This window comes from Salipiger sp. PrR003 (assembly GCF_010500785.1).
Lineage (GTDB): Bacteria > Pseudomonadota > Alphaproteobacteria > Rhodobacterales > Rhodobacteraceae > Salipiger > Salipiger pacificus_A.
Map to the genome: position 1 here is coordinate 1 of NZ_JAAGOV010000043.1, position 111,086 is coordinate 111,086.

General features: G+C 67.0%; 110 protein-coding genes and 2 tRNA genes (1 of these 112 running past the window's edge). 33 read left to right on the top strand and 79 right to left on the bottom strand.

All coding sequences use genetic code 11. The features are described from left to right. From G0D83_RS14695 to G0D83_RS14735, 9 genes are all read right to left on the bottom strand, one after another. Window positions 1-1,044 (bottom strand): BatD family protein (locus G0D83_RS14695; RefSeq protein WP_164195338.1); only part of this gene is annotated, 1,044 nt, incomplete at its 3' end. Further along, window positions 1,041-2,672, bottom strand: a complete 1,632-nt coding sequence (locus G0D83_RS14700; RefSeq protein WP_164195340.1) for a VWA domain-containing protein — start codon at window positions 2,670-2,672, stop codon at window positions 1,041-1,043. The genes G0D83_RS14695 and G0D83_RS14700, both read right to left, overlap by 4 nt. Then, window positions 2,669-3,679: a VWA domain-containing protein gene (locus G0D83_RS14705; protein WP_164195342.1), complete on the bottom strand. Its 1,011-nt coding sequence runs from the start codon at window positions 3,677-3,679 to the stop codon at window positions 2,669-2,671. The genes G0D83_RS14700 and G0D83_RS14705 overlap by 4 nt, the downstream gene beginning before the upstream one ends. Further along, a complete protein-coding gene (locus G0D83_RS14710; RefSeq protein ID WP_164195344.1) occupies window positions 3,676-4,173 on the bottom strand; it encodes a DUF4381 domain-containing protein in 498 nt (165 codons plus the stop codon). Before G0D83_RS14710 ends, G0D83_RS14705 begins: the two co-directional genes overlap by 4 nt. Continuing rightward, window positions 4,170-5,147 carry a DUF58 domain-containing protein gene (locus tag G0D83_RS14715; protein WP_164195346.1) on the bottom strand — a complete coding sequence of 326 codons (978 nt, stop codon included), beginning with the start codon at window positions 5,145-5,147 and terminating at the stop codon, window positions 4,170-4,172. The genes G0D83_RS14710 and G0D83_RS14715 overlap by 4 nt, the downstream gene beginning before the upstream one ends. Window positions 5,148-5,156: 9 nt before the next feature. Then, the gene (locus G0D83_RS14720; RefSeq protein WP_164195349.1) at window positions 5,157-6,161 is read right to left on the bottom strand and encodes a MoxR family ATPase; all 1,005 of its coding nucleotides are present in this window, start codon (window positions 6,159-6,161) and stop codon (window positions 5,157-5,159) included. Window positions 6,162-6,185: 24 nt separating this feature from the next. Continuing rightward, complete coding sequence (locus G0D83_RS14725; protein WP_164195351.1) at window positions 6,186-7,169, bottom strand: HAD family phosphatase; 984 nt, start codon at window positions 7,167-7,169, stop codon at window positions 6,186-6,188. 116 nt (window positions 7,170-7,285) lie between these two features. Further along, the gene (locus G0D83_RS14730) at window positions 7,286-8,854 is read right to left on the bottom strand and encodes an arylsulfatase (RefSeq protein ID WP_203595063.1); all 1,569 of its coding nucleotides are present in this window, start codon (window positions 8,852-8,854) and stop codon (window positions 7,286-7,288) included. A 1,326-nt stretch (window positions 8,855-10,180) separates the two neighbouring features. After that, window positions 10,181-11,122 (bottom strand): LysR substrate-binding domain-containing protein, encoded by a 942-nt coding sequence (locus G0D83_RS14735; protein WP_164195354.1) that lies wholly within the window; start codon window positions 11,120-11,122, stop codon window positions 10,181-10,183. Between the two features lie 106 nt (window positions 11,123-11,228). Between G0D83_RS14735 and G0D83_RS14740 the strand changes: the two genes are divergently transcribed. Then, complete coding sequence (locus tag G0D83_RS14740; RefSeq protein ID WP_164195356.1) at window positions 11,229-12,743, top strand: catalase; 1,515 nt, start codon at window positions 11,229-11,231, stop codon at window positions 12,741-12,743. A gap of 81 nt (window positions 12,744-12,824) precedes the next feature. On the opposite strand, the gene G0D83_RS14745 is transcribed toward G0D83_RS14740, so the two are convergent. Further along, window positions 12,825-13,964, bottom strand: a complete 1,140-nt coding sequence (locus tag G0D83_RS14745; RefSeq protein ID WP_235940215.1) for a DUF6456 domain-containing protein — start codon at window positions 13,962-13,964, stop codon at window positions 12,825-12,827. 228 nt (window positions 13,965-14,192) lie between these two features. Between G0D83_RS14745 and G0D83_RS14750 the strand changes: the two genes are divergently transcribed. Next, window positions 14,193-14,489, top strand: a complete 297-nt coding sequence (locus tag G0D83_RS14750) for a DUF6477 family protein (protein WP_164195358.1) — start codon at window positions 14,193-14,195, stop codon at window positions 14,487-14,489. 12 nt (window positions 14,490-14,501) lie between these two features. Here G0D83_RS14750 and G0D83_RS14755 read toward each other — a convergent pair whose 3' ends face one another. Then, on the bottom strand, window positions 14,502-16,046 hold the full coding sequence (locus G0D83_RS14755; RefSeq protein WP_164195360.1) for a trimethylamine methyltransferase family protein: 1,545 nt from the start codon (window positions 16,044-16,046) through the stop codon (window positions 14,502-14,504). Window positions 16,047-16,335: 289 nt separating this feature from the next. Here G0D83_RS14755 and G0D83_RS14760 point away from each other — a divergent pair, with 289 nt between their 5' ends. The 6 genes from G0D83_RS14760 to G0D83_RS14785 all read left to right on the top strand — a co-directional run bounded on the left by G0D83_RS14760 (window position 16,336) and on the right by G0D83_RS14785 (window position 22,145). Then, window positions 16,336-17,019 (top strand): DUF2270 domain-containing protein, encoded by a 684-nt coding sequence (locus G0D83_RS14760; protein WP_164195362.1) that lies wholly within the window; start codon window positions 16,336-16,338, stop codon window positions 17,017-17,019. Window positions 17,020-17,193: 174 nt separating this feature from the next. After that, window positions 17,194-18,153: a delta-class carbonic anhydrase gene (locus tag G0D83_RS14765; RefSeq protein ID WP_164195364.1), complete on the top strand. Its 960-nt coding sequence runs from the start codon at window positions 17,194-17,196 to the stop codon at window positions 18,151-18,153. Window positions 18,154-18,247: 94 nt separating this feature from the next. After that, window positions 18,248-19,813, top strand: coding sequence for a glutamine-hydrolyzing GMP synthase (gene guaA, locus G0D83_RS14770; RefSeq protein WP_108966002.1), 1,566 nt, complete (start codon window positions 18,248-18,250; stop codon window positions 19,811-19,813). Window positions 19,814-20,040: 227 nt separating this feature from the next. Continuing rightward, window positions 20,041-20,313: a putative quinol monooxygenase gene (locus tag G0D83_RS14775; protein WP_108966004.1), complete on the top strand. Its 273-nt coding sequence runs from the start codon at window positions 20,041-20,043 to the stop codon at window positions 20,311-20,313. Window positions 20,314-20,369: 56 nt separating this feature from the next. Then, a complete protein-coding gene (locus G0D83_RS14780; protein ID WP_108967665.1) occupies window positions 20,370-21,209 on the top strand; it encodes a DMT family transporter in 840 nt (279 codons plus the stop codon). A gap of 72 nt (window positions 21,210-21,281) precedes the next feature. After that, complete coding sequence (locus G0D83_RS14785; RefSeq protein WP_164195366.1) at window positions 21,282-22,145, top strand: ATPase; 864 nt, start codon at window positions 21,282-21,284, stop codon at window positions 22,143-22,145. A gap of 7 nt (window positions 22,146-22,152) precedes the next feature. Here the strand turns inward: G0D83_RS14785 and G0D83_RS32235 are convergent, their stop codons facing one another. After that, window positions 22,153-23,901, bottom strand: coding sequence for a methyl-accepting chemotaxis protein (locus G0D83_RS32235; protein WP_370457243.1), 1,749 nt, complete (start codon window positions 23,899-23,901; stop codon window positions 22,153-22,155). After that, on the bottom strand, window positions 23,898-24,515 hold the full coding sequence (locus tag G0D83_RS14795) for a hypothetical protein (RefSeq protein WP_235940213.1): 618 nt from the start codon (window positions 24,513-24,515) through the stop codon (window positions 23,898-23,900). The genes G0D83_RS32235 and G0D83_RS14795 overlap by 4 nt, the downstream gene beginning before the upstream one ends. Window positions 24,516-24,694: 179 nt before the next feature. On the opposite strand from G0D83_RS14795, the gene G0D83_RS14800 reads away from it, so the two are divergent. After that, window positions 24,695-25,024: an SMR family transporter gene (locus tag G0D83_RS14800; RefSeq protein WP_108966008.1), complete on the top strand. Its 330-nt coding sequence runs from the start codon at window positions 24,695-24,697 to the stop codon at window positions 25,022-25,024. A gap of 63 nt (window positions 25,025-25,087) precedes the next feature. Beyond that, window positions 25,088-26,905 (top strand): translational GTPase TypA, encoded by a 1,818-nt coding sequence (gene typA, locus G0D83_RS14805; protein WP_164195368.1) that lies wholly within the window; start codon window positions 25,088-25,090, stop codon window positions 26,903-26,905. Between the two features lie 119 nt (window positions 26,906-27,024). Here typA and G0D83_RS14810 read toward each other — a convergent pair whose 3' ends face one another. The 7 genes from G0D83_RS14810 to G0D83_RS14840 form a co-directional block, all read right to left on the bottom strand. Then, window positions 27,025-27,375 (bottom strand): DMT family protein, encoded by a 351-nt coding sequence (locus G0D83_RS14810; protein WP_164195370.1) that lies wholly within the window; start codon window positions 27,373-27,375, stop codon window positions 27,025-27,027. Between the two features lie 10 nt (window positions 27,376-27,385). Then, entirely contained in the window at window positions 27,386-27,673 is a 288-nt protein-coding gene (locus G0D83_RS14815; RefSeq protein WP_108966014.1) for a DUF1330 domain-containing protein, read from the bottom strand. Next, window positions 27,673-27,957, bottom strand: coding sequence for a DUF1330 domain-containing protein (locus G0D83_RS14820; protein ID WP_108966016.1), 285 nt, complete (start codon window positions 27,955-27,957; stop codon window positions 27,673-27,675). The genes G0D83_RS14815 and G0D83_RS14820 overlap by 1 nt, the downstream gene beginning before the upstream one ends. Before the next feature lie 22 nt (window positions 27,958-27,979). Then, complete coding sequence (gene alaS / locus G0D83_RS14825; RefSeq protein WP_164195372.1) at window positions 27,980-30,640, bottom strand: alanine--tRNA ligase; 2,661 nt, start codon at window positions 30,638-30,640, stop codon at window positions 27,980-27,982. 150 nt (window positions 30,641-30,790) lie between these two features. Continuing rightward, window positions 30,791-31,669 carry a DMT family transporter gene (locus tag G0D83_RS14830; RefSeq protein WP_164195375.1) on the bottom strand — a complete coding sequence of 293 codons (879 nt, stop codon included), beginning with the start codon at window positions 31,667-31,669 and terminating at the stop codon, window positions 30,791-30,793. Next, entirely contained in the window at window positions 31,666-32,739 is a 1,074-nt protein-coding gene (locus G0D83_RS14835; RefSeq protein ID WP_164195377.1) for a hypothetical protein, read from the bottom strand. Before G0D83_RS14835 ends, G0D83_RS14830 begins: the two co-directional genes overlap by 4 nt. Window positions 32,740-32,825: 86 nt before the next feature. Then, window positions 32,826-33,161 (bottom strand): DUF6749 family protein, encoded by a 336-nt coding sequence (locus G0D83_RS14840; RefSeq protein ID WP_164195380.1) that lies wholly within the window; start codon window positions 33,159-33,161, stop codon window positions 32,826-32,828. Between the two features lie 329 nt (window positions 33,162-33,490). On the opposite strand from G0D83_RS14840, the gene xth reads away from it, so the two are divergent. The 4 genes from xth (at window position 33,491) to G0D83_RS32240 (ending at window position 35,623) form a co-directional block, all read left to right on the top strand. After that, window positions 33,491-34,300, top strand: a complete 810-nt coding sequence (xth, locus tag G0D83_RS14845) for an exodeoxyribonuclease III (protein ID WP_164195382.1) — start codon at window positions 33,491-33,493, stop codon at window positions 34,298-34,300. A gap of 124 nt (window positions 34,301-34,424) precedes the next feature. Then, the gene (locus G0D83_RS14850; protein WP_164195384.1) at window positions 34,425-34,667 is read left to right on the top strand and encodes a BolA/IbaG family iron-sulfur metabolism protein; all 243 of its coding nucleotides are present in this window, start codon (window positions 34,425-34,427) and stop codon (window positions 34,665-34,667) included. A gap of 68 nt (window positions 34,668-34,735) precedes the next feature. Beyond that, window positions 34,736-35,101 (top strand): Grx4 family monothiol glutaredoxin, encoded by a 366-nt coding sequence (gene grxD, locus G0D83_RS14855; RefSeq protein ID WP_108966028.1) that lies wholly within the window; start codon window positions 34,736-34,738, stop codon window positions 35,099-35,101. 21 nt (window positions 35,102-35,122) lie between these two features. After that, window positions 35,123-35,623, top strand: coding sequence for a GNAT family N-acetyltransferase (locus G0D83_RS32240; protein ID WP_164195387.1), 501 nt, complete (start codon window positions 35,123-35,125; stop codon window positions 35,621-35,623). A gap of 7 nt (window positions 35,624-35,630) precedes the next feature. On the opposite strand, the gene map is transcribed toward G0D83_RS32240, so the two are convergent. The 4 genes from map to G0D83_RS14880 all read right to left on the bottom strand — a co-directional run bounded on the left by map (window position 35,631) and on the right by G0D83_RS14880 (window position 41,617). After that, on the bottom strand, window positions 35,631-36,380 hold the full coding sequence (gene map, locus G0D83_RS14865) for a type I methionyl aminopeptidase (RefSeq protein WP_108966031.1): 750 nt from the start codon (window positions 36,378-36,380) through the stop codon (window positions 35,631-35,633). A gap of 126 nt (window positions 36,381-36,506) precedes the next feature. Further along, complete coding sequence (ccmE, locus tag G0D83_RS14870; RefSeq protein ID WP_164195389.1) at window positions 36,507-36,962, bottom strand: cytochrome c maturation protein CcmE; 456 nt, start codon at window positions 36,960-36,962, stop codon at window positions 36,507-36,509. Window positions 36,963-37,161: 199 nt separating this feature from the next. Further along, window positions 37,162-37,974, bottom strand: a complete 813-nt coding sequence (gene murI, locus G0D83_RS14875) for a glutamate racemase (protein WP_164195392.1) — start codon at window positions 37,972-37,974, stop codon at window positions 37,162-37,164. Window positions 37,975-38,197: 223 nt separating this feature from the next. Then, window positions 38,198-41,617, bottom strand: coding sequence for an indolepyruvate ferredoxin oxidoreductase family protein (locus G0D83_RS14880; protein WP_164195394.1), 3,420 nt, complete (start codon window positions 41,615-41,617; stop codon window positions 38,198-38,200). Window positions 41,618-41,782: 165 nt separating this feature from the next. Here G0D83_RS14880 and G0D83_RS14885 point away from each other — a divergent pair, with 165 nt between their 5' ends. The 4 genes from G0D83_RS14885 to G0D83_RS14900 all read left to right on the top strand — a co-directional run bounded on the left by G0D83_RS14885 (window position 41,783) and on the right by G0D83_RS14900 (window position 46,867). Beyond that, window positions 41,783-42,688 carry a LysR family transcriptional regulator gene (locus G0D83_RS14885; protein WP_095883359.1) on the top strand — a complete coding sequence of 302 codons (906 nt, stop codon included), beginning with the start codon at window positions 41,783-41,785 and terminating at the stop codon, window positions 42,686-42,688. A gap of 352 nt (window positions 42,689-43,040) precedes the next feature. Beyond that, window positions 43,041-45,200, top strand: coding sequence for a phosphoribosylformylglycinamidine synthase subunit PurL (gene purL, locus G0D83_RS14890; RefSeq protein ID WP_108966038.1), 2,160 nt, complete (start codon window positions 43,041-43,043; stop codon window positions 45,198-45,200). Between the two features lie 300 nt (window positions 45,201-45,500). Next, a complete protein-coding gene (locus G0D83_RS14895; RefSeq protein WP_164195397.1) occupies window positions 45,501-46,361 on the top strand; it encodes a LysR family transcriptional regulator in 861 nt (286 codons plus the stop codon). Window positions 46,362-46,480: 119 nt separating this feature from the next. Continuing rightward, entirely contained in the window at window positions 46,481-46,867 is a 387-nt protein-coding gene (locus tag G0D83_RS14900; protein ID WP_164195399.1) for a hypothetical protein, read from the top strand. A 75-nt stretch (window positions 46,868-46,942) separates the two neighbouring features. On the opposite strand, the gene G0D83_RS14905 is transcribed toward G0D83_RS14900, so the two are convergent. The 3 genes from G0D83_RS14905 to G0D83_RS14915 form a co-directional block, all read right to left on the bottom strand. Beyond that, window positions 46,943-48,415, bottom strand: a complete 1,473-nt coding sequence (locus G0D83_RS14905) for a carboxypeptidase M32 (RefSeq protein ID WP_164195401.1) — start codon at window positions 48,413-48,415, stop codon at window positions 46,943-46,945. A 1-nt stretch (window position 48,416) separates the two neighbouring features. Further along, complete coding sequence (gene ctaA, locus G0D83_RS14910) at window positions 48,417-49,559, bottom strand: heme A synthase (RefSeq protein ID WP_164195402.1); 1,143 nt, start codon at window positions 49,557-49,559, stop codon at window positions 48,417-48,419. 82 nt (window positions 49,560-49,641) lie between these two features. Then, window positions 49,642-50,385, bottom strand: coding sequence for an RNA methyltransferase (locus tag G0D83_RS14915; RefSeq protein WP_164195403.1), 744 nt, complete (start codon window positions 50,383-50,385; stop codon window positions 49,642-49,644). 154 nt (window positions 50,386-50,539) lie between these two features. Between G0D83_RS14915 and G0D83_RS14920 the strand changes: the two genes are divergently transcribed. From G0D83_RS14920 to G0D83_RS14930, 3 genes are all read left to right on the top strand, one after another. After that, the gene (locus tag G0D83_RS14920; RefSeq protein WP_164195404.1) at window positions 50,540-51,055 is read left to right on the top strand and encodes a GNAT family N-acetyltransferase; all 516 of its coding nucleotides are present in this window, start codon (window positions 50,540-50,542) and stop codon (window positions 51,053-51,055) included. Window positions 51,056-51,143: 88 nt separating this feature from the next. Beyond that, complete coding sequence (locus G0D83_RS14925) at window positions 51,144-51,473, top strand: TfoX/Sxy family protein (protein WP_164195405.1); 330 nt, start codon at window positions 51,144-51,146, stop codon at window positions 51,471-51,473. Window positions 51,474-51,541: 68 nt separating this feature from the next. After that, window positions 51,542-52,162 (top strand): thiamine phosphate synthase, encoded by a 621-nt coding sequence (locus G0D83_RS14930; RefSeq protein WP_164195406.1) that lies wholly within the window; start codon window positions 51,542-51,544, stop codon window positions 52,160-52,162. 26 nt (window positions 52,163-52,188) lie between these two features. Here G0D83_RS14930 and G0D83_RS14935 read toward each other — a convergent pair whose 3' ends face one another. The 3 genes from G0D83_RS14935 to G0D83_RS14945 all read right to left on the bottom strand — a co-directional run bounded on the left by G0D83_RS14935 (window position 52,189) and on the right by G0D83_RS14945 (window position 54,132). Continuing rightward, window positions 52,189-53,037, bottom strand: coding sequence for a 1-acyl-sn-glycerol-3-phosphate acyltransferase (locus tag G0D83_RS14935; RefSeq protein WP_164195408.1), 849 nt, complete (start codon window positions 53,035-53,037; stop codon window positions 52,189-52,191). Then, window positions 53,034-53,792, bottom strand: a complete 759-nt coding sequence (locus tag G0D83_RS14940; RefSeq protein ID WP_164195410.1) for a GNAT family N-acetyltransferase — start codon at window positions 53,790-53,792, stop codon at window positions 53,034-53,036. Before G0D83_RS14940 ends, G0D83_RS14935 begins: the two co-directional genes overlap by 4 nt. Before the next feature lie 157 nt (window positions 53,793-53,949). Beyond that, window positions 53,950-54,132, bottom strand: a complete 183-nt coding sequence (locus G0D83_RS14945) for a DUF3553 domain-containing protein (protein ID WP_108966059.1) — start codon at window positions 54,130-54,132, stop codon at window positions 53,950-53,952. Between the two features lie 26 nt (window positions 54,133-54,158). Here G0D83_RS14945 and G0D83_RS14950 point away from each other — a divergent pair, with 26 nt between their 5' ends. After that, window positions 54,159-54,764: a histidine phosphotransferase family protein gene (locus tag G0D83_RS14950; RefSeq protein ID WP_164195412.1), complete on the top strand. Its 606-nt coding sequence runs from the start codon at window positions 54,159-54,161 to the stop codon at window positions 54,762-54,764. A 2-nt stretch (window positions 54,765-54,766) separates the two neighbouring features. On the opposite strand, the gene G0D83_RS14955 is transcribed toward G0D83_RS14950, so the two are convergent. The 6 genes from G0D83_RS14955 to G0D83_RS14980 form a co-directional block, all read right to left on the bottom strand. Beyond that, window positions 54,767-56,032, bottom strand: a complete 1,266-nt coding sequence (locus G0D83_RS14955) for a glutamate-5-semialdehyde dehydrogenase (RefSeq protein ID WP_164195414.1) — start codon at window positions 56,030-56,032, stop codon at window positions 54,767-54,769. Window positions 56,033-56,230: 198 nt separating this feature from the next. After that, the gene (gene proB, locus G0D83_RS14960) at window positions 56,231-57,337 is read right to left on the bottom strand and encodes a glutamate 5-kinase (RefSeq protein ID WP_164195416.1); all 1,107 of its coding nucleotides are present in this window, start codon (window positions 57,335-57,337) and stop codon (window positions 56,231-56,233) included. Then, window positions 57,325-58,356, bottom strand: coding sequence for a GTPase ObgE (gene obgE / locus G0D83_RS14965; RefSeq protein WP_108966067.1), 1,032 nt, complete (start codon window positions 58,354-58,356; stop codon window positions 57,325-57,327). Before obgE ends, proB begins: the two co-directional genes overlap by 13 nt. Before the next feature lie 272 nt (window positions 58,357-58,628). Then, window positions 58,629-58,705: transfer RNA gene (locus G0D83_RS14970), tRNA-Asp, on the bottom strand. 33 nt (window positions 58,706-58,738) lie between these two features. Further along, a tRNA-Asp gene (locus tag G0D83_RS14975) sits at window positions 58,739-58,815 on the bottom strand. A gap of 215 nt (window positions 58,816-59,030) precedes the next feature. Next, window positions 59,031-59,267 (bottom strand): hypothetical protein, encoded by a 237-nt coding sequence (locus G0D83_RS14980; RefSeq protein WP_164195419.1) that lies wholly within the window; start codon window positions 59,265-59,267, stop codon window positions 59,031-59,033. A gap of 391 nt (window positions 59,268-59,658) precedes the next feature. Here G0D83_RS14980 and G0D83_RS14985 point away from each other — a divergent pair, with 391 nt between their 5' ends. The 4 genes from G0D83_RS14985 (at window position 59,659) to tpiA (ending at window position 63,118) form a co-directional block, all read left to right on the top strand. Then, window positions 59,659-60,015, top strand: a complete 357-nt coding sequence (locus G0D83_RS14985) for an SUF system Fe-S cluster assembly protein (RefSeq protein WP_108966070.1) — start codon at window positions 59,659-59,661, stop codon at window positions 60,013-60,015. A 133-nt stretch (window positions 60,016-60,148) separates the two neighbouring features. Further along, on the top strand, window positions 60,149-61,810 hold the full coding sequence (locus G0D83_RS14990) for a mechanosensitive ion channel family protein (RefSeq protein ID WP_164195422.1): 1,662 nt from the start codon (window positions 60,149-60,151) through the stop codon (window positions 61,808-61,810). Window positions 61,811-61,876: 66 nt separating this feature from the next. Beyond that, window positions 61,877-62,260, top strand: coding sequence for an iron-sulfur cluster assembly accessory protein (locus G0D83_RS14995; protein ID WP_108966074.1), 384 nt, complete (start codon window positions 61,877-61,879; stop codon window positions 62,258-62,260). 117 nt (window positions 62,261-62,377) lie between these two features. Beyond that, window positions 62,378-63,118, top strand: a complete 741-nt coding sequence (gene tpiA / locus G0D83_RS15000) for a triose-phosphate isomerase (RefSeq protein WP_108966076.1) — start codon at window positions 62,378-62,380, stop codon at window positions 63,116-63,118. A 165-nt stretch (window positions 63,119-63,283) separates the two neighbouring features. Here the strand turns inward: tpiA and G0D83_RS15005 are convergent, their stop codons facing one another. From G0D83_RS15005 to G0D83_RS15025, 5 genes are all read right to left on the bottom strand, one after another. Continuing rightward, window positions 63,284-64,660, bottom strand: a complete 1,377-nt coding sequence (locus tag G0D83_RS15005) for a TRAP transporter large permease (protein ID WP_108966078.1) — start codon at window positions 64,658-64,660, stop codon at window positions 63,284-63,286. Between the two features lie 5 nt (window positions 64,661-64,665). Further along, window positions 64,666-65,355 (bottom strand): TRAP transporter small permease, encoded by a 690-nt coding sequence (locus tag G0D83_RS15010; protein ID WP_108966080.1) that lies wholly within the window; start codon window positions 65,353-65,355, stop codon window positions 64,666-64,668. A 105-nt stretch (window positions 65,356-65,460) separates the two neighbouring features. After that, window positions 65,461-66,465 (bottom strand): TRAP transporter substrate-binding protein, encoded by a 1,005-nt coding sequence (locus G0D83_RS15015; RefSeq protein ID WP_108966082.1) that lies wholly within the window; start codon window positions 66,463-66,465, stop codon window positions 65,461-65,463. 294 nt (window positions 66,466-66,759) lie between these two features. After that, window positions 66,760-67,983 (bottom strand): sigma-54 dependent transcriptional regulator, encoded by a 1,224-nt coding sequence (locus G0D83_RS15020; RefSeq protein WP_164195424.1) that lies wholly within the window; start codon window positions 67,981-67,983, stop codon window positions 66,760-66,762. Next, window positions 67,980-69,758, bottom strand: a complete 1,779-nt coding sequence (locus G0D83_RS15025) for a sensor histidine kinase (RefSeq protein ID WP_164195426.1) — start codon at window positions 69,756-69,758, stop codon at window positions 67,980-67,982. The genes G0D83_RS15020 and G0D83_RS15025 overlap by 4 nt, the downstream gene beginning before the upstream one ends. A gap of 78 nt (window positions 69,759-69,836) precedes the next feature. Between G0D83_RS15025 and G0D83_RS15030 the strand changes: the two genes are divergently transcribed. Continuing rightward, window positions 69,837-71,012 carry a cytochrome P450 gene (locus G0D83_RS15030; protein ID WP_164195754.1) on the top strand — a complete coding sequence of 392 codons (1,176 nt, stop codon included), beginning with the start codon at window positions 69,837-69,839 and terminating at the stop codon, window positions 71,010-71,012. Between the two features lie 76 nt (window positions 71,013-71,088). Here the strand turns inward: G0D83_RS15030 and G0D83_RS15035 are convergent, their stop codons facing one another. The 33 genes from G0D83_RS15035 to G0D83_RS15195 all read right to left on the bottom strand — a co-directional run bounded on the left by G0D83_RS15035 (window position 71,089) and on the right by G0D83_RS15195 (window position 102,478). Next, a complete protein-coding gene (locus G0D83_RS15035; RefSeq protein WP_108966089.1) occupies window positions 71,089-72,756 on the bottom strand; it encodes a ribonuclease J in 1,668 nt (555 codons plus the stop codon). Then, a complete protein-coding gene (locus G0D83_RS15040; protein WP_108966091.1) occupies window positions 72,753-73,535 on the bottom strand; it encodes a type III pantothenate kinase in 783 nt (260 codons plus the stop codon). Before G0D83_RS15040 ends, G0D83_RS15035 begins: the two co-directional genes overlap by 4 nt. Window positions 73,536-73,546: 11 nt before the next feature. Next, window positions 73,547-74,290: a biotin--[acetyl-CoA-carboxylase] ligase gene (locus G0D83_RS15045; RefSeq protein ID WP_164195428.1), complete on the bottom strand. Its 744-nt coding sequence runs from the start codon at window positions 74,288-74,290 to the stop codon at window positions 73,547-73,549. A gap of 116 nt (window positions 74,291-74,406) precedes the next feature. Continuing rightward, window positions 74,407-75,849: an NADH-quinone oxidoreductase subunit NuoN gene (nuoN, locus tag G0D83_RS15050; RefSeq protein ID WP_108966095.1), complete on the bottom strand. Its 1,443-nt coding sequence runs from the start codon at window positions 75,847-75,849 to the stop codon at window positions 74,407-74,409. An 11-nt stretch (window positions 75,850-75,860) separates the two neighbouring features. Continuing rightward, window positions 75,861-77,411: an NADH-quinone oxidoreductase subunit M gene (locus G0D83_RS15055; protein ID WP_164195431.1), complete on the bottom strand. Its 1,551-nt coding sequence runs from the start codon at window positions 77,409-77,411 to the stop codon at window positions 75,861-75,863. Then, on the bottom strand, window positions 77,411-79,582 hold the full coding sequence (gene nuoL / locus G0D83_RS15060; RefSeq protein ID WP_164195433.1) for an NADH-quinone oxidoreductase subunit L: 2,172 nt from the start codon (window positions 79,580-79,582) through the stop codon (window positions 77,411-77,413). The genes G0D83_RS15055 and nuoL overlap by 1 nt, the downstream gene beginning before the upstream one ends. A 6-nt stretch (window positions 79,583-79,588) precedes the next feature. Beyond that, window positions 79,589-79,894 carry an NADH-quinone oxidoreductase subunit NuoK gene (nuoK, locus tag G0D83_RS15065; protein WP_108966100.1) on the bottom strand — a complete coding sequence of 102 codons (306 nt, stop codon included), beginning with the start codon at window positions 79,892-79,894 and terminating at the stop codon, window positions 79,589-79,591. A 122-nt stretch (window positions 79,895-80,016) separates the two neighbouring features. Continuing rightward, complete coding sequence (locus tag G0D83_RS15070; protein ID WP_164195435.1) at window positions 80,017-80,625, bottom strand: NADH-quinone oxidoreductase subunit J; 609 nt, start codon at window positions 80,623-80,625, stop codon at window positions 80,017-80,019. Continuing rightward, window positions 80,622-81,044: a carboxymuconolactone decarboxylase family protein gene (locus G0D83_RS15075; protein ID WP_164195437.1), complete on the bottom strand. Its 423-nt coding sequence runs from the start codon at window positions 81,042-81,044 to the stop codon at window positions 80,622-80,624. Before G0D83_RS15075 ends, G0D83_RS15070 begins: the two co-directional genes overlap by 4 nt. Window positions 81,045-81,156: 112 nt before the next feature. Beyond that, entirely contained in the window at window positions 81,157-81,651 is a 495-nt protein-coding gene (nuoI, locus tag G0D83_RS15080; protein ID WP_164195439.1) for an NADH-quinone oxidoreductase subunit NuoI, read from the bottom strand. Between the two features lie 6 nt (window positions 81,652-81,657). Continuing rightward, on the bottom strand, window positions 81,658-82,695 hold the full coding sequence (nuoH, locus tag G0D83_RS15085; protein WP_108966107.1) for an NADH-quinone oxidoreductase subunit NuoH: 1,038 nt from the start codon (window positions 82,693-82,695) through the stop codon (window positions 81,658-81,660). A gap of 10 nt (window positions 82,696-82,705) precedes the next feature. Then, on the bottom strand, window positions 82,706-83,074 hold the full coding sequence (locus tag G0D83_RS15090; protein WP_370457245.1) for a hypothetical protein: 369 nt from the start codon (window positions 83,072-83,074) through the stop codon (window positions 82,706-82,708). 27 nt (window positions 83,075-83,101) lie between these two features. Further along, on the bottom strand, window positions 83,102-85,090 hold the full coding sequence (gene nuoG, locus G0D83_RS15095) for an NADH-quinone oxidoreductase subunit NuoG (RefSeq protein WP_164195443.1): 1,989 nt from the start codon (window positions 85,088-85,090) through the stop codon (window positions 83,102-83,104). Window positions 85,091-85,175: 85 nt separating this feature from the next. Continuing rightward, on the bottom strand, window positions 85,176-85,589 hold the full coding sequence (locus tag G0D83_RS15100; RefSeq protein WP_164195446.1) for a DUF5333 domain-containing protein: 414 nt from the start codon (window positions 85,587-85,589) through the stop codon (window positions 85,176-85,178). 128 nt (window positions 85,590-85,717) lie between these two features. Next, entirely contained in the window at window positions 85,718-86,065 is a 348-nt protein-coding gene (locus tag G0D83_RS15105; RefSeq protein WP_164195449.1) for a hypothetical protein, read from the bottom strand. A 2-nt stretch (window positions 86,066-86,067) separates the two neighbouring features. Further along, window positions 86,068-86,463 carry a DUF5333 family protein gene (locus G0D83_RS15110; protein WP_203595062.1) on the bottom strand — a complete coding sequence of 132 codons (396 nt, stop codon included), beginning with the start codon at window positions 86,461-86,463 and terminating at the stop codon, window positions 86,068-86,070. Window positions 86,464-86,503: 40 nt separating this feature from the next. Further along, a complete protein-coding gene (nuoF, locus tag G0D83_RS15115) occupies window positions 86,504-87,799 on the bottom strand; it encodes an NADH-quinone oxidoreductase subunit NuoF (protein WP_108966117.1) in 1,296 nt (431 codons plus the stop codon). 3 nt (window positions 87,800-87,802) lie between these two features. Next, window positions 87,803-88,021, bottom strand: coding sequence for a DUF5337 domain-containing protein (locus G0D83_RS15120; protein WP_108966119.1), 219 nt, complete (start codon window positions 88,019-88,021; stop codon window positions 87,803-87,805). A gap of 67 nt (window positions 88,022-88,088) precedes the next feature. Then, window positions 88,089-88,823 carry an endonuclease gene (locus G0D83_RS15125; protein WP_164195451.1) on the bottom strand — a complete coding sequence of 245 codons (735 nt, stop codon included), beginning with the start codon at window positions 88,821-88,823 and terminating at the stop codon, window positions 88,089-88,091. Window positions 88,824-88,850: 27 nt separating this feature from the next. After that, complete coding sequence (gene nuoE / locus G0D83_RS15130; protein WP_164195453.1) at window positions 88,851-89,732, bottom strand: NADH-quinone oxidoreductase subunit NuoE; 882 nt, start codon at window positions 89,730-89,732, stop codon at window positions 88,851-88,853. Window positions 89,733-89,826: 94 nt separating this feature from the next. Continuing rightward, window positions 89,827-90,165: a hypothetical protein gene (locus G0D83_RS15135; RefSeq protein WP_235940212.1), complete on the bottom strand. Its 339-nt coding sequence runs from the start codon at window positions 90,163-90,165 to the stop codon at window positions 89,827-89,829. Beyond that, a complete protein-coding gene (locus G0D83_RS15140; protein ID WP_164195455.1) occupies window positions 90,162-91,382 on the bottom strand; it encodes an NADH-quinone oxidoreductase subunit D in 1,221 nt (406 codons plus the stop codon). The genes G0D83_RS15135 and G0D83_RS15140 overlap by 4 nt, the downstream gene beginning before the upstream one ends. Then, window positions 91,382-91,993, bottom strand: coding sequence for an NADH-quinone oxidoreductase subunit C (locus G0D83_RS15145; RefSeq protein WP_108966126.1), 612 nt, complete (start codon window positions 91,991-91,993; stop codon window positions 91,382-91,384). The genes G0D83_RS15140 and G0D83_RS15145 overlap by 1 nt, the downstream gene beginning before the upstream one ends. A 17-nt stretch (window positions 91,994-92,010) precedes the next feature. Continuing rightward, window positions 92,011-92,628, bottom strand: coding sequence for an NADH-quinone oxidoreductase subunit B family protein (locus G0D83_RS15150; RefSeq protein ID WP_193989024.1), 618 nt, complete (start codon window positions 92,626-92,628; stop codon window positions 92,011-92,013). After that, the gene (locus G0D83_RS15155) at window positions 92,619-92,984 is read right to left on the bottom strand and encodes an NADH-quinone oxidoreductase subunit A (RefSeq protein WP_108966128.1); all 366 of its coding nucleotides are present in this window, start codon (window positions 92,982-92,984) and stop codon (window positions 92,619-92,621) included. Before G0D83_RS15155 ends, G0D83_RS15150 begins: the two co-directional genes overlap by 10 nt. Before the next feature lie 367 nt (window positions 92,985-93,351). After that, window positions 93,352-94,143, bottom strand: a complete 792-nt coding sequence (locus G0D83_RS15160) for a crotonase/enoyl-CoA hydratase family protein (RefSeq protein ID WP_164195457.1) — start codon at window positions 94,141-94,143, stop codon at window positions 93,352-93,354. Window positions 94,144-94,170: 27 nt separating this feature from the next. Beyond that, the gene (locus G0D83_RS15165; RefSeq protein ID WP_164195459.1) at window positions 94,171-95,025 is read right to left on the bottom strand and encodes a hydroxymethylglutaryl-CoA lyase; all 855 of its coding nucleotides are present in this window, start codon (window positions 95,023-95,025) and stop codon (window positions 94,171-94,173) included. A 74-nt stretch (window positions 95,026-95,099) separates the two neighbouring features. After that, window positions 95,100-95,762, bottom strand: a complete 663-nt coding sequence (locus G0D83_RS15170) for a glutathione S-transferase family protein (protein ID WP_164195462.1) — start codon at window positions 95,760-95,762, stop codon at window positions 95,100-95,102. Further along, window positions 95,759-97,699, bottom strand: a complete 1,941-nt coding sequence (locus G0D83_RS15175; RefSeq protein WP_164195464.1) for a biotin carboxylase N-terminal domain-containing protein — start codon at window positions 97,697-97,699, stop codon at window positions 95,759-95,761. Before G0D83_RS15175 ends, G0D83_RS15170 begins: the two co-directional genes overlap by 4 nt. Window positions 97,700-97,834: 135 nt before the next feature. Continuing rightward, the gene (locus G0D83_RS15180) at window positions 97,835-99,439 is read right to left on the bottom strand and encodes a carboxyl transferase domain-containing protein (RefSeq protein WP_108966137.1); all 1,605 of its coding nucleotides are present in this window, start codon (window positions 99,437-99,439) and stop codon (window positions 97,835-97,837) included. After that, on the bottom strand, window positions 99,436-101,010 hold the full coding sequence (locus tag G0D83_RS15185; protein WP_164195466.1) for an AMP-binding protein: 1,575 nt from the start codon (window positions 101,008-101,010) through the stop codon (window positions 99,436-99,438). The genes G0D83_RS15180 and G0D83_RS15185 overlap by 4 nt, the downstream gene beginning before the upstream one ends. Beyond that, window positions 101,007-101,309 carry a hypothetical protein gene (locus G0D83_RS15190; RefSeq protein ID WP_164195468.1) on the bottom strand — a complete coding sequence of 101 codons (303 nt, stop codon included), beginning with the start codon at window positions 101,307-101,309 and terminating at the stop codon, window positions 101,007-101,009. Before G0D83_RS15190 ends, G0D83_RS15185 begins: the two co-directional genes overlap by 4 nt. 5 nt (window positions 101,310-101,314) lie before the next feature. After that, window positions 101,315-102,478, bottom strand: coding sequence for an isovaleryl-CoA dehydrogenase (locus tag G0D83_RS15195; protein WP_164195470.1), 1,164 nt, complete (start codon window positions 102,476-102,478; stop codon window positions 101,315-101,317). Window positions 102,479-102,636: 158 nt separating this feature from the next. Here G0D83_RS15195 and G0D83_RS15200 point away from each other — a divergent pair, with 158 nt between their 5' ends. Together G0D83_RS15200 and G0D83_RS15205 are read left to right on the top strand one after the other, a co-directional pair. Continuing rightward, window positions 102,637-103,119, top strand: a complete 483-nt coding sequence (locus G0D83_RS15200) for a pyridoxamine 5'-phosphate oxidase family protein (protein ID WP_164195472.1) — start codon at window positions 102,637-102,639, stop codon at window positions 103,117-103,119. A 20-nt stretch (window positions 103,120-103,139) separates the two neighbouring features. Next, window positions 103,140-103,607, top strand: a complete 468-nt coding sequence (locus G0D83_RS15205; RefSeq protein WP_164195474.1) for a CreA family protein — start codon at window positions 103,140-103,142, stop codon at window positions 103,605-103,607. Window positions 103,608-103,625: 18 nt separating this feature from the next. On the opposite strand, the gene G0D83_RS15210 is transcribed toward G0D83_RS15205, so the two are convergent. Together G0D83_RS15210 and dksA are read right to left on the bottom strand one after the other, a co-directional pair. Then, complete coding sequence (locus tag G0D83_RS15210; protein WP_164195476.1) at window positions 103,626-104,795, bottom strand: FAD-dependent monooxygenase; 1,170 nt, start codon at window positions 104,793-104,795, stop codon at window positions 103,626-103,628. Between the two features lie 108 nt (window positions 104,796-104,903). After that, complete coding sequence (gene dksA / locus G0D83_RS15215; RefSeq protein ID WP_108966148.1) at window positions 104,904-105,326, bottom strand: RNA polymerase-binding protein DksA; 423 nt, start codon at window positions 105,324-105,326, stop codon at window positions 104,904-104,906. 271 nt (window positions 105,327-105,597) lie between these two features. Between dksA and G0D83_RS15220 the strand changes: the two genes are divergently transcribed. Together G0D83_RS15220 and G0D83_RS15225 are read left to right on the top strand one after the other, a co-directional pair. Next, entirely contained in the window at window positions 105,598-106,437 is an 840-nt protein-coding gene (locus tag G0D83_RS15220) for a MoxR family ATPase (protein ID WP_108967684.1), read from the top strand. A gap of 247 nt (window positions 106,438-106,684) precedes the next feature. Continuing rightward, on the top strand, window positions 106,685-108,157 hold the full coding sequence (locus G0D83_RS15225) for a DEAD/DEAH box helicase (RefSeq protein ID WP_164195478.1): 1,473 nt from the start codon (window positions 106,685-106,687) through the stop codon (window positions 108,155-108,157). 128 nt (window positions 108,158-108,285) lie between these two features. On the opposite strand, the gene G0D83_RS15230 is transcribed toward G0D83_RS15225, so the two are convergent. From G0D83_RS15230 to G0D83_RS15240, 3 genes are all read right to left on the bottom strand, one after another. Then, on the bottom strand, window positions 108,286-108,711 hold the full coding sequence (locus tag G0D83_RS15230) for an OsmC family protein (protein ID WP_108966150.1): 426 nt from the start codon (window positions 108,709-108,711) through the stop codon (window positions 108,286-108,288). An 88-nt stretch (window positions 108,712-108,799) separates the two neighbouring features. Then, on the bottom strand, window positions 108,800-109,102 hold the full coding sequence (locus G0D83_RS15235) for a SelT/SelW/SelH family protein (protein ID WP_164195480.1): 303 nt from the start codon (window positions 109,100-109,102) through the stop codon (window positions 108,800-108,802). Window positions 109,103-109,114: 12 nt separating this feature from the next. Further along, complete coding sequence (locus G0D83_RS15240; RefSeq protein WP_108966154.1) at window positions 109,115-109,570, bottom strand: Lrp/AsnC family transcriptional regulator; 456 nt, start codon at window positions 109,568-109,570, stop codon at window positions 109,115-109,117. Between the two features lie 152 nt (window positions 109,571-109,722). On the opposite strand from G0D83_RS15240, the gene G0D83_RS15245 reads away from it, so the two are divergent. Together G0D83_RS15245 and G0D83_RS15250 are read left to right on the top strand one after the other, a co-directional pair. Beyond that, window positions 109,723-110,028 carry a DUF2849 domain-containing protein gene (locus G0D83_RS15245; protein ID WP_108966156.1) on the top strand — a complete coding sequence of 102 codons (306 nt, stop codon included), beginning with the start codon at window positions 109,723-109,725 and terminating at the stop codon, window positions 110,026-110,028. Window positions 110,029-110,077: 49 nt separating this feature from the next. Then, a protein-coding gene (locus G0D83_RS15250; protein WP_164195482.1) for a nitrite/sulfite reductase crosses the window boundary here: on the top strand, window positions 110,078-111,086 show its 5' portion. Its footprint extends 659 nt past the window's final position; only the first 1,009 of its 1,668 coding nucleotides appear in the window; its start codon is at window positions 110,078-110,080; the stop codon falls past the right edge of the window.

Genomic DNA, 111,086 nt, shown 5'->3' on the forward strand with positions numbered 1-111,086 from the left:
GAGCGCAGGGCGCAGTGCGACATGGTCGCGCGCCGCGATCACCCGCATCAACGCCCGCCAGGCATGGCCTTCGGAGGCCAGCACGCGCGCGCGCCGCTCGGCCCGCCGCCGCGACAAAGCCGGCAACAGGACGCGCAGCCCGCACCAGAGCAGCCCCAGGGCCAGCAGGGCGCCCCCTGCCAGCAGCGCGAGGCGCGCTGGATCGAGCGGCGCGCTCCGCCCCGGCGGCGGGCCGTCGATCCGCAGCTCGAGCCCGGGCGCCGAGGCGGTCTTCACCACCCCGTCGTCGGTATCATACCACTCGAGCCGCACCTCCGGCAGCGCCCCCCCGCCGCCCGCCTCGGCGAGATAGGTCACGCTTTCGACCCGCGTGCCGCTGAGCGCGCCCCAGTCGTCACTCTCGGACAGCCGTGGCTCGTCCGGGTAGGTCGCAACGCCCGGCAAATCCACGGCCGCCAGCAGCCCTGGCAGGAACATCGGCGACACACCCGTCACCGCGACCGTCACTTGCCGCTTGAGGCTGTCGCCGGGCACCATCGTGCCGGGCTCGCCCTCGATCTGCTGCGTGAGCGACAGCTCGGAGGCGGCGATAAAAGGATCGAGCCCTTCGGCCCCGTCCGGCACCACCCCGGAAAAGGCAATCGGCCCGGTGGTCAGCGTCACCTGCCGCGCCTCGCCCGCGCCCATGTCCTGCCAGGTCACAAGCACCTCCTGCGGCGGCAGCACCACCTGCCCGGGCACCATCGGCGAGATGCGATAGTGCCGCGAGATGCCCGCCCAGGTCTCGCCGCCGATCCGCTCCGACACCGGGTTGGTCGAACGGGACGGCAGGCGCACCAGCAGGTTCGGCGCTTCGAGGCTCGGCCAGACCGGGGGCCTTGGCATGAAGCTCGGGACCAGCACGGTCAGCCGCAGGCTGAGCGGCTGACCGGGGATCGCCTCGGTCTCGGGGAAGTCGACGATGAGCTGCGGCATGTCCTCGGACTCCTGCGCCCTGAGCGGCAGCGGCAAAAGCAGGACGAGCACGCAGAGGACCCGGATCATTGTCCACCCTCCGTGGGCGCCGGAGCCGCAGGCTGTGCCGCCGCATCGCCATCTTGAGACGGCTGTGCCGCCGCATCGCCATCTTGAGACGGCTGTGCCGCCTCATCGCCATCTTGAGGCGGCTGTGCCGCCTCGAGCGCGAAGCGCATCCGCAGGAAGTCCTCGGTCCGCGTGTTGACGGTGTTCATCCATTGATCGGCGGTCAGCAACCCGCCACCTCCCGCGTCCGCAGCCTCGCGCAGCGTCTCCTCGCCCTGCCCGCTCTCGTTGTCGTAAACCTCCTCATCCGCCCCGATCCCCTGGTCCTCGCCGGTGTCCGAGGCGAGCTGCGCTGCCTCGACATAGGCGACGATGCGCTGCGCGGTCTCGAGGTTCTCCGCCGCGCCGGGATAGTCCGGATCGCGCGCCAGCGCCGTCTCGAGGGCCCGCACGCCGTCGCGGTAGTGCCGCCCCTTGATCTGCGCCACGCCCTGAAGGAAGGCCGCCTCAGCCGTCTCGACCCGGTCCAGCACCAGCACGGCATCGTCATATTGCCCGTCCCGGTAAAGCGCATAGCCACGCCAAAGCGGATCGACAAAAAGCTCGGCCGCGCGTTCGTAGTGCTTGTTCTCAAAAGCGATGCGCCCCTGCTGGTCCGGCGTCAGAAACCAGTCGGCGATCCCTTCGGCCCGCGCGCCCTGCGGCGTGAGCAGCAGCGTCAGCCCGGCGATCGCCGCCCACCGCATTGTCCAGCCCCGCCGGAAGCTCAGCAGCAGGATCAGCGCGGCGGGCCAGGCCAGCCAATGCGCCCGGTCCTCCCAGGGCTGGTCCACGTCATCGAGTTGCGCACGCCGGTAGGCCGCGTTGAGCAGCCCGTCGAGCCTGCGGATATCCGACGGATCGGGCGTGGCCTCGACCACCGGCGCCGAGAGCGCATCAAGCCCCCGGTCGCGGCTGCCCTCCGGCCGCATCGAGAGCACCGCGAGCGGTGCCGCGCTGGCATTGAGCGGCGCCACGTCGGCGGGGTCCAGACTGTCAGTGACAAAGAGGATGCCCCCCGGCGCGGTCTCCTCGGCCAGCATCGCCGCGGCCAACGCCAGCGCCTCGCCCGCCACCGCGCCTTCGCGCGGCATGACCTCGGGGCTCAGCCCCTCGAGATAGGGCACCATGACCTGCGCGTCCTCGGTCATCGGCAGCACCACATGGGCAGTGCCCGCATAGGCGACCAGCGCGGTGCGCGCCCCGGCGCGCAGGTCGAGGAAGTCGCGGATCTTCTGCTTGCCGCGCTCGAGGCGCGACGGGGCGAGATCGGTCTGCTCCATGCCCGTCGTCACCGCGAGCACGATCACCGCGGGGGCCGATTGCGCGGCAAAGGGGTCAGGCTGGCGCGACCAGCTCGGCCCCGCGGCCCCGAGCGCGGCAAGGAGGAGGATCGCCGCGGTGCTGTCAATCGGCAGGACGCGCCGGCGCTGCGCCCGCCCCACCGTCAGCGCCTCGCGCAGGTGCGGGGCGATCCCCTCGGCCAGCCTCGCGCCGCGCTGGACCGGGCGGCGCACCCACCACCAGACAAGCACGATCAGCGGCACCAGCAGCAGCCAGAGCGGGCGCAGGAAGTGAAAGGCCTCGAGGAAGATCGGCAGCTCGGTCATGCCGCCTCCTCCGCCTGTCGCGCCGCCCGTGCCTGTCTGCGGCGTCCGCGCAGCTGCAGCCAGAGCACCGCGCCCAGCCCGAGCAGCGCCGCCAGCCCCATGGGCACCCAGGACAGCGAACGGCGCGGTCGGAAGGACAGCGTCTCGGTCTCGCGCGGGGCAAGCGCGTCGATGCGGGCGTAGACCGCCTCCAGCGCGGCGGCGTCCTCGGCAAAGAAGTACTGCCCCCCGGTGCGCGTGGCGATGGTCTGCAGCGTGGCGAGGTCAACCCGGTTCTCGCCGGTGGCCTCGGGATCGCCGACGCCGATGGTGAAGATCTCGACACCCCGATCGGCGGCGATCTCGGCGGCGTTGACCGGGCTCATCCGGCTGGCAGTGTCCGAACCGTCCGACAGCAGGATCAGCAGCCGCTGGTCGATGTCGCTGGCCTCGAAGGTGCGGATCGAAAGGCCGATGGCATCACCAAGCGCGGTGTGCGGCCCGGCCATGCCGACCTCGGTGGTGCCGAGCAACTCGGTGATCGTGGTCAGATCATCGGTGAGCGGCGCCTGCAGGTAGGCCGCGGTGCCGAAGACGATCAGCGCCATGCGGTCGCCGTCGCGCCCGGCGACAAAATCGCCCACCACCTGCCGCACCCCGGCGAGGCGCTGGATCCGCGTGCCGTCCGGCGTGGCGAAATCCTTGGCGTCCATCGACCCCGAAATGTCGATCGCCAGCACCACGTCGCGCGCCGCCTTTTCGATGGTGATCGGCGCGCCGACCCGCTCGGGCCGGGCCAGCGCCAGCACCAGCAGCGCCCAGCAGAGCCCGGCGGTGATCGCCGAGATCACCGGGCGCGACAGGATCACCGCCCCGGCGCGCGGCTCGGCCCCCGCCGCCTCGGCCATGCGCCGGAAGAACGGGAAGCGCAGCGCGCTTTCGCGCTCGCGGTGCGGCGGGACCAGCCAGCGCACGAGCAGCGGCAGCGGCAGCAAAAGCAGCATCCACGGCGCGGCGAGCGAGATCATGCCGCCTGCTCCCGCGCGCGCGGGGCGGGTGCGGCGCGATGGGTCTTCAGCCAGTGCTCGGCGGCGCGGCGCAGCTCGGGCGACGGGGCCGCCCCCGGCTCGCGGTAGGGCGCGCGGCGCAGCTCTTCGCCAGCGGTGTCGGGAAAGCGGCTCCTCGCGGTGCGCGACAGGAAATTCGTCCAGTCGGCCCCGGTGAGCGAGGCCACCTCGGCGCGCGGAAAGGCGGCGAGCGCGGCGCGGCGAAGGACAGCGGCGAGCTCGGCAGTGGTGCTGGCCCGGTCCAATTCGGCCAGCGCGGCGCGGCGATAGGCATTCGCCACGCGGCGGCGGTGGCCGAGCCAGAGCCCCCAGAGGGCGAGCGCCGCGAACAGCACCGCCAGCGCCACCCAGCCCCATGTCTGCGGCACCAGCGGCACCGGCGCGGGCGGAACCGGCTCGATCAGCTGATCGATCAGGCCCACGAGGCTTTCGGTTTCCGCTCCCTCCTCGTTCATCGCGGCCCGAGCCCCAGCAGCCGTCGCATCTGCGGCAGCGTTTCCTCCCCGGCAGAGAGCGGCAGGATCGCCACGCCGAAGCGCCGCTGCCAGTCGAGCACATCCGCCAGCCGCCCCTTCGACATCTCGATCAGCCCCTTGCGGGTGCCGGGCGCGGCCGTGTCGATCTCGGCCTGCAGTGCTCCGTCGGTGACGATGAGCTTCAGCCCCGCCGGGATCTCGCCCGCGCTGGGGTCGGTCACCGGCACGAGGATGAGATCGTTGTGGCGCGCAAGGCCCGAGACGATGCGATCGGTCTCGGCGTCGATGCCGTCGAAGTCGCTCAGCACGATGATGAGGTGATTGCGGCTGACAATTCGGGCGACCGCGCGCAGCACCTGCGTCAGGCCGATCGGCGCGACGTTGGGCGCCTCGGCATGCAGCTGTGTGTTGGCCTCGGCCAGCGCGGTGAGGAAGCGGTTGAGCGCGGCGCGGCTGCGCTGCGGGCGGACCTCGGCGATCATCTCGTCGCCAAAGACGATGCCCCCCACCCGGTCGCCCTGGTCGAGGATGCGGAAGGCGGTCATCGCGGCGGCCTCGGCGGCGGTGACCGATTTCATCGCGCGCCGGGTACCGAAGAACATCGACATGCGCTGGTCGACGACGATCAGCGCCGGGCGGTCGCGCTCCTCGGTCATCACCCGGACGTGCGGCTTGCCGGTGCGGGCGGTGACCTTCCAGTCGATGGCGCGGATGTCATCGCCGGGCAAGTAGTCGCGCAGCTCCTCGAAGTTGAGCCCGCGGCCGCGCAAGCGCGACGCGTGACGGCCGTTCAGCACCGACTGCGCCGGCTGGCGCGGCAGGAAGCTGAGGCCGCGCGCCGGACCTTCGAGGCTGCGCAGGTAGGCCAGATCGGTATGAATGCGCGGATCATCCAAGACCTGCGGGGCCTTGCCCAGGGTGCCGGTGCGGATGCGGGCGGCGCGGTCCTTCATCTTGCCTCCTCAGGGCAGCGCCACCTGCCGGACGATCTCGGCCACCACGGCATCGGGGCTGACGCCCTCGCCCTGCGCTTCGTACGACAGGCCCAGCCGGTGGCGCAGCACATCGGGCACCACGGCGCGGATGTCCTCGGGGTCGACATAGTCGCGCCCCGCGAGCCAGGCGTGGGTGCGCCCGCATTTGTCGAGCGCCAGCGAGGCGCGCGGGCTGGCCCCGACCTCGATCCAGCGCTTGAGGTCGTCACCGAATTCGGCGGGCACGCGGGTGGCGTTGACCAGATCGGCGATGTAGCGCTCCATCTCGGGCGCCACGCGCAAGGCGGCGATCTCGCGGCGGGCTGCGAAGACCGCCTCCTGCGGGATCGGAAGCGGCGCGTCGGCAGCGCCTTTCCCGGCGCCCCCCTGCGCGGCGATCTCCTCGCCGCGCACGAGGCGGATCACCTCGACCTCGTCCTCGACCGGCGGATAGGTGATGTTCACATGCATGAGGAACCGGTCCATCTGCGCCTCGGGCAGCGGATAGGTGCCTTCCTGCTCGATGGGGTTCTGCGTCGCCATGACCATGAAGAGCGGCTCCATCTTGTGGGTGGTGCCCGCCACGGTCACCTGCCGCTCTTCCATCGCCTCGAGCAGCGCCGCCTGCACCTTGGCCGGGGCGCGGTTGATCTCGTCGGCCAGCACGAGGTTGGCAAAGATCGGCCCGGCCTCGAAGCGGAACTCGCCGCCGCCCTCGCCCTGGTAGTAGACCTCGGTGCCGGTGACATCCGAGGGCAGCAGGTCGGGGGTGAACTGGATGCGGCTGAAATCGCATTCGAGGTTGCGGGCAAGCGCCTTGATGGCGCGGGTCTTGGCGAGGCCCGGCAGCCCCTCGACCAGCAGGTTGCCATTGGCGAGAAGCCCGATCAGCAGCCGCTCGATCACCTCGCGCTGGCCAATGATCGCCTCGCCCATGCGGGCGCGCAGGCTGTCGATCTGCGCCCGCGTGCCGCTTTGGGTCATGCCTTCCATACCGTCCTTACCTTTCCACGCAACTCAGTCGGTGGGGAACACCTTGGCCCAGTCCTGCGCCATGTCGACGATGGTCCAGCCAAAGCCCGGGCCTTCGTCGAGGCCGCGGTTCAGCGTGCCGATATGGCCGTCGCGGTCATAGGCAAACTCGCGCGCCGCGTCGGTGTGATGCACCAGCAGGCCAAAGCTCGGCCCCTCGCCCGAGGTGGTGTATTGCAGCATGGCGAAATCACCGTCGGAATTGCCCGCGGCAAAGATCGGCTTGCGGCCGATGTGGCGGATGATGCCGACCGGCTTGCCCTCCTTGTCGTCGATGAAGGTGACGCCGCCGTTCTTGGTCAGCATCGGAAGCCCGTCGACCACCTCGAAGGAGGTGTTGCCCTCGGTGCCGACCACCTGCCACGGCGGGATGCCATAGGTGTCTTCGGAGAAGGCGCGGATGAAATCGATGCCGCCGCCCGAGACGATATAGGTGCTGAACCCTTCGTCGCGCAGGTAGCTCAGAAGCTCGAGCATCGGCTGGTAAACCATTTCTACGTAAAGTTTTTTTGTCGTCGGATGGGTGTAGCTCGTGAGCCAGTCGCGCGCATCGGCCTGAAACTCGTCGACGGTAAGCCCGGAATGCGAGACGTTGATCACCTCGAGCAGCCCGTCCATGCCGGTGGCGAGAACGCCGCCGACGTCGCCCTTGGCGCCGGCCTTCAGCGCGTCGGTGGTGAGGATATCGGGATCGACCTTGGCCTTTTCCTGCAGCACGTCGAGCGCGTAGAGCGCCTGGAAATAGACCGGCTGCTCGGTCCAGAGCGTGCCATCATTGTCGAAGGCGGCGATGCGGTCCTCGGGGGTGACGTAGTCGTCCGAGGCTGGATCGGTCACCGCCTCGACAAATTCGATGATCGCAGACTTGGCGCCGGTGTCGTTCCACGAAGGCAGCGGATCGGCGAAGGCGGGGGCGGCAAGCCAGAGCGCGGCGAGAGCGGCGGCGCAGGGCGCGTGCGGGTCGGGCATGGGTGTATCCCCTTCGAGGGCGGGCGTCTGTGTTCGTCAGCACGCCAGTAACAATCGGAAAATAGAATAATGGTCGGGGCGGCGGCCTGCGCCGGCCCGAGACGGGAGCAGCTGGATCAGTTGCTGCCCATGTTCGCGAGGCTGGCGTTCAGGTCTTCCTGGATCTGGTCGATCGAGAAGCTGTCCGGCCGCTGCGAGGGCGGGAACTCCTTGAAGGTCTCGAAGAACTTGGCGACTTCCTGCGACGCCGGGGCGACGAGATAGGCGTGGTCGCTCACCCAGTCCCAATAGGTGTTCGAGGTGATGTCGGCCCGCTCGTAGGGGTCGGCACGCAGATCGAACAGCTTGGGCACGCGCAGCTGGGTAAAGGGTTCGGCCCAGACCGCCATGGTGCCCTTCACGCGCTGCTCCTTGAAGACGACCTTCCAGTTCTCGTAGCGCAGGCCGACCACTTCGCCATCGTCGTTGATGTAGAAGAACTCGTCGCGCGCCCCCTCGTCCGATGCCCCGGTGAGGTAGTCGAGCTGGTTATAGCCATCGAGGTAGTTCTTGTACTCCTTGCCGTCGATCGTCGTGCCGGAGAGCAAGCGCTGCTTGATGTCGGTGTCGCCGACGGCGGCCATGATCGTCGGGAACCAGTCGAGGCCCGAGAACATCTCGGTGTAGACGGTGCCGGGCTCGATCATGCCGGGCCAGCGGATGAGCGCGGGGACGCGGTAGGCGCCTTCCCAGTTGGTGTTCTTTTCGGAGCGGAACGGCGTGGTGCCGGCATCCGGCCAGGTGTTTTGGTGTGGCCCGTTGTCGGTGGTGTAGATGACGATGGTGTTGTCGGCGACGCCGAGTTCGTCGAGCGCGTCCAGAACCTCGCCGATGACGCCGTCATTCTCGATCATGCCGTCGGCATATTCGGTCCGTGCGGTCAGCCCCGGCTCGCTGCGGTTCTCATCGCGCACGTGGGTTTTGTAGTGCATCCGGGTGGTGTTGTACCAGGTGAAGAACGGCGTGTTCGATTCCACCGCGCGCTTCATGAAGTCGATCGCCCCGGCGGCGGTCTCCTCGTCCACGGTTTCCATGCGCTTGCGGGTGAGCGGGCCGGTGTCCTCGATCTCGCCGTCGGCGTAGGAATGCAGCACCCCGCGCGGGCCGAAGCGCTCGCGGAATTCCGGGTCCTGGGGATAGTTGAACTGCTCGGGCTCTTCCTCGGCGTTGAGGTGGTAGAGGTTGCCGAAGAACTCGTCGAAGCCGTGCGCAGTGGGCAGGAATTCGTCCCGGTCGCCCATGTGGTTCTTGCCGAACTGGCCGGTGGCATAGCCCAGGTCCTTGAGCGCCGAGGCCAGCGTCACGTCCTTGTCCTGCAGGCCGGCGTTGGCGCCCGGAAGCCCCACCTTCGACAGGCCGGTGCGCAGTGTCGACTGGCCGGTGATGAAGGTCGAACGACCGGCGGTGCAGCTCTGCTCGGCATAGTAGTCGGTGAATTTCGCACCCTCGGACGCGATCCGGTCGATGTTCGGCGTGGTATAGCCCATCAGGCCGAAACTATAGGTCGAAAGGTTGGTCTGGCCGATGTCGTCGCCGAAGATCACGAGGATGTTCGGCTTGGCCGCAGCATCGTCTTGCGCCCAGGCCGCCGAGCCCAGAGCCATCGCGGAACTGACGACGACGGCCGTCAACATTGTCCGTTTCATGTAAATCTCCCTAAAAATCAGTTAAAAAGCGAAACCACTTATATAACTCACTAGCTCCGGCTGAGCGGGTCACCGGTTGTCTCATGAGACTTACGCCGCCCCCCCGAGAAAACGGGGCAACCGAGGTTCGGGAGTACAAATTTCCGTCGAAACCAGCCCCTCATCAGCGGCGACCTGCCTCATGCGGCCAGTATCATGTTGCCCTAACGTAAATGCAACCATTCCATTGTGATCTATCGGAATATTACACTTCTTGGCGGCAATGCGCTGCCGAGACTGTGCATATTTACGTCCGCAATGCGGCGCGAGGCCGGCTCGGCGCCGCTCAAGGGCCACATGGCGCGCAATCAACCGCGTTGCTGCCAAATTGCAAATGGCCGCCCCGCAACGATTTTGCGGGGCTGCAGAACCACTTTGAGGCAGGGCCACGCCGCGGGGGCGCTTCGATCCATCGCCCCGACGCAGATCGCCTCGCCGGCGCCGCCGGGCGGCGGTTTGGCACCGATCCCGCCATTGCCACCGGCGTCGAGGTACGTTCATCTCGGGTACAGCGGCAGCCCGGCCCGCGTCGTCGCAGCGTGCCCCCTGCGCGGGGCCCGTGATCGCGCCGCGATGAGCAATCCATGGTGTGCCGTGTCAATCGGGCTGGCCGCGTCCGCCAGCGCCTCTGCTCGGCGCGCCACGACGCGAAACTTCAGGAAACGTCGCAAGGATCTGCCCGCGAACCGACTCATGCCCGCCCCTCTTCAGTGACCAACAGCGCCCGGTCGCACCATCTATAGCTGTCAAATAGCGCGGATTTCACACCCTTTGGGAGAGTTTGCCTGACAGAAGCGCGTCTCGACTTCACATTTCGGAAACACTGAGTTTGCACCAAGCGAGGCTTCGCCACCATATCGGCAAGATTTAGCCCATGATTTCCGTACATTACCTTGCGGCAACGCAGCAAGGTCCCCAGTTACCGCGATGAAACACAAAAATTCCGGGATAGCCGAGGCGGACAAAGCCTGTATTCTGACCCTGTTACCAGTCTGACGTCATTTAGAATCATTTGTTGTTACGAGTCCCGCTAGGTCGACCAAGCGTCTTTGCGGCTCGGCGTTAAATTTTCCCTCAACGCCGGGCTTCCCCAGGAAAGGAGCCGCGTCCCAAGGCTCCAATCCTCACGTCCCGAACCGGCTCTGCCTGCCTCTGGCATCCTCGTCTCCCCAGCGATCATGGCCGGGGTGGAGGAGTCGCTCACGGACCAAGAAGCCGCGCAGCTGTCTGCGCGGCTTCATACGCGTTCCCGACAGCGCGTTTCCTCAACTACGGCGTGGCGCATCCTCAGCGGTCCGCCGGAGCAATCTCCGGGCTCTTGCGCACGCCCTCCACCAGCGCGTCCCCCACGGTCTGCAGCACGTCCGCGAGCTCGGTGAACCAGCCCTCGCGGTGGCTCGACGCGCGGCACGCCAGCGCCACGATCCGTGCCGGCTCTGGCGTCCCGAAGCGCCGCAGGTGCATGCCCGGCGACGCGCGCAGTTCGGTCAGCGCCGCAACCTCCGGCATCAGCGTCAGACCAAAGCCCGCCGCCACCAGCCGCGACAGCGTCGAGAGTGACGTCGCCCCCATGTTGATCCGCGCGTTGCCCCTGCCCCGGCCACAGACCGCCAGCGCCTGATCGGTCAGGCAGTGCCCGTCTTCGAGCAACAGAAGCTGGCTCTCCGCCAGGCCCTCGGGGCTGGGCACGCCGCCGATCGACGCGAGCCGCGCGGCGCTGCCGGCCAGCAGGAATCGATCCTCGAAAAGTGGCAGCACCTCGATCCCCTCCTGCTCGATTGGCAGCGCCACCAGCGCCGCGTCGAGCGCGCCCTCGGCGAGCCGGGCAAGCAGCGTCTCGGTCTTGGTCTCGGTCACCTCGACGTCGAGCGAGATGTCTTCGGCCCGCAACGCGGCCAGCGCCTCGGGCAGGAAATAGGGGGCGATGGTCGGGATGACGCCGAGCGAGAGCGTGCCGGTCAGCCCGCCGCGCCGCCGCGCCGCGTGCTCCAGCCCCGCGACCTCTGCGAGGATGCGCTCGGCGCTCGCCAGCACCTCGCGACCGAAGGGGGTCAGCAGAACGTCGCGCGCCTGCCGCTCGACCAGCGGGCCGTTCAGCGCCGCCTCGAGCTCGCGGATCTGCACCGACAGCGCGGGCTGCGAGACATTGCAGGAGTCCGCGGCGCGGCGGAAATTGCGCTGCGCGGCGAGGGCCCGGAAATAGCTCAGCTGGCGAAGGGTAACAGGCATAAGAAAATCCTATCACTCCGACAAGAATCCGCAATTGGGAACTTAGGCCCGCCCCTCTAGTTGATCGCACACAAGGGCACACCCGCCTCATCTCCATGGAGGACTCATGAGCAAGCGACTGACCACATCCGCCGGCGCGCCGGTGCCGACAAACGAAACCTCGGCCACCGCCGGTCCGCGCGGTCCGGTGCTTCTGGAAGACTACCAGCTGATCGAGAAGCTCGCCCACCAGAACCGTGAGCGCATTCCCGAGCGGGTGGTGCACGCCAAGGGCTGGGGCGCGCAGGGTACCTTCACCGTGACCCATGACATTTCCCAGTACACCTGCGCCAAGATTTTCTCGCAGGTCGGCAATACCTGCGACATCCTCTCGCGCTGGTCGACGGTCGCGGGCGAACAGGGCGCGGCGGATGCCGAGCGTGACGTGCGCGGCTTCTCGCTGAAGTTCTACACCGAGGAAGGCAACTGGGACATGGTGGGCAACAACACCCCCATCTTCTTCATTCGCGATGCCTACAAGTTTCCCGACTTCATCCGCACGCAGAAGCGCCACCCCAAGACCAATATGCGCTCGCCCGAGGCCATGTTCGACTTCTGGGCCGGCCAGCCGGAGTCGGTGCATCAGGTGACGATCCTGATGTCGGACCGCGGCATTCCGAAGAACCCGATGCACATGCATGGCTACGGCTCGCACACCTATTCGCTGTGGAACGCGCAGGGCGAGCGCTTCTGGGTGAAATTCCACTTCCGCTGCCAGCAGCCGATCGCAAATTACACCAACGAGCAGGCCGAGAAGATCGTCGGCGAGACCCGCGAGAGCTTCCAGGAAGACCTGTACAATGCCATCGACGGCGGCAATTTCCCGAAGTGGGAGATGAACATCCAGGTGATGCCCGAAGCGCAGGCGGCCGAGCTCGACTTCAATCCGTTCGATCTGACCAAGGTCTGGTCGCACAAGGACTTTCCGCTGATCCCGGTGGGCATGCTCGAGTTCAACAAGAACCCAGACAACTATTTCCAGATGGTCGAGAACGCCGCCTTCTCGCCGTCGAACAAGGTGCCCGGCATCGGCTATTCGCCCGACAAGATGCTGCAGGGCCGGCTCTTTGCCTATGCCGACGCGCACCGCTACCGGCTTGGCACCCATTACGAGGCGCTGCCGCCCAACGCGCCCAAAAGCCCCGTTCACACCTACCACAAGGACGGAGCAATGCGGTTCTTCCCGCCGCAGACCGGACATATCGACGCCTATTACGAGCCGAACCAATACGAGGAGTCGGCCAAGGCGGACCCGTCGGTCATGGAGCCGCCCCTGAAAATCTCGGGCGACGCCGACCGCTACACGCAGGAGGACAAGGATGCCGACTACGTCCAGCCCCGCGCCCTCTACAAGGAGGTGTTGGGCGATGACGAGCGCGCGCGTCTGCACCTCAACATGGCCCGGGCCATGGCGCCGGTCTCGGACGGCGTGCGCGAGCGCTGGTACGCTGTGCTGGAGCGGGTGCACCCGGACTACCTTGCCGGAGTGAAGAAGGCCGCGGCGGACCTCGAGAGCGGCAATATCGACGACTACCCGGGGATCCCGGTCACCGGCGACACGCCGGTGCGCGCGGCAGAGTAAGCCCGCCGCCGCGACCCAAGACACTGGGGGCGAAGCTGGCAGCTTCGCCCCCTTTTCATGCCCGACGCGCGGGTCAGGCGCTCAGCCGATCAGCCCACCGCCCGAAGCGTCCAGCGCCTCGTAGTGCCGCCGCAGTCGCTGCAGGGCGATGCGCAGCACCACCTTGCCCGAGCGCGCCGCCCACCCCAGGGTGCGTTCGGTCTCTTCGAGACCCTCGAGATAGCAGCAGCACCGAAGCGCGACATCGCCGAGCCCCGGCCCGAGGTCGCGCAGCGCCCCGGTAAAGCGCACACGCGCCGCCTCGGAGCCCTGCGGGAGCCGCGTGGCAGACCCGGGCTTCACACCCGCCGTTAGGAAGTGATCCCAGTTCTGGGTCGTCCGTGGCGCCATCTGCGCCAGCTCGAAATCCTCGCGCAGCCGCTCGCCGGCGCGCACCAGCGCCTCGTCGAGAAAGGGCTTGCCGTCCCGGTCGCGCCGGCGTCCGAGCGAGGCCAGCGGGCTTTCGGTCGCTGCGTAGCGCCGGCGGCCGCGCGGGTCGGACTCTTCCTCGGCCATGGCCGCCTCGGCCGCGCGGCCGCTTTCGAAGCCGGCCTGCGCCTCGGCAAATCCGCGCAACCGGCTCTCCTGTTCGGCCATCAGCTGCCCGAGCGCCCCGCGTCCCGCCGCGGTGATGCGGTAACGCGAGATCCGCCCCGGCGCGTCGCAGCGGATCCAGCCCTTGAGCGCCATGGCCTCGGCCACCGGCACATCGACCACCGCGGTGCGCGCCGAACCGCCCCCTCCGGTGTCGCGAACGACCACGGCCTTGTCCATCTCGGTGGCCACTGCCAGCACCGCGCCGCTCTCGCAAAGCCGCCGCAGCACCCGCCGCGCCTCGCGCGAGAGCGTTGCCGCATCCAGGGTTGGAGCGCCGCTGCCGGCCTCGTCGCGATCGTCCTCGGGCTGCGTCATGCCCACCTCCTTTGCTGGCGCGGCGCAGGCGGCGCGCGCCGCCCCGAGCCGGCGCAGGGCCTCGTCCACCAGCGGGTCGTCCCGCAGCGTCTCCATCCGCCGCACCTGGCGCAGCACGGTCGAGGCATGGCATCCCGCCGATCGCGCCAGCGCGCGGATCCCCGCGCCATCCTCGGTATGGGCCAGGTAGTGGCGGGCCATCTCGGGCACCCAGGCAGGAAGACCGGGTGCCTTGGTGAAGTCCTTGGAAAAATCACGGTATCGCATCATTGCAGATGTCCCCTAGGTTGCACCCCGCCGACGCAGGGCTTGCGGAAGTGAACCTGAAAACTGCTCGCCTCAAAGTTATCTAAAAGTTAATGATTTTAGACGTTTAACAGACTTCTCTACAAATTATAAACATCGGTAAACGCCGCGCGCGCAGCCCCACGCGCCGGGGCAACATCGCTGCCCCCCATGTCACTCTCCGGGCCTGTTCACCAAATGGGAGACGACCCGATGCAGGACCTCCAGAGCCTTCTTTGCGCCTTGCGCCGCCCGCGACTTCTCGTGCGCGCCGCGCGCTATGGTGCCGCCGACTACCAGCGCGAGGCGCATCTGCCACGGCTGCTCGGCACGCCCTATCCCGAGCGCCACGGAGCGGCGCTTCTGCGTCTGATGGAACTGGAAGACGGGATCGACAGCAGCCGCCGCGCCCGCGCTTCGAGCTACTCGGCGACGCGTCACGTGGAGGTGCTGGCGGCGATTATCGCGGAGGACCGCCTGCGCGAAGCCCAGCGCCACACCTCCGCTTGAAGCGGCGATCCGTCAGAGAAAGGCGTCGGGCATGGCGGCCTTGCGGCGCGCCACGAAATCGCCCAGCGCCTCGCTCGTGGCGGGATCCATCGCCGGCTGCTCGTAGCTTTCCAGCAAGGCTTTCACCCGCGCCGAGGCCAGCTGCATCGTGTCGCGCCCGCCCTCTTCGGACCATGTCTCGAAGGGCTTGTAGTCGAAGAGCTCGGAGCGCCAGAAGGCGGTCTTGAAGTTCTCCTGGGTGTGGGCGCAGCCAAGGTAGTGCCCGCCCGGCCCGACCTCGCGGATCGCGTCCAGTGCCTGTGTCGTCTCGTCGACGGTCACCCCCTGCGCGAACTTGTGCAGCGCGCCGAGTTGATCGGCATCCATCACGAATTTCTCATAGGAGGCGACCAGCCCGCCTTCGAGCCAGCCGCAGGCGTGCAGCATGAAGTTGACCCCCGACTGCAGCCCCATGTTCAGCGAATTGGCGCTCTCGTAGGCCGCCTGGGCGTCGGGCAGCTTGGAGCCGCAGAACGCCCCCGCCGAGCGATAGGGCAGCCCCAGCCGCCGCGCCAGCTGGCCGACGCCGTAGCTGATCTGCGACGCCTCGGGCGTGCCAAAGGTGGGCGCGCCGGAGTTCATGTCGATCGAGGTGACGAAGGCGCCGAAGATCACCGGCGCGCCTTTGCGTACCAGCTGCGCGTAGGCGATGCCCGCCATGCCCTCGGCCAGAACCTGCGTCAGCGTGCCCGCCACCGAGACCGGCGCCATCGCCCCGCCGACGATGAAGGGCGAAACGATGCAGGCCTGATTGTTGCGCGCGTAGACCTCGAGCGCGCCCATCATCGTGTCGTCGAAGGTCAGCGGCGAGTTGATGTTGATCAGCGAGGTCATCACGGTGCTTTGCTGCACGAAGTCCTCGCCGAACAGAATGCCGCACATGTCGACGCTGTCCTGCGCCCGGCTCGGCTCGGTCACCGAGCCCATGAACGGCTTGTCCGAGAGGGTCATATGGGCGTGCAGCATGTCGAGGTGGCGCTTGTTCACCGGCACGTCGGTGGGCTCGCAGAGCGTGCCGCCCGAATGGTGCAGCCAGCGCGACATCTGCCCCAGTTTCACGAAATTGCGGAAATCCTCGATCGTGCCGTAGCGCCGTCCCTTCTCGGCGTCATGCACGAAGGGCGGACCGTAGACCGGCGCCAGCACCAGCGAGCGGCCGCCGATTTCGACCGACCGCGCGGGGTTGCGGGCGTGCTGGGTGATCCGCGAGGGCGCATGGCCGCAGAGCTGCCGCGCCAGCCCGCGCGGGATGCGCACGCGTTCCCCCTCGATCTCGGCGCCAGCGTCCTTCCACAGCGCCAGCGCCCCGGGGTTGTTGACGAAATTGACGCCGATCTCCGCCAGCACCGTCTCGGCACCGGCCTCGATCATCTCCAGCGCCTCTGCGGAGAGAATCTCGAAATTGGGGATGTTGCGCTCGATGAAGCGCGCCGTCTCGACCCGGGCCGACCCCCGTGCCGCCCGACGGGCCGCGCCGCCGCCGCTGCGTGTCCGTTTCCGCGTTTCTGTCTCCGACATGGCGCCTCTCCCGTTCCGTCACACCCCCGACAAGTAGTAGCCGAGCCGCCCGAGGACCAGCGACGAGTTTGCGCCCCCTGACGGATAAATACGACATCCGCGCGGACCCGCACCGGCTGAAAGGGCATCTTAAGGTGTCTCTGCGCAGAATGTTTCACGGGGGTACTGCGCTTCGACCGGCCAAGACTTCGACCCACCAGGCTTCGACCGACCAAGCCTTCGGTCGGCCAAGACTTCGACCGGTCAGGCTTTGGTCGGCCAGGCTTCGACGGACAAGACGGGGGAGCAGATGAAAGACGTGCAACTCGAAATCGGCGGGCGGCCGCTCGACGGGGCCGAGCTTGGCGCGCTGGCGCATCTCTACCGCGGCGAGGTCTACCGCTGCAGCGTCTGGCGCACGCGGCTCGACACCACCACCAACTGGGCCGTCGTCACGCTGGGCGTGGCCCTGTCGATCGCCTATGCAGCGCCCGATGCGTCGCCGCTGCCGCTGGTGCTGGTGGGCATCTCCAACCTTTTCTTCCTGACGCTCGAAGCGCGGCGCTACCGCTATTGCGACCTCTGGCGCCGCCGCTTCCGCAGCATGGAGATGAATCTCTACGGACCAATCCTCAGCGGCACCGCCGGACCGGACGCCTCCTGGGCAAGGGACCTGCGCGACAGCTACGTGCGGCCCGAGTTCGGCATCACCTACCTGCACGCGATGGGGCGGCGCATCCGGCGAAGCTATTTCTGGATCATGCTCATCCAGCTCCTCGCTTTTCTCGGCAAGATCACCGTGCATCCCAGCCCCGTCGAGAACTTTGAGCAGGCCATGCAGCGCGCCTCCGTAGGGGTGATCCCCGGCGAGGCCATGGCCTTGGGCGGGCTGATTTACGCCTTGGTCTTGACCACACTCGCGCTCTGGTCGCTGCTGGCCGACAGAAGGGCTCGAATCGAGGAGGACCTCTCCGCGCCCGACGCCACCTACTGAGCTGCGTTAAGCAATGCGTCAGCTCTTTGCGTCAGGGTCAGGTGGAGACGGGTCTCGGGATGGGGCGGCGAATCCTCAGGGCCGAGGCGCGGGCCGCCATACCCTGCCCCAGTGAATGCCAACCCACTGCCACTGCCACGGCCACGGTCGCCGGAGAGTCCACAGGAGGTTCCCATGACGCCCCCCCACGTGCTTCTTGCCCTGACGGTTTGCACGGTGCTGGTCCTGTCCTCGGCCGCAGGGGCCGACAACAAGATCACCTACCCGCCCACGGGCCATGACACGGCGCCCTCCCACGGCAGCGCCCCGCCCGGCGCCCCCCCTGCGGCGGATCATGGTGCCGGACACGCCGCCCAGACCGCCAGCGCGCATGGCGCCGATCCCGGGGGAGAACACGGCGCCGCCGACGGCCCGCTCTGCACCGGCTTCGGCCCGCAGACCCCGCGGGATATCGGCAATCCCTATGGACGGAACCCCGTTTCCTTCGGCCTTGCCCCGCCGCCGGACGAGATGACCCTGTGCAACATCCACACCCACACCAATGCCGAGCATCTCGGACCAGGCTTTTCCATCTACGCGGGCCCTGGCGAGCACGGCGGTTTCAAATGCGCGGGCTCGGCCAATCTCAGCGCCGCCGAACTCTCCCGCCCCGGCAGCGGCCCCGCCCGCTTCGAAGGGGTCGAGCCCGGCGACACGATCGAGGTCCATTGGGTCTATTCCTCCTGCGACGTGGCGCCGGGCCCGGGTCTCGGCGCCTGCCTCTCGGCGTCCTGCTCGAACCCCGAGTTGCGGGTCGAGTCGCAGGTCTTTCTGGTGGTCAACGACCCCAATGCGCTCGACTTTCGCGATTTCATCTACCTCGGAACCATGCGCAACGGTCGCCACCAGGCCCGCGCTCTGCCCAGCGGCACCGGCGCGCCGGTGGTGTTCCGCGGCTCGACCACCGGGCCCAGCTACTCCCAGCAGGTCTGCTCGCCGCTGCAGGTCACCTGGTCGGTCCGCCCGCGCTGCGCCCGGCTCGACATCGCGACGCTCGACGCCTGGGCGGGCATGGGCAACGTTTTCGAGGAGACCCACAGCCACGGCGTGCGCCGGCTGGTCACGGCACCGGCATTGCTCAGCCAGATCGAATGAACGCGCGCCCGCCGATCCCCCGGCGCTGCGCCATTTCCCTCTGCGCGGCACCCAGCCTCTTGCGCGCCGGGCGCGGCCCGCCTAAAGCAGCCGCATGACCCAGCATGATCGCCTCCTTATCATCGACTTCGGAAGCCAGGTGACGCAGCTCATCGCCCGTCGCCTGCGCGAGCTGAATGTCTACTGCGAAATCCACCCCTATCAGAACGTCACCGATGCGTTCCTGAAGGAGTTCGCCCCCAAGGCCATCGTCTTCTCCGGTGGCCCCGACAGCGTGACGCGCGAGGGCTCGCCTCGCCCGCCCAAATCCGCCTACGAGCTCGGCGTGCCGATCCTCGGGATCTGCTACGGCCAGCAGGTCATGATGCACGACCTCGGCGGCAAGGTCGAAGCCGGCCAGAGCCACACCGCCGAATTCGGCCGTGCCTACGTGACGCCCAAGGAAGACCGCCTCGACCTGCTGTCGGGCTGGTTCCTCGATGGCTCGGGCCGCGAGCAGGTGTGGATGAGCCACGGCGACCACGTCTCGGAAATCGCCCCGGGCTTCGAGGTCTACGCGACCTCCCCCGGTGCGCCCTTCGCGATCACCGCCGACGTGACCCGCAAGTTCTACGCCGTGCAGTTCCACCCCGAGGTGCATCACACCCCGAACGGGAAGACGCTCTACGAGAACTTCGTCCGCGAAGCCGGATTCACTGGCGACTGGACGATGGATGCCTACCGCGAGGAAGCGGTGCGCAAGATCCGCGAGCAGGTCGGCGCGTCCAAGGTGATCTGCGCGCTTTCGGGCGGCGTCGACAGCTCGGTCACCGCGGCGCTGCTGCACGAGGCGATCGGCGAGCAGCTGACCTGCGTTTTCGTCGACCATGGCCTGCTGCGTCTCAACGAGGCCGACGAGGTCGTCGCGATGTTCCGCGACCACATGAACCTCTCGGTGATCCACGCGCAGGAACAGGATCTGTTCCTCGGCGAGCTCGAGGGCGTGTCCGACCCCGAGACCAAGCGCAAGATCATCGGCAAGCTCTTCATCGACGTGTTCCAGAAATACGCCGACCAGATCGAGGATGCGACCTTCCTCGCGCAGGGCACGCTCTACCCCGACGTGATCGAGAGCGTCAGCTTCTCTGGCGGCCCCTCGGTGACCATCAAGTCGCACCACAATGTGGGCGGCCTGCCGGAGAAGATGGGCCTCAAGCTGGTCGAGCCGCTGCGCGAGCTCTTCAAAGACGAGGTGCGCGCGCTGGGTCACGAGCTTGGCCTGCCGGCCAGCTTCATTGGCCGCCACCCCTTCCCCGGCCCGGGTCTGGCGATCCGCTGCCCCGGCGAGATCACCCGCGAGAAACTCGATATCCTGCGCAAGGCGGATGCGGTCTATATCGACCAGATCCGCAAGCACGGTCTCTACGACGAGATCTGGCAGGCCTTCGTGGCGATCCTGCCGGTGCGCACCGTGGGCGTGATGGGCGACGGCCGCACCTACGACTACGCCTGCGCCCTGCGCGCGGTGACCTCGGTCGACGGCATGACGGCGGATTACTACCCGTTCAGCCACGAGTTCCTCGGCGAGACCGCGACACGGATCATCAACGAGGTGAAGGGCATCAACCGCTGCACCTACGACATCACCTCGAAGCCTCCGGGCACGATCGAATGGGAATGATCAGCCAGTGATCAGGGAGGCCGGGGAAACCCGGCCTCCTTTTGCGTTCGGGCCACGCATCAAGATCACACCCCGCCGCCAACCGCGGAGGGGCGGCCCGATTGCCCCTTGCCCCTTGCCGTGCCGCGCGCCAGTGTCCGCAGCGAGAGGACCCCCATGACGACCAGAGTTTCCGCGCAGCCGCGCCCCGCCGACTTCCCGCACAGCCAGCCAACCCGGAGCGCGACATGAGCGCCGTGCAGCTGACCGGCCGCATGACCGCGCCGCCCGAGCGCTGCCCCAACGTGCGCGCTGCCATGGCCGACCACATCCGCCTGACGCGGGCCGAGCCCGGCTGCCTCTACTTCGATCTGCGCGAGAGCGAAGACGGGGTCTTCGAGGTCTCGGAACTGTTCCAGAGTCGCGACGCCTTCGAGGCGCATCAGCATCGCACCCGCGGCAGCGCGTGGTTCCGCATCACCGGCGATCTGCCGCGCGACTACGAGGTGGCAGAGCTGTGAGCACGCGCCCCCTTGCCGCTCCGAGCCTGGGCGCCGTGCCGAAGGCCGCGCTCTGGATGCTCGGCTCGATCGTCTCTTTCAGCGCCATGGCGGTGGCCGGGCGCTATGTCAGCTCCGGCCTCGACACCTTCGAGATCATGCTCTATCGCTCGCTGCTCGGGGTGGCGATCATCAGCAGCATCGTGATGCTGACCGGCAAACGCCGGACCGTCGCAACACGCCATATCGGCACCCATATCATCCGCAATATCAGCCATTTCACCGGGCAGAACCTTTGGTTCTACGCGATCACGGTGATCCCTCTGGCGCAGGTCTTCGCGCTGGAATTCACCGGCCCGATCTGGGCCATGCTGCTGGCGACGCTGGTGCTGGGCGAGCGGCTGACCTGGCCGCGCAGCCTGGCAGCGCTGGTCGGCTTCCTCGGCATCCTGATCGTCACCCGCCCCTCGCCCGAGACGCTCTCGCCCGGCCTCTTCGCCGCCGCGGGCGCGGCCATCGGCTTTGCCGGCTCGGCGATCTTCACCCGCAAGCTCACCCGCACCGACAGCACCCTGTGCATTCTTTTCTGGCTGACGCTGACCCAGGCGATCATGGGACTGGTCTGCGCCGGCTTCGACGGCGACATCGCCGTGCCCTCGGCCGAGGCCGTCCCGGGGGTGATCGTCATCGGCCTCGCCGGGCTTTGCGCCCACTATTGCCTGACCACGGCGCTCAGCCTCGCGCCCGCCTCGGTGGTCATGCCGATCGACTTCACCCGCCTCCCGGTCATCGCGATCGTCGGCATGCTGCTCTACGCAGAGCCGCTTGATCCCTGGGTGCTGCTTGGCGCGGCGATCATCTTCGCCGCGAATTACGCCAATATCCTGCGCGAGACCCGCGCCGCGCGCCGGGCCTAAGGATGAGGGCGGTGTTTGACGCGGCGCGCGGGCGCAATTACCTGTCGGCGCAGACGACGCAGGAGCCCTTTGATGCTGTATGAAACCGCCGCCGACTGGCAGGATGCCGCGCGCAAGCACGTCGTGCTCTTTGCCATGTCGGGGCTTGGCAAGACCCATGTGTCCTCGATGCTGCGGCAGTCCGGGGACTGGTTCCACTACTCGATCGATTACCGCATCGGCACGCGCTACATGGGCGAATACATCGCCGACAACGCCAAGGCCGAGGCGATGAAGAACCCCTTCCTGCGCGAGCTGCTGCTGTCGGACTCGATCTATATCGGCTCGAACATCACCTTCGAGAACCTGACCCCGGTCTCGACCTACCTTGGCAAGCCGGGCGATCCGGCCCGGGGCGGTCTGCCGATGGACAGCTACCGCATGCGGCAGGATCAGTTCCGCCGCGCCGAGGAGCAGGCGCTGCTGGACACGGGCTATTTCATCGAGCGCGCCCAGCAGCTCTACGGCTACCCACATTTTGTCTGCGACACCGGCGGTTCGATCTGCGAATGGGTGGACGCCGCGAACCCGCGCGATCCGATCCTGTCGGACCTATCGCGCCAGGCGCTGATGGTCTGGATCCGCGGCAGCGAGGCGCACACAGAGGAGCTGATCCGGAGGTTCGATCGCGCACCCAAACCCATGGCCTACCAACCCGAGTTCCTCGAGGCAGCCTGGAGGCGCTACCTCGACGAAAAGGGCGTGTCGGAAACATCGGTGGATCCTGACGCCTTCATCCGCTGGACCTACGCACAGGCGCTGGCACACCGGCAGCCGCGCTACCAGGAGATGGCGCGCAACTGGGGCGTGACCGTCGAGGCATCCGATATGGCCACGGTGCGAGACGAGGCGGACTTCGTCGCGGTGATTGCTGCGGCCATCAGCGCCAAGGCGTGAGCAGAGCTCAGGCCGCGGCGCTTGCCCGTCCCGAGGTCACGGGTCCATTTTCGCCGACGTTGAAGCCGCGCATCAGGTCCGACAGACGGCCCGCGTCGCCGCGCAGCATATGCGCCGCGGCGGTGCTTTCCTCGACCATGGCCGCGTTCTGCTGGGTGACCAGGTCGAGGTTGCTGACGCCCACGTTGATCTCGTTGAGTCCCTGCGCCTGTTCGGCGGCCACCCCCGCGATGTTGCTGACCAGTGTCGAGATCTGGTTCACCTGCGCGACCACCTCGCCAAGCGCTTCACCGGAGCGCTCGACCAATTCGACACCATCTCGGACCCGGTCCGCCGAGCCGCTGATCAGCGTCTTGATCTGCTGCGCCGCGTCCGAGCTGCGCTGCGCCAGCGCCCGCACTTCCGAGGCCACCACTGCAAATCCCTTGCCCGAGGCCCCGGCGCGTGCGGCCTCGACCCCCGCGTTGAGCGCAAGAAGATTGGTCTGAAAGGCGATATCGTCGATCACCCCGATGATTTCGTTGATCTGCTGTGAACTGCGCTCGATGCCGCCCATGGCCTCGATCGCCGAACGCATGACCTCGCCGTTTTGGTCCGCGAGCTTCGAGGCCGTCTGCACGCTGCCCTCGGCGTCGCGCGCCGCCTGCGCCGCCTCGCGCACCCGGGCCAGCATCTCTTCGAGGGCTGCGGCGGTCTGTTCGAGCGTGGCGGCCTGGGTTTCGGTGCGCCGCGAGAGATCGTCGGAGGCGCGGGCGATCTCTTCCGCGCTGCTGTGGATGTTGAGCGCGCCGGAATTCACCTCGGTCATCGTGGCGCGCAGGCTGTCGACGGCGCGGTTGTAGTTTGCGCGCAGTTCCTCGTATTCGTCCGGGAACTCCTCGGCGATCGCGTGGTGCAGCGAGCCCGCCGCGAGCGCATCGAGCGCATCGCTGAGGTGACGGACGACGCGGTTCTGCGCCTCATGGGCGCGGCCGCGGGCCTCTTGCGCCTCGCGCCCGCGCGAGAGGGTCGCGGTGAGATCCGCAAGGTGACGCGCCAGCTCGCCGAATTCGTCGCGCCGCGCGTGCATCGAAAGCGCGACGTCGTAGTCGCCCGCGGCAACCCGCGACATGGCGGATTGCAGGGAGGTCAGCGGCCCGAGCACGATGCGCCGCAGCAACAGCAGGACCAGGAGCAGCATCGCCACCAGACCGGCCAGGGCGCTGGCGAGCATGACCGTCTTGTCTCCCGCGATCACCTCCTGCAGGGCGCTGTCGGTCCAGGCCATCGCCACGGCGCCGAGCGGTGCGTCCTGCCCCTGCAGCACCACCGCCTCGGCGGTGAGGAAGCCACCCGCAGCGCCCGCACGACCGCCCGAAGACAGCGCCTCCCTTGCGACGGCGACGAGCGCGTCCCGCGCGTCGTCCAGAGCGCCGACCTGTGCCAGGATCTCGCCGTCAGCGCCGAGCACGAGGCCGCCGAGCAAATCGGCCTCACCGCTCGCAAGCTGCTCCTCGAGCAGGGCCATGGCGCGGGCTTCGTCGCGGAACCGCAGCGCCGGGAGCAGCGAGGCGGCGGCCGCGCCCACCGATTGCCGGGCCATGCCGGCAATGCCCGCCTGGGTCACCTTGTCGCTGAGCCGCCAGGCTTGCCACGCAAGAAGCGAGACGACCACAAGGGTGGACACGACCACCAGCGCCGCCACCTTGGTGAAAACCGAGCCGAGGACGCGGGCGACCGCCGGCCCCCCGCCGATCCGGGGTGCGCGCAGCTTCACGGCAGCATCTCCGCATCGAGGCCCAGGGTCAGCGCGCCGATCGCCGCTCCCGACTGGGGGTCGCTGACGGTCAGCGAGAGTTGCTGCGTGTAGACCTGGGTCGATTCGTCGAACTCGACGGCGCCGACGTGGATCGCTCCGGCACCGCGTGGGAAGGTCTCGAGATACTTCTCCTCGTCCCCCTGCCAATAGTCCGAGGTCAGATGCGAGACCGCGACGTTGAGACCGCGGGCATCCATCACGAACATCTCCTTTATCAGCCCGCCGGACCTGTCGACCTGCGCGCGCAGCGCGTCGGAAACCGGGTTGTCCCAGACCGGGGTGATGGTGGGAATCATCGTGGAGCCGATTTCCGCCTGCCACTTCGAGTCGAGTTCGCCGATCTTTGCATCGTCGTAGCCGGAGGTGACCGCGTTCTGCGCCTTCACCGCCGCGATCAGCTGGGGATCCTCGAGGAGAGGCTGCACGTATTGCGCGATCACCGCCTGAAGCGGCGCATCGATCTCGGCCGCAGGGGCGGCCGGCGCGAGGAAAAGCAGCGCGCAGACGGCGAGCGCCGTCCATTCGGAAACGATCGGGCAGCGGGACGAGGCTGGCGAGCGACGGGTAGACATGGAACACCTCCGCAACAGGAATTTCAGCCCCCGTCTAGCCGTGATTTCCTCACACCAAGTTAAGACAGGCAGATTTTTGACGCCCTCCGCCGCCGCACCTGTCCGTCCCCTCAGCGCCTCCCGGCTTGCAGCGCCGCGCGGGCCGGGTCAGAACGGGGCCAGCCTCAGCGGAGTTCGCAATGCCCTACATTACCCTCGCCCTTGCCGTCCTTGCCGAGACCATCGGCACCGCCGCGCTGCAGGCCAGCCAGCAGTTCACCCGGCCGCTGCCCTCGGCGATCGTTGTGGTCGCCTATGCCGCCGCCTTCTACCTTCTGTCGGTTGTGCTGCGCAGCATGCCGGTGGGGCTGGCCTACGCCATGTGGTCGGGGCTGGGGATCGTCTTCATCTCGGTGATCGGGCTCTTCGCCTTCGGGCAGAAGCTGGACCTTGCCGCGGTTGTCGGAATGGGGCTTATTGTGGCCGGGATCCTCGTGATTCACCTGTTTTCCGGGGCCTCGCCGCATTAAGGGCTGGCAATTTCCCCCTTCCCCGGCTAACCCGCGCGCAAACCTCCCTTCAAAGGCATTCCTATGGACCTGCGCAATATCGCGATCATCGCACACGTTGACCATGGCAAGACCACCCTGGTGGACGAGCTGCTCAAACAGTCCGGCGCGTTCCGCGAGAACCAGGCCGTGGCCGAGCGCGCCATGGACAGCAACGATCTCGAGCGCGAGCGCGGCATCACCATCTTTGCCAAGCCGACCTCGGTCGAGTGGAAGAACACCCGCATCAACATAGTCGACACCCCCGGCCACGCCGACTTCGGCGGCGAGGTCGAGCGCATCCTGAGCATGGTCGACGGCGTCGTGCTGCTGGTGGATGCGGCCGAAGGCCCGATGCCGCAGACGAAGTTCGTGACCTCCAAGGCGCTGGCCCTCGGCCTGCGGCCGATCGTGGTGCTGAACAAGGTCGACAAGCCCGACGCCGAGCCCGACCGCGCGCTCGACGAGTGCTTCGACCTCTTCGCCTCGCTCGGCGCCGACGAAGACCAGCTCGACTTCCCGCACATGTACGCCTCGGGCCGCAACGGCTGGGCCGATGCCGAGCTCGACGGGCCGCGCAAGAACCTCGACGCGCTGTTCCGCCTGATCGTCGACCACGTTCCCGCGCCGAAGCAGATCAAGCACCAGGACGACGACTTCCGCATGCTGGCGACGACGCTGGGCAGCGATCCCTTCGTGGGCCGCCTGCTCACCGGCCGCATCGAGACCGGCCGCGTCAAGGTTGGCCAGACGGTGCAGGCGATCAGCCGCATCGGCCAGAAGATCGAGCAGTTCCGCGTCACCCGCGTGCAGGCCTTCCGCGGCCTCGCACAGGCCGACATCGAAGAGGGACTCGCAGGCGACATCGTCTCGCTCGCCGGCATGACCAAGGCGACCGTCGCGGACACCATCTGCGCGCTGGCCGTGGACGAGCCGCTCGACGCGCAGCCGATCGATCCGCCGACCATCACCGTGACCTTCGGCATCAACGACAGCCCGCTCGCGGGGCGTGACGGCAAGAAGGTGCAGTCGCGCGTGATCCGCGAGCGCCTGATGAAGGAAGCCGAGGGCAACGTCGCGATCAAGATCGCCGACACCCCGGGCGGCGAGGCCTTCGAGGTTTCCGGCCGGGGCGAACTGCAGATGGGCGTTCTCATCGAGAACATGCGCCGCGAGGGCTTCGAGCTCAGCATCTCGCGCCCGCAGGTGATCATGAAGGAAGAAGACGGCCAGCGCATGGAGCCGGTCGAGGAAGTCACCATCGACGTGGATGACGATTACACCGGCGCGGTGATCGAGAAGATCACCGGCCCGCGCAAGGGCGAGCTCGTCGAGATGAAGCCCGCCGGCGCCGGCAAGACCCGCATCGTGGCCCATGTGCCCTCGCGCGGCCTGATCGGCTACCACGGCGAATTCCTCACCGACACCCGCGGCACCGGCGTTCTGAACCGCGTGTTCCACGGCTGGACGGCGCACAAGGGCCCGATCGAAGGCCGCCGTGCGGGCGTGCTGATCTCGATGGAGAATGGCGAGGCCGTGGCTTACGCGCTGTGGAACCTCGAGGACCGCGGCAAGATGTTCCTCGGCGCCCAGGCCCCGGTCTACACCGGCATGATCATCGGCGAGCACAGCCGTGACAATGACCTGGAAGTGAACCCGCTGAAGGGCAAGAAGCTGACCAACGTCCGCGCCTCGGGCACCGACGAAGCCGTGCGCCTGACCACGCCGATCACCCTGTCGCTGGAAGAGGCCATCGCCTACATCAACGACGACGAGCTCGTCGAGGTGACTCCGACCGCGATCCGCCTGCGCAAGCGCTACCTCGACCCGCATGAGCGCAAGCGCCAGTCGCGCAGCCAGTAAGCCCGGCGCGCGGGCTTCGGGGGCTCTGCCCCCGGACCCCCGGGCGTAGTTGCCAAGAAAAGAAGATGAAAGCGCGGTCCCACTGGACCGCGCTTTTTTCATGGCCCGGTGCAGCGGGATCAGCCGAAGGGGCCGCGGAAGATGAAGAAGGCGCCGAGCGCGATGAAGCCAAAGCCGACCGCGTGGTTGAGCGTCAGCGGCTCCTTCAGCCAGAAGGCAGAGAAGCCGGCGAAGACGATCAGCGTGATGACTTCCTGCAAGGTCTTCAGCTCGGCGGCCGAATAGACCCGGTGGCCGAGCCGGTTGGCGGGCACCGCGAGCCAGTATTCGACCAGGGCAATGCCCCAGCTGATAAAGACCACGGCCCAGAGCGGCGCGCCGGGAAAGCGCAGGTGCCCGTACCAGGCCATGGTCATGAAGAGATTTGAGGCCACCAGCAGCAGGACCGGCAGCAGATGCGCGAGGCTCAATCGCGGGCGCTCACTCGCTGGTTTCGACGATCAGCAACTCGCGCTCCGACGCGCCGCGCGCGTGGCCCAGGGCCTCCTGGTACTCGGGCGAGTGGTAGCAGGCCTCTGCAGCCTCGACCGAGGGGAATTTCGCCACGACATTGCGTGGCCGCTCCTTGCCCTCGAGCTGCACGTAACGGCCACCGCGGGCGACGAATTCCCCGCCGTGCTTGGCGATCGCGGGACCGGCGAGCTTGGCGTACTTGCCGTAGGCCTCCTCGTCGGTGACGGTGACATGGGCGATCCAGAGAGCGGGCATTAGAGTCCTTCCACGATGACGAGATCGCGCGTCGAGGCGCGCAGGGCGATGGGCAGGATGCGCTGGTATTCGGGCGAGTTGTACCAGCGTTCGGCGGCGATGCGGCTGGGGAATTCCACCACCACGTGACGGCCCGGCCCCTCGCCTTCGACAAAGGCCTGCGGCCCCCCTTTCACAAGGAAGCGCCCGCCGAATTTCTCGGCGAGCGCAACGGTTTGGCCAGCATAGACGGCATAGTCCTCGGGGTCTGTGACCTCGATGCGGGCGATCATGTAAGCAGTCATAAGCTCCTCCCTAAGCGATTGATTAGCCTACCAGAACTGCCTCGGCCGCCGCAATGGCCGCCTCGGCCTGGCTGGCATCCTTGGCGCCGCCCTGTGCAAGGTCCGGACGCCCGCCGCCGCCCTTGCCTCCAAGCGCCGCGACCGCCGCCTTGACCACATCCACCGCCGAGACGGTGGCCTTGAGGTCCTCGGTGACGCCGGCAGCCACGGCCACCTTGTCACCGGTGTCGGCGATCAGCAGCACCACGCCGGAGCCAAGCCGCGACTTGTGCTCGTCGATCAGCGGGGGCAGATCCTTGCCCTGGACGCCCGAGAGCACCTGGCCGACGAACTTCATGCCGCCCACCTCGCGGGCCTCGGCGCCGCCGCCTTGACCGGCACCGCCGGCCATGGCGAGATCGCGGCGCAGCTGGGCGACCTCGTTCTCGAGCTTGCGGCGCTCGTCGAGCAGCGCGGAGACGCGGGTGACCGCCTCTTCGCCGCTGACCTTGAGCAGCCCCTCGATGCCCGAGAGGGCCTTGTCACGGCGACGCAGCGCGGCCATGGCAGCCTCGCCGGTCAGCGCCTCGATGCGACGCACGCCGGCCGAGGAGGCGGTCTCCGAGGTCAGGGCGAACAGGCCGATGTCGCCGGTCTGCGCAACATGGGTGCCGCCGCAGAGTTCCAGCGAGTAGGTCTGCCCGTCCGAGCCCTTGCCCGATCCCGGCAGCGCGCCCATGGACACCACGCGCACCTCGTCGCCGTATTTCTCGCCGAAAAGCGCCTGGGCGCCGAGTGCGCGGGCATCGTCCGGGGTCATGATCCGGGTGCTCACCGCCGAGTTCTGGCGGATGAAGGCGTTCACCTCGGTCTCGACCTGCGCGATTTCCTCGGCACTGAGCGCCTTGGTGTGCGAGAAGTCGAAGCGCAGGCGATCCGGCGCGTTCAGCGAGCCGCGCTGCGCGACGTGATCGCCAAGCGCGCGGCGCAGGGCCTCGTGCAGCAGGTGGGTTGCCGAGTGGTTGGCGCGGATCATGCTCCGGCGCGTGTGGTCGACCTCGAGCACCGCGGCCTCGCCGCGCTTCACGCTGCCCTCGGAGACCTCGCCGATGTGCAGGAAGACGCCCTCGACCTTGCGGGTGTCGGTCACGGTGACCTTGCCGCCCTCGGTGCGGATCACGCCGGTATCGCCGACTTGGCCGCCGCTTTCGCCGTAGAAGGGCGTCTGGTTGAGCACCAGCGTCACCTTCTCGCCTTTGGCGGCGGTCTCGGCCAGCGCGCCGTCCTGCACCAGCGCGAGGATCTGGCCCTCGGCGGTCTCGGTGTCGTAGCCGAGGAAGTCGGTGGCGCCATGCTTGTCGGCGATGTCGAACCAGACGCGGCTGTCGGCGGCCTCGCCCGAGCCGGACCAGGCGGCGCGCGCCTTGGCCTTCTGTTCGGCCATGGCGACGTCGAAGCCTTCGGTGTCGACGGTGCGGCCCTGCTCGCGCAGCGCATCTTGCGTCAGATCGAGCGGGAAGCCGTAGGTGTCATAGAGCTTGAATGCCGAGGCGCCGGGCAGCTCGGCCCCTGCGGGCAGGCCGATCAGTTCTTCGTCGAGCAGCTTGAGGCCTCGGTCGAGGGTCTGGCGGAAGCGGGTTTCCTCGAGCTTCAGCGTCTCTTCGATGAGCGGCTGCGCGGCGCGCAGCTCAGGGTAGGCCTCGCCCATCTGGCGCACGAGCTCGGGCACGAGGCGGTGCATCAGCGGATCCTGCACGCCCAGCAGGTGCGCATGGCGCGCGGCGCGGCGCAGGATGCGGCGCAGCACGTAGCCGCGACCGTCGTTGCTGGGCATCACGCCGTCGGCGATGAGGAAGGAGGTCGACCGAAGGTGGTCGGCGATCACCCGGTGGTGGGTCTTGCCCGGACCGTCGGGATCGCTGCTGGTGGCGTTGGCCGAAGCCTCGATCAGCGCGCGCATCAGGTCAGTGGCGTAGTTGTCGTTGGTGCCCTGCAGCAGCGCCGCGACCCGCTCGATCCCCATGCCGGTGTCGATCGACTGCATGTCGAGCGCGCGCATCGAGCCGTCCTCGAACTGCTCGTTCTGCATGAAGACGACGTTCCAGATCTCGATGAAGCGGTCGCCATCCTCCTCGGGCGAGCCCGGAGGGCCGCCCCAGAACTTCTCGCCATGGTCGAAGAAGATCTCGGTGCAGGGACCGCAGGGGCCGGTCGGCCCCATCTGCCAGAAGTTGTCCGAGGTGGCGATGCGGATGATCCGGCTTTCCGGCACGCCGATCTTCTTCCACAGCTCGAAGGCCTCGTCATCGGTGTGATAGACGGTGGTGTAGAGGCGCTCGGGCGAGATGTCGAAATGCTTGGTCACCAGTTCCCAGGCAAAGGGGATCGCCTCGGCCTTGAAGTAGTCGCCGAAGGAGAAGTTGCCGAGCATCTCGAAGAAGGTGTGGTGCCGCGCGGTGTAGCCCACGTTGTCGAGGTCGTTGTGCTTGCCGCCGGCGCGCACGCATTTCTGCGCGGTGGTGGCGCGCTTGTAGTCGCGCTTCTCCACCCCGGTGAAGCAGTTCTTGAACTGCACCATGCCGGAGTTGGTGAACATCAGCGTGGGGTCGTTGCGGGGAACAAGCGGGCTCGAGGGCACGATCTCGTGGCCCTGCTTGGCGAAGTAATTCAGAAACGTCGAGCGAATGTCGTTCAGCGTGGGCATGGGTGTTCTCTTGCGCCTCGTCTGCGGGTTCCGGACGGGTGTATCTCCCCATCCCGCCCCTGTCCATAAGGCGCCCGCGAAAAGCGCGGTCGGCGTGAGGGGCTGCTTTCTGTCCCGATCAGATGTGGCGCCGACGCGGCGACGTCTGGTCTAGAGCCGCAGTCGCCGCCGTGCCGGCAGGGCCTCGTCGGCCACCAGCCAGAGACCCGAGCCGATCACCAGCGCCGCGCCGAGACTGGCGCCGACGCCGGGCAGTTCACCAAAGCAGAAAACCCCGATGCCCACCATCCAGACGAACTGCAGGTTCATCAGCGGCGTCGCCACATAGGCCGGGAGCAGCCGCAACGCCTCGACCGAGACGAACCGCGCACCGAAAAGGAAGAGCGCGTAGCCCGCGACCCAGAGCCAGTCGGCCAGCGGCATCGGCTGCCAGACGAAAGGCAGCGCCATGCCCATGACCAGCGCCAGCGCGAGGTTGGGCCAGAAGACCTGTGCCAGCGGCTTGCGCTCGCGCCGCGCGATGGCGCGGGCGGCGACCATCGACGCGGTTCCGGAAACCGCCCCCAGCAGCGCCCAGACATGCCCGGCATTCCCCCCTGCCCGGCCCTCGGGCATGAGTGCAAGGAGGCCCGACGCACCGAGCGCCAGCGCCAGCCAGGCAGCGGGGCGCACCGGCTCATCGAGAGCCACACCCGAGAGCGCGGCGGCGATGAGCGGCATCAGCCCGATGAAAAGGAAGACGTCGGCGAAGGGCAGAAGGCGAAACGCCTGGAAAAAGCCGATTGCCGCAAGCACGGTCAGGAGCGATCGCAGCGCCATGGTGCCCCGGCTCTGCACCCCCAGCGCCGTGCGCAGCGCCCCCTGCCGCCGCGCCGCACCGAGCGCGAAGAGCAGCACCAGCGCCGAGGAGACGGCCAGGAATTGCGGCGCCGCGTAGCTTCCGGCGATCAGCTTGGTGATCCCGTCAGCAGCGGCGATGAGCGCGGTGTAGAGCGCGACCAGCGCGGCGCCGGCGAGCGCGGCCCTCATGCCCGGCCAGCCCGGGCGAAGCCCTCGAAGAAGGCGTCGAAATGCGCCGTCTCGCGGGCCATGAGGTCGAGCAGGTCGATCACCCCGGGCGGCAGCGCCCCCTCCATGCGGCGCCGCATCACCGCCCAGTCGGCGCTGCGCCGCCCCTTCATCGTAAAGAGCGCCCGCGACAGCTCGCGCAGCGGCGCCATCCGCCGCGGCGACCGGTCGAAGCGCATCCGCCCCGACTCCAGCGGCGTGCGGAAGGGCTCCTCTCCCGCCAAGGCCAGCTGCCAGTTGCAGACGAGGAAATCGTGGTAGCCGTCCTGCAGCGGGCCCTGCGGGTCCGTCTCGACATGGAAAAGCTGCGTCTCGCGGCTCAGCCAGCCGGTCCAGAGCGGCGGCGGCAGCTCCCCGGCGTAGCGCAGCGCAATGCAGACCTCGGCCAGCAGGTCGGAGTTCTGCTCGAGAAAGGCAAGGTTGCCCGCGAAGTGCAGGCTGGTCAGCGCCTCGGCCTCGAGCCGCGGATCGCGGCGCCCGTATTCGCTGAGGTAGAACACGATATGGGTAAGCTCGTAGGCGGCCTTCTTGTTCGGCAGCGCAAAGATGCCGGGCCGGGCGCAGAAACCGCGCAGCCGGTCCTCGAGGCCCAGATCGGCCGGACCGGAGACCCCGCGCCGCGCCAGCAGCCGCCGCGCTTCCATGCGCTGCAGATCCGACAACTCTGCGCCGGGCGCAGCGGACGCGGCTATGCTCTGCGCCATGCGCGCCCCGGTCTCGCCCGGCATGCCGAGATCCTCGAGATCGAGCACCATGGACAGCAGGAAGCGGTAGTATTGCGGGAAGAAGGCCAGCCGCGCCTCGGCGCTGGCATAAAACTCGACATGCGGCAGCAGCGCCCGGGGGCCGATCCCGGCCCATGCCGCCGCGCCGGTGCAGTCGAGGATATTGAGCAGCTCGGCGTTCTCCTTGAGCCAGAACACATCCTCCTCGCTGCGCCGGTGCTGCGCGAAACAGGCGATCAGCGCCGCGATGCGCGTGTCCGGGTCGGCGATGCGCGGCACCGGGTGGAGAGCAATGACGTTGGACATGCGGAGGGCCTTTCTGCGCGGGCGTGCGGGACACAGGCAGGGTGACAGGCGGGCACCAAGACGGTGCCCGCCCGTGCGCGACGGGCTCAGGCGCCCGATGTGAAGAGCGCCGTGGCGTCGCCGGCGCCGAGCTCCGAGCGCAGCGGCGCAGCGCCGGAGGTGAAGAGACCGACCGCCTCGCCCGCGGCGGTCACCGGACCAGCGCCGGAAGTAAAGAGCGCCGCGCCGTCTCCCGAGGCGATATCGGCGCCGGCAGGTGCGGCTCCGGAGGTGAACATCTCGATCCCGCCGCCGAGCAGCGTTTCGGCCTCGGCAGGCGCCGCGCCCGAGGTGAACATGGCGCAGCCCTCGCCGCCGAACAGATCGGCCTCGACACGGTGCTGCGCGTCTGCGGTCACGAATTGCTTGAGTTGAGCAGTCATGGAAGTTCTCCCTGGTTGGATTGACACGAGAAACGTGCTTCAGGGTTTCTTGCGATGATTGCTTCAGGCAATATGGTTTCTTGTTAAGGTAGATTAATACAGGAGTTCTTCACAGAAACAATGACTTACAATTTCGTCGCTTCGCGCGACAATCTCTCTTCCCCACAGAAGATTCTTTTCTGGGGATAGTTTCCGCTGCGTCACTCAAATCCCAGAATCGGCGACGAATCGTCGATGCCCGCCGCCGAATCACCCGCGAATCCGCCCCGCTGCACTTGTCCCTCAGCCGGCTTTGCGCGATAGCTGGCGCAACTTCCGGAGGGCTCCAGATGAAGATCGCCACCTTCAACATCAACGGCATCAAGGCGCGCGTCGGTGCGCTGACGGACTGGCTCGACGAGGCGCAGCCCGATGTCGCGCTGCTGCAGGAGATCAAGTCGGTCGACGAGGCCTTCCCGCGCGAGCTTTTCGAGGAGCGCGGCTACAACGTCGAGACCCACGGCATGAAGAGCTTCAACGGCGTGGCGATCCTGTCCAAGCACCCGCTCGAGGACGTGAGCCGCGGCCTGCCCGGCGACGACAGCGACGAGCAGGCGCGATGGATCGAGGCGACCCTGGTCGGTGAGAAGGAGGCGGTGCGCCTCTGTGGGCTCTACCTGCCGAACGGCAACCCGGTGGAGTTCGACGCCGAGGGGCAGCCGATCCGGGACGGCAAGTATGGCTACAAGCTGGACTGGATGGACCGGCTGCACGCGCGCGCGCAGCAGCTTCTGGCCGACGAGACCCCTGCCCTCATGGCGGGCGACTACAACATCATCCCCCAGGCCGAGGATGCCGCCAAGCCGCAGGCCTGGGAGAAGGACGCGCTCTACCTCCAGCAGAGCCGCGACGCCTTCCGCCGCATCCTCAACCTCGGCTACACCGAGGCCTTCCGCGCCCGCGTGCAGGGACCGGGGCATTATTCGTTCTGGGATTACCAGGCCGGCGCCTGGCAGCGGAACAACGGCATCCGCATCGACCACGTGCTGATGACGCCGTCCTGCGCCGACCTGATGACCGACTGCGGCATCGACCGCGACATCCGCGGCCGCGACAAGCCATCGGACCACGTGCCGGTCTGGGTCGAGCTGGATCTCTGAGCCTCGCCCCCTCGTCCGTCCTGGTTCCGCCCCCGAACCAAGCCGAGAAAATGGCCCGCGCTTGCACCCGCGCGGCGCCCGTCTTACATCTGAGTAGAACAGTCTGACAGCGGAGTCCGCCCACATGGCAATAGAAGCGACGGAGATCGAACAGCTCATCCGCGCCGCCTTCCCCGAGGCCAAGATCACCATCACCGACCTCGCCGGAGACGGCAATCACTATGCCGCGGAGGTCATCGACGAAAGCTTCCGCGGCCAGAACCGTGTCCAGCAGCAGCGCGCCGTCTACGCCGCGCTGAAGGGCAAGATGGACGGCAATCATGGCGAGCTGCACGCGCTGGCGCTTACCACCAAGGCCCCCGACTAAGACACACCAGCAAGACAGACATCCACGCCGCGCCCCTGCCGGGCGGCGCGCGCAGACAGGAGACAGAGATGACGACCGACGCAACCACCCGTATCGAAGAAACGGTGAAGGCGAACGACGTGGTGCTCTTCATGAAGGGCACCAAGACCATGCCGCAATGTGGCTTCTCCAGCCGCGTCGCAGGCGTGCTCAACTACATGGGCGTCGACTATCTCGACGTGAACGTGCTGGCCGATGACGCCATCCGCCAGGGCATCAAGGATTACTCGGACTGGCCGACGATCCCGCAGCTCTACATCAAGGGCGAATTTGTCGGCGGCTGCGACATCATCACCGAGATGACCCTCTCGGGCGAGCTCGACACGCTGTTCGAGACCAGCGGCGTGACCTACGACAAGGACGCCGCCGAAAAGATCCGCGAAGCCAACGCCTGATCCGCGTCCGGATCTGCAAACGTGACCCAGATCACCCTCCGCACGGCGGCGAGTCCCGAGGATTTCGCCGCCGTGCGCGCGCTCTGCCTCGCCTACCGCGAGGACCTGCGCGCCCACCATCCCGCCGCCCCGGCGCTGGTGGCGCTTTTCTACCCCGACCCCGCCTATACCGAGCTGCTGGATGCCCTGCCCGGCAAGCATGACGCCGTTCTGCTGGCCGAGCGCCATGGCGCCCCGGTCGGCTGCGCAATGTCGCAGCGGCTGCCCGACGGCAGCACCGAGATCAAGCGGGTCTACGTTGCCCCCGAGGCGCGCGGCCAAGGGCTCGCGGCGCAGCTGGTGGAAGAGTTGGCCATCCGCGCCCGCGCCGCCGGTGCGCCACTGCTGCGGCTCGACACGATGAAGACGCTGGCTGCCGCCTGCCACCTCTACGCCAAGCTGGGCTTCGTCGAGCGCGGCCCCTACCAGCCCATCCCGGATGTGGCGCTGCCGCACCTGCGCTTTTTCGAACGAACGCCCTGAACCCGGGTCATCCCGGCTGGGTGACCACCAGCGCGCCGGTTTCGGTCGCGACCACCGTGTGCTCGTATTGCACGACCGGCGCGCAGGGCTCGCTGTAGAGCGTCCAACCGTCCTCGCCCTCGCTGGCCCACTGCCCTCCCATCGACAAAAACGGCTCGACGGTGAGCACAAGCCCCTTGGTGATCCGCCGCCGCTCGCCGCGCACGGGCCAGGTGGGGATCTCTTCGGGGTATTCATGCAGGGAATGGCCGACACCGTGGCTGGCGAGATTGCGGATCAGCGTGTAGCCCTTGCTGCCGGCAAACCGCCCGATGGCCGCGCCGATCCCCGCCAGAGGCCGATCCGCGCCAACCTGTGCGATGCCGATCTGCATGGCTTTCTTGCCATCGCGGCACAGCCGATCGAGTGGCGCTTTCACCGGCGCCACACGAAAGGTCGCGCCGGTGTCGGCAAAGATCCCGGCCTTCGAGGCCGAGACGTCGATGTTCACCAGATCGCCGCGCTGGATCACCCGCGGACCGGGGATGCCGTGGGCGATTTCCTCGTTGATGCTGATGCAGGTGGCGCCGGGGAAGTTGTAGCTCGTCTCGGGCGCCGATTGCGCACCTTCGGCTTCGAGCATCGCGCGGCCGATCTCGTCGAGCTCCAGCGTCGTCATGCCCGGCTCGATCGCCTTCGCCATGCCCTGCAGGGCGTTCGCGACGATCCGGCCGATGTCCTTCAGCCCGGCAAGGTCGTCCATGTCGTTGATCGTCATCTGCAAATCCCACGTTGCGAGGGCGCAGACTAGCCGCAAGCGGCGGCAATGTCTTCCGTCACGAGCGGGCAGCCCGCTTGCACCAGCTGCAATCCGCAGGCGATACGCCTAGGCGCAAAGGCAGTGTCAGCTCCCGGCGTTGGGATCCTCGTAGACGCCCTGTTCCTTCAGCGCGTCGATCACCTCTTTGGGCATGTAGGTTTCGTCGTGCTTGGCGAGGATCTCGCTCGCCCGGAACACGCCATCGACATAGCGCCCGGTGCCGACCATGCCCTGGTTCTCGTCGAAGAGGTCCGGCAGCACGCCCTCGAAGACCACAGGCACCGAGGCGCCGCCATCGGTCACCGAGAAGCTGATCTCATGCCCCTGACCGCGCACGAGCGAGCCTTCCTCGACCAGCCCGCCAATGCGGAAGGTCTCGTTCGGCGAGGGCGGTGCCTCGACCACCTGGCTCGGCGAGCGGAAGAAGTTGATCCCGTCGCGCATCGCATAGCCGATCAGCGCGGTCGAGACGACCAGCGCCACCGCGGCCAGCGCCACGATCTGGATGCGCCGCTGCTTCTTCAGCGATTTGAGACCCATTGTCTTCCCCCCACATGCATGCGGTGCTCTCGGCACCTTAAGGCGCCGAGAGCACCGCTCCAAATCAAATTGCGTCACCGCGCCGCGGCCCGCCCGTTCTTCAAAACAAAACTATCCCCGAGGTGTGGGGCCCGCGCGCCCGCTTTGTCCTGCCCGCCAGGATGACACCCCGCCCTGTCGTGCCCGCCGGGGGCGGCCCTTATGCAGCCTCGAAGCTCAACGGCCGCTTGAGGAACTGCGTCGCATGCACCGAGACCTTGCGCGGATCGCCGGTGGTCAGGAAACGGCTCTCGGTCCCGCTGCCGTACATGTCTGGATGGCGCTGGAGGTAGTCGGCAAGCGACTCTGCCACGAGGTTCGCCTGCGAATAGACCGCGACTTCCTCTCCCAGAGCCTCCTGGAAGACCTCGAGCATCAGCGGATAATGGGTACAGCCAAGGATCGCCGCCTGCGGCTCGGGCATCTTGCGTTTCAGCGCCTCGACGTGGCTGCGCACCAGCGCCTCGGCGAGGATCATGTCACCCTCTTCGATGGCATCGACGAGCCCGCCGCAGGCCTGCGCCTCGACGTCGACGCCGATGGCGCGGAAGGCCAGCTCGCGCTGGAAGGCACGCGAGCGCACCGTGGCCGGCGTGGCAAAGAGCGCGACGTGCTGCACCGCGACCTCGCGCGGCGGCGAGTTGTCGCCCCATTGCCGCTCGGTCAGCGCCTCGATCAGCGGCACGAAGACCCCCAGGACGCGCTTGCCCTTGGGCAGGCCGCCCTCCTGCATCCGGCGCAGCGCCGCCGCCGAGGCGGTGTTGCAGGCGAGGATCACCAGATCGCAGCCCGCGTCCCAGAGGCGGTGCACCGCATCGACGGTCAGTTTATAGATGTCATCCGCGTCGCGCACGCCGTAGGGCGCGTGCCGGTTGTCGCCGTAGTAGACCAGCGGCACCTCGGGCAGCCGCTTTGCGACCGCGTCGAGAACCGTGAGCCCGCCAAGCCCGGAATCAAACACACCAACCGCCATTCTCTGCCCTCCTTGCCGGGACGCACACCCGGCCTGCCTCACGTGACGCCGCGCCGACTCACGTGGCGCAAGCCCCGAAGACCGGTCTTACGGCGCTTTGGGATGGAGATCCATTGCGCCCTGTGGCGACGCCCGCGCCCCCGGGAGGGCGCGGGACGCGGGGGCGCTGCCCCCGGACCCCGGGGGTATCTTGCCCTGAAAGAAAGGCGCGAGACCTCTGCGCCTATTCGGCGGCCCTGGCCATGGGGCTGCCGCCGGCGTGGATGGCGGCAAGCAGCTCTTCGCGACGCTTGGCGGCAGCGCGTTCGGCCTTTTCCTTCACCGGGCCGTAGCCGCGGATCTGCAGCGGCAGTTCGGCGAGCGCGACCGTGGCGTCGAGCGTCTCGGGCCTCACCTTGGGCAGCACCTCGGCCATGTCGCGCTCGTATTGCGCGATGAGGGCGCGCTCCATTTTCCGCTCCGCCGTGCGGCCAAAGGGGTCGAGCGCAGTGCCGCGCACCCACTTCAGCTTCGCCAGCAAGCCGAAGGCCTTCAGCATGCCCTCGCCATAGGTCTTCTTCTGCGGACGGCCGTCGGAGCCTTCCTTGGAGAGCATCGGCGGGGCAAGGTGGAAGCTCATCTCGAAGCCGGGCTCGAAGGTCTGTTCGGCCCTCTTGCGGGTCTCGAGATGCATGCGGGCCACCTCGTACTCGTCCTTGTAGGCGAGCAGCTTGTGGTAGCCCTTGGCCACCGCCTCGCGCAGGCGCTTGTCGGGAATACCGTCGAGCAGGGCGCGGTACTTCTTCGCCAGCCGCCTGTTCTGGTAGACCGCAAGATGCGCTTCACGGAAGGCGATCTTCTCGTCCAGCGACTTCGGCTTCTCCACCACCTTGGGCGTGATCAACGCCGCGGCCTCGGCAGGGTGGACCACCGCCCAGCGGCCGATCTCGAAGGCGCGCAGGTTGCGCTCCACCGCCGCGCCGTTGAGGCGGATCGCCTCCTCGATGGCATCATGCGGCAGCGGCAGGAGCCCCTGCTGCCAGGCGGCGCCGAGGATCATCATGTTCGAGAAGATCGAGTCGCCCATGGCGATCCGTGCCAGCTCGGTCGCGTCGAAGATCGCCAGCCGGTCCTGCATTCGCGCCTCGAGCGCCACGCGGAGCTGGTCGAATGGAAGCTGGAACTCGGTGTCGCGGGTGAACTCGCCGGTGATGATCTCGTGTCCGTTGACCACCGCCCCGGTGCGGCCGCGTTTCGTCAGCCCCAGCGTCTTGGCCCCGGCGCTGACCACGAGGTCGCCGCCGATCAGCGCGTCGGCCTCGCCGGTCGCCACGCGCACCGCCGAGATGTCCTCGGGGCGCTTTGCAAGCCGCAGGTGGATGTGCACCGCGCCGCCCTTCTGGGCAAGGCCCGCCATCTCCATCATCCCCGCGCCCATGCCGGCGATCTGCGCCGCCTGCGCCAGCACTGCGCCCACGGTCACCACGCCGGTGCCGCCGACGCCGGTGATCACCACGTTGTGGGTCTTGTCGATCTGCGGCAGTTGCGGCTGCGGCAGATGCGGCAGGTCGATCTCGGCGGTCTCGCCCTTGCGCATCTTCGCGCCCTTGAGGGTGACGAAGGAGGGACAAAAGCCCTTGAGGCAGGAATAGTCCTTGTTGCAGCTCGACTGGTCGATGGCCCGCTTGCGACCCAGCTCCGTTTCGGCGGGAACGATCGAGACGCAGTTCGACTGCACGCCGCAATCGCCGCAGCCCTCGCAGACGTCGGTGTTGATGAAGACCCGCTTGTCAGGGTCGGGGAAGGTGCCCTTCTTGCGGCGGCGGCGCTTCTCGGCAGCGCAGGTCTGGATATAGAGGATGACCGAAACGCCGCCGATCTTCTCGAAGCGCTTCTGCACGGCGTCCATCTCGGCGCGCTCGAATGTCTCGACGCCGCCGGGGAAGAGGTCGAAGTTCACCTCCTCCTTCTCGTCGTAGACCACCGCGAGATGCTCGACGCCCATGGCTTTAAGCTCGCGGGCGATGCGATCTGCCGTCAGCCCGCCCTCGTTGGGCTGGCCGCCAGTCATCGCCACGGCGTCATTGTAGAGGATCTTGTAGGTGATGTTGGTGCCCGCGGCGAGCGCGGCACGGATCGCCAGCGAACCGGAGTGGTTGTAGGTGCCGTCGCCGAGGTTCTGGAAGACATGGCTGCACTTGGAGAAGGGCGCCTCGCCGACCCAGTTCACCCCTTCGCCGCCCATGTGGGTGAAGCCGGTGGTCTCGCGGTCCATCCATTGCACCATGTAGTGGCAGCCGATCCCGGCATAGGCGCGCGCGCCCTCGGGCAGCTTGGTCGAGGTGTTGTGCGGGCAGCCCGAGCAGAAATACGGCAGCCGTGCCGCGAGGTCAGGGGCGTTGTCGGCCTTGCGCGCCTCGTCGAGCGCCGAAAGCCCGGCCTTGATGCCCTCGGTGCCGCGGCCCTCCTCGACGAAGATCTCGCCGAGCTTCTGCGCGATCCACACCGGATCGAGCGCGCCGCGGGTGGGGAAGAGCTCTTCGCGGTGCATGCCGCCTGCCCCGCCCTTGTACCAGCCATAGACCCGGCGGCCGCGACGGTCGTCGAAGATCGCTTCCTTGACCTGCACCTCGATCAGCTTGCGCTTTTCCTCGACGATGACGATCAGCTCGAGCCCCTCGGCCCAGTCGTGGAAGCCCTTCATGTCGAGCGGGAAGGTCTGGCCCACCTTGTAGGTGGTGAGGCCAAGACGCTCGGCCTCGGCCTCGTCGATGTTGAGCAGCGACATGGCGTGCTGCAGGTCGAGCCAGTTCTTGCCCGCGGCGACGAGGCCAATCTTGGCGCCGGGCTTGCCCCAGACGCGCTTGTCCATGCCGTTCGCGCGCGAGAACGCTTCGGCCGCGAAGCGCTTGTAGTCGATCATCCGCGCTTCCTGCGCGTGCGGCGTGTCGCCGAGGCGGATGTTCAGCCCGCCTTCGGGCAGCTGGAACTCGGGTGTCACCAGCGACATGCGGTCCGGGCGACCGTCAACCACGGCGGTGGCCTCGACCGTGTCCTTCATCGTCTTCAGGCCGACCCATAGGCCCGAGAACCGCGACAGCGCGAAGCCGTAGATGCCGAAGTCCAGCACTTCCTGAACGCCGGCGGGCGAGACCACGGGCATGTAGGCATCGACCAGCGCCCATTCGGACTGGTGCAGCACTGTCGAACTCTCGCCGGTGTGGTCGTCGCCCATGGCCATGAGGACGCCGCCATGTTTCGACGTGCCCGCCATATTGGCGTGGCGCATGACGTCGCCCGAGCGATCGACGCCGGGGCCCTTGCCATACCAAAGACCGAAGACACCGTCGTACTTGCCCTCGCCACGCAGCTCGGCCTGTTGCGAGCCCCAGAGCGCCGTGGCCGCGAGATCCTCGTTCAGCCCTTCCTGGAAGAGCACATCATTCTCGGACAGCAGCTTTCCGGCGCGCTTCATCTGGATGTCGACGGCCCCCAGCGGCGAGCCGCGATAGCCCGTCACATAGCCCGCCGTATGCAGACCGGCGGCGCGATCGCGCTCTTTTTGCATCAGCATCAGGCGAACCAACGCCTGCGTGCCATTCAAAAGTACCGGACTCTTGCTTAAGTCGAACCTGTCCTGCAGGGAAATTGCTTGCTTGCTCATGCGCGCCTCCCATCGCTCATAGTGCTTGCAGCTCCGCACCATGATAGGTCACACATGCTGACCCGGATAGGGAAATTTTCGTGAATTTCCCACACTCGGCGAAGATGTGTTCCCGTTAACCGTTCCTGTCGTATACAGGGCGCCAAAGTTGAATAAGATGCCGCCATGGATTGGGATAAGCTCAGGATCTTTCACGCTGTCGCTGATGCGGGCAGCTTGACACATGCGGGAGATGCGCTGCATCTGTCGCAATCCGCCGTGTCGCGCCAAATCCGGGCGCTCGAAGAGGCACTGGATACCACCCTTTTCCACCGTCATGCCCGGGGACTGATTCTCACCGAGCAGGGCGAGTTGCTGTTCGACGCGACCGCCGCCATGGTGAAACGCATCGACAGCGCCACCGCGCGCATCCGCGACAGCGAGGAAGAGGTCTTCGGCGAACTCAAGGTCACCACGACCCACGGCTTCGGCGTGCTCTGGCTGGCCCCGCGCCTGACCAAACTCTACGAGAAGTTTCCCGACCTGAAGATCGACCTGATGCTCGAGGAGCGCGTGCTCGACCTGCCGATGCGCGAGGCTGACGTGGCGATCCGCATGAAGGAGCCCAGCCAGGCGGACCTGATCCGCAAGCGGCTCATGTCGATCCGCATGCGCATGTATGCCTCGCCTGCATACCTCGAGGCGAACGGCCTTCCCGAGTCGCTCGAGGATCTCTCGTCGCACCGGCTTATCTGCCAAAATCCCAACTCGGCGCAGGTGCTTTCCGGCAAGGCGCTGGTGCAAAAGCTGCTCACCTATGACATCCGGACGGGTCTCACGGTGAACAACTACTTCGGCGTGCTGCAGGCGGTGATCGCCAACCTCGGCATCGGCGTGCTGCCCGACTACATCATCGAGGATTTCCCGCACGTGGTGCGGGTGCTGCCCGACGTTGAGAGCAACGAGGTGCCCGTGTTCCTCGCCTACCCGGAAGAATTGCGTCATTCCAAGCGGGTAACCGCCTTCCGCGACTTTGTGCAGGACGAAATCTTCGCGCATCGGCGACAGCTCAAGGCGATGGGCGCCGACTGACGGCGCCCAATAAACAGGCGCCATGCAAACAGCGCATGGCAGCAATGTCCGATTGAGACCGTTTCTTCCCTTGATCGACTCAAGACTGATCACATATTCAGCACACGAAGCTTGAAGCGCCCTAGTGCGCGTCATCTTCAACCTCCCTGTTGGACTTCGGCCGAGCTTTGTGCTCGGCCTTTTTTTTGCGGCTGGCCCCGCAGCCCCGCCGCGAGGCGCGCCCCGACCCTCTGCCCTGCCGGCGCAACGGCGGGAAAGATTGCAACGCGCCGGGGCGCTCGGGCCCTGACCCCTCTTCCCCCTTTGCCGCCCTTGCCTTAAAGAGCCCCCAACCACGCTAAGGGGAGCAAGGATGCAGGAACCGTCCATCACCGAAGAGCTCATCGCCGCCCACGGGATCAAACCCGACGAATACGAGCGGATCCTGCAGATCATCGGCCGCGAGCCGACGTTCACCGAGCTGGGGATCTTCTCGGCCATGTGGAACGAGCACTGCTCCTACAAGAGCTCGAAGATCCACCTGCGCAAGCTGCCGACCAAGGGCCCGCAGGTCATCTGCGGCCCGGGCGAGAACGCCGGCGTCGTCGACATCGGCGACGGCCAGGCGGTCATCTTCAAGATGGAAAGCCACAACCACCCCTCCTACATCGAGCCCTACCAGGGCGCGGCGACGGGCGTTGGCGGCATCCTGCGCGACGTCTTCACCATGGGCGCGCGGCCGATCGCGGCGATGAACGCACTCAGCTTCGGCGAAAAGGACCACCCCAAGACCCGCCAGCTGGTGCATGGCGTGGTCGAGGGCGTCGGCGGCTACGGCAACTGCTTCGGCGTGCCGACGGTGGGCGGCGAAGTGCGCTTCCACCCGGCCTACAATGGCAACTGCCTGGTCAACGCCTTCGCGGCAGGCCTCGCGGACACCGACAGCATCTTCTACTCCGCCGCCTCGGGCGTCGGCCGCCCGGTCGTGTACCTTGGTGCCAAGACCGGCCGTGACGGTGTCGGTGGCGCGACCATGGCCTCGGCCGAGTTCGACGAGACCATCGAGGAAAAGCGCCCCACCGTGCAGGTCGGCGATCCCTTCACCGAAAAGCGCCTGATGGAAGCCACGCTCGAGCTGATGCAGACCGGCGCGGTGATCTCGATCCAGGACATGGGCGCGGCGGGCCTGACCTGCTCGGCCGTGGAAATGGGCGACAAGGGCAACCTCGGCGTGCGCCTCGACCTCGAGAAGGTGCCGGTGCGCGAAAAGAACATGACCGCCTACGAGATGATGCTCTCGGAGAGCCAGGAGCGCATGCTCATGGTGCTCGACCCCGCCAAGGAGGCCGAGGCCAAGGCCGTCTTCGACAAGTGGGACCTCGACTTCGCCATCGTCGGCGAGACCATTGCCGAGGACCGCTTCCTCATCGTGCTGAACGGCGAGGTGAAGGCCGACCTGCCGCTCAAGGCGCTCTCGGGCACCGCGCCCGAGTACGACCGCCCCTGGGTCCCCACCCCCGCCGCAGAGCCGCTCGCCGACGTGCCCGGCATCGATCCGATCGACGGGCTGAAGGCGCTGATCTCCTCGCCGAACTACTGCTCGCGCGAATGGGTCTACGAGCAGTACGACAGCCAGGTCATGGCCGACACCGTGCGCATCCCTGGCTTCGGCGCCGGCGTGATCCGCGTGCATGGCACCGACAAGAAGCTGGCCTTCACCTCGGATGTGACGCCGCGCTACGTGCGCGCCAACCCGGTCGAGGGCGGCAAGCAGGCGGTGGCGGAAGCCTATCGCAACCTCGTCTCCGTGGGCGCCCGCCCGCTGGCGACCACCGACAACATGAACTTCGGCAACCCCGAGAAGCCCGAGATCATGGGCCAGTTCGTCGGCGCCATCGACGGCATCGGCGCGGCCTGTCTTGCGCTCGACACGCCCATCGTCTCGGGCAACGTCTCGCTCTACAACGAGACCGACGGCGAGCCGATCCTGCCGACGCCGACCATTGGCGCGGTGGGGCTGATCGCCGCCGGCGAAGAGCCGATCCTCGGCTATGCGCGCGACGGCCATGTGGCGCTGCTGGTCGGCGATACCGCCGGCCACCTCGGCCAGTCCGCCCTGCTTGCAGAGGTGTTCAATCGCGAGGAGGGCGACGCGCCCGCAGTCGATCTCGAGGCCGAGCGCCGCAACGGCGAGTTCATCCTCGCCAACCGCGACTGGATCCGCAGCTGCTGCGACCTGTCGGACGGTGGCCTCGCCATGGCTGCCTTCGAGATGGCCGAAGCCTCGGGCGTCGGCGTGCAGATCGACGCGGCGGATACCCCGACCCTCTTCGGTGAGGACCAGGGCCGCTACCTCATCGCCTGCAGCTTCGACGCCGCCGAAGCGCTGATGAGCGCGGCCTCGGCAGCCGGCGTCACGCTGGCGACCGTTGGCAAGTTCACCGGCGACACGGTCCGCTTCGGAAGCAGCGAAGCCCCGCTCTCGGAACTGGCTGCCGCCTACCGTGGCAGCTTCGGCGGCTACTTCGGCTGATTCGCACCGGCGCGTATCGCGCGCGCCGGGCTCCGCCGCAGCACCAAGAACGGCGGTTCTCCGCCCATGAAAACGCCGCGTCCCGTCCCGGACGCGGCGTTTTTCCTTCCCCAGCGTCAATCTGATACAAATTGTCACCAATTTGGGATCACCCCCTGCTTGCTTGCCCAGAGCAACGTCCTAAATTAATCGGTAACTCATCCGTTAAGAGCGCGCGCCGAACCTTACACAACCGACGAGGGAAAAGCGCGCGGCCGACCGCCGATCTAGGCGACCCAAAAGCCCGAGCAGAAAAAGACCATGAACAATTGGGACGACCTTCGGTTCCTCGTAGCACTTTCCAAGACCGGCACGATGACCGCAGCGGCGAAGCTGCTGGGCACCAATACCGCGACCGTATCGCGCCGGATCGAACGCCTTTCCGAAACGCTCGGTGTGCCCGCCTTCGTCAAGACGGCCGATGGGTGGCGCCCCTCCGAGGCGGTGCGCGAGTTGATCAACGTCGCGCAGAACTTTGACGGGCAGCTCAAGTCGACGCTCAACAACCAGGGCGCGGGGCTCGACATCGACTCCGTCTCCCTGAGCCTCGGCGCCTCGCCGATCATCGCCTCGCTGGTTCTGTTTCCCGGGCTCGGCCCGCAGGCCGACCTATTGGCCAATGTGCAACTGACGGTCACCGAGCGTCGCGAGCGCGAGGGCCTGGGCGAGAATGACCTCGTGGTGCAGTTCGGACGACCCGACCAGGGCCGCATCGTTGCCCGCAAGGCGGGCGAGATGAGCTTCCGCCCCTATCGGTTCCGCGACAGCGATGCAGAGGGCGGCTGGGTCGGGCTGAACACCAGCACGAGCCGCTCGCGCATCTTGCGCCAGGCCTATGATGTCTTCGGCAAGGAGCCGAAGATCACTGTCGACAACTTCATCGCCCTGCACCGGCTCATGCAGATCACGCGGATGGCAGGCCCCTTGCCCGATCTTTTGGCATGCCAGACACCGGATCTCGTGCCCGCTGCACCTGACGCGGCGCCAGAAACGCTGGAATGTTGGCTCTTCTATCATGAAAGCCGCAGGACGGACTCTGGCATGCGCCGGGCCGTGGACTGGATTATTCAATGTTTCGAGGCGTCTGACGCCCTAGCCGTGACAGCTGTGGCGCGTAACTAACAATGTTTACGCAAAGGCAAACTTGAAAAGTTCCCGCTTGATTTGTGCTGGTCAAGTGTAACAATGGCGACATGTAACCGGCCGGGCCATTCGATTCCGGATTAACGAGCAGGACGATTGTGAACTTTTTTCCGACTTTTCAATGCGCGCTGCGAATTCTTCTCGCCCTGTTGCTGGGCTATACGGTCGCGCTGGAAATCTTTACCAATGATCCGGTGTTCACAGGCACCCTCGATGTACGCATCCCCGAGCCGTTGGTCGCGCTGACCTGTGCAATCCTAGCGTCGATCAGCATTTGGCTGATCCTCGGCGTCGCGACCCGCACCGTCGCCCTCATCGGCTTTGCCATCTACCTCTGGCACGAGCTTTTGCTGCCCGACTTCGCGGTCCTGGATCTCGAGACAACCCAGCGGCTGGTCGTCGTTGCGCTGCTGGCGCTGCCGCTGGTCATCTTCGGCGGAGGCCGCTTCAGCGTGATATCTCCGCACATCCCAGAAACAGTTTAAGTCCGGTCCACCACTCACGCACCCGGATACCAGAAGCGGCCCCTCGGGGCCGCTTCATTGGTTTTGGCCGGTGCCTCAGAGATCGTATAGAGCCCCGAATTTGGCCTCGAGATACTCGAGCAGCGGCGCCTCCGAGGGGGCCGTGCCGCAGGCGCGCTCGATGACGTCGCGCGGGTGATAAAGCCCGCCGTGACGCTGCACGCTCTCACGCAGCCAGCCGGTGGCGGCGGAAAGATCGCCCTCGGCCATCTGCGCGTCAAGGTCGGGCACCGCCTGCCGCAGCGCCTTGTGCAGGCAGCCGGCATAGACATTGCCAAGGCTGTAGGTCGGGAAGTAGCCGAAGAGCCCAGCCGACCAGTGCACGTCCTGCAGAACCCCGTCCGAGGGCTTATCGACGGCAAAGCCGAAGTCCGCGGCGAAGCGCTCGTTCCAGGCGGCCTCGAGATCGTCCACGGAGAGATCGCCCGAGATCAGCGCCTGCTCGAGATCGAAGCGCAGCAGCACATGAAGGTTGTACTGCACCTCGTCGGATTCGGTGCGGATGTAGTTGTTCTGCACCGCGTTGACGCTGGCGTAGAACGCCTCGGCGCTCAGCCCCAGATCGCCGAACTGCGCCTGCATCTGACCGTGGAGCCAGCTGGTGAAGGCCCGCGAGCGGCCCAGCTGGTTCTCGTAGATGCGGCTCTGGCTCTCGTGCACGCCCATCGACACGCCCTCGCCCAGCGGGGTGAAGCGATACCCCGGCGCGATGGCCTGCTCGTAGGCGGCGTGGCCGGTCTCGTGGATGGTCGAGTAGATGCAGTTGAACGGGTCGAGCGGGTTGGTCCGCGTGGTGATCCGCACGTCATCGCCGCTGCCCGAGCTGAAGGGGTGCACCGCCTTGTCGACCCGGCCCCGCGCCATGTCGTAACCGAAGACCTCGGCCAACTTGCGCGCCAGAGCCATTTGCCCGGCGTCATCGAAGGTGCCCGAGAGCGCCTTGGGCGCGGGTTTCTCGAGGATCGCCTGCCGCAGCGCCACCAGACGCGGCCGCAACGCGCCGAACATCTCGGAGAGCTGCTGCGCCGTGGCGCCGGGCTCGTAGTCATCGAGCAACGCGTCGTAGACGTCTCCACCGTCCGCCAGCGCCGCGCCCTCCTCGCGCTTCAGCGCGACGACATCCTTCAGGATCGGCGCAAAGGCCGCGAAGTTGTCGTCGGCCCGCGCCTCGGCCCAGGTGCGGTGCGCCCGGCTGGTGATCCGGGCGAGATCCGCCGCCAGCTTGCCCGAAACGCGACCGGCGCGGGTGAAGCTGCGCTGGATGTGCCGCAGCTGCGCCTGCCCGACCTCGTCCAGCGCCGCGGCATCAATGGCCGCCAGCCATTCGCCGACGCGCGGATCGGTGCGCCGGGCGTGCAGCACGCTTTCCAGCGCCGCCATCTCCTCGGCGCGCTGGTCGGCAGCACCATGCGGCATGGTGGTTTCCTGGTCCCAGCCAAGGCGGCCCGCCACCTGCGCCAGCGCGCCGGTGTCGCGCTGGAACGTCATCAACTCGTCAAATGCACTCATCTCAGCGGGCCTCGCGGATCGATTGGGTTTTGGGGAACTGCGCCCCGAAGCGGGCCCGCAGGATCAGCACCCAGAGCACGACGGCCCCGAGCTGGTGGGTGATGGCAATGTGCCAGGGCGCGACGTAAAGCACCGTGGCGATGCCCAGCACGACCTGCACGCAGAGCATGGCCAGCACCGCGTTGTAGCGGAATCGGGTGTCCGCATTGGCGGACTTGCGGCCGCGCAGCCAGACCACCACGCCGAAGACGAAGAGCAGGTATCCGACGATCCGGTGCATGAACTGCACGAGGCCCGGGTCCTCGAAGAAGTTGCGCCAGACCGGCACCAAGTCGAACGGCTGCGGCGGGAAGAAGCCGCCCGCCATCAGCGGCCAGTCGGTGAAGGAGCGGCCCGCGTCGATCCCCGCCACCAGCGCGCCCAGCAGGATCTGCACGAAGGCGAGATGCAGCAGCCCCGTGGTCATGGAAAAGAGCTTCGGCTCGCGCAGGCGCCGGGCCTGCATCAGCTCGCGTTCCTGCCGTCCAAGCAGGAAGATGTCCCAGGCAATGAACGCCAGGATGATGAAGGCAAGCCCAAGGTGGATGGCCAGCCGGTAGGAGGCCACGGCGATCATCTCGCCAACGAGGCCGGAGGAGACCATCCACCAGCCCACGGCCCCCTGCAGCCCGCCAAGCCCGCCAAGAAGCAAGAGCCGCCCGGTCCAACCGGTTGGGATCTGCCGCGCCACGAGGAAGACGAGGAATCCAAGCGCCCAGACGAGGCCGATCACCCGGCCCAACTGCCGGTGCCCCCATTCCCACCAGTAGATGCCCTTGAACTCCGACAGGGTCATGCCCTTGTTGAGCAGCTCGTATTGCGGGATCTGCTGGTAGAGGGTGAATTCTTCCTGCCACTCGGCCTCGCTAAGCGGCGGGACGGCGCCATGCAGCGGTTTCCATTCGGTGATCGACAGGCCGCTGTCGGTCAGCCGGGTCAGCCCGCCGACGCAGATCATCGCCACCACCAGCGCGAATAGAAGCATCAGCCAGACCCGGATCGCCCCCCGCGCGCCGGTGCGCCCCCTGTCGATCATGCCGCCCGTGGGGGCGGCCTTCGGGGTCTCCGCCCCAACCTCCTCAAAGAGCTTGCGGTTTCCGGCCATGATCTTCTCCTACATCCGTCGCGGCGACGATAGGGGCGCACCCCGCCCCCTTCAAGCCGCCATCAGCCAAGCAAGGCGCGGCTCAGCCGCGCTCTTTCCAGCGCACCATCTGGCGCATCACCCCATGCAGGGTCTTCACGTCCTCGCGGGTCAGCGGCATGCGGCTCCAGAGGTTGCGCAGGGTGAGCTTCATGCTCTCCGCCTTGTGCTCGGGGAAGAAGAACCCCGCCTCGGTCAGCCGCTCCTCGTAATGCTCGGCCAGCTTCTCGACCTCGATGCCGCTGGCCCATTCGGCGCCCGCCATCTCGACCCGCAACGCCTCGATCTCCGACGAGGCCCGCTGCCATTCGTAGGCGCAGAGCAGCACGCATTGCGCGAGGTTGAGCGAGGGGAACTCGGGGTTCACCGGCACGTTGATCAGCGCATTGGCCAGCGCCACGTCGGAGTTTTCCAGCCCGGCGCGCTCGGGGCCGAACATCACCGCGACCTTGCCCCCCTGGGCGATGCGCTGGCTGGCTTCCTTCATCGCCTGCTCGGGCGAATAGACGGGCTTGGTGAGCCCGCGCATCCGCGCCGTGGTGGCAAAGACCAGATCGCAATCCTCGACCGCCTGCGCGGTGGTCTCGACCAGCTGCGCCTCGTCGAGCAGCCGCCCGGCGCCCGAGGCCATGGCGGTGGCCGAGGGGTTCGGCCAGCCGTCGCGCGGGCTGACCAGACGCATCCGGTCCAACCCGAAATTCCACATGGCCCGCGATGCGGCCCCGATATTCTCACCCATCTGCGGCCGCACCAGCACGAATGCGGGCTGCCTCGTCTCGCTCGGCATGACAAACTCCGTAAATCCGGCTCCCGCATAGTCCCGCGCGGGCGGAAGAGCAAGAAAGCGACACCTCGGGGCCCGGATTTCTCGAGCCCATTCCCATCCTTGCCGCTCCCGTCTCCGGCTGCCAAAAGGGGCGCAGCCTGACAGCGGAGCCCGCATGACCCTCAGAGACGCCAGACCCGACGACGCCTCCGCCCTCGCCGCCCTGTCGATCGAGGTCTGGCTCGGCACCTACATCCGCCGCGGCGTGACCGCCGAATTCGCGGACTACGCGCTCGAGACCTTCACGAAGGCGCAGTTCGAGCGCGCGCTGGCCGATCCTTCGCAGCGTTTCATCGTCTCCCAGAACGAAGAGGGCATCGATGGCTTCCTGCGTCTTTCCCAGGGCGCCCCCGGGCCGCTCCCGGGCTGCTCGGACACCGAGATCGCCACGCTCTACGTCCAGCCCCGTCACAAGGGCCACGGCATCGGGCGCGACCTTCTGCAGGCCGGCCTCGGCGCGGCCCTCGCGCTGGACGCTCCCTCCGTCTGGCTGGCCACCAATTCAGAGAACACCCCCGGCATCGCCTTCTACAAGGCGCAGGGTTTCGAGCGGATCGGCCGGACCTATTTCCGCCTGGGAGAAGAGGCCTACCCCAACGAGGTCTTCCGCTTCACCTTCCCCCGGCACTGAGCGCTGCGCTTTCTTCCGGGCAGAAATATCCCCGCGAGGGGGTCTCCAAAGGATATGCTTCACGCATTCCCCGCAAGGAGCGCAGCGCATGAGCTTTGACGAAGGCCTCGCCGAAACCGTCCGCGACGACATCGGCCCTCTGCCCGGTCTGACCGAGAAGCGCATGTTTGGCGCGCTGTGCTTCCTGCTCGACGGCAACATGATCTGCGGCGTGCGGGCCGAGGGCGGGCTTTACCGCGTCGGCAAAGAGGCGCAGGCGATGGCCACCGCGCTCGACGACGTCGGCCCCGCCATCATGGGCGGGCGCCGCATGGGCGGCTATGTCGAGGCCGCGCCCGAGGCCATGGCGGACGATGCCACCCGCACCCGCCTGACCGCGCTGGCGATCGAGTTTGTCCGCAGCCTGCCGCCGAAATGACGCTGCCCCCTTCCTTGTATCCTAAAGCCGCGATATAGGAGCGCAATTCGCAAGTCAGGAGCCGCGCCATGGCCGAAGCAGACCAGCCTCAGCTCTATCTCGTCACCCCGCCGGAGTTCGACCTTTCGGTCTTTCCGGACAAGCTTTCCTCGGTGCTCGATGCCGCCGAGATCGCCTGCATGCGTCTGTCGCTCGCCACGCGCGACGAGGACCGGCTTCTGCGTGCCGCCGACGCGGTGCGCGAGGTGGCACATCGCTACGACATCGCGCTGGTGATCGACACCCACGTGGTGCTGGCTCAGCGCCTCGGGCTCGACGGCGTTCACCTCACCGACGGGTCGCGCTCGGTCCGAGCCGCGCGCAAGGACCTTGGCCCGGACGCCATCGTCGGCGCCTTCTGTGCCAGCTTCCGGCATGACGGCATGGTCGCTGGAGAGGCCGGAGCGGATTACGTCTCTTTCGGGCCGCTCAGCGGCGAGGCGCTCGGCGACGGGACTCTGGCAGACTTCGAGATCTTCGAGTGGTGGTCGCAGATGATCGAGGTGCCGGTGGTGGCCGAGGGCGGGCTGACCCCCGAGCTGGTGGCCAAGCTGGCACCGGTGACCGATTTCCTCAGCATCGGCGAGGAGATCTGGAGCGCCGAGGACCCAGCCGCCGCACTGAAGACCCTTATCGCCGCGATGCACTGACTTTACAGCGCGTTACGGGATATTTCTCACGCAATGTCTTCGGAAGGATGCGCGGATCGGAGCCGCGCTTCCGCCGCCCGCGCCAGAGCCTTGCGATGGGCGAAATCGGCGACCCTGAGCGGCTCGTGGTAGACCACCTCCACGTGCCCCTGGCAACGCGCTCCCAGCACCTGCAGCAGATGCGGCCCCAGCGCCATGTCCCCCCACCAACCGTAGAAGGCGGGATCAGCGCCCGGCGGGGCATGATAGACCACCGTGACCGGCTGGACCTGCAGATCGGACTTCACCTCTTCTGACAAAAACGCCTCGAAAAGCGTTGTTTTGAAAGGGAGAATTCGCCGGCCATCGGTCGAGGTCCCCTCCGGGAAGAAGAGCAACCTGTCGCCTGCCAGAAGCCGCGCCTCGATCAGCTTGGGCTGTGCCTTGGCCGCGCGCCGGTCGCGATTGATGAAGACCGTGCCGGTGAGCTTCGCCAGCATCCCGATTCCCGGCCAGTTTGCCACCTCGGCTTTTGACACGAAGAGCACGTTGCGCCTGGCGTTCAGTGCGAAGATGTCGAGCCAGGACGAGTGGTTGGCGACATAGGCTCCCGGGCCGGTCATGCGCGCGCCCCGCGCCTCGAGGCGCAGGCCGAGAATGACGAAGACCAGACGGCAGACCCCCTGCGTGACGACCGGCGACCAGACCCGCTGCCCGCCCCGGACCAGCCGCTCGACCAGCAGAACTGCCAGCTTCACCATGATCCCGCAGATCAGCAGCAGCACGACCAGAAGCCCGCGCAGTGTCGCCCGCGCGTAGTCGGCCCAGCCAAGCGCGATTTCCGGGGGTTCTGCCCCGCGCCAGGTCGGGTCCGCCGGCCCCGAAGGACCGCTCATCCGCGCCCCCGCCGGACCCGCGCCGCCGCCTGTGCGTTGAGCCTCTGCGTGTCCATCACCAGGCAGACATCCGTGGTGTTGAAGGCGTGGTCGACGAAAGCGCCCTCGCCCACCATGCCACCGAGCCGCAGGTAACCCTTGATCAGCGCCGGGGTCTCGACCATGGCGCGGCGGCGGTCGATCTCCGCCTCTGGCAGCAGGTCCATCGGCTGGAACACCCGGCTGCGCACGCGCAGCTCGTCGGGCGCAAGATGGCGCGCGTGCAACAGCGACAGCGGATGCGCAAGGCGCTGCACGTCGGTGCCGTGGAAAGAGGCGGTGCCGAAAAGGATCTCGATCCCGTGCTCGGCCACGTAGTCCGACACCGCCTGCCACATCAGCATGACGCCCGGCCCGCCGCGATAGTCGGGATGCAGGCAGGACCGGCCCAGCTCCAGCAGCCGACGCCCGCTGGCGCGCAGCAGCGAGAGGTCATACTCATCCTCGGAATAGAATTGCCCCGCCGCCTCGGCCTGGTCATCGCGCAACAGCCGGTAAACGCCGACCACCGCGCCGTCCTTGCGGGCATCGGTCAGCAGCAGGTGATCGAAGAACGGGTCAAACCGATCCCGCTCGAGCCGGTTCTCGTGATCCACCAGGGTCCCGCCCCCGCCCAGCTCGGCGACGAACACCTCGTAGCGCAGGCGCTGCGCCGCCGCGATCTCATCGTCCGTGCGCGCCAGCCGCACCGTCAGGTTCCTGTCGTCCAGCGCCATGGCCGTCCTCTGCTTGTTGGCGCGGTTCTAAAGCGGAAGAGCGCAAAGGAAAACAGATTTTCCGCGGCCCGCCCCGAGCTGTCCGACGCGACCGGCCAGCCACGGGCGGGGCTTCGGCGAGCTTGGTTAACTATTCGTAAACGACTGAGCCCTAAGCCTAGACGTCGAACACCGGCAGGAGGGTCACACGTTCGCCGTCGAGCACGACCTTGCCCTGCTCCCGAAAGTTGACAGTCACACGGCCGCCGATATTGGATTGCACCTGCCCCAGCCCCCAATCCGGTCTGTCGGGATGCTGTACCAGCATGCCCGGCTCCAGCAATGCGTTGAGATCGTTCATACCCATCCCCTTTCCACGAGGCCTTGATGCAACAGCATAACGCCAAACTCGCGACGCTGGTAGCCTCGCGCCTCTGCCACGACCTGATCAGCCCGGTCGGGGCCATCGCAAACGGGCTCGAGCTTCTGGCGCTCTCGGGCACGCCGCTCGACACGCCGGAGCTGGCGCTGGTGGACGACAGCTGCCGCGCCGCCCGCGCGAGGATCAGCCTGTTCCGCGTTGCCTTTGGCCATGCCGAAGGCGAGCAGATGATTGGCCCGCCGGAAGCCACGCGCCTGCTTCGCGACTATTGCAAAGGCGGGCGGCTCAGCTGCGACTGGCGCCGCCAGAGCGCCGCGCCGCGCCCCGAGGTTCAGCTCGCCTTGCTGGCGGTGCTCTGCTGCGAAAGCGCCTTGCCCCTGGGCGGGCAGATCGAGGTAGAAGAGTTGAACCAGGGCTGGCGGATCACCGGGACCGGCAAGCGGATCGCCCATGACGCGTCACTCTGGAATCTGCTCGCCCACCCCGGGAAGCTGCCCGCCCTTTCGAGCGCGCAGGTGCATTTCCCGGTCTTGGCCGCCCTCGCCGAGGAGCGCGGTCGCAGCATCGAAGTGACCGCCGGTGAGGCGGCGGTCACGATCGAGATCAGCTAAACTCAGCCGCGCACCGCGCCGTCCGAGCGCACGACGTATTTGAAACTGGTCAGCTGCTCGGCACCCACCGGGCCGCGGGCGTGCATCTTGCCGGTGGCGATGCCGATCTCGGCCCCCATGCCGAATTCGCCGCCGTCGGCGAACTGGGTCGAGGAGTTGACCATGACGATGGCGCTGTCGACGCGCTGGATGAATTTCTCGACCGCCGCCTCATCCTGCGACAGGATGCAGTCGGTGTGCTGCGAGCCGTAGCGACGAATGTGGGCGATGGCATCGTCCTCATCGGCGACCACCTTTGCGGCAATGATCTTGTCGAGATACTCGCGGCCCCAGTCGCCCTCGGTGGCCGGGCTCACCCCCTCGACCTGCTGGACGCCCGCGTCGCCGCGCACCTCGACCCCGGCGTCGAGCAGCGCGCGGATCACGCCCTGGCCGATGGTGTCCATCGCCTCGCGGTGGATCAGCAGGCATTCGGCGGCGCCGCAGATGCCGGTGCGCCGGGTCTTGGCGTTGAGCACCACCTTGAGCGCGGTCACCGGATCCGCGGCGCGGTCGATGTAGATGTGCACGATGCCCTCGAGATGGGCAAAGACCGGCACCCGCGCCTCGCGCTGCACGAGGCCGACAAGCCCCTTGCCACCGCGCGGCACGATGACGTCGACGTAGTCGGTCATGGTCAGCAGCTCTTGCACCGCGGCGCGCTCGCGCGTCGGCACCAGTTGGATCGCGTCCTCGGGCAGGCCCGCCTTGCGCAGACCGTCAACGAGGCAGGCGTGGATCGCCGAAGAGCTGTGGAAGCTCTCGGACCCCCCGCGCAGGATCACGGCATTGCCGGACTTGAGGCACAGTGCCCCGGCGTCGGCGGTGACGTTCGGCCGGGATTCGTAGATCACCCCGATGACACCAAGCGGCGTACGCACGCGCTTTATCTGCAGTCCGCTGGGGCGGTCCCACTCGGTGATCACCTCGCCCACGGGATCGCGCTGCGCGCCGATGGCACGCAGCCCGTCGACGACGCCCTGCAGGCGCTCCTCGGTGAGCAGCAGCCGGTCCATCATCGCCTCGCTGAGCCCCTTGTCGCGGCCGAACTGCATGTCGTTCTCATTGGCGGCGAGAATCTCGGCGCGGCGGGCCCAGACCGCATCCGCCGCGGCCTCCAGCGCCTCGGTCTTGCGCTCTGGCGGGGTAAAGGCGAGCTCCGCGGCGGCGGCCTTGGCGCGTTTGCCGAGGTCGATCATGGTCGCGTGGATGTCTGTCAGGTCTTTCATCGCTCTTTACCCTAGGTTTGGGGTTTGGAGCTTTCTTATAGCGCCGTGACCCCGGGGGATACAGAGCGGATTGCGCGCCGTTCGCGCGCCGCTCGGGACGAGCAGGGCCCGGTCAGCGCGTACTTGGAAAGAGGAAGGGTCCATGCCCTTCTTCTCTGCGCAACCACGCCTCATTTCCCGTGCCATCGGCGCGGCGGATCAGAGCGCCATGTCGTCGCGGTGGATCAGCACGGCGCGGCCCGGATAGCCCAGCACCTGTTCGATCTCCGAGCTGTGGTGTCCGATGATCGCCTGCGCCTCATCGGCGGTATAGCGGGTCAGCCCCTGCCCCAGGGCGCGCCCGTCGGCGTCGCGGATGGTCACCGGATCGCCGCGACCAAAGGCGCCCTCGGCCCGGGTCACCCCGACCGGCAGCAGCGAGCGGCCCTGCGCCAGAGCGGCGGCGGCGCCAGCGTCGACGGTCAGCACGCCGCAAGGCTTCATCGCTAGGATCCAGCCCTTGCGCGCTGCGTGCGGGTCCATCTGCGGCGTGAACCAAGTGGCGTTGGCGCCGTCTTCCAGCGCGCTCAGCGGATGCAGCACCGAGCCCTCGGTGATCGCCATGGCACAGCCGGCGCCGGTGGCGGTCTTGGCGGCCATGAGCTTGGTCTTCATCCCGCCCTTCGACAGGCCCGAGCCGGCGTCGCCGGCCATGGACTCGATCTCGGGGGTGATCTGGTGGATGACGTCGTAGCGCCGCGCCTTGGGATCCTGCGCCGGGTTGGCGGTGTAGAAGCCATCGACGTCCGACAGCAGGATCAACTGGTCGGCCCCCACGGTCACGGCGACCTGCGCCGCCAGCCGGTCGTTGTCGCCGTAGCGGATCTCGTCGGTGGCGACGGTGTCGTTCTCGTTGACGATGGGCACCGCGCCGAAGCCGATCAGCGTCTCCATCGTGGCACGGGAATTGAGATAGCGGCGGCGCGAGGCGGAATCCTCGAGCGTCACCAGAACCTGCGCCGTGGTGATCCCATGCGGGGCCAGCGCCTCTTCCCAGGCGCGGGCAAGGCGGATCTGACCCACCGCGGCGGCGGCCTGGCTCTGCTCGAGCGGCAGCGCCACCGGGGGCAGTTTCAAGATGCCGCGCCCGAGCGCGATCGAGCCCGATGAGACCAGCACGACGTCGGTGCCGCGCGCCTTCACCCGGGCCACATCGGCAGCCATGGAATTCAGCCAGTCCTGGCGCAGCGCGCCGGTCGCTTTGTCGACCAGAAGGGCCGAGCCGATCTTTACGACGAGGCGGCGCGCCTCGCTCAGGGTCGCCATGTGGTGTCTTCCTCGGGCGCCTCGCGCAGGCGGTTCTCGTCGATGAAGCCTCGCAGCGCGCGCAGCACCTCGGTCACGCCCTCGCCCGCCGCGCCGGACATGAGCATGACCTTGCCGCCCGTCGTGGCCTCGAGCTCTTCTTTCAGGAAGGCCCGCTCCTCGTCGTCCAGCGCGTCGATCTTGTTGAGCACGGTAACCCGGGGCTTGTCGGCGAGCCCTTCGCCATAGGCCTCGATCTCGGTGATGATCGTCTGCCAATCCTCGAGCAGCGTGCCCGAGGTGCCATCGACGAGGTGCAGCAGCACGGCGCAGCGCTCGACGTGGCCAAGGAAGAGATCGCCGAGGCCGCGGCCTTCATGCGCGCCCTCGATCAGCCCGGGGATGTCGGCGACGACAAATTCCTTGCCGTCCACGCCGACGACACCAAGGTTCGGGTGCAGCGTGGTGAAAGGATAATCGGCGATCTTTGGCCGCGCGTTCGACGTCGCCGCGAGGAAGGTCGACTTGCCGGCGTTGGGCAGGCCCAGCAGCCCGACATCGGCGATGAGCTTCAGCCGCAGCCAGATGGTGCGCTCGACCCCCGGCTGGCCGGGGTTGGCGCGCCGCGGCGCCTGGTTGGTCGAGGTCTTGAAGTGCAGGTTGCCCCAGCCGCCGTTGCCCCCCTTGGCCAGCATCACGCGTTGACCAAGCTCGGTGAGATCGGCGATCACCGTCTCCTCGTCCTCGTCGAGAATCTCGGTGCCGACGGGCACGCGCAGCACGATGTCATCGCCATCGGCGCCGGTGCGCTGGCGCCCCATGCCCGGCACGCCGTTGCCGGCGAAGAAATGCTGCTGGTAGCGGAAATCGATGAGCGTGTTGAGCCCGTCCACCGCCTCGGCCCAGACGTCGCCGCCCCGGCCGCCGTCGCCGCCATCGGGCCCGCCGTACTCGATGAACTTCTCGCGGCGGAAAGAGGTGCAGCCTTTGCCGCCCTGGCCGGATCGGATGTAGACCTTGCAAAGATCGAGGAATTTCATGGTCTGGCTTTCCGGCTGGGTGACGTCGCGGCGCGAATTCGACTGGGTTGCGGCGCGGTTTAGCGCGACTCGGCGCGCGGCTCAAGTTACTGGCGGAGCGTCATGGGGGCGCCGCCCCCGCCGCGCTGCGCGCGACTCCCCCGCGATAGTTCTGCCCAGAAGAAACGGAGGTCTGCTCCGCGCTTCCGGTCCGGGCAACCGAAATCGGAGGCCCCAAAAGCAGAAACGCCGCGCGGCCCGAAGGCTGCGAGGCGTCTGCGTTCCGAAGAAAGTGGCGCGGTTGACGGGGCTCGAACCCGCGACCCCCGGCGTGACAGGCCGGTACTCTAACCAACTGAGCTACAACCGCGCTTTTCTGCCGGTCATCAATCCAAGGTAGCGGTGGCGCGGTTGACGGGGCTCGAACCCGCGACCCCCGGCGTGACAGGCCGGTACTCTAACCAACTGAGCTACAACCGCTCGCTACCGTCTGGACTGTGTCCCGAACGTGGGGCGCTTTTAGGCGGGGGGCCGGACCCCGTCAAGCGCTTTCCTAGGGGCAGTTGCGGATTTTTCTGCCGAGCTCGAAAAAACCCGCTGGACCGGCTGCCCGCGCGGGCAGACTGGCGGGATGTTTTCCAGATTACGTCGCTATTCCAGATGCTTACGCTTGGTAACCCCGGGCACGGCAAAGCTCACTGCGCCGCGGCCTCGCGCGCCATCCGTTCCAGTTCCGCCGAAATGAGGATGATCCGCGACACCTGCCCGCGGCCGTCGTTGCGCGCCATCTCATAGGCGCAATGTTCCAGCAGCGCCGCCGAGAGGCGCAGCAGTTCCGAGACCGCGCGATTGCCCTGCATTTCATGCGCCATGGCAATGACGTCATCGAACGCGGCATTTTCGGCCGCGGATTCCCTTACCGAGTGAAGCATTCCCAGTCCCCTCCCCGTTCCCCCGTTTCCTTCCCAGACGCCCAGGCTTCGTCAGCACCCTGATGCGCCCACCCCCCCCGGACTCCCCCGTCCGGCGCGATGCAATCCCCAAGCGCGGCGCATGCAATCCCCTTGCGTCGCCCCGTTGTCCGAGGACCATGGTGCGTGTCCGGCGGCCCCTTGCGCCACGCGCCCCCGCGAAGGGGATGCAAAAGCTCTTGACGCCGAACAGCATCAGGATACCACAGTCGGCGCCCACAAAAAGCCATTTTTTATACGAACGGATATGTACGGGCGGGGCTGCTCCGCCTCGACAGCCCGGCGGGCACCCTTTACCCCGGCGCGCGCTTTTCCTATATCTTCGGTCAGGAACCCCGAGGAAGGACCCGCCATGACCGACGCACCGCTCGAAGGCGCCCCACTGATCGCGCCCTCCAGCACTGATCACCCGTTGTACGATTCGGTCGTCGAAGCGTGCCGCACCGTGTTCGACCCGGAAATTCCGGTGAACATCTACGACCTCGGCCTGATCTACACGATCGAGATCGCCGGCGAGGGCGACGTGAAGGTGATCATGACGCTGACCGCACCGGGTTGTCCGGTCGCGGGCGAGATGCCGGGCTGGGTGCAGGACGCCGTCGCCTCGGTCCCGGGGGTCAAGGACGTGGATGTCGACATGGTCTTCGATCCGCCCTGGGGCATGGACATGATGTCCGACGAGGCGCGGCTGGAGCTGGGCTTCATGTAAGCCTCCGCCGCCGCGGACCAGAAATGCCAAGCGCGCCCCGGTGGCGCGCTTTTTCTTTGGCGCTCTGCCACCTCCGCCGCACGCCGCGCCTGCAGGGGCGGAACCAACGGGGCGCGCTTGCCGTTGATCTGCGATGACCCTGCTCGCCCGCCTCCTTTCGCTTGCGCTGCTGACGCTGCTTCTGGCCCTGCCTGGCCCCGGCCGCGCGCAGCAGGGCGAACTCGACCGCTGGTACGAGGTCGAGATGGTCAACCCCGGCCTCGGCAACGCCCCGCAGAACATCGACAGGTCCACCCCGCGCGCCGCGCTCGAGAGCTTCCTCTTCCGTGCCGATGCCGAGGACTGGGAAGGCGCGGCGCACCTGCTGGACCTTTCGTCCATCGAGCCCGGCGAGCAGGCAGAGCTTGGGCCCGAGCGCGCCCGCCAGTTCGCCACGCTCATGGATCGCAAGATCATGATCGACTGGTACGACCTGCGCGATCGGCCCGACGGCGTCGACGCGCGCACCAAGGATGCCCCCATGGCGGGCGAGCCGCGCCGCTCGCTGCTGCTGTGGTATGTCAAGCTCGGCGACCGCCCGGTGCCGATCCGGATCAACCGCGTTAAGCCCGCAACCGGCGATCCGGTCTGGCTCGTCTCGCGCCAGACGGTGCAGGCGCTGCCGGCGCTGGCCGAGGCCTTCGGCCCCACGGAGCTGGAAATCGCGCTTCCGGCGCCGCTGCGCGAGCGGGCCTTCTGGGGCCTGCGCTGGTGGGAGGTCATCGCGCTGCCGCTGGTGCTGATGGCCACCGGCTTCATCGGCTTGCTGGTGAACAGGCTCATGTCGCGCGGGCTGAACCGCACGCTGCGCGATGCGCCCTACTCGACGCTCGTGGCCCTGCGCGGCCCGACCACGCTGGCCGTCGTCACCCTGACCATGTCCCTGCTCACCCGGCACGTGCTGGTGTTCTCGGGGCGAATCGACACGATTCTCTCGCCGCTGCTCATCCTCGGCTTCGTCTCCACCGTGCTCTGGCTGGTGATCAACGTGGCGGACGTGATTCTCAACCGACTGGTGAAATTCGACGGCGACGAACTGGCCGAGATGGGAGACGGCCAAGAGCAGCGCCGCAATATCGCGACGCGCGTCTCCGCCGCCCGCCGCGCAGTGATCGTCCTTGTGGCGCTGGTGGGCGCTGGCATCGTCATCTCCGAAGCCAGCGTCATGCGCTCGCTGGGCATTTCGCTGCTGGCCTCCGCGGGTACGGCAACGATTATCCTCGCATATGCCGGGCGCAACGTGCTGACCAATATCATGGCCTCGATGCAGATCGCGCTGAACCAATCGGCGCGCATTGGCGACAAGGTGCTGTTCAAGGGCCATCTGTGCTCGGTCGAGCGCATCCATTTCACCTATGTGCAGCTGCGCGTCTGGACCGGGCAGCGACTGGTGGTGCCGGTGGTCGACTTCGTCGCCGAGCCCTTCGAGAACTGGACCATGCAGGAGCACTTCCTTATCCGCGAAGTGGTGCTGCGCCTGTCCCACAGCGCCGACGTCGAGGCGCTGCGCCAGCGCTACGAACAGATTCTCGATGATATGGAAGGGCTCGCCGACCGTCCCGAATCGCGCGGCGTCTACGTCTCCGGTCACGATGTTTTCGGCAAGGAAGTGCTCTTCCTGATCCCCTGCCCCGATCCCAACATCGCCTGGTCGCTCGAATGCGAGGCCCGCGAGCAGCTTCTCGTCGCGGCTCAGGAACTCGACAGCACGGCGCAGCCGATCTTCCCCGACGCGCGTCCCGCAGAGGCAGCCTGACCCTCCGCCCCTTGTTTCCCCGGCCGCAGGGGCTTAAATTCCTGACAAAGCTCATAGGAGACGCGGATGTTCGGCATTCCCGGAAAACAGGCGGTCACCATCACCCCGGCCGCGGTGACGCAAGTGCGCAAGCTCATGGAACGCGACGGGCGCGCGGGCCTGCGGATCGGCGTGAAGAAGGGCGGCTGCGCAGGCATGGAATACACCATGGACTTCGTCGACTCGCCCGAGGCCAATGACGAGGTCGTGGAGCAGGACGGCGCGCGGGTGCTGATCGCGCCGATGGCGCAGATGTTCCTCTTTGGCACCGAGATCGACTACCAGACCTCGCTGCTGGAATCCGGCTTCAAGTTCAACAATCCCAATGTCGCCGACGCTTGCGGCTGCGGCGAGTCGATCAAGTTCAAGGACATCGAGGAACTCGAGGCCGAGCGCCGCGGCTCGGAATAAGCCCGCCGGCACGTCGCCTTGGGCCGTTTCCGCCCTATCTCCTTGATTGCGCAACCAAGCTTGACGCTGCTGGCTGCGCCGCGATGATACGCGCGAACTTCAACGAGAGGAGCGACCATGCGCAGGAAACTTGCCGCCGGCAATTGGAAGATGAACGGGCTGGCCGCCGCATTGGATGAGCTGAAGGCCATGGCGGATGCGGATGGTGGCGAGACCGAGGTGTTGATCTGCCCGCCCGCCACGCTGCTTGCGCAGGCTGCGGCAGGCTCGGGAGACATTGCCATCGGGGGGCAGGACTGCCACGCCAAGGCCTCGGGCGCCCACACCGGCGACATCTCTGCGGACATGCTCAAGGACGCGGGCGCAAGCTACGTGATCCTCGGCCATTCCGAGCGCCGCACCGATCATGGCGAGACCGACGAGGAGGTGCGCAACAAGACCCGCGCCGCCTGGGACGCCGGGCTGACCGCCGTGGTCTGCGTCGGCGAGAGCCTCTCCGAGCGCGAGGCGTCGAACACGCTCGACATCATTGCCGGACAACTCGCGGGCTCGATTCCCGACGGCGCGACCGGCCACAATCTCGTGGTCGCCTACGAGCCGATCTGGGCCATCGGCACCGGCAAGGTGCCCACCACGGACCAGATCGGCGAGGTGCACGACTTCATGCGCGCCCGGCTCGAGAAACGCTTCGGCGAAGGCGTCGGCCGCTCGGTCCGCCTGCTCTACGGCGGCTCGGTGAAGCCGGGCAACGCGGGCGAGATCTTCGCGGTCTCGAACGTCGACGGCGCGCTTGTGGGCGGCGCCAGTCTCAAGGCGGCAGACTTCGTGCCGATCATCGAGGCCCTCGGGAAAGCCTGACCGGCTAGCAATGCGTATTTAGAATGAGAAGAAGCCGGGGGCCCTGCGCAGCCCCCGGCTTCTTTTCTTTGCAAATACGCCCGCGGGAGGTGGTCCTGCCCCAAAAGAACGTGCGGCGCCCGATAAGGGGCGCCGCGCTCTTTTCCAGGCCCCTTCCGGCAGGGCTCAGTTGGTGATGATCTCGGGACCCATGAAGGTGGTCGGCAGCCAGGTCGACAGCCAGGGGATATAGGTCACCATGATCAGGAAGACGAAGAGCACCGCGAGGAAGGGCAGCGCCGCCTTGACCACGCGCATCATCGACATGCCCGCTACGCCAGAAGTGACGAAGAGGTTCAGGCCGACCGGCGGGGTGATCATGCCGATTTCCATGTTGACCACCATGATGATGCCGAGGTGGATCGGGTCGATCCCGAGCTCGATGGCGATCGGGAAGACCAGCGGCGCGACGATCACGATGAGACCCGAGGGTTCCATGAACTGGCCGCCGATGAGCAGGATCACGTTGACGATCACCAGGAACATGATCGGCCCGAAGCCGGCGTCGAGCATCATCCCGGCGATGCGCTGCGGGATCTGCTCGTCGGTCAGCACGTGCTTGAGGATCAGCGCGTTGGCGATGATGAACATCAGCGTGATCGTCAGCTTGCCGGCCTCGAACAGCGTGTCCCGGGTGTCGCGGTGGAAGAAGGCGGTGACCAGCGCGATCGGCTTGCGGAGCAGCGACAGGTTCGGCGCGCCGTCCTTGCCTGCGAGCGGACCCATGTCACGGTAGACGAAGTTGGCGATGAAGAAGGCATAGACTGCCGCCACTGCCGCCGCCTCGGTCGGAGTGAAGATGCCGCCGTAGATGCCGCCCAGGATGATAACGATGAGGAAAAGCCCCCACATCGCGTCGCGGCCCGAGCGGATCACTTCACCCCAGCCGTGCCAGTCGCCCTTGGGCAGGCCGCGCACGCGGGCGATGGCGTAGATGGTGATCATCAGCATGGTGCCCGCGAGCAGGCCCGGGATGACCCCCGCGAGGAACATCCGGCCGACCGAGACGTCCGTGGCCGAGGCGTAGACCACCATCACGATCGACGGCGGGATGAGGATGCCGAGCGTGCCCGCGTTGGCGATGACGCCGGCCGCGAAATCCTTGGAATAGCCCACCTGCCGCATGCCGGCGATGACGATCGAGCCGATCGCGACCACGGTCGCCGGGGACGAGCCCGAGAGCGCGGCAAAGAGCATGCAGGCAAAGACGCCGGCGATGGCGAGACCGCCATGGAAGTGGCCCACCAGCGAGATCGAGAAACGGATGATCCGCCGCGCCACGCCGCCCGTCGACATGAAGGACGAGGCGAGGATGAAGAAGGGAATGGCGAGCAGCGTGTAGTGCCCCGCCATCGCCTGAAACATCGATTGCGCCACCGAGGCCAGCGAGGTGTCCGACAGGACCAGCAGGAAGATGATCGACGACAGGCCCAGCGAGACCGCGATCGGTAGGCCGATGAGCATCAGACCGATGATGCAGAAGAAAAGGAGAAAGACTTCCATCGGACTCAGTCCTCGCGGTTCAGGTGGGCGACGTCATCGACGGCGTCTTCGGCTTCGTGGCTGACAATCAGGCTGTCTTTCTGGCCGGTCCAGATGCGGACGCCGGCCTGGATGAAGCGGAAGAGCAGCAGCGCCATGCCGAAGGGCAGGATGAAATAGGGGATGAAGCGTGGCAGCTTCTCGTAGTGCTCGCCCTCGTTGATCCAGGGCTCGATGAAGCGCAGCCAGTCGGGCATCGGGATGTCGACGACCTCGTACCAAGACCGGTAGGAGGTGCGCTTCATCTCCTCGAAGCCGGTGGGGAACCAGCGCCCGGTGGTCTGCGGCAGGTTGGCGAAGTTGGCCCAGTAGTCCCAGGCGCCCTTCATCAGCAGGAAGGCATAGAAGATGCAGAGGACGGCCGCGATCAGTGCCAGCACCCGGCGCGCGGCGGGCGGCAGGAGGCCGGTGATCGCGTCGACCCCGAGATGCGCGGTGACCTTCACCGCGTAGCTCACCCCGAAGAGCACCAGCCATGCAAAGAGGAAGGTCACCGCCTCGAGGCCCCAGATCACGCCGGTGTTGAACCCGTAGCGCAGGACGACGTTGACGAAGGTGAGGAGCGTCATCAGCCCGAGGATCACGGCGATTGCCGTTTCCTCGAGCTCGTTGACGAAGCGGCCGAGTGCAGAGCCGCCGTGCATGGTATTGGACATCTAGTCCCCCGCTATGCCGTATGGGTTGCCCCAAGGTGAAAATTCGGGTGTGAAAAGGCCCGGCCCCGCGCTGCGCAGGACCGGGCCGAAGCCATCCGCGCCGGATCAGAACTGCGCGTTGAATTCCTGCGCGGCGGCGATGTTGTCGGCGCCGACCTCGCTCTCGAAGCGCTCCCAGACCGGCTTCATCGCGTCGACCCAGGCCTGACGCTGCTCGGGCGTCAGTTCGCGGATCACGCCGCCGGCGTCGAGGATCGCCTGACGGTTGTCGGCATCGACCTCGGCGATCGCGGCGTTGCGGCTGGAGGTCACCTCGTCAAGGATCTGGCCCATCTGCATGCGCACGTCCTCGGGCAGGCTCTCCCACCAGTCAACCGAGGTGACGACCATGTAGTCGAGCACGCCGTGGTTGGTTTCGGTGGTGCCGTCCTGCACCTCGAAGAACTTCTGGCCGTAGATGTTGGACCAGGTGTTTTCCTGGCCGTCGACCACGCCGGTCTGCAGAGCGCCGTAGACTTCCGAGAAGGCCATCGGCTGCGGCGAGGCGCCGAGCTGCTCCATGTTCGCCTTCAGCACCTCGGAGGGCTGCACGCGGAACTTCAGGCCCTTTGCATCTTCCGGCGAGATCAACGGCTTGTTGGCCGAGAACTGGGTCAGGCCATTGTGCCAGAAGCCAAGGCCGAGCAGGCCACGGCGCACCATGGACTCCTTCATGTCCTGGCCGACGTCCGAGGTCTGGAACGCGTCCACGGCTTCCATGTTCTTGAACATGAACGGCAGGTCGAAGATGCGGAACACCTTGGTGAACTGCTCGAATTTCGACAGCGAGGGCGCAGCCATCTGCACGTCGCCGTTCAGCATTGCCTCGAGCACCTGGTCATCGTTGTAGAGCGTCGAGTTCGGGAAGACCTCGACACAGGCCTTGCCGTCCATCTCCTCGTTCACGCGGTCGGCGAAGAGCTGCGCCGCGATACCCTTGGGGTGCTTGTCGGTGTTGGTGACGTGGCTGAACTTCACCACGATCTCGCCATCGTCGCAGGCGGCGGTTGCGGCCTGGGTGCCGGACACGAGTGCGGACACCGCGGCAGCGGTCATCAGGAACTTTTTCATGAAATCCTCCCGGAACTTCTGTTTGTCGAAGCACCGACCGCGACCTCCTACCGTCACGATCGATCTGAATATCAAGAGATACTCTGGTGAATTTTGTCGCAACGTTTTTGGGAGGATTTCGTGATGATAGATTTTTCTATTTAATTATATATATTTAAGTATCACCTTTCGGAGGCCAATTGTTCGGCACGCATGATCTTGTGCGAGATCCCGCACGCTGATTGCGTATGACTGTGCGAGAATCCGCACAGTTCTCACCTCGCCCGAAAATGCGGCAGGGGGCGGAATCGCCGCTCAGCGATAGTCTTCTGCGCGAATGCCGTATTTCGCCAGCTTGTCGTAGAAGGTCTTGCGCGGCAGCTTCAGGGCCTGCGCGGCCGCACTGGCCTGCCCGCCGGTGCGCTTCAGCGCCTCGACCAGCAACGAGCGTTCGACCTGCGCCATGCGTTCGGTCAACCCCAGCCCCTCGCCCATGTCCTCGCTCTCGCCGAGCCCGAGCGCGAAGCGCATCGCCGCCGACATGAGCGAGCGGGTGTTGCCCGGCCAGTCCCGCGCGATGAGCGCCGAGATCACCTCCTCGGTGATCTCCGGCGGCTCGAGACCGGCCTGCTCGGCGGCCTGCGCCACGTAGTGGCGGAAGAGCACCGGGATGTCCTCGGGCCGCTCGCCGAGCGCCGGGATGTGGATCTGCATGACCTCGAGCCGGTAGAAGAGCTCGGCGGAAAACGCGCTGCTCTCCACCTCCTTGCCCAAATCGCGCACCGTGCCGGCGATCAGCCGGGGCCCTCCTTCCTCCAGCAGATCGACCAGCGCCAGTTGGCTGTCCTTCGGCAGCTGGCAGATCTCGTCGAGGAACACCGTGCCCGCCGCGCAGCCGCGCCAGAATTCGCCGAGCGCTGCGCGGTCCAGACCGGCCGCCGATCGCTTCTCGAAGGGGCCCTTGGAGCGGTTCGAGCAGAGGTGCACAACCTCGGCAACCTTCGAAAGGCCCGACCCCGGTGCCCCGGTGATCAGAACGTCGGTTCCGGCCCGCGCCGCCACACGGCAGCGCGCCCGCAGCCCGTCCGCCTTGCGCGAGATGCCGAAGAGCATCCTTGCGGCGGCGTCGCCGGTCTCCAGCTCGGCCTTCAGGCGGCGGTTCTCCAGCACCAGCGCGCGGGTGCGCAGCGCGCGCTCGACCACGGCGGTCAGATCGCCCGGCGCGCAGGGCTTTTCGAGAAAGTCAAAGGCCCCTGCCGCCATCGCCCGCACCGCCATGGGGATGTCGCCCTCGCCGGTCAGCAGGATCACCGGCAGCTCGGGGTCCTTGCGGTGCGCGTAGTCAAGCAGGTGGAAGCCGTCACGGCCGGGCATGCGAATGTCGGAAACGATCACCCCCTCGAAGGCGGGCTCGATCAGCTCCTTGCACTCGACAAAGCTGCCCGCGGTCACCGCGTCGAGGTCGGCCAGCTCCAGCGTCTGGCCAAGCGCCTCGCGCACCGCCGCATCGTCGTCCACGAGAAGCACCCGCCGGGTCATGCGCGTTTCTCCATCTGCGTGATCTCCATGCCTGCCTGACGCAGATCCAGCGTGAACTGCGCCCCGCCGCCGGGCAAATTCTCGCCCCGCAGCTTGCCACCGAAGCCCTCGACGATCCCGTAAGAGATGGACAGGCCAAGCCCCATCCCCTCTTCCGGGCCGACCTCCTTGGTCGAGTAGAACGGGTCGAAGATGCGGTCGGGCTCGCGGATGCCCGAGCCGGTGTCGCGGACCGTCAGCCGCACCATGCCCGCGGCGTCCTCATGATTGATGCGCAGGGTGAGGCGCCGGACGTCCTGCCCTTGCATCGCATCGAGCGCGTTCGAAATGAGGTTCACCACCACCTGGCTCAACCGCACCTCGCCGCCCATGACGATGGCCGGCCGGTCCGGACGCTGCCAGTCGACCGTGGCGCCGGTGGTCTCGATCCGGCGTTGCATCAGCTCGAGCGCCTGCTCGACCACCGCCGCAAGACCGACGCGATGCGCGGGCCCCGGCTCGGCCTTGGCGAAGGCCCGCAGGTTCTTGATGATCCGCCCCATGCGCCCCGCCATATCGCTGATCCGCCCGAGGTTCTCTGCCGCCCGCTCGGGCTTGCCGCGCTCGAGGAAGGCGGCCCCGTTCTCGGCAAAAGAGCGGATCGCCATCAGCGGCTGGTTCAGCTCGTGGCTGATCCCCGCGCTCATCTTGCCAAGCGCCGTCAGCTTCGAGGCCTGCACCAGTTCGGCCTGCGCGCGCTTCAGCGCGGCCTCGGCCTCCTGCCGCTCGACCACCTCGCGGCGCAGCGCGAGGTTGGCCTCTTCGAGATCGCGGGTGCGCGTGGTGACCCGTTCTTCCAGGTCGAGGTTGATCGCCGCCAGCGCCCGCCGCCGCTCGAGCGCGAACCACAGCAGCGCGACGAAAAAGAGCACCCCCGCCGCCACTGCCTGCGCCTGCAGCAGCGCGTAGCGCCGCGCCGGGCGCACGTCGATCAGCAGCACGGCGGTCATGCCGATCACCGGCAGGTCGACAACGCGGCGCAGCGCGCGGGCGGGGATGTAGGGCGACCAATTTTGCGACAGGATCGTGTAGTCCCCAAGTTCCGTCGTCTCGGTCTCGCGCCGCTGCCCCGAGGGCGAGACCAAGGCCCCATCCCCCTCGCGTCGCCAGCCCAGCAATTCGGTCCGGTTGGTGACGAAGACCGTGCCGCTCTCGTCGAGGAAGAAGACGGCGGGCAACGAGCCGCGCCAGTCGCGCTCGAGCACCGCCGCATCGACCACCACCACCAACGCGCCGCGCACCTCGCCCGAAGGCGCGAAGTTCGGCGCGGCGAAGAAGAAGGCGCGGTCCACGTCGCCCGGCCCCTCGCCGTGGGCGATGCCAAGCGCACCGGTCAGGGCGCGGCGAAAATAGGCGCTGCGCGCCACGTCCCTAGGGACCATGTCACCCGAACTGGCCAGCACCTCGCCCGAGCCCGCGACGTAGAAGGCACTGACTGCGCCGGTCCGGTCGGCGGCGGTGAGCAGCATCTCGTCCGCCGGGGCGCGGGGCCCGCCGTCGAGCAGCGCCTCCAGCGCCGGGTGGCGGGTGGTGAGCACGGCAAACTCGCGGAACCGCTGCAGCTGGCTGACGAGGCGGTCCGACGCGAGGTCGAGGTCGCTCTGCCCGCGCGCGGCGAGCGGCCCAAGCGCCTGCAGGTAGCCATAGTGCCACACGCTGCCCGACAGCGCGGCCACGAAGGCGAGCGTCAGCGCCAGCCAGAGGGCGCGGCTCCGGGTCAGAAGGTCCCAGCTCATGACCCCTCATAGCAAGACCGCTCTTGCCAAGAAAGCGCGGGCGTGTCCTAGGGTTGCGCCATGACCACGATGAGACCCATGCAACGCTTTTCCATATCCCCGACCGATCCCGCCTTCGTGCAGGATCCCTACCCGTTTTACGACGAAATGCGCGCCGCCGGCGATCTTGCCTTCTGGGAGGACTACGCCCTGCCCTGCGCCGTGTCGCAGCGTGCCGTCTCGACGCTGCTGAAGGACCGCCGCTTCGGCCGCGAGGTCCCGCCAGAAATCGCCCCCGAGATCCCGGCCCACCAGGCGCCCTTCTACGCGGTCGAGGCGCACTCCATGCTCGAGCTCGAGCCGCCGCGCCACACGCGGCTGCGCGGGCTGGTGCTGCGCGCTTTCACCTCGCGCCGGATCGCCGCACTCGGACCGGAGATCGCCACCTTGGCGCACCGGCTCATCGACGAGATGCGCGAGCACGGCGAGATCGACCTGCTGCCCGCCTTCTGCCAGCCGATCCCGGTGATCGTCATCGCGCGGCTGCTTGGCGTGCCCGAGGCGATGGCGCCGCAACTGCTGCGCTGGTCGGCGGACATGGTCGGCATGTACCAGGCGCGCCGGGACAAGGCGATGGAGGTCGCGGCGGCGACGGCGGCCACCGACTTCTCGGACTTCCTGCGCGGCTACGTCGATGAGCGCCGCACGAGTCCCGGTGACGACCTGCTGTCGCACCTGATTGCGGCCGAGGAAGGCGGCGAGAAACTCTCGACCGACGAGCTGATCACCACCTGCATCCTGCTGCTCAACGCCGGGCACGAGGCGACGGTGCACACCATGGGCAACGGCATCAAGGCGCTGCTGGAACAGGGCGTGACGATCACCGAGGACAACGCCGCGCCGGTGGTCGAGGAGGTGCTGCGCTACGACCCGCCGCTGCACATGTTCACCCGCTACGCCTACGAGCAGGTCGAGGCCTTTGGCCATACCTTCCAGCGTGGCGAGCAAGTGGCGCTCATGCTGGGCGCGGCGAACCGAGACCCGGCGGTCTGGGCGGAGCCCGCGCGCTTCGATCCAGCGCGCCCGGTCGTGACCAACACCAGCTTCGGCGGCGGGATGCACTTCTGCGTCGGCGCGCCTCTGGCCCGGCTCGAACTGGTGACGGCCCTCCCGATCCTTTTCGAGCGGCTTGCCGGGATGCAACTGGCCGGAACGCCGAGATACGCCGACCTCTATCATTTCCACGGCCTCGAGGCGCTGAAGATCACGCGCTAATTCGCCAGGCTTACTGATCGCAAAAGAAAAGGCGCGCCGCTCTCGCGGCGCGCCTTCGTTATTCCTCCCGAAAGCCTCAGGACAGGCGGCTGATCACCACTGTCACCTCGGGTTTCTTGCCGATCTCGTTGACCGAGGAGTTGCGCACGATGCGGCGCATGCCTTCCTCGAGCTTGTCGTCGTCGCCGAGGGTCTTCTCGCCGGCGCGGCCAAGGAACTGGCTGAGGTCTTCTTCCAGGATATCCACCAGCGGCGCGTTCGAACGGCCGATCTCCGGCAGGCCCATCAGCTCGCACCAGGGCTCGCCAAGCGGCTCGTCGTCCTCGTCGAGGATCACCGTCACCACCACGTGCCCGTTCAGCGCCATGCGGATACGATCGCGCACGATGCCGTCGAGCGCCCCGATCTGCACCGAACCGTCGAGGTAGGTGCGGCCGGTCTCGACATAGCCTGCCACCGTGGGCTGGTTGCCCGACAGGTCGACCATGGTGCCGTTGATCGCCAGAACCCCGGCGCGGCCACGTCCCTCGGCCAATTTCATGTGCTCGCGCAGGTGGCGGTGCTCGCCGTGCATGGGCACGACGATCTGCGGGTTCACGATGTCCTGCATGCGCTCGAGGTCAGGGCGGTTGGCGTGGCCCGAAACGTGGTACTTGCCGCCGTCATCGTCGACGATGTCCACGCCCTTCTCAGAGAGCGAGTTCATGATGTGGATCACGCCCTTCTCGTTGCCCGGAATGGTCTTCGAGGAGAAGAGGAAGAGATCGCCTTCCTTGAGCTCGATGCCATTGTACTTGCCGCGCGCCAGCTGCGCCGAGGCCGCCCGGCGTTCGCCCTGCGAGCCGGTGACGATCAGCATGACGTTCTCGCGCGGGATCTGCGTTGCGTCCTCGGGCGAGATCACCTTCGGGAAGGAGGTCACCACCCCGGTCTCGATCGCTGCCTCGACCATCCGGCGCATCGCGCGGCCGAGCAGGCAGATCGAGCGCCCGGCGCGCTCGCCGGCCTCGGCCAGTGTCTTCACCCGCGCCACGTTCGAGGCGAAGGTGGTGGCAACGACCATCTGCGGCGCGCTGGCCACCAGCGTCTCGATCTCGGGGCCGACGGTGATCTCGCTGCGGCCGGGGTGCTGCGAGAAGACGTTGGTCGAATCGCAGATCAGCGCCTTGACGCCATCTTTCGACACTTCGGCCCAGAGCTCGGGATCGAAGGCCTCGCCGACCACCGGGTTCGCGTCGAGCTTGAAGTCGCCGGTGTGGATCAGCCGCCCGCCGGGGGTGTCGATGACCAGCCCCGAGCTTTCCGGGATCGAGTGCGAGATCGGCAGGAAGCCGACGGTGAAGGGACCGGCCTTCACCGTTTCCGGCCAGCGCGACACGGTGGTCACCGTCTCGGGCGAATGGCCGTATTCCGCGAGCTTGCCGCGCGCGAGGTTGGCGGTGAAGGCACGCGCGTAGACCGGCACGCCAAGGTCTTCGAAGCAATGGCCGATGGCGCCGACGTGGTCCTCGTGGGCGTGGGTGATGAACACGGCCTCCAGCCGCTCGCGGTTTTCCTTCAGCCAGCTGATGTCGGCAAAGATGATGTCGACGCCGGGCGTCGTGTCCATGTCGGGAAAGGCAACGCCGATGTCGACGAGGATAAGGCGTTCCTCGCCCGGCTTGCCGTAGCCGTAGACATAGGCGTTCATGCCGATCTCGCCGGCACCCCCGAGGGGGAGATAGATAATGCGTTCGCTGCTCATGAGCTTTGGCTCCTGCCAAGATTGTATGCGTGGATGACGGTGAGACCATGCATGGTCAAATCCTCCCGCCAGTCGTCGAAGAGGTCTTCGGATTGCTGGAAGAGCGGTGCCAGCCCACCGGTTGAGATGACGCGCATCGGCCGGTCACGTTCGGCCTTGATGCGCGCGCAAATTTCACGGACGAGGCCGACATAGCCCCAGAAAACGCCTGACTGCATGCAGGCGACGGTGTTTGTTCCGACCACGCGCTGTGGCTTGGTGATGTCCACATGCGGCAGCGCGGCGGCAGCCTGGTGCAGCGCTTCGAGGCTGAGGTTGACGCCCGGTGCGATCACCCCGCCCTCGTAGGCGCCGTCCTGCGCCACCACGTCGAAGGTTGTCGCGGTGCCGAAATCGACAACGATGATATCGCCGCCGTAAAGATCATAGCCCGCCACCGTGTTGACCAGACGGTCCGGGCCCACGTTTGTGCCGAGATCCACCCGCACGTCCACGGGAAGCGCGCATTCGGGCTTGCCTACCACCATGGCGCGGGTGTTGAAATAGCGATCCGCCAGCACACGCAGGTTGAACACCACGCGCGGCACGGTCGAGGAAACGATCACATCGGTGATCTCGGCCTCGATCTTCTGGAAGGCCATGAGCGTCGAGAGCCAGACGTAATACTGGTCGGCGGTGCGCTGGTGCTCGGTCGAGGTGCGCCAGGTCGCAAGGAAGCGCGCCCCGTCCCAGATTGAGAACACGGTGTTGGTATTGCCGCAGTCGATGGCCAGAAGCATGGGCCGCCCCCTCAGAAAAACACGTCTGCCGCGGCAATCGCCTGCCGCGCGCTGGCTGTCCTTAGGACAAGATTGCCGGCATCGTCCACCGTTTCGAACGTTCCGGTAAATTCGTGGCGCCCGGTGCGCGCGGTGATCACCGAGCCGAGCCGCGCGGCGCGCGAGAGCCAGGCCTCGCGAATACCGGCAAAGCCGAGCGCCATGAACCGCGCCTCTTCGCGCGCGTAAGCGGCGGCAAGCACGGTCAGGAATTCTTCTGGCGTCACCCGCACACCGGCCTCGGACATCAGAGAGACCGGGCGCAGCGCACCGGGCTCGACCTCGCCAACGTCCGGCGCCGCGGCGAGGTTCACCCCCATGCCGATGGCCAGCCAGTCGCGCCCCGCGTGACGCCCGAGGCTTTCCAGCAGGATGCCCGCCACCTTGCCGCCATTGACCAGCACGTCGTTGGGCCATTTCAGCGCCAGCATGTCGGCCCTGCCGGTCACTGCGACAAAGGCCTCGTGCAGCGCCAGGGAAGCGACGAAGCTGCGCAGGGCAACCACCTGCGGCGGCTCGGCGACCGGCAGCACCAGCGTTCCGGCGAAGTTCCCGGCAGGCATGGTCCAAGGCCGGCCTCGGCGCCCGCGCCCGGCGACCTGGTTCAGCCCGAGGATCCACTCGGGGCCGGTCAGGCCGGGCACGATCCGCGCCGCCTCGGCATTGGTGCTGTCCACTTCCGCCAGCACGCGCCGGCCATAGCCGTCAGGCCACATGCGCCTGCCCTTTCATCCGTTTCCATCCGTGCCCACAGTGAGAAATCAGCGCATAGGCGAAAACAAAGTGACGCGCCAGAGGCGCGCCACTCGGTGTTCTCGTGCTGGCTCGGTGCTCAGTTGACAAGCGTCGCTGCCGCGGCCGCTGCCGGGCCCTCGATGCCGAAGAGGTTCACCACGCCTGCGACCATGATGAAGGCCGAGACCACCAGGAAGCCCCAGAGCAGCGGCGAGCCACCGGCATCCAGCGCATCCTCGCGGTCCTCGCCGAAGTACATGAAGAAGACGATCCGCAGGTAGTAGTAGGCACCGATCGCCGAGGCGACGGCCGAGGCCACGACCAGCCAGACCATGTCCTGCGCGATGGCCGCCTGCCAGACGCCCAGCTTGGCGAAGAAGCCGAGCAGCGGCGGCACGCCGGCGAGGCTGAACAGCAGCACCAGCATGGCCAGCGCCCGGCCCGGCTCACGCTTGGAGTACATGCCGAGCGCACGGATGTCGGTCACCGGCTGGCCATCCTTGCTCATCGACAGGATGAAGGCGAAGGTGCCGACGTTCATGGTCACGTAGACGACCATGTAGATCAGCATCGCCTGCACGCCCGCCTCGGTGCCGGCGGCAAGGCCGATCAGCGCGTAACCCATGTGGGCGATCGAGGAATAGGCCATCAGGCGCTTGATGTTGGTCTGGCCGATGGCAGCGATGGAGCCGAGGAACATCGACAGCACCGCGATCAGTGCGACCACCTGGCTCCAGTCCGCGACGGCGCCGCCAAAGGCGTCGTGCATCACCCGGGCGAAGAGCGCCATGGCGGCAACCTTCGGCGCGGTGGCGAAGAAGGCGGTGACCGGGGTCGGCGCGCCCTGGTAGACGTCGGGCGTCCACATGTGGAACGGCACCGCCGAGACCTTGAAGGCAAAGCCCGAGATCATCAGCACGAGACCGATCAGCAGGCCGAGCGACAGGTGCCCTTCGGTCGCCGCAAGGATGATGCCCGAGAAGAGCGTCGTCCCGGCAAAGCCGTAGGTCAGCGAGGCGCCGTAAAGCAGCATGCCCGACGACAGCGCGCCCAGCACGAAGTACTTCAGGCCTGCCTCGGTCGACATCTCGCTGTCGCGGCGCAGCGAGGCAACCACGTAGAGCGCGAGCGACATCAGCTCGAGCCCCATGTAGAGCGTCATCAGATCGCCCGCCGAGACCATGACCATCATGCCGACGGTCGAGAGCGCCACCAGCACCGGGTACTCGAACTTCAGCATCTTGGTCTTCTGCATGAAGCCGAGACCCATCACCAGCACGCAGGCCGCGGCGATCAGGATGACCACCTTGGCAAAGCGCGAGAAGGCGTCGTCGATGAACATGCCGTGGAAGGCGGGGTTGGTGCCGGAGCCGGCGGTGCCGATCCACAGCGCGAGGATCGCCATCACTGCGGCGGTGAGCCAGACCAGCGCCGGGGCGAGCTTGTCCTTGCCGGTATAGACCGCGCCGATCAGCGCCAGCATGGCGTAGACCGCCAGCAGGATCTCCGGAAGGATGGTGTTCAGATCAGCCGAGATCATGCCTCGCCCCCTCAGTGGTTCGCTTGGGCCACGGTGCTGCCGCCGAGATCGGCGGCCGCCACGGCCGTATCATAGTGGTTGACCAGCGCCTCGACCGACGGGCCGATGATGTCCAGCGCGGCGGCGGGGTAGACCCCCAGCCACAGGGTCATCACGACCAGCGGCGCGAAGGTCCAGCGCTCGCGGGTGTTCATGTCCTGGATGGTCTTCAGGCTCTCCTTGATGAGATCGCCGAAGACCACGCGGCGGTAGAGCCAGAGCGCATAGGCCGCCGAGAGGATCACCCCGGTCGCGGCCACGGCGGCGACCCAGGTGTTGACCTGGAAGATGCCCATCATGGTGAGGAATTCGCCGATGAAGCCCGAGGTGCCCGGCAGGCCGACGTTGGCCATGGTGAAGAACATGAAGATCAGCGCATAGGCCGGCATGCGGTTCACGAGGCCGCCGTAGGCGTCGATCTCGCGGGTGTGCATGCGGTCGTAGATCACGCCGACGCAGAGGAAGAGCGCGCCCGAGACGAAGCCGTGGCTGATCATCTGGAAGATCGCGCCGTCGATGCCCTGCTGGTTGGCCGAGAAGATGCCCAGCGTTACGTAGCCCATGTGGGCGACCGACGAATAGGCGATGAGCTTCTTCATGTCCTCCTGCACGAGCGCGACGAGCGAGGTGTAGACGATGGCGATGGCCGACATCCAGAAGACCAGCGGCGCCAGCACCTCCGAGCCCACGGGGAACATCGGCAAGCTGAAGCGCAGGAAGCCGTAGCCGCCCATCTTCAGCAGGATCGCCGCCAGCACCACCGAGCCCGCCGTGGGCGCCTGAACGTGCGCGTCGGGCAGCCAGGTGTGCACCGGCCACATCGGCATCTTAACCGCGAAGGAGGCGAAGAAGGCCAGCCAGAGCATGGTCTGCAGACCGCCGACGATGTGAATGCCCAGCACCGAGAAGCCCGCCGTCGAGAACTCGTGGGTGAGCAGCGTGGGGATGTCGAGCGTGCCGGCATCGGCATACATCGCGACGATCGCCACCAGCATCAGCACCGAGCCGAGGAAGGTGTAGAGGAAGAACTTGAACGAGGCGTAGATGCGCTCCTTGCCGCCCCAGATGCCGATGATCAGGAACATCGGGATGAGGCCGGCCTCGAAGAACAGGTAGAAGAGCACCAGGTCCAGCGCCATGAACACGCCGAGCATCAGCGTTTCCAGCAGCAGGAAGGCGATCATGTACTCCTTGACCCGGGTCTTCACGCCCCAGGAGGCGAGGATGGTCAGCGGCATCATGAAGGTGGTGAGCATGACGAACAGCACCGAGATGCCGTCGACGCCCATCTTGTAGCTCAGCCCCATGATCCAGGTGCCGCTCTCGACCATCTGGAAGCCGGTGTTGGCCGGGTCGAACTGGAACAGGATGAACAGCGAGATCACGAAGGTCGCCGTGGTCGCTATCATCGCGAGCCACTTGGCGTTCCGATCCGCCGCGGCGTCTCCGCCGCGCAGGAAGAGCGCGAGGATCAGCGCCGCCAGCGCGGGCAGGAAGGTGACGATGGAAAGAAGGTTGGCCATTAGTGCGCCCCTCCGAGGATCGACATCCAGGTGACAAGAACGGCGATGCCGATCACCATGGCGAAGGCGTAGGTGAAAATGTAGCCGGACTGGGCGCGGCCCGCGAGCCGGGTGAAGAAGGGGATGATCCCCATCGCCACGCCGTTGATCGAGCCGTCGATGACCTTGCCGTCACCCCGCTTCCAGAAGAAGCGTCCGATCGCCTTGGCCGGCTGCACGAAGATGAAGTCGTAAATCTCGTCGAAATACCACTTGTTGAGCAGGAAGAGGTACAGCGGACGCTGGTTCTCGGCGAGCCGCTTCGGGAGCGCCGGGTTCACGATGTAGAAGAGATACGCGACCCCGAAGCCGATCAGCATGGCAAAGAACGGCGAGACCTTGACCCAGACCGGCGCGTGGTGCGCCTCGTCCATGACGTGGTTGTCCGGACCCATGAAGATCGCGCCCTCGGGGGCCATGCCGGTGGCGACATGCGTCGCTGCCTCGGCGTGGCCCTCTTCGGTTGCTGCCTCTGTGGCGACCTCCGAGGTCTCGGTGCCCTGCTCCTCGGTCGCGACGGCGGTTTCCTCGCCGTGCGCCTCGGTGGCAGCGTGCTCTTCAGTGACCGCGTTGCCATGGCCCTCCTCAGAGGCTTCCGCGTAATGGGCGGGGATACCGAAGAAGCGGTTCACCTTGTCATGGTCGCCGAAGAACGGGCCGTAGAAGACCATCCCGGCAAAGACCGCGCCCACGGCGAGAACCGCCAGCGGAATGGTCATGACCTTGGGGCTTTCATGCGCGTGCTCATGCGTGTGCTTGTCGCCGCGCGGACGGCCGTAGAAGGTCAGGAAGATCAGCCGCCACGAGTAGAACGAGGTGAACAGCGCCGCGATGACCAGCATCCAGAAGGCGTAGCCGCCCGCGGTTCCGGCCCATGCGCTCTCGATGATCGCGTCCTTCGACAGGAAGCCGGCGAAGCCGATGTGGGTGAGCGGGATGCCGACGCCGGTGATCGCCAGCGTGCCGATCATCATCGCCCAGAAAGTGTAGGGGATCTTGCCGCGCAGCCCGCCGTAGTTCCGCATGTCCTGCTCGTGGTGCATCGCGTGGATGACCGAGCCGGCACCGAGGAACAGCATCGCCTTGAAGAAGGCGTGGGTCAGCAGGTGGAACATCGCCGCCGAATAGACGCCGACGCCCGCCGCCACGAACATGTAGCCGAGCTGCGAACAGGTCGAATAGGCGATGACGCGCTTGATGTCGTTCTGCACGAGGCCGACCGTCGCCGCGAAAAAGGCAGTCGTGGCGCCGAGGAAGGTGACGAAGGCCATCGCTTCGGGCGCGTATTCCATCAGCGGCGACATGCGGCAGACGAGGAAGACACCGGCGGTGACCATGGTCGCGGCGTGGATCAGCGCCGAGACGGGGGTCGGGCCTTCCATCGCGTCTGGCAGCCAGGTGTGCAGCAGGAGCTGCGCCGATTTGCCCATCGCACCGACGAAGAGCAGGAAGGCCAGCAGGTTTGCCGCGTTCCAGTCGGTCCAGAGGAAGGTCAACTGCGTTTCCGCCAGCTGCGGAGCCGCGGCGAAGATGTCGTCGAAGCGGATCGAGTCGGTCAGGAAGAAGAGCCCGAGGATGCCAAGCAGGAAGCCGAAGTCGCCCACGCGGTTGACGATGAAGGCCTTCATCGCCGCGGCGCCCGCCGAGGGTTTCTTGTAGTAGAAGCCGATCAGCAGGTAGGACGCGACGCCCACACCTTCCCAGCCGAAGAACATCTGCACCAGGTTGTCCGAGGTCACCAGCGCGAGCATCGCGAAGGTGAAGAAGGACAGATAGGCAAAGAAGCGCGGCTTGTAGCTCTCGCCTTCCTTGAACTGCGGATCATGCGCCATGTAGCCGAAGCTGTAGAGGTGCACGAGCGCCGAGACCGTGGTGACCACGATCAGCATGATCGCCGTCAGCCGGTCCGAGCGGATCGCCCATTCGGTGCTCAGCGAGCCCGACTCGATGAAGCGGAACAGAGGAATGGTTTCCGCCTCGCCGAGCGTGAGGAACACGATCCACGACAGCAGACAGGCCAGGAACAGCAGGCCGGTGGTCACCCACATGGCCCCTTTCTCGCCGATGAAGCGCCAGCCGAACCCGGCCAGCACCGCGCCCAGCAGCGGGGCGAAGAGAATAATCGTCTCCATGGGCGATCAGCCTTTCATCACGTTGACGTCTTCCACGGCAATCGAGCCGCGGTTGCGGAAGAAGCAGACCAGGATCGCCAGGCCGATCGCCGCCTCGGCGGCGGCCACGGTCAGCACGAAGAGCGTGAAGACCTGCCCCGCCAGATCGCCCAAGAAGGCCGAGAAGGCGACGAAATTGATGTTCACCGAAAGAAGGATGAGTTCGATCGACATCAACAGGATGATCACGTTCTTCCGGTTCAGGAAAATCCCGAAAATCCCGATGACGAACAGCACGGCCGCCACCGTCAGGTAATGTTCAAGTCCGATCATGCATCCCTCCGGGTCTCTGCCCCGATTCTTCTAGTCCCTCGCGGCCCTTTGACGGGTGGGTCCGCGTCATATCCCGTTGCCCGCCGCGCGCAGCCCTCCCGGGCGGCGCGGCGGGAAGCACCTCAGAGCCCCTGCCCGGGCTTCACGTCCTTCAGCTCCATCGCCTTGGCCGGATCGCGCCACATCTGGTGCAGCACGTTCTGGCGCTTGACGTTGGTGCGATGGCGCAGCGTGAGCACGATCGCCCCGATCATCGCGACCAGCAGGATCAGCCCCGCCAGCTGGAACAGCAGGAAGTAGCGGTCATAGAGCAGCACGCCGAGCGCGACGGTGTTCTGCATCTGCTCGGGCGCGGGGGTCGGGGCCGAAAGCTGGCTCGACGCCAGTTCCGAGGCCTGCCAGCCGCCGAAGGCCATGCCGAGCTGCATCAGGATGACGACCCCGATGAGCAGCGCCAGCGGCATGTATTTCGCCATCCCCGCGCGCAGCTCGGCGAAGTCGACGTCGAGCATCATCACCACGAAGAGGAAGAGCACGGCCACGGCACCCACGTAGACGATGATCAGCAGCATCGCGACGAATTCCGCGCCCAGCAGAACGAAGAGCCCCGCCGAGCTGAGGAAGGCGAGGATCAGCCAGAGCACCGAGTGCACCGGGTTGCGGGCGATCACCGTGAACAGCCCGCCCGCGATGGCGCAAAGCGAAAAGAGGTAGAAGGCGAACACGGTCATTTTGCGTCATCCTTGTTGTCTTCCATCACCTCGCGCGCAAGCTCCATGGCGCGGGTCATGGCGGGTATGCCGGCGAACATCGACATATGGGCGATGGTCTCGGCGATCTCGTCTTTCGTGGCGCCGGCCTCGATGAGGTGGCGCACGGTCATGCGCACCGGCGTGTCGGCCTGGGCACCCTGCATGGTCAGCCCGGCCAGGGTCAGCAAGAGCCGGGTCTTGGCATCGAGCCCGTCCTTCGACATGCCCTTGCCGAACCAGAACTCCATGATGTCCTTGGGCATGGTCGGCCAGAGCTTCTCGAACTCTTTTGGCGCGAAGCTCTCAAGCGCGGGGTTGAAGGCTTTCGCCATTTCCTGCGCCTGGGTCATCATCAGCTCGAAGGGCGTCGTGTCGAAGGGCTTCTTGGGATCGGTCATGATCGCGCTCCTGTCTGCGCGTACCCTGCCCTGCCCCGCGCTTGGGCGCGGAGGGCTGTGCGGAGGGGGCGGGCGACGGTGGCGGTCATGGCTTCCTGTGATGCCTCAGCGGTCAGCGGTACGGGGCGTCGAGTTCGAGGTTTCGGGCGATCTCTGCTTCCCAGCGATCGCCGTTCGCCAGCAGCTTTTCCTTGTCGTAGAAAAGCTCCTCGCGCGTCTCGGTCGAGAACTCGAAGTTCGGCCCCTCGACGATCGCATCCACCGGGCAGGCCTCCTGGCAGAAGCCGCAGTAGATGCATTTCGTCATGTCGATGTCGTAGCGCGTGGTGCGGCGGCTGCCGTCGTCGCGCGGTTCGGCGTCGATGGCGATGGCCTGCGCCGGGCAGATCGCCTCGCAGAGCTTGCAGGCGATGCAGCGCTCTTCGCCGTTGGGGTAGCGGCGCAGCGCGTGCTCGCCCCGGAAGCGCGGCGACAGATAGCCCTTCTCGTGCGGGTAGTTCAGCGTGGGCTTGGGCGCGAAGAAGTAGCGCAGGCCCAGCTGGAACCCCTTGATGAAGTCCGCCAGCAGGAAATACTTGGCTGCCCGGCCGTAATCGATCGATGCCATGGTTGCTTAACCTCCCGTGGTCCAGCGGGCGAAGACGCCCCAGAACCATCCGAATTTCGCCGCGAAGGACACGAAGACCACCCAGAACAGGCTGAACGGAAGGAAGACCTTCCAGCCAAGGCGCATCAGCTGATCGTAGCGGTAGCGCGGGGTGATCGCCTTCACCATCGCGAAGATGAAGAAGAAGAACGCCATCTTCGCGACCATCCACAGCACGCCGTCGGGCAGGCCGGGGATCGGCGACAGCCAGCCGCCGAAGAACAGCAGCGAGGTCAGCGCGCACATCAGGAAGATCGCGATGTATTCACCTGCCATGAACAGCAGGAAGGGCGTCGAGGAATATTCCACCTGGTAGCCGGCCACCAGTTCGGATTCCGCTTCGGGAAGGTCGAACGGCGGGCGGTTGGTCTCGGCCAGCGCCGAGATGAAGAAAAGGAACACCATCGGGAAGTGCGGCAGCCAGTACCAGTTGAACAGGCCGAGGCCACCGTCCTGGGCACGCACGATGTCGCCGAAGTTCATCGAGCCGGTCGAGATGATCACGCCGATGATGATCAGGCCGATCGACACCTCGTAAGAGATCATCTGCGCCGCCGAGCGAAGCGATCCGAGGAACGGGTACTTCGAGTTCGACGCCCAGCCCCCCATGATCACGCCGTAGACCTCGAGCGAGCTGATCGCCATCACGTAGAGGATCGCCACGTTGATGTCCGCCAGCACCCAGCCGTCGTTGAACGGGATCGCCGCCCAGGCGATCATCGCACAGACGAAGGAAACCAGCGGCGCCATCAGGAACACGCTCTTGTCAGAGCCCGCCGGGATCACCACTTCCTTGAGGATGTATTTCAGAGCGTCCGCCACCGACTGGAGAATGCCGAACACCCCCACGACGTTGGGGCCGCGCCGCATCTGGACGGCGGCCCAGATCTTGCGGTCTCCATAGACCAGGAACAACAGCGAGATCATCACGAAGGCCACGACCGCAAGGGTTTGCGCGAGCACAAGGATGAAGATGCCGAAGGGGGTTGCGAAGAAGTCTGCCATCAAGTGTCCCTCACACCATCGGTATTCCGTTCTCGGTGCAGGCTGACGCGACGACTTCCGCGTCGATCGTCTTGAGCCCGCGGGGCAGCGCCGCCGAGATGGTGTAAACAGCATCTCCGCGCCAGAGGCCACCCTCTTCCGATACATTCGTCCGCAGATGTCGCGCAAATCCGTAGCCGCGGATCAGCGCGTACTGCGCCGCGGCGCAATCTGCGTAGGTCTCTACATCCTCCGAGCCGCGCGCACCGCGCATGGACACGAGGAAATTCACCAGATCGCCGTCCAGCAGCCGCGTCTCGATCCCCTCGTAGGACGGCATGGCGCGATCCGTCGCCTGCGAGCTTTGCTCGCAGGCACAGAGCGCGGCCAGTGCCGCCATGAAGAGGGATATCCGCGTGCGCATGGCTCACTCGGCGGCCATGGGCGCGTCGCGGCGCGCCTTTGCGTTCGCCGAAAGCTCGGCCATCAGCACCGAGGCGCGGGCGATCGGGTTGCTCAGCCAGAAGTCCTTGACCGCGTTGCGGAAGGAAGCCTTGCCCAGCTTGTCGGTCTCGAGCGGGGTCCATTCGTTTTCCGGCACCACGTCGATCTGCGCCAGGTGCGGCACCGCGGCGACCAGCGCCTGACGAAGCTGCGCGAGGCTGTCCCACGGCAGGGTCTTGCCGACCTCGGCCGAGAGCGCCCGCAGGATCGCCCAGTTCTCTTTCGCCTCGCCCGGCGCGAAACCGGCGCGGAAGGCGAGCTGCGGCCGGCCCTCGGTGTTGACGAAAAGACCGTTTTCTTCGGTATAGGCAGCGCCCGGCAGGACCACGTCGGCGCGATGCGCGCCACGGTCACCGTGCGAGCCCTGGTAGATCACGAAGGCGCCCGCCTCGATCTCGATCTCGTCGGCGCCAAGGTTGTAGATCACGTCCGCATCCTTGGTGGCCGCCTCCAGACCGCCCTCGGTCACCGCGCCCACGTCGAGCGCGCCGACACGGGACGCGGCGGTGTGCAGCACCAGGACCTTGCCGGTGAGCGCCTGTGCGGCGGCCAGCACAGCCAGACCGTCGGCCTCGCGCAGCGCGCCCTGCCCCACGATCACGATGGCATCGTCGCCAACCTTCGCATCGGCCAGGGCCGCGCGGTCCGCGCCGAGGTGCGTCACGTCATAGGTCAGGTCGGCGGCCTCGCCGATCAGCTTGACCTCGGCGCCGGCGATCCAGGCCTTGCGGATGCGGGCGTTCAGCACCGGTGCCTCGTCGCGCGGGTTGGTGCCGATCAGCACGATTTCCTTTGCCGTGTCGATTTCCTCGATCGTCACGTTGCCCACATAGGCCGAGCGGTTGCCGACCGGCAGACGCGCACCGTCGGTGCGGCATTCGACCGAGCCGCCGAGCGCTTCGATCAGCTGCTTGAGCGAGAAGGCCGCCTCGACCGGGGCGAGATCGCCGACAAGGCCGGCCACCTTCTTGGCCCCCTTCAGCGCCGTGGCCGCGGCGGCGAGCGCCTCGGGCCAAGTGGCGGGCTTCAGCTTGCCGTCCTTGCGGATGTAGGGCCGGTCGAGACGCTGACGGCGCAGGCCGTCCCAGACGAAGCGGCTCTTGTCCGAGAGCCATTCCTCGTTCACCCCGTCATGGTTCCGCGGCAGGAAGCGCATGACTTCGCGGCCCTTGGTGTCGACGCGGATGTTGGAGCCGAGCGCGTCCATCACGTCGATGGATTCGGTCTTGGTCAGCTCCCACGGGCGGGCGGTGAACGCATAGGGTTTCGAGACCAGCGCGCCCACCGGGCACAGGTCGATGATATTGCCTTGCAGGTTCGAGTCGAGCGTCTCGTTCAGATACGAGGTGATCTCGGCATCCTCGCCGCGCCCGGTCTGGCCCATCTGGGTGATGCCCGCCACCTCGGTGGTGAAGCGCACGCAGCGGGTGCAGGAGATGCAGCGGGTCATATGGGTCTCGACCAGCGGGCCGAGGTCGAGATCCTCGGTGGCGCGCTTCGGCTCGCGGAAGCGCGAGAAGTCGACGCCATAGGCCATGGCCTGGTCCTGCAGGTCGCATTCGCCGCCCTGGTCACAGATCGGGCAGTCGAGCGGGTGGTTGATGAGCAGGAACTCCATCACCCCCTCGCGGGCCTTCTTGACCATCGGCGAGTTGGTCTTCACGACCGGCGGCTGGCCCTCGGGGCCGGGCCGCAGGTCGCGCACCTGCATGGCGCAGGAGGCCGCGGGCTTGGGCGGGCCGCCGACCACCTCGACAAGGCACATGCGGCAGTTGCCGGCGATGGACAGGCGCTCGTGATAGCAGAAGCGCGGCACCTCGATGCCGGCTTCCTCACAGGCCTGTATCAGGGTCATCGACCCGTCCACCTCGATCTCGGTGCCGTCGATGACGATCTTACGAAGGTTGGTCATTGGCATTTTCCCATGACTGGTGACACACGCGACGCGCCCGCCGCCTGCGGCGGGGCGCTGGGGGATATGCACGTCGCGTGTCGCATCATTTCTCCCTCAGGAGCGCGCCGATGGCGCTGCCCCTTGCAATTTCCTCGCGGCCGACGCGGCAGAGCCCCGCGGTGTCGTCCGCAGTGACGCCGCGCGCGGCCATATAGGCCACGCCTTCGGCGCGCATTTTCTTCTTCTCGGCCTTCGAGGTGACGTAATCCTCGATTTCCTCGTTGCTGTAGCCAAGCGCACGCGCCCGCTTCTTCAGCGCGTGGAGGGTGCCCATGGCCGTCAACATCCGGGCGCTGATGTCGTCGCAGCGGTTGCGGATCTCGTCGGCGATGCCCACGGCCAGCAGCCCGTCGTGAATCTCGCGCACCTCGCCGAGCGGCGGCTTGGCCATCGCGGCGGAGGGCAGCGCGAGCGCTCCCAGCAGGCTGGCGAAGACGGCGGTTCTGAGGTTGCTCATATCATCTCTCCATTGGCGCAGTACGGAGGGCGCCGAAAGGCGGGCTCCCTCGCCAAGGGATGTGGGGCCGGGGCCGGTGGCTATGCAATAGCCGCCCGGAAGACCCGCCCATATGAGCATGCTCCCACTCATTCCACGCAGCGCCCACGCAGCAGGAGATCGCTGCCCGAGAGCACCGGCTGCCGCCGCACCGCCGCGGGATCCATCGCCCAGGCGATGTCCGAGGTGCCAAGGTAGTGGATGCAGTACTTGGTGCCCTCGTAGATCCCGGCATCGGCCGCCGCATAGGGCGCGCGGGCGGCATTGCTGATCGTGACGACGAAGTTCGCCCGATCGTCGCCCACCGGCTTTGCCCCGCCGCGGAACTGCAAGCCGCCGAACTCGGGATCATCCTTGCTCGGCCCGCAGGCGGCGAGCAGCGCGGCGAGCGCCAGCAGGCCGCCAGTCCGGACGAGCGATCCGCTGTGAGGTCCCATGGTCATCCCTTCTTCAGCGTAAGGCCCAGGTCGGACCCCGCCGCGATTTCTTGCGCGCCGACGCGGCACAGGCTCTGCGGCCGGCCTCTCTCGACGCCCTTGCGGGCCAGTGCCTCGTCGATCTCGACCGACAGCGCCCCGAAGTCCTGCGCCCGGAAAGCCGCCTCGAGCTCGGCCCGGTCGACGCCCTGCTCGGCCATTTCCTCGGTCGCACGGTGTGCCGCCCCGCCCCAGCGCGACGGGGCAAGGTAGATGCCCTCGTCGTGGCAGGCGTCGGCAATGCGCTCGGCCATGGAGATGGTCACCACCCGCTGTTCCCAGCGGTTCGCTACAGAGCCGCCCGCAAAACCGTTGCCCGAAGGCGTGGCTGCGCAGCCCGCAACTGCGAGCGCTGTCATCAGACCAAAACCACCACGTAACATCGTCACCCGCATCAGATCACTCAGCCGCCATGGCGCCCATGCGCCCGGTGCGCTTGGCCTTGATCCGATCCTCGATCTCTTCGCGGAAGTGACGGATCAAACCCTGGATCGGCCAGGCCGCCGCGTCGCCGAGCGCGCAGATCGTGTGGCCCTCGACCTGCTTGGTGACGTTGAGCAGCATGTCGATCTCCTCGACCTCCGCATCGCCGCTCACCAGGCGGTCCATGACCCGCATCATCCACCCGGTGCCCTCGCGGCACGGCGTGCACTGGCCGCAGCTTTCGTGCTTGAAGAACTTCGACAGGCGCCAGACGGCTTTGATCACGTCGGTGTTCTGGTCCATGACGATCATGCAGCCGGTGCCGAAGGAAGACTGGTTCTGACGCATCCAGTCGAAGTCCATGATGGCGTCTTCGAGCTTGTCCTTGGGCAGGATCGGGCAGGACGCGCCGCCGGGGATGATCGCCTTGAGATTGTCCCAGCCGCCGCGGATGCCGCCGCCGTGCTTTTCGATGAGCTCGCGCACCGGCAGCGACATCTGCTCTTCGAAGACGCAGGGCGTGTTCACGTGGCCGGTCAGGGCGAAGAGCTTGGTGCCCGCGTTGTTCTGCCGCCCGAAGGAGGAGAACCAGGTCGCGCCGCGGCGCAGGATGGTCGGGGCGACCGCAATGGATTCGACGTTGTTCACCGTGGTCGGGCAGCCGTAGAGGCCCGAGCCCGCCGGGAACGGCGGCTTCATCCGCGGCATGCCCTTCTTGCCCTCGAGGCTTTCCAGCAGCGCGGTTTCCTCGCCGCAGATATAGGCGCCGGCGCCGTGGTGCAGGTAGAGATCGAAATCCCAGCCCGAGCCGGCGGCGTTCTTGCCCAGCAGGCCCGCGTCGTAGCACTCGTCGATGGCCGCCTGCAGCGCCTCGCGCTCGCGGATGTATTCGCCGCGGATGTAGATGTAGCTCGCATGCGCGTTCATCGCGAAGGAAGCGATCAGCGCGCCCTCGATCAGCGTGTGCGGATCGTGGCGCATGATCTCGCGGTCCTTGCAGGTCGCGGGCTCGGATTCATCGGCGTTGATCACCAGATAGGCCGGGCGACCATCGCTTTCCTTGGGCATGAAGGACCACTTGAGGCCGGTCGGGAAGCCCGCCCCGCCCCGACCGCGCAGGCCCGAGGCCTTCATCTCGTCGATGATCCAGTCGCGGCCCTTGGCGATGATGCCGGCCGTGCCGTCCCAGTGGCCACGCTTCTTCGCCCCGGCGAGGGAGCGGTCTTGCATGCCGTAGAGATTGGTAAAGATCCGATCTTCGTCCTTCAGCATCGCTCAGTCCTTGTCTTTCCGGCGTGACCGCCAGAGCCCGTAAATCATCCAGATCGCCGTCCCGAACCCGGCCAGCGCGGCCAGGTCGAAGAACGCCCTCGTGCGCTGGGTCCAGCCCAGCATCTCGCCCGCGACCGTCGCGGCGATCCAGGCCAGCCCGGTCCCGGCAATGACAAGCGCGGTGATGCGCCCCTGCCGGTTGTGCTGGTCCTGTCCGCTCATCTTCGGTCCGGTTCCTTTGTCCCGCGCCGCCGGGCTGTCCCGGCGGCACCTTCATTCCTGCGGCGGGTCAGTAGACCTCGCCATCCTCGACGCGCTTGGAGAACTCGGTCTCCCCGCCCGCCGCGAGTATCCTGGCCTGCCCGATCCAGTCATCGCGCGAGACCCGGCCGCGGAACCCTTTCAGGTTCTCATCCATCCATGCGACCTCGGCCGAGCTCCAGCCCGCGATCTGGTCGAAATGGTAGATGCCCAGCTCGTGCAGCAGCGACTCGAGCTTGGGCCCAACGCCCTTGATTTCCTTCAGGTTGTCCGCGCTGCCCGAGCGCGGCTGCGCCAGCGCCACGGGCTGCGAGCCCCCTTCGTTTTCATCCGCCACCGCTGCCGGAGCCGCGGCGGGGGTCTTTTCCTTTGCCGTTTCCGCAGCCGCGGCCGGGGTCTTTTCCTCCGCCGCAGCCGGGGCGGGCTCGGGCGCCTTCTCGGGCTTGGCCTCGGGGGCCTCTGCCGGAGCTGCCATCAGCGGCGCCGGCGCCGCCGGAGCATGCTCGGGAACCGCAGGCACCTCGCCCTCGACCGAAGGCGTCAGCCGCGAGATCGGCGAGCGCTCGCCCAATTTCGGCACCGGGGCGCAGGAGAGCCAGATGAAGAGAGAGCCGAGCAGGCCGGTCGCGAGAAGACCCAGCAGCAGTGCCGCCACGATCCCCTTGTGCCCACCCAGCGCGAAGAGCGCGACGACGACGCCGATCACGGCCGCTGATATCCAGCTCTTGCGGGTGCATCCGTCCTGCATCGTCACGTCTGTCATCTCTCTCTCCCTGGCTATGTCATTGGATCAATCGTCGTTGTTTTCCTTACCCAGCGGCTTCGGCTCCGCAGGCTCCGGGTCCGACTTCACATCGGCCGCCGGGGTCACCGGGGCCTGACGCTTATCGATGCCGGTCTCATCGGCCGGGGCCCCTTCCGAGAGCTTCGGTGTATGGGTGTTGGGGCTTGCATCGCCCTTCTCGTTCGAGCGGTCGCGCCAAGGCGCGCGCAGCGGCACCTCGGTGCCGTCGATGCGCTTGATCGTGTCGCCGATCTCGGTCGCCAGCGCGACGGAGGCATTGAGCGTCTCGTCCTTGTCGCCGGTCAGCACCACCGGGCCGCCGAGCGGCTCGGAGCCGAAGCGGCCATTCTGCGGGCCGGGCGTGGGCACATTGCCGGCCGCCATGGCATCAAGGATCTCGGCCAGCTTCTCGCCGGTCAGGTCCTCGTAGTAATCCTTGCCGATCTGCGCCATCGGCGCGTTCGAGCAGGCGCCAAGACATTCGACCTCTTCCCAGGAGAACTTGCCGTCGGCGGAAACCTCATGCGGCCTGGCGGCGATCTTGGCCTTGCAGACCTCCATCAGCTCGCCTGCGCCGCAGATCATGCAGGACGTGGTGCCGCAGATTTGCACGTGCGCCACGCTGCCCACCGGCTGCAGCTGGAACATGAAGTAGAAGGTCGCCACCTCGAGCGCGCGAATGTGGGCCATGCCCAGCATGTCGGCGACATATTCGATGGCGGGCCGGCTCAGCCAGCCCTCCTGTTCCTGCGCCCGCCACAGCAGCGGGATGATCGCACTGGCCTGACGGCCTTCGGGGTACTTGCTGACCTGCGCCTCCGCCCAGTCCATGTTGGCGGGCGTGAAAGCGAAGCTCTCGGGCTGTTCGTGATGAAGACGGCGCAGCATGGGCAAACGGACCTTCGGTTCATGTCATTGGCCGGGGGCGGAGGCGCCGCCGCGGCGTTGGGACGGGGCCGGTGCCCCGCCGCTCCTTATTCTGTCAGCCCGCCGCTGTCTCGGCGGTCTCTGCGTCAGCCACCGGTTCGGCGGACACCGCCGGCGCGCAGCTTCCGGTCACCAGGCGCACGCCGCCGGTTTCGCTGGGCACGGCCTCTTCGGTCTTGACCTTGTAGGCGGCGATCTCCTGCACCTGCGTGCGGCTCAGGCCGCTCTGCAGTTCGACCGGCTGGTAGTCGCTCTCGGACACCAGCTCGCAACCAATCGAGGTCACAGCGTCGTCCCAGGCCATGAGGTCCTGCTCGTCGGTGCCCTTGGGGGGCATGGCACAGGCGGCCAGCAGGCCAAGCGCGCAAAGCGCGGCGGAAACACGGATCATCATCGGTCAACCTCTCCGAACACGATGTCGAGCGAGCCGAGGATCGCCGCGACGTCGGCCAGCTGGTGGCCCTTGCAAATATAGTCCATCGCCTGCAGGTGCAGGAAGCCGGGCGCGCGCAGCTTGGCGCGATAGGGCTTGTTGCTGCCGTCGGCGACTAGGTAGACGCCGAACTCGCCCTTGGGCGCCTCGACACAGGCGTAGACTTCGCCTGCGGGCACGTGGAAGCCCTCGGTGTAGAGCTTGAAGTGGTGGATGAGCGCCTCCATCGAGGTCTTCATCTCGGACCGCTTCGGCGGGGTGATCTTGCCGCGCGCCAGCACGTCGCCCTGGTTCTCGGGCAGCTTCAGCTTCTCGCAGGCCTGGACCATGATCTTCACGCTCTCGCGCATCTCGGCCATGCGGACGAGGTAGCGGTCGTAGCAGTCGCCGTTCTTGCCGACGGGGATCTTGAAGTCGAACTCGTCGTAGCACTCATAGGGCTGCGCGCGGCGCAGGTCCCAGGCAAGGCCGGAACCGCGCACCATGACGCCCGAGAAGCCGTGCTCCTGGATGTCCTGCTCGGTCACCACGCCGATATCGGCGTTGCGCTGCTTGAAGATGCGGTTCTCGGTGAGCAGATCGTCAATGTCCTGCAGGCGGGCCGGGAACTGCTGGCACCACGCAAGGATGTCGTCGATCAGCTCGGGCGGCAGGTCCTGGTGGACGCCGCCGGGGCGGAAGTAGGCCGCGTGCAGACGCGCGCCGCAGGCCCGCTCGTAGAAGACCATCAGCTTCTCGCGTTCCTCGAAGCCCCAGAGCGGCGGCGTCAGCGCCCCCACGTCCATGGCCTGCGTGGTGACGTTCAGCAGGTGGTTCAGGATGCGCCCGATCTCGCAGTAGAGCACGCGGATCAGCTGGGCGCGGCGCGGCACCTCGACATTGCACAGACGCTCGATCGCCAGCACCCAGGCGTGTTCCTGGTTCATCGTGCCGACGTAGTCGAGCCGGTCGAAATACGGCAGGTTCTGCAGGTAGGTGCGGCTCTCCATCAGCTTCTCGGTGCCGCGATGCAGCAGGCCGATGTGCGGATCGCAGCGCTCGACGATCTCGCCGTCTAGCTCGAGCACGAGGCGCAGCACGCCGTGCGCTGCCGGGTGCTGCGGGCCGAAGTTGATGTTGAAGTTGCGGATCTTCTGTTCGCCCGAGAGGGCGTCTTCGAAACCTTTGGAGCCGTCCATCACTTCGCCCCCTCCTCGGCCTTTTCATCGCCGGGCAGCACGTATTGCGCGCCTTCCCAGGGAGACATGAAATCAAACTGGCGGTATTCCTGCACCAGCTTCACCGGCTCGTAGACAACGCGCTTCAGCTCTTCGTCGTAGCGCACCTCTACATAGCCCGTGGTCGGGAAGTCCTTGCGCAACGGGTGGCCGCGGAAGCCATAGTCGGTGAGGATGCGGCGCAGGTCCGGGTGCCCCGAGAAGAGGATGCCGAACATGTCGAACACCTCGCGCTCGAGCCAGTTGGCCGACGGGTGCAGCGCGGTGATCGACGGCACAATCTCCTCCTCGCGCACCGAGACGCGCAGGCGGATGCGATGGTTCTGGTACATCGACAGGAAGTGATAGACCACGTCGAAGCGCTTGGGGCGGTTCGGGTAGTCGACCGCGGTGATGTCGACCAGCGTCGAGAAGCGGCAGGTCGGATCGGCCCGCAGAAACTCCACCAGCCCGGCGATGTTCGCCGGAGCCACGTCCACGTTCAGCTCGCCGTGGGTGACGTCCCAGGCGATCACGCAATCGGGGCGCTTGACCTCGATGTGGGCGCCCAGCTCGTTCAGTGCTTGCGTCATTGCATCCCCTCCCGCGCTCAGCGCACGATCGTGCCGGTGCGGCGGATTTTCTTCTGCAGGGCCATGAGCCCGTAGAGCAGCGCCTCGGCTGTCGGCGGGCAGCCCGGGACGTAGACGTCCACCGGAACGACCCGATCGCAGCCGCGCACCACGGAATAGCTGTAGTGATAATAGCCGCCGCCGTTTGCGCAGGAGCCCATCGAGATCACGTAGCGCGGCTCGGGCATCTGGTCGTAAACCTTGCGCAGCGCCGGGGCCATCTTGTTGGTCAGCGTGCCAGCGACGATCATCAGGTCCGACTGGCGCGGCGAGGCGCGGGGCGCGGTGCCGAAGCGCTCGAGATCATAGCGCGGCATCGAGGTCTGCATCATCTCGACGGCGCAGCAGGCCAGACCGAAGGTCATCCAGTGCAGCGAGCCGGTCCGCGCCCAGTTGATCACGTCATCGACGGAGGTCAGCAGGAAGCCCTTGTCCTGCAGCTCGCGGTTCAGCGCCTGCGTCGCGACCTCGCGGTCGCCCCCGGCGGTGTTGAGCCCGTAGGCGACCGGGGCCGAGGGAGCGGACTTGATGCGCGGCCCCTGCCGGCCATCGCCCTGAACCTCTGTCACCAGCGGCGTCTCGTCGGTCACTCCCATTCCAGGGCCCCTTTCTTCCATTCGTAGGCAAAGCCCGCGGTCAGCACCGCAAGGAAGGCCATCATCGACCAGAAGCCAACCATGCTCACATCCTTGAAGGCGGTGGCCCAGGGGAAGAGGAAGGCGATCTCGAGATCGAAAATGATGAAGAGGATCGAGACCAGGTAAAACCGGACGTCGAACTTCATCCGCGCGTCGTCGAATGCGTTGAACCCGCATTCATAGGCCGAAACTTTCTCCGGGTCGGGCCTGCGCACCGCCAGCACGACGGCCGCGAGGATGAGCACCAGACCGAGGCCCACGGCGACGGCGAGAAAAACGAGGATGGGAAGATATTCCCGCAGCATCTCGTCCACGATGTGGCTCCTTTGCGAGGCGCACCGCTTAGCGGCACGGAGACCATGGCTTTGTTGCCTTGCTGTGAGTGACTTATCGCCGAGTGCGAGCCGGGTCAACAACCGCTCAAGATATTCACGGATGCTGAAAATGCTTTCACGACAATGAGATACTTCGCATTCCGCAAGGTAATCACTGATGTTTCGGCATTTTTTCCGTCGACCGTTGCATACATTCTCCGCGCAGAGGCAGACTCACCCACCCCGCGCTGCCAAAGAAAGCGCCATGATCACGGAAACGAGATCCGATTGTCCTCGCCGCAGGCCGGCCGCGGCGGAAACGCGCACAAGCAGCGCGGCGCGCGGCCGCCCTGCGGCACCAGCCGGCTCAGTCCCGCTTCGGCGCGGCCCAGGGCGCCGGACGCTTGTCGAAGAAGGCGGCGATGCCCTCCTGCGCCTCGGCAGTCTCCCAGCGCGCGGCCAACGCGTCGATCGCCATGTCCACCTGCGCGGGCGTGACCTTTCCGGCCAGCGCGGTCAGCAGCGCCTTGCTCTCGCGCACCGCACCGGGGGCGCAATCGAGATAGGGGGCGATCTCCGCTTCCACCGCCGCATCCAGCGCCTCGGGCGTGACGACTCGGTTCAGCAGGTCGAGCGCCTGCGCCTCTTGCGCGCCGAAGATACGGGCACTCATGAAGACCGCCCGCGCCTTGGTCCCGCCCATGCGGGCGATCACATAGGGGCCGATATTGGCGGGCAGCAGGCCAAGCCGCGTTTCGGTGAAGCCGAACTTCGCGCCCTCGACGCCGACCACAACGTCGCAGACCGAGATGAGGCCCATACCCCCGCCAAAGGCATTGCCCTGCACCTTGCCGATCAGCGGCTGCGGCAACGCGGCCAGCGCGCCGAGCGCCTCGGCGATGCGCCGCGACTCGCGGCGGCGGGTGTCACCATCCATCTCGAACTGCTGGCGCATCCATGCCAGATCGCCGCCGGCGCAGAAGCTCGCCCCCTCCGCCGCCAGCACCACCACGCGGACGCTGTCTTCCGCCGCGAGCGCCCCGGCGGCCGCCACCAGCTCGGTCATCATCTGCGCCGAGAGCGCGTTGTGCTTCTCGGGCCGGTTCAGCACCAGCTCCGCCACGCCGCGCGCGTCGATGCGCGTCTCGATCAATGCCATCTAAGGTCTCCCTTGCCGCCCCGCGGCTCATCCGTTGCGCATCCCGCGCGCCAGTGCCGCCGCCTCGTCCAGCACCGCGCGGTCGAGCCCGGTTTCATATCCAAGCGCCGCCAGCCTGTCCGCCACCGCCTCGGTCGCCACGTTGCCCGCCGCCCCCGGCGCATAGGGGCAGCCGCCAAGTCCGCCGACCGCCGCGTCGAAGACCCGCAGCCCCATGGCCAGCGCCGCCTCGACATTCTCGAGCGCCCGCCCCCCGGTGTCGTGAAAATGCCCGGCGAGCTGCGCCGGCGGCACCTCCGGCGTCACCGCCTGCAACATCGCCGTCACCGCCTCGGGGGTCGCCCGGCCGATCGTATCGCCCAGAGAGATCTCGTAGCAGCCCATGGCAAGCAATGCCTGCGCCACCTTCGCCACCTGCTCCGGCGCCACCATCCCGTCATACGGGCATTCCACCACGCAGGAGACATAGCCCCGCACCGGCAAGCCCGCCGCCCGCGCCGCGTCGGCCACCGGCGCGAAGCGCTCGAGACTCTCGGCGACGGAGGCATTGATATTGGCGCGGCTGAAACCTTCCGAGGCCGAGCCGAAGATCGCCACCTCGTCGACCTTCGCCGCCAGAGCCGCCTCGAGCCCCTTCATGTTCGGCGTCAACGCGGCGTAGCGCACCCCCGGCGCGCGGCGAATGCCGGCCATGACCTCCGCCGAGGTCGCCATCTGCGGCACCCACTTGGGGCTGACGAAGCTGGCGCATTCGATGCGCCGGAACCCCGCGCGGCTGAGGCAGTCGACCAGCGCGATCTTCTCCGTCGCCGGAATCAGCCGCGCCTCGTTCTGCAGGCCATCCCGCGGCCCCACCTCGAAGATCTCGACAAACTCACCCATCGTCCGCCCCTCCCCGGCCCTTCTTCTCTCTCAAGATACGCACGGCGCGGCCTCTGCCGCACGCGCAGCGCCGCTCAGCTGGCTGGCATCTCCCACGCCGGATAGAAGTCCCGCGTGTAGAGCCGCGCGCCCTCCTCCGGCAAAGCCCGCCGGAAGGCGTCGCGTCCCGTGATCCGCGCGTACCAGTCCTCGAGCCGTGTCAGCCCCTCGATGCTGCGGAAATGGCGCCCGATGTAAACCGCCTGCCCCACCGCGATATCCACCGCCGAGAATCCCTCCAGCAGGTGCTCGCCACTCTGCGCCAGCCGCGCCTCGATCGCCTCGAAGCACTTGCCGAGCCGCGCCGCCTCGAGCTGCATGATCACCGGCGAGCGCATGGCATCCTCGCGCAGCATCAGGTGCTGCTGGGTGAGCGCCGCGCAATGCTGGCTCATGGTCTCGGCAAAATGCAGCCAGACAAGGTAGTCGCGGCGCTCGGCGTCGCCCCGTGTCCGCCCCAGCCCTTTCTCGGGGTAGAGCTCGCAGAGGTATTCCATGATCGCGCCGGATTCGAACATCGTCTCGCCGCCGATCTCCAGCGCCGGCACCCGCCCCGCGGGGGACCGCGCCAGATAGTCCTCGCGCCGCAGCGACTTGTCGAAGCGCTCGCTCACCAGCTCGTAGGGCAACCCCAGTTCCTCGAGCAGCCACAGCACCCGCATCGAGCGCGACTGCGGCACGTGGTGGAGGCGGATCATGCCTCTTCCTCTTCCAGACGGATCAGCGCTGCCCCGGCCTCGACCTGCGCCCCCGCCGCGACCAGCACCTCGGCGACGATGCCGTCGCGCGCGGCGCGCAGCGTGTGCTCCATCTTCATCGCCTCGAGCAGCGCCAGACGGTCGCCCGCTGCGACCTGCGCCCCCGGCTCGGCAAAGACTGCGACCACCTTGCCCGGCATCGGCGCCTCGACGAGGTTGCCGCCCGCGCCTGCCTCGGCGGCGCGGTCGAGCGGCTCGACGAGGTCGAAGCGCAGCCCGTAATGGGCAAAGACCGTGACGTGGCCATCCTCGCGGAAATGCCCGGCGGCGGGACCGCCGTCGAAGCTCCAGCGGCCCTGCGAGCGGGCGGCGAGCACCGTCGCGCCGGGCACGTCGATCTCGACCATGTCCGCGCTGCGCATCCGCAGCACGCAGGGCAGTTCCTCCTCGCCCCGGCGCAGCAGGACCGAACGCGCCAGCGGCGCCCAGAGGGTGAAGCCCATGTCCCAGCCCGCGGCACCGTCGAGACCGGCCAGCACCAGCGCCGCCTCGGCCACCACCTGCGGCGCCAGTTCGGGCACCGAGATCAGCGCATCGAGATCGCGCCCGATCAGCCCGGTGTCGACCTCGCCCGCGGCGAAGCCCGCGTGCTCTGCCAGCGCCCCGAGGAAGGCAAGGTTGGTCACCGTGCCCGCCACCCGCGTGTGCCGCAGCCCCTGCGCCAGCCGGCGCAGCGCCACGGCGCGGGTCGGCCCGTGCACAATCAGCTTGGCGATCATCGGATCGTAATGCGGCGAGATCACATCCCCCGAGCGCACGCCGCTGTCGGCGCGCACATCCTCGGGGAAATCAAGATGCGCCAGCCGCCCGGTCGCGGGCAGGAAGCCCGCCGGAACGTCCTCGGCGTAGAGTCGCGCCTCGAAGGCATGGCCGGCAATGCTCAGTTCCTCCTGCGCCAGCGGCAGTGGCTCGCCGCCCGCCACGCGCAGCTGCCATTCGACGAGGTCAACGCCGGTGATCGCCTCGGTCACCGGATGCTCGACCTGCAGGCGGGTGTTCATCTCCATGAACCAGAAACCATCGGGCCGCAGTCCCTGCGAGCCGTCGACGATGAATTCCACCGTGCCCGCGCCCTTGTATCCGATCGCCTCGGCGGCGCGCACGGCGGCGGCCCCCATGGCGGCGCGCATCTCTTCGCCCATGCCCGGCGCCGGGGCCTCCTCGATCACCTTCTGGTGGCGCCGCTGCAGCGAGCAGTCGCGCTCGAACAGATGCACGGCTGTCTCGCCATCGCCGAACACCTGCACCTCGATGTGGCGCGGCGCGGTGATGTATTTTTCGATCAGCACCGCCTCGTTGCCGAAGGCGCCGCGCGCCTCGGCCCGGGCGCCCTCGAGCGCCGCCGGGAAGTCCCCCGCCGTCTCGACCAGCCGCATGCCCTTGCCTCCGCCGCCCGCCACGGCCTTGATCAGCACCGGGTAGCCGATCGCCTCGGCCTCCTTGGCAAGCCGCGCCGGGTCCTGATCCTCGCCGAGATAGCCCGGCACCACCGGCACGCCGGCCGCATCCATCAGCCGCTTCGCCGCGTCCTTGAGGCCCATGGCGCGGATCGCCGAGGCCGAGGGGCCGACGAAGATCAGCCCCGCCGCCTCCACTGCCTCGACGAACTCGGGGTTCTCCGACAGGAAGCCATAGCCGGGATGGATCGCCCCTGCTCCGGTCGCCAGCGCCGCCTCGATGATGCGCTCGCCGCGCAGGTAGCTCTCGGAGGGCGCCGCGCCGCCGATGCAGACGGCGAGGTCCGCTTCGGCCACGTGCCGCGCGCCCGCATCCGCCTCGGAATAGACCGCGACGGTCCTCAGCCCCAGCGCCCGGGCGCTGCGCATCACCCGGCAGGCGATCTCGCCCCGGTTGGCAATCAGCAGGGTGTCAAACATCGCCGCCTCCGTCTCCGCGTCCCGTCATCTTCATTCTTCTAGGCCCAAGTATCCCGGGGGAGTCGCCGCAGGCGACGGGGGTAGAGCCCGCTCTCTTCATGAGGGCAGAGCCCTCGCACGTCCAAGACCGCCCCATCACATCCGGAACACGCCGAAGCGCGTCTCCTCGATCGGGGCGTTGAGCGCCGCGCTCAGCGAAAGCGCCAGCACGGCGCGAGACTTGCGCGGATCGACGCAGCCGTCGTCCCAGAGCCGGGCCGAGGCGTAGAGCGGGTGCGACTGCTCTTCGAACATGTCGATGGTCGGCTGCTTGAAGGCCGCCTCCTCGGCTTCGGACCAGCTGCCACCCGAGCGTTCGATGGCATCGCGCTTCACGGTCGCCAGCACCCCCGCCGCCTGTGCCCCGCCCATCACCGAGATGCGGCTGTTGGGCCAACTCCACAGGAACCGCGGCTGGTACGCGCGCCCTGCCATGCCGTAGTTCCCCGCCCCGAAGGAGCCGCCGACCAGCATGGTGATCTTCGGCACGTTGGTTGTCGCCACCGCGGTCACCATCTTGGCGCCATGGCGGGCGATGCCCTCGTTCTCGTATTTGCGCCCGACCATGAAGCCGGTGATGTTCTGCAGGAACACCAGCGGGATGCCGCGCTGCGAGCAGAGCTCGACGAAATGCGCGCCCTTCTGCGCCGCCTCGGAAAAGAGCACGCCGTTGTTGGCAATGATCCCCACCGGGCACCCCTCGACATGGGCAAAGCCGGTGACCAGCGTCTCGCCGTAGCGCGGCTTGAACTCGTCGAAGCGCGAGCCATCGACCAGCCGGGCAATGACCTCGCGGATGTCGTAGGGCGTGCGCAGGTCGGCGGGCACGACGCCGAGGATCTCCTCGGGATCATAGGCAGGCGCCTCGGGGGATTGCCATTCGACCCCCGCCGGTTTCACCCGGTTGAGCCCGCCCACCGCGCGCCGCGCCAGCGCCAGCGCGTGGGCATCGTCCTCGGCAAGGTAGTCGGCCACGCCCGAGAGCCGGGTGTGCACGTCGCCGCCGCCAAGCTCCTCGGCGCTGACCACCTCGCCGGTCGCCGCCTTCACCAGCGGCGGTCCGGCAAGAAAGATCGTGCCCTGCTCCTTAACGATGATCGTCACGTCCGACATGGCGGGCACATAGGCCCCTCCCGCGGTGCAGGAGCCCATGACCACGGCGATCTGCGGGATGTTCTTGGCGCTCATCCGCGCCTGATTGTAGAAGATGCGGCCAAAGTGGTCGCGGTCGGGAAAGACCTCGTCCTGGTTGGGCAGGTTCGCCCCGCCGCTGTCGACGAGGTAGATGCAGGGCAGATGGTTTTCCTCGGCGATCTCCTGCGCGCGAAGGTGCTTCTTCACGGTCAGCGGGTAATAGGTACCGCCTTTCACCGTGGCGTCATTGCAGACCACCATGACCTCGCGGCCCATGACACGGCCGATCCCGGCGATCACCCCGGCGCAGGGCGCGTCGCCGCCGTAGATGCCATGCGCCGCCGTGGCACCGATCTCTAGGAAGGGCGCGCCCGGATCGAGCAGGTTGGCGACGCGCTCGCGGGGCAGCATCTTGCCGCGCGAGACGTGGCGCTCTCGGGCTCTTTGCCCGCCGCCCGCCGCCGCCTGCGCCGCCGCCTGCTCGATGACCCGCAGCGCCTCGAGATGGCCAGCGCGGTTGGCCTTGAACGCCTCGGAGGACGGGATGGCCTGGGATTGCAGTTTCATGTGTCCTCCTGAACCTTTGGGCGACCCGCTTCCTGCTCGGCCTCAGCCGTGGCGCGGGCCTTCAGCTGCTTGCGGATCACCTTGCCGGTGACCGTCATGGGCAGCGCCTCAAGAAACGATATTTCCCTTGGGCAAGAATAGGTTGCCAACCTTTCCTTCACCCAGGACTTCAATGCGTCGGCATCCGCCTCGGCGCCGTCTTTCAGCACGACATAGGCCTTGACGATCTCGGTGCGGAGCGGATCGGGCTTGCCGACCACGCCGACGGTCAGAACCGCCGGATGGGTGATCAGGCAATCTTCGATCTCCGCCGGGCCGATGCGGTAGCCGGCGGAGGAAATCACGTCATCCTCGCGCCCGAGGAAGCGCAGGTAATCGCCCTCCCAGGTGCCGCGATCCCCGGTCAGCAGCCAGTCGCCGCGGAACTTCTCCGCCGTGGCCTGTGGATTTTTCCAGTATTCCAGCATCATCGAGGCCGACCCCCGGCGGACCGCCACGTCGCCTTCGCCCCCGGTGGGCACACCCTCGGGGTCAATCACCGCGATCTCATGGCCCGGCACCGGCTTGCCGATACAGCCGGGGCGCGGATCGAAAAGCGTGCCGGCCGAGCTCGCCACCATGTTGCACTCGGTCTGGCCGTAGAACTCGTTGATGGTCAGGCCAAAGGCGTCTCGGCCCCAGGCCAGCATCTCGGCGCCGAGCGGTTCGCCGCCACTGGCGACGGAGCGAAGGCCCGGGATACGCACATCCGACGCCTTCAGCATGCGCAGGGCCGTGGGCGGAAAAAACACATTTCTTACAGAGTGGTCCACGCAGATATTCGCGCACTCAGAGACCTCGAACTTGGCCATGCGCGCGGCCACCACGGGGACCCCGAGCGCCAATCCAGGCATCGCCACGTCGAAGAGCCCGCCGATCCAGGCCCAGTCCGCCGGCGTCCAGAGCACATCGCCGGGCTGGCCGAGCCGGTCGTGGCTCATCTCGACTCCCGGCAGGTGCCCCATGAGCACCCGGTGGCCATGCAGCGCGCCCTTGGGTTTGCCAGTGGTGCCGCTGGTGTAGATGAGGATCGCCGGGTCCTCGGGACCGGTGTCGGCGATCGCGCTCTCGGAGGGTTCTGCGGGAAGATCGGTGATCACCTCCAGATCGAAGGGTGCCAGCATCCCGGCGCCCTCCTCATCGGTCACCACCACCCGCGCCCCGCTGTCGCCGAGCCGCGAGCGCAAGGCGTCCTCGCGGAAGAGCTTGAAGAGCGGCACCGAGATCGCCCCCATCCGCCACGCCGCGATATGCGCCGCGGCGCAGAGCGGCGATTGCGAGAGCAACACCCCCACCCGGTCGCCGCGCACGGCGCCCCGCGCCTCGAGCGCGGCCTGCACCCGGCGCGACAGCAGCGCCAGCTCGCCATAGGTCACCGGGCTGCGGCCATGCTCGAGGATCGCCACCCGGTCCGGCGCCAGCGCCGCCCAATCGTCGCAGACCTGCGCCGCCATGTTCAGCCGGGGCGGAACGCGCCAGTCGAAGCGCGCGCGCATCTCCTCGTAGGTGCCTTCGGGCAACAATGGGTTCATGTCTGCGGCCCCCTCCTGACCCGCGCGTGAAGGATGCGCCCCAGCCGGTCCATCTCGTAGACATGCGCCAGATCCTCCCGCGCGCAGGTCACCACGATCCAGACCGGCGCCTCTCCGGGGCGCCCCGTGCAATCGCTTCTCGCGGCCCCCCCGGGGCCGGTCTCGGCGTAGAGCGTGGCGGCCGTGGCAATCGCCTCGGTTTCCGTCAGCTCTGCCGCCTGCGTCCCGGCGCGGTAGGCCACCAGTGCCACCAGCGCGAGAAGCGCCAGCGCAGGGGCATACCAGAGCGACCGGGACATGCTTCTCAGCCCATCGCGTTCATCAGCTCGCGACCCACCAGCATCCGGCGGATTTCCGAGGTACCGGCTCCGATTTCCATCAGCTTGGCATCGCGGAAGAGCCGCGCCACGGGTGCATCGGCAAGGAAGCCCGCGCCGCCCATCGCCTGCACCGCCTGATGCGCCTGCACCATCGCTTGCTCGGAGGCATAGAGGCAGCAGGCCGCGGCGTCCTGCCGGGTGACATCGCCGCGGTCACAGGCCTTGGCGACCTCGTAGACATAGGCGCGGGCCGAATTCATCGCCGTGTACATGTCGGCGATCTTGCCCTGCATGAGCTGGAAATTCCCGATTGGCTGGCCGAACTGCTTGCGCTCGGCCATGTAGGGCATGATCTCGTCGAGACAGGCGGCCATGATGCCCGTGCCGATGCCCGCGAGCACGACGCGCTCGTAGTCGAGCCCCGACATGAGCACCCGCACACCCTTGCCCTCTTCGCCGAGGATGTTCTCGAAGGGCACCTCCACGTCGTCGAAAATCAGCTCGGCGGTGTTCGAGCCGCGCATCCCGAGCTTGTCGAAATGCGGCGAGGTCGAAAAGCCGGTCATGCTCTTCTCGATGAGGAAGGCGGTGATCCCCTTCGACCCGGCGTCGGGGTCGGTCTTGGCGTAGACCACCAGGGTGTCGGCGTCCGGCCCGTTGGTGATCCAGTACTTATTGCCGTTGAGGATGAAGCGGTCGTTCTTCTTCTCGGCGCGCAGCTTCATGCTGACGACGTCCGATCCAGCGTTCGGTTCGGACATGGCAAGCGCACCGACATGCTCTCCCGACACCAGCCCGGGCAAATATTTCGCCTGCTGCTCGGGCGAACCGTTGAGCTTGATCTGGTTGACGCAGAGGTTGGAATGCGCGCCGTAGGAGAGCGAGACCGAGGCCGAGGCGCGGGCGATCTCCTCGACCGCGATGACATGTGCCAGGTAGCCCATGCCCGCCCCGCCGAACTCTTCGGGCACGGTGATGCCCAGAAGGCCCAGCTCGCCCATTTCACGCCACAGCTCGTTCGGGAACACGTTGCCCCGGTCGACCTGCGCCGCCATCGGCTTGACCCGCTCCTGTGCCCAGCGATGCACCATCTCGCGCAGCGCGTTGACGTCTTCTCCAAGGTCAAAGGTCATGACCGCGTTGAACATAAGCTCGCCCCTCCCCGGCGGTTATTGAACGCTTGTTCATATCTAATCCCGCCACACGTCAGCCGTCAACAGCAAAGGCGTGTCACCCTGCCGTGATCTCAAGGAACAGCGCCGCCGAAGGCGCGTTGAGGCGATGACAAACCAAAAGGAGCGACAAGATGGCCAAGGATGACATGAGCGAGCTCAAACAGGACTTCTGGAAACAGCTGAAAGATGTGCGCGCCGGGCTGCTGGCGGCGGACGGCGAACGCCCGGTGCCGATGGCACCGCATGCCGACAAGGAGGAGAATGCCATCTGGTTCATCACCGCCAAAGGCTCGGCCGCGGACCGCGCGGCCAAGAGCAGCGGCGAGGTGAGCTTCCACGTCGCCGACACCAAGGCGCATCTCTACGCCAATATCTACGGCACGGCGGAAATCTCGAACGACGAGGAGAAGCTCGACGAGATCTGGAGCGTGGTCGCCGGCGCCTGGTTCGAGGACGGGCGGGACGACGAGGCTGTGCAGCTGATCAAGATGACCCCGAAAGAGGGAGAGGTCTGGGTCAGCAACGGCGGTGCAAGCTTCCTTTACGAGATCGCCAAGGCACAGATGACGGATGACACGCCCGACGTGGGCGCGCATGGTCGGGTGGTGTTCTGATACTTCCACGGAGACCCGCCATGAAACCCGCCCTCCTCGCGCTGCTGTGTCTGCTGCCCTCTGTGACGCTTGCAGAGCAGGTCGGGGAGGTCGGCGTTGACTGGGTCGGCAACGACATCGAGATCGATGCAATTGCCGACCCGAAGGTGGAGGGCGTAACCTGCCACATCGCCTATTTCGATCGCGGCCTCCTGGACCGGTTGTCCAAGGGCAACTGGTTCGAGGATCCGTCCAATGCCTCGATCTCCTGTCGGCAGACGGGGCCGATCCTGATCGGCGACATTGACCGCGACAAGGATGGCGAGGACGTGTTCCGCGCCTCGCGCTCGATCATTCTCAAGTCGCTGCGGGTGAAACGCATCTATGACGAGAAGAACCAGACGTTGATCTACCTCGCCCATGCGGCGGAGCTGACCGAGGGATCGGCCAAGGTCTCGCTCTCGACGGTGCCGCTTTATGGCACCGATGCGAAATGGGCAGACGAATGAGCGCCTAAGGGTAACGCCTCAGGCGACCCGTGTCGCGTCGTAGCCATAGATCCAGTCAAACTGACCGAGCATGCGCTCTGGCGCGAGGCGGCCGAGCATTCCCATGCCAAGGTGCGCAACCCCGCGCACGAGCGGGTTCTTCAGGTGATATTTCCAAGCATTGCCCGTCGCGGCCGCCACGATCCTGTCGCAGCGGTCCCGGCGGAGCCCTTCGTAGCGCGCCAGCGCTGCCTGCCGGTCGTCGATGGACGACAGGCAGCAGGCAAGCACGAAAGCATCCTCCAGCGCCATGTTCGCGCCCTGCGCCATGAACGGCAGCGTGGGGTGCGCCGCATCCCCGAGGAGCGCCGTGCCCTCGCCGTACCAGCGCCGCGCCACGGGGTGGCGGAAGAGCCCCCAGAGCCCGGGGCGGTCCACCGCGGCGAGAAGTTGCGGGACATCGCCGCCGAACCCGGCAAAGGCAGCGCGCAGGTTGGCCGGATCGTCGAATTGCGACCAGCCTTCCTCGGTCCAGCCGCGGCGCTCTTCGGCGGCCACGAGGTTGACCATCCTGCCGCCGCGCAGCGGGTAGCTCACCAGATGACGCCCCGGCCCCATGTGGACCCGCGCCTCGGGCGGATGGCCGGTGAGATTGGGCACCACAGCGCGCCAGGCGACCTGGCCGGTGAAGAAGGGTGCCGCCACGCCGTTGAGTGCGCTGCGCAGCACCGAGTGCAGCCCGTCGGCCCCGACCACCAGGTCGGCGGAGCAGGAATCGCCATTGGCCATCTCCAGCCGCGCCGGCGTGCCCGGGTGCACCGCCGAGACCTTCTGCAACAGCCGCACCTGCGCGCCCGCCTCGCGCGCCGCCTGCGACAGCAGTCCGATAAGGTCGGCGCGGTGGACGAAGTGATACTCCGAGTCCGCCGGGAGCCGGCCGAGATCGAGCCGCAGCACCTCGGCGCCCCGACGATGGTCGCGCAGTGACACCGCCCGGGCCCGGCAGGCACCGGCGCGCAGGTCGTCGGCCAGACCCAAGGCCGCGATGGCCCGCAGCCCGTTGGGGCTGATCTGCAGGCCCGCGCCGACCTCCGAGATCGCCTCGGCCTGCTCCAGCACGCGCACCTCGAAGCCGCGCTGGCGCAGCGCCAGCGCCGCGGCGAACCCGCCGATGCCCCCTCCGATGATCGTGACTGACTTGCCCGGCACGCCGCCGCTCCCGCTAAAGGCGAAAAAGGAAAACGCCGGAGCCAATGGCCCCGGCGTCCTGTCTTGTCAAGCTATTACACCCCGACCGCTGGCCGGGACACCGCCGGGTCAGTCGTCGCGATGCACCTTCTCACGGCGTTCGTGGCGCTCCTGCGCCTCGAGGCTCATGGTGGCGATCGGACGCGCATCCAGCCGCTTGAGGCTGATCGGCTCGCCGGTCACTTCGCAGTAGCCGTATTCTCCCTCCTCGATCCGGCGCAGCGCCGAGTCGATCTTGGAGACCAGCTTGCGCTGACGGTCACGGGTGCGCAGTTCAAGCGCGCGGTCGGTCTCTTCGCTGGCACGATCGGTCACGTCGGGAATGTTCCGGGTGGCTTCCTGCAGCGCCTCGATCGTATCGCGGCTTTCGGCGAGGATGTCGTTTTTCCACGCGAGCAACTTGCGGCGGAAATACTCCGTCTGACGCTCGTTCATGAAAGGTTCGTCTTCGGCCGGACGGTAATCGTCGGGCAGAAAAGTCTCGGACTTCATTTCTGCTCCCTCTTCATAACCGGTGTCCGGCGAGGAAATCCTGACCGGAACCGGTACCCCTTGCGAGGCTGCTGTTATCCTACCCACCCCCCCATGTCACTACACAATGGGATAGGTCGCGGACGAATCTTCGGCAGCTGCTCATTTTGTAACCGCCGTGTGACAGCGCCTTTCCAAAGCGGCTTCAAAGGCCGCTTGAAGCGAAGTTTGCGGGGCTCTATCCCTCTCTGGGACAGACGCGGAGGAGCGCCCCATGACCGAGCAGCCCAGCCTGAACTTCCAGGGCACCGAGGCCTATGTTGCCACCGAGGATCTGACCATGGCGGTCAACGCCGCGATCACCCTCGAGCGGCCACTGCTGGTCAAGGGCGAGCCGGGCACCGGCAAGACCGAGCTGGCACGGCAGGTCTCTCTGGCGCTCGGCCTGCCGATGCTCGAATGGTCGATCAAGTCCACCACCCGCGCCCAGCAGGGGCTTTACGAGTATGACGCGGTCAGCAGGCTGCGCGACAGCCAGCTCGGCGAGGAACGGGTGCATGACATCGGCAATTACATCCGCAAGGGCAAGCTCTGGCAGGCCTTCGAGGCGCCGGGCAAGGTGGTGTTGCTGATCGACGAGATCGACAAGGCCGATATCGAGTTCCCCAACGACCTGTTGCAGGAACTCGACCGCATGGAGTTCCACGTCTACGAGACCGGAGAGACGGTCCGCGCCCGCCAACGCCCGATCGTCATCATCACCTCGAACAACGAAAAGGAGCTGCCCGACGCCTTCCTGCGCCGCTGCTTCTTCCACTACATCCGCTTTCCCGATGAAGAGACCCTGCGCCGCATCGTCGAGGTCCACCACCCCGGCATCAAGCCTGCCCTGCTGACCGAGGCTCTGACCCAGTTCTACGAGCTGCGCGAGCAGCCGGGGCTGAAGAAGAAGCCCTCGACCTCCGAGGTGCTCGACTGGCTCAAGCTGTTGCTGGCCGAGGACCTGGACGCCGCCGATCTGCGCCGCGACGGGGCGGACGCCCTGCCCAAGCTGCACGGCGCGCTTTTGAAGAACGAACAGGACGTCCATCTTTTCGAGCGGCTCGCTTTCATGGCCCGGCGGCAGCGCTGAGTCCCTGCCGCCGTGGAAGATTCCTGCGAATGCGCCTACCAAAACGTCGCGAATCCGTGTCCCCGGCGCCTCAGAACTGGCTGAAACAGCCCTTTTCGCCGCCCAAACCCCCTACAGATTGACCTTTCCCGTCTGTTTCCGGTACAAGCCCGCATCATGGCTGCCCTCGGGCGGCTCTTTCGGGCCATCCGGGCCCTTCATCAGACGCGCGGGCCACGTTCAAGAGTCCGCATTGCATCGGACCTACATGACCAAGTTTACCGACCTAAACCTGAACCCCAAGGTGCTGAAAGCCATCGAAGAGGCGGGCTACGAAACGCCCACGCCGATCCAGGCAGGCGCCATTCCCCCCGCGCTCGAGGGCCGCGACGTGTTGGGCATCGCCCAGACCGGCACCGGCAAGACCGCGTCCTTCACGCTGCCGATGATCACCCTGCTGGCGCGCGGCCGCGCCCGGGCACGGATGCCGCGCAGCCTTGTGCTCTGCCCGACGCGCGAGCTCGCGGCGCAGGTCGCCGAGAACTTCGATGTCTATACCAAGCACCTCAAGCTGACCAAGGCGCTGCTGATCGGCGGCGTCTCGTTCAAGGAGCAGGAGCAGCTGATCGACAAGGGCGTCGATGTGCTGATCGCCACCCCGGGCCGCCTTCTGGACCATTTCGAGCGCGGCAAGCTGCTGCTCACCGGCGTGCAGATCATGGTGGTCGACGAGGCCGACCGGATGCTCGACATGGGTTTCATCCCCGACATCGAGCGGATCTTCTCGCTGACGCCCTTCACCCGGCAGACGCTGTTCTTCTCGGCCACCATGGCGCCCGAGATCGAACGCATCACCAACACCTTCCTGTCCGGCCCCGAGCGCATCGAAGTCGCCCGGCAGGCGACGGCGTCCGAGACGATCGAGCAGGGCGCAGTCTTCTTCAAGGCCTCGCGCAAGGATCGCGAAGCCTCCGAGAAGCGCGCCGTGCTGCGCGCGCTGATCGACAAGGAAGGCGATGCCTGCACCAATGCGATCATCTTCTGCAACCGCAAGGTCGACGTCGATATTGTCGCCAAGTCGCTGAAGAAATACGGCTACAACGCCTCGCCGATCCACGGCGATCTCGACCAGTCGCAGCGCACCCGCACGCTCGACGGGTTCCGTGACGGCTCGGTCCGTCTGCTGATCGCCTCCGACGTGGCCGCGCGCGGGCTCGATGTGCCCTCGGTCAGCCACGTGTTCAACTTCGACGTGCCGAGCCACGCCGAGGATTACGTTCACCGCATTGGCCGCACCGGCCGTGCCGGGCGCAAGGGCAAGGCCTTCACCATCGTCGTGCCGAAGGACGAAAAGAACTTCGAGGAAGTCGAGAAGCTGCTCCAGAAAGAAATCCCCCGCGTCGATTCGCCGGTCCGCGGCACCCCTGTCTCGGACGCACCGGTCACGCAGGACGAGGAAAAGCCCGCCAGGCGCAGCCGGTCTCGCTCGCGCCGCTCGGAGCGCAGCGATGCCGCGCCCAAGGTCGATGCGGCTCCGAAGGCCGAGGCCGTCGCCGAGGCCCCCACACCGGCACCCGCGCCCGCACCGGAGGTGGCCGAGCGGCAGGAACGTGCTCCGCGCAACAGCGACAAGCCCCGCGGCCGTGGCCGCAAGGGCGAGCGCGAAGGCACTGTCGTGGGCATGGGCGATCACATGCCCGAGTTCATCGCGCTCAGCTTCGAGCAGCGTCGCGCAAGCTGAAGCGGTCTCATCCCGATACGAAAGAGCCGCCCCTCGGGGCGGCTCTTTGCGTCTGGGATATTGTTCAGCGCCGGGGCTTATTCCGGAGGCAAGCGCGAGGGGCCCCGCCTCTCGCGTCCTGCGCCAGGTCAGGCCAGCGTCGCATCCATGGTGATCTCGGCGTTGAGCAGCTTGGAGATCGGGCAGCCGGCCTTGGCCTTGTTCGCCGCCTCCATGAAGGTCTCCTCGCTGGCGCCGGGGATCGAAGCGGTCAGCTTCAGGTGGCTCTTGGTCACCGTGAAGCCGCCATCGTCCTGTTCCAGCGTGACCGTGGCGACGGTGGAGATGTCGTCGGCCTTGAGGTCGTAGTCGCCGAGGATGTTGCTCAGCGCCATCGAGAAGCAGCTGGCGTGGGCCGCGGCGATCAACTCCTCGGGGTTGGTGCCCGCCTCGTCGCCGAAGCGCTTGTTGAACCCGTAGTTCTGCTTGTTCAGCACGCCGGACTCGGTCGAGACGGTGCCCGTCCCATCCTTGAGCCCGCCCTGCCAGTTCGCGGATCCGCTCTTGTTGATCATCTTTTGGGTCTCCCTCTTTCTGCCCGCATGGGGCTCTGGTCGCCAACCTAGCGCAGCAGGGCGCGAGGTCACGCCTGTCGGAAAAACTTCATGTTCCGGCGCCGGTCGGCCGGTCGGAATGGCCGAGGTCGCGCGTGGGGTCGATAACATCGCGCAGGCGCTGCTTGATCACCTTGGGCTCGGGGAAGCCGCCGTCGCGCTTGCGCTCCCAGAGCAGCACGCCGTCTACAGAGATCTCGTAGACCCCGCCGTAACCGGGGACCAAGGTCACGCCGCCAAGGTCCTGCCCGAAGGTCTGCAACACCTCCTGCGCCATCCAACCGGCGCGCAGGAGCCAATTGCAGCCGGTGCAATAGGTGATGGAAACCTGCGGTTTCGGCGCATTGGTCATGGTGCGGCCTCCTCAGAGCGGCAGCGCGTTGGTGTTCTTGATCTCTTCCATCGAGAGCAGCGCGGTCACGTTGTAGACCTTCACCTCGGAAATCAGCGCCTGATAGAAGACATCGTAGGCGCGGGCATTTTTAACCCGCACCTTGAGGATATAGTCGATCTCGCCGGCGAGGCGATGCGCCTCCATCACCTCGGGCCGCTCGCGCAGTGCCTTGAGGAACTTGCGCTGCCAGTCGGCCTCGTGCTCGGAGGTGCGGATCAGCACGAAGAAACAGGCCTCGAAGCCCAGCTTCTCGGGGTCGGGGATCACCACCTGCGGGCCGATGATCCCGGCCTCGCGCATCTTGCGGATGCGATTCCAAACCGGGGTCTTTGATGACCCCACGGCACGGGCGATCTCGTCCAGCGAGCGCCCCGCGTCCTCCTGCAGTTCCAGAAGGATTTTCCGGTCGGTCTCGTCGATGGACATGGCTGTTCCGCCCTTTCGCCTGCGTTGGAACGTCTGCACCATCCTTAACCACAGGACGGGACGTATGTCCTTATATTTCCGCCCCTCTGGCCGCAAGGGGGGACAAAATTCTATATTGAATGGCAACGAACCCCCTCCCGGAGTGTATCCCGATGCCGAAGCCCTTCACGCCCAAGGTCGTCACCGCCAACGCGCTGATCGAAGGCGACGTGATCTACCTCGCAGCCGATGACAGCTGGGTGCGCGATCTTGCCAAGGCCGAGGTGATCACCGACGAGGCCATTGCGCAGATGCGCCTTCTGGACGCGCAGGCGCGCGCCGCCGAGACGGTGGGCGTCTACCTCGCCGACGTCAAGCTGGGGGCCAACGGCGCCGAGCCGACGCACTTCCGCGAGGATTTCCGCCGCACCGGCCCCTCGAACTATTTCCACGGCAAGCAGGCCGAAGCCGACGCCTGACCCGGCGCCTTCCCCCACGCAGCGACCAGGCCAGACGCAGGAGACCCAGATGTACCGCTACACAGAGTTCGACACCGCCTTCATCCAGGAACGCAACCGCCAGTTCCGTTCCCAAGTCGAGCGCCGCATCGCCGGCAACCTCACCGAGGACGAGTTCAAGCCGCTGCGCCTGATGAACGGTCTCTACCTGCAACTGCATGCCTACATGCTGCGCGTGGCGATCCCCTATGGCACCCTGTCGAGCGCGCAGATGCGCCAGCTCGCGCTGCTGGCCGAGAAGTGGGACAAGGGCTACGGCCATTTCACCACGCGCCAGAACATCCAGTACAACTGGCCGAAGCTCTCGGACGTGCCGGACATGCTCGACGCGCTGGCCGAGGTGAACCTGCACGCCATCCAGACCTCGGGCAACACCATCCGCAATGTGACCGCGGACCATTTCGCTGGCGCCGCCGCCGACGAGATCGCCGACCCGCGCCCGGTGGCCGAGCTGCTGCGGCAATGGTCGACCGATCACCCCGAATTCCAGTTCCTGCCGCGCAAGTTCAAGATCGCCGTCACCGGCGCGCCGAACGACCGCGCGGTGATCAAGGCGCATGACATCGGCATCGAGATCGTCACGAAGGACGGTCAGGTCGGCTACCGCGTGCTCGTCGGCGGCGGCCTCGGCCGCACCCCTATGATCGGCAAGGTGCTTTCGGATTTCGTGGCGCAGGATGACCTGCTGCCCTTCGTCGAGGCCACCGTCTCCGTCTGGAACCTGCTCGGCCGCCGCGACAACAAGTACAAGGCGCGCATCAAGATCACCGTGCACGAGCACGGGATCGAGGAAATCCAGCGCCTCGTCGCCGAGCGCTTTGCCGAGACCAAGGCGGCCTTCAACGGTGCCGACCTTGATCTCTTCGAAGAGATCAAGGAAAGCTTCGGCGCGCCCGCGTTCCGCAATGCCCCCGAGGACGACTTCGCCGCGGCCTATGACGCCGACCCGGTGTTCCGCTCCTGGGCCGACACCAACCTCGCCGAGCACAAGGCGCCCGGCTATGCCATCGTGCAGGTCT

Coding starts and splice junctions, on each gene's coding strand:
- G0D83_RS14700 (WP_164195340.1), bottom strand. CDS start 2,672: ATGACCGAGCTGCCGATCTTCCTCGAGGCCTTTCACTTCCTGCGCCCG.
- G0D83_RS14705 (WP_164195342.1), bottom strand. CDS start 3,679: ATGATCTCGCTCGCCGCGCCGTGGATGCTGCTTTTGCTGCCGCTGCCG.
- G0D83_RS14710 (WP_164195344.1), bottom strand. CDS start 4,173: ATGAACGAGGAGGGAGCGGAAACCGAAAGCCTCGTGGGCCTGATCGAT.
- G0D83_RS14715 (WP_164195346.1), bottom strand. CDS start 5,147: ATGAAGGACCGCGCCGCCCGCATCCGCACCGGCACCCTGGGCAAGGCC.
- G0D83_RS14720 (WP_164195349.1), bottom strand. CDS start 6,161: ATGGAAGGCATGACCCAAAGCGGCACGCGGGCGCAGATCGACAGCCTG.
- G0D83_RS14725 (WP_164195351.1), bottom strand. CDS start 7,169: ATGCCCGACCCGCACGCGCCCTGCGCCGCCGCTCTCGCCGCGCTCTGG.
- G0D83_RS14730 (WP_203595063.1), bottom strand. CDS start 8,854: ATGAAACGGACAATGTTGACGGCCGTCGTCGTCAGTTCCGCGATGGCT.
- G0D83_RS14735 (WP_164195354.1), bottom strand. CDS start 11,122: ATGCCTGTTACCCTTCGCCAGCTGAGCTATTTCCGGGCCCTCGCCGCG.
- G0D83_RS14740 (WP_164195356.1), top strand. CDS start 11,229: ATGAGCAAGCGACTGACCACATCCGCCGGCGCGCCGGTGCCGACAAAC.
- G0D83_RS14745 (WP_235940215.1), bottom strand. CDS start 13,964: ATGATGCGATACCGTGATTTTTCCAAGGACTTCACCAAGGCACCCGGT.
- G0D83_RS14750 (WP_164195358.1), top strand. CDS start 14,193: ATGCAGGACCTCCAGAGCCTTCTTTGCGCCTTGCGCCGCCCGCGACTT.
- G0D83_RS14755 (WP_164195360.1), bottom strand. CDS start 16,046: ATGTCGGAGACAGAAACGCGGAAACGGACACGCAGCGGCGGCGGCGCG.
- G0D83_RS14760 (WP_164195362.1), top strand. CDS start 16,336: ATGAAAGACGTGCAACTCGAAATCGGCGGGCGGCCGCTCGACGGGGCC.
- G0D83_RS14765 (WP_164195364.1), top strand. CDS start 17,194: ATGACGCCCCCCCACGTGCTTCTTGCCCTGACGGTTTGCACGGTGCTG.
- guaA (WP_108966002.1), top strand. CDS start 18,248: ATGACCCAGCATGATCGCCTCCTTATCATCGACTTCGGAAGCCAGGTG.
- G0D83_RS14775 (WP_108966004.1), top strand. CDS start 20,041: ATGAGCGCCGTGCAGCTGACCGGCCGCATGACCGCGCCGCCCGAGCGC.
- G0D83_RS14780 (WP_108967665.1), top strand. CDS start 20,370: ATGCTCGGCTCGATCGTCTCTTTCAGCGCCATGGCGGTGGCCGGGCGC.
- G0D83_RS14785 (WP_164195366.1), top strand. CDS start 21,282: ATGCTGTATGAAACCGCCGCCGACTGGCAGGATGCCGCGCGCAAGCAC.
- G0D83_RS14795 (WP_235940213.1), bottom strand. CDS start 24,515: ATGTCTACCCGTCGCTCGCCAGCCTCGTCCCGCTGCCCGATCGTTTCC.
- G0D83_RS14800 (WP_108966008.1), top strand. CDS start 24,695: ATGCCCTACATTACCCTCGCCCTTGCCGTCCTTGCCGAGACCATCGGC.
- typA (WP_164195368.1), top strand. CDS start 25,088: ATGGACCTGCGCAATATCGCGATCATCGCACACGTTGACCATGGCAAG.
- G0D83_RS14815 (WP_108966014.1), bottom strand. CDS start 27,673: ATGCCCGCTCTCTGGATCGCCCATGTCACCGTCACCGACGAGGAGGCC.
- G0D83_RS14820 (WP_108966016.1), bottom strand. CDS start 27,957: ATGACTGCTTACATGATCGCCCGCATCGAGGTCACAGACCCCGAGGAC.
- alaS (WP_164195372.1), bottom strand. CDS start 30,640: ATGCCCACGCTGAACGACATTCGCTCGACGTTTCTGAATTACTTCGCC.
- G0D83_RS14830 (WP_164195375.1), bottom strand. CDS start 31,669: ATGAGGGCCGCGCTCGCCGGCGCCGCGCTGGTCGCGCTCTACACCGCG.
- G0D83_RS14835 (WP_164195377.1), bottom strand. CDS start 32,739: ATGTCCAACGTCATTGCTCTCCACCCGGTGCCGCGCATCGCCGACCCG.
- G0D83_RS14840 (WP_164195380.1), bottom strand. CDS start 33,161: ATGACTGCTCAACTCAAGCAATTCGTGACCGCAGACGCGCAGCACCGT.
- xth (WP_164195382.1), top strand. CDS start 33,491: ATGAAGATCGCCACCTTCAACATCAACGGCATCAAGGCGCGCGTCGGT.
- G0D83_RS14850 (WP_164195384.1), top strand. CDS start 34,425: ATGGCAATAGAAGCGACGGAGATCGAACAGCTCATCCGCGCCGCCTTC.
- grxD (WP_108966028.1), top strand. CDS start 34,736: ATGACGACCGACGCAACCACCCGTATCGAAGAAACGGTGAAGGCGAAC.
- map (WP_108966031.1), bottom strand. CDS start 36,380: ATGACGATCAACGACATGGACGACCTTGCCGGGCTGAAGGACATCGGC.
- ccmE (WP_164195389.1), bottom strand. CDS start 36,962: ATGGGTCTCAAATCGCTGAAGAAGCAGCGGCGCATCCAGATCGTGGCG.
- murI (WP_164195392.1), bottom strand. CDS start 37,974: ATGGCGGTTGGTGTGTTTGATTCCGGGCTTGGCGGGCTCACGGTTCTC.
- G0D83_RS14880 (WP_164195394.1), bottom strand. CDS start 41,617: ATGAGCAAGCAAGCAATTTCCCTGCAGGACAGGTTCGACTTAAGCAAG.
- G0D83_RS14885 (WP_095883359.1), top strand. CDS start 41,783: ATGGATTGGGATAAGCTCAGGATCTTTCACGCTGTCGCTGATGCGGGC.
- purL (WP_108966038.1), top strand. CDS start 43,041: ATGCAGGAACCGTCCATCACCGAAGAGCTCATCGCCGCCCACGGGATC.
- G0D83_RS14895 (WP_164195397.1), top strand. CDS start 45,501: ATGAACAATTGGGACGACCTTCGGTTCCTCGTAGCACTTTCCAAGACC.
- G0D83_RS14905 (WP_164195401.1), bottom strand. CDS start 48,415: ATGAGTGCATTTGACGAGTTGATGACGTTCCAGCGCGACACCGGCGCG.
- ctaA (WP_164195402.1), bottom strand. CDS start 49,559: ATGGCCGGAAACCGCAAGCTCTTTGAGGAGGTTGGGGCGGAGACCCCG.
- G0D83_RS14915 (WP_164195403.1), bottom strand. CDS start 50,385: ATGCCGAGCGAGACGAGGCAGCCCGCATTCGTGCTGGTGCGGCCGCAG.
- G0D83_RS14920 (WP_164195404.1), top strand. CDS start 50,540: ATGACCCTCAGAGACGCCAGACCCGACGACGCCTCCGCCCTCGCCGCC.
- G0D83_RS14925 (WP_164195405.1), top strand. CDS start 51,144: ATGAGCTTTGACGAAGGCCTCGCCGAAACCGTCCGCGACGACATCGGC.
- G0D83_RS14930 (WP_164195406.1), top strand. CDS start 51,542: ATGGCCGAAGCAGACCAGCCTCAGCTCTATCTCGTCACCCCGCCGGAG.
- G0D83_RS14935 (WP_164195408.1), bottom strand. CDS start 53,037: ATGAGCGGTCCTTCGGGGCCGGCGGACCCGACCTGGCGCGGGGCAGAA.
- G0D83_RS14940 (WP_164195410.1), bottom strand. CDS start 53,792: ATGGCGCTGGACGACAGGAACCTGACGGTGCGGCTGGCGCGCACGGAC.
- G0D83_RS14945 (WP_108966059.1), bottom strand. CDS start 54,132: ATGAACGATCTCAACGCATTGCTGGAGCCGGGCATGCTGGTACAGCAT.
- G0D83_RS14950 (WP_164195412.1), top strand. CDS start 54,159: ATGCAACAGCATAACGCCAAACTCGCGACGCTGGTAGCCTCGCGCCTC.
- G0D83_RS14955 (WP_164195414.1), bottom strand. CDS start 56,032: ATGAAAGACCTGACAGACATCCACGCGACCATGATCGACCTCGGCAAA.
- proB (WP_164195416.1), bottom strand. CDS start 57,337: ATGGCGACCCTGAGCGAGGCGCGCCGCCTCGTCGTAAAGATCGGCTCG.
- obgE (WP_108966067.1), bottom strand. CDS start 58,356: ATGAAATTCCTCGATCTTTGCAAGGTCTACATCCGATCCGGCCAGGGC.
- G0D83_RS14980 (WP_164195419.1), bottom strand. CDS start 59,267: ATGCTTCACTCGGTAAGGGAATCCGCGGCCGAAAATGCCGCGTTCGAT.
- G0D83_RS14985 (WP_108966070.1), top strand. CDS start 59,659: ATGACCGACGCACCGCTCGAAGGCGCCCCACTGATCGCGCCCTCCAGC.
- G0D83_RS14990 (WP_164195422.1), top strand. CDS start 60,149: ATGACCCTGCTCGCCCGCCTCCTTTCGCTTGCGCTGCTGACGCTGCTT.
- G0D83_RS14995 (WP_108966074.1), top strand. CDS start 61,877: ATGTTCGGCATTCCCGGAAAACAGGCGGTCACCATCACCCCGGCCGCG.
- tpiA (WP_108966076.1), top strand. CDS start 62,378: ATGCGCAGGAAACTTGCCGCCGGCAATTGGAAGATGAACGGGCTGGCC.
- G0D83_RS15005 (WP_108966078.1), bottom strand. CDS start 64,660: ATGGAAGTCTTTCTCCTTTTCTTCTGCATCATCGGTCTGATGCTCATC.
- G0D83_RS15010 (WP_108966080.1), bottom strand. CDS start 65,355: ATGTCCAATACCATGCACGGCGGCTCTGCACTCGGCCGCTTCGTCAAC.
- G0D83_RS15015 (WP_108966082.1), bottom strand. CDS start 66,465: ATGAAAAAGTTCCTGATGACCGCTGCCGCGGTGTCCGCACTCGTGTCC.
- G0D83_RS15020 (WP_164195424.1), bottom strand. CDS start 67,983: ATGACCCGGCGGGTGCTTCTCGTGGACGACGATGCGGCGGTGCGCGAG.
- G0D83_RS15025 (WP_164195426.1), bottom strand. CDS start 69,758: ATGAGCTGGGACCTTCTGACCCGGAGCCGCGCCCTCTGGCTGGCGCTG.
- G0D83_RS15030 (WP_164195754.1), top strand. CDS start 69,837: ATGCAACGCTTTTCCATATCCCCGACCGATCCCGCCTTCGTGCAGGAT.
- G0D83_RS15035 (WP_108966089.1), bottom strand. CDS start 72,756: ATGAGCAGCGAACGCATTATCTATCTCCCCCTCGGGGGTGCCGGCGAG.
- G0D83_RS15040 (WP_108966091.1), bottom strand. CDS start 73,535: ATGCTTCTGGCCATCGACTGCGGCAATACCAACACCGTGTTCTCAATC.
- G0D83_RS15045 (WP_164195428.1), bottom strand. CDS start 74,290: ATGTGGCCTGACGGCTATGGCCGGCGCGTGCTGGCGGAAGTGGACAGC.
- nuoN (WP_108966095.1), bottom strand. CDS start 75,849: ATGATCTCGGCTGATCTGAACACCATCCTTCCGGAGATCCTGCTGGCG.
- G0D83_RS15055 (WP_164195431.1), bottom strand. CDS start 77,411: ATGGCCAACCTTCTTTCCATCGTCACCTTCCTGCCCGCGCTGGCGGCG.
- nuoL (WP_164195433.1), bottom strand. CDS start 79,582: ATGGAGACGATTATTCTCTTCGCCCCGCTGCTGGGCGCGGTGCTGGCC.
- nuoK (WP_108966100.1), bottom strand. CDS start 79,894: ATGATCGGACTTGAACATTACCTGACGGTGGCGGCCGTGCTGTTCGTC.
- G0D83_RS15070 (WP_164195435.1), bottom strand. CDS start 80,625: ATGACCGTGTTCGCCTTCTACCTCTTTTCGCTTTGCGCCATCGCGGGC.
- G0D83_RS15075 (WP_164195437.1), bottom strand. CDS start 81,044: ATGACCGATCCCAAGAAGCCCTTCGACACGACGCCCTTCGAGCTGATG.
- nuoI (WP_164195439.1), bottom strand. CDS start 81,651: ATGGCATCGATCGATTACGGCCGGGCAGCCAAGTATTTCCTGCTGGCG.
- nuoH (WP_108966107.1), bottom strand. CDS start 82,695: ATGGCAGACTTCTTCGCAACCCCCTTCGGCATCTTCATCCTTGTGCTC.
- G0D83_RS15090 (WP_370457245.1), bottom strand. CDS start 83,074: ATGGCGGCACTGGCCGCGCTCTGTGCCTGCGAGCAAAGCTCGCAGGCG.
- nuoG (WP_164195443.1), bottom strand. CDS start 85,090: ATGACCAACCTTCGTAAGATCGTCATCGACGGCACCGAGATCGAGGTG.
- G0D83_RS15100 (WP_164195446.1), bottom strand. CDS start 85,589: ATGAGCAACCTCAGAACCGCCGTCTTCGCCAGCCTGCTGGGAGCGCTC.
- G0D83_RS15105 (WP_164195449.1), bottom strand. CDS start 86,065: ATGGGACCTCACAGCGGATCGCTCGTCCGGACTGGCGGCCTGCTGGCG.
- G0D83_RS15110 (WP_203595062.1), bottom strand. CDS start 86,463: ATGACAGCGCTCGCAGTTGCGGGCTGCGCAGCCACGCCTTCGGGCAAC.
- nuoF (WP_108966117.1), bottom strand. CDS start 87,799: ATGCTGAAGGACGAAGATCGGATCTTTACCAATCTCTACGGCATGCAA.
- G0D83_RS15120 (WP_108966119.1), bottom strand. CDS start 88,021: ATGAGCGGACAGGACCAGCACAACCGGCAGGGGCGCATCACCGCGCTT.
- G0D83_RS15125 (WP_164195451.1), bottom strand. CDS start 88,823: ATGACAGACGTGACGATGCAGGACGGATGCACCCGCAAGAGCTGGATA.
- nuoE (WP_164195453.1), bottom strand. CDS start 89,732: ATGCTGCGCCGTCTTCATCACGAACAGCCCGAGAGCTTCGCTTTCACG.
- G0D83_RS15135 (WP_235940212.1), bottom strand. CDS start 90,165: ATGATGATCCGTGTTTCCGCCGCGCTTTGCGCGCTTGGCCTGCTGGCC.
- G0D83_RS15140 (WP_164195455.1), bottom strand. CDS start 91,382: ATGGACGGCTCCAAAGGTTTCGAAGACGCCCTCTCGGGCGAACAGAAG.
- G0D83_RS15145 (WP_108966126.1), bottom strand. CDS start 91,993: ATGACGCAAGCACTGAACGAGCTGGGCGCCCACATCGAGGTCAAGCGC.
- G0D83_RS15150 (WP_193989024.1), bottom strand. CDS start 92,628: ATGGGAGTGACCGACGAGACGCCGCTGGTGACAGAGGTTCAGGGCGAT.
- G0D83_RS15160 (WP_164195457.1), bottom strand. CDS start 94,143: ATGGCATTGATCGAGACGCGCATCGACGCGCGCGGCGTGGCGGAGCTG.
- G0D83_RS15165 (WP_164195459.1), bottom strand. CDS start 95,025: ATGGGTGAGTTTGTCGAGATCTTCGAGGTGGGGCCGCGGGATGGCCTG.
- G0D83_RS15170 (WP_164195462.1), bottom strand. CDS start 95,762: ATGATCCGCCTCCACCACGTGCCGCAGTCGCGCTCGATGCGGGTGCTG.
- G0D83_RS15175 (WP_164195464.1), bottom strand. CDS start 97,699: ATGTTTGACACCCTGCTGATTGCCAACCGGGGCGAGATCGCCTGCCGG.
- G0D83_RS15180 (WP_108966137.1), bottom strand. CDS start 99,439: ATGAAACTGCAATCCCAGGCCATCCCGTCCTCCGAGGCGTTCAAGGCC.
- G0D83_RS15185 (WP_164195466.1), bottom strand. CDS start 101,010: ATGAACCCATTGTTGCCCGAAGGCACCTACGAGGAGATGCGCGCGCGC.
- G0D83_RS15190 (WP_164195468.1), bottom strand. CDS start 101,309: ATGTCCCGGTCGCTCTGGTATGCCCCTGCGCTGGCGCTTCTCGCGCTG.
- G0D83_RS15195 (WP_164195470.1), bottom strand. CDS start 102,478: ATGTTCAACGCGGTCATGACCTTTGACCTTGGAGAAGACGTCAACGCG.
- G0D83_RS15200 (WP_164195472.1), top strand. CDS start 102,637: ATGGCCAAGGATGACATGAGCGAGCTCAAACAGGACTTCTGGAAACAG.
- G0D83_RS15205 (WP_164195474.1), top strand. CDS start 103,140: ATGAAACCCGCCCTCCTCGCGCTGCTGTGTCTGCTGCCCTCTGTGACG.
- dksA (WP_108966148.1), bottom strand. CDS start 105,326: ATGAAGTCCGAGACTTTTCTGCCCGACGATTACCGTCCGGCCGAAGAC.
- G0D83_RS15225 (WP_164195478.1), top strand. CDS start 106,685: ATGACCAAGTTTACCGACCTAAACCTGAACCCCAAGGTGCTGAAAGCC.
- G0D83_RS15230 (WP_108966150.1), bottom strand. CDS start 108,711: ATGATCAACAAGAGCGGATCCGCGAACTGGCAGGGCGGGCTCAAGGAT.
- G0D83_RS15235 (WP_164195480.1), bottom strand. CDS start 109,102: ATGACCAATGCGCCGAAACCGCAGGTTTCCATCACCTATTGCACCGGC.
- G0D83_RS15240 (WP_108966154.1), bottom strand. CDS start 109,570: ATGTCCATCGACGAGACCGACCGGAAAATCCTTCTGGAACTGCAGGAG.
- G0D83_RS15245 (WP_108966156.1), top strand. CDS start 109,723: ATGCCGAAGCCCTTCACGCCCAAGGTCGTCACCGCCAACGCGCTGATC.